Annotated in this window: 77 protein-coding genes (2 of these 77 cut by a window edge); 26 read left to right on the top strand and 51 right to left on the bottom strand. The window is 70.8% G+C overall.

The features are described 5' to 3' along the window. Window positions 1-1,713, bottom strand: partial view of a caspase domain-containing protein gene (locus tag ACH442_RS31430; protein ID WP_396341745.1) — the 5' portion only. Its footprint begins 45 nt before the window's first position; the window shows 1,713 of its 1,758 coding nt (coding positions 1-1,713); the start codon lies at window positions 1,711-1,713; its stop codon lies beyond the left edge, outside the window. A 231-nt stretch (window positions 1,714-1,944) separates the two neighbouring features. On the opposite strand from ACH442_RS31430, the gene ACH442_RS31425 reads away from it, so the two are divergent. Beyond that, complete coding sequence (locus ACH442_RS31425; RefSeq protein ID WP_396341744.1) at window positions 1,945-2,448, top strand: SigE family RNA polymerase sigma factor; 504 nt, start codon at window positions 1,945-1,947, stop codon at window positions 2,446-2,448. Between the two features lie 39 nt (window positions 2,449-2,487). Here ACH442_RS31425 and ACH442_RS31420 read toward each other — a convergent pair whose 3' ends face one another. Together ACH442_RS31420 and ACH442_RS31415 are read right to left on the bottom strand one after the other, a co-directional pair. Beyond that, window positions 2,488-4,791: an Ig-like domain-containing protein gene (locus ACH442_RS31420; protein WP_396341743.1), complete on the bottom strand. Its 2,304-nt coding sequence runs from the start codon at window positions 4,789-4,791 to the stop codon at window positions 2,488-2,490. 77 nt (window positions 4,792-4,868) lie between these two features. Next, window positions 4,869-5,591 carry a helix-turn-helix domain-containing protein gene (locus tag ACH442_RS31415; RefSeq protein WP_396341742.1) on the bottom strand — a complete coding sequence of 241 codons (723 nt, stop codon included), beginning with the start codon at window positions 5,589-5,591 and terminating at the stop codon, window positions 4,869-4,871. Window positions 5,592-5,815: 224 nt separating this feature from the next. Here ACH442_RS31415 and ACH442_RS31410 point away from each other — a divergent pair, with 224 nt between their 5' ends. The 3 genes from ACH442_RS31410 to ACH442_RS31400 all read left to right on the top strand — a co-directional run bounded on the left by ACH442_RS31410 (window position 5,816) and on the right by ACH442_RS31400 (window position 8,292). Next, a complete protein-coding gene (locus tag ACH442_RS31410; protein WP_396341741.1) occupies window positions 5,816-6,478 on the top strand; it encodes a DUF4097 family beta strand repeat-containing protein in 663 nt (220 codons plus the stop codon). Window positions 6,479-6,491: 13 nt separating this feature from the next. After that, window positions 6,492-7,436, top strand: coding sequence for an ATP-binding cassette domain-containing protein (locus ACH442_RS31405; RefSeq protein ID WP_396341740.1), 945 nt, complete (start codon window positions 6,492-6,494; stop codon window positions 7,434-7,436). A gap of 73 nt (window positions 7,437-7,509) precedes the next feature. After that, window positions 7,510-8,292, top strand: a complete 783-nt coding sequence (locus tag ACH442_RS31400) for an ABC transporter permease (protein WP_396341739.1) — start codon at window positions 7,510-7,512, stop codon at window positions 8,290-8,292. A gap of 61 nt (window positions 8,293-8,353) precedes the next feature. Here ACH442_RS31400 and ACH442_RS31395 read toward each other — a convergent pair whose 3' ends face one another. Together ACH442_RS31395 and ACH442_RS31390 are read right to left on the bottom strand one after the other, a co-directional pair. After that, entirely contained in the window at window positions 8,354-10,384 is a 2,031-nt protein-coding gene (locus ACH442_RS31395; protein ID WP_396341738.1) for a YncE family protein, read from the bottom strand. Between the two features lie 147 nt (window positions 10,385-10,531). Next, complete coding sequence (locus tag ACH442_RS31390) at window positions 10,532-12,133, bottom strand: chitinase (protein WP_396341737.1); 1,602 nt, start codon at window positions 12,131-12,133, stop codon at window positions 10,532-10,534. 208 nt (window positions 12,134-12,341) lie between these two features. On the opposite strand from ACH442_RS31390, the gene ACH442_RS31385 reads away from it, so the two are divergent. Continuing rightward, window positions 12,342-15,365, top strand: coding sequence for an EAL domain-containing protein (locus tag ACH442_RS31385; protein ID WP_396341736.1), 3,024 nt, complete (start codon window positions 12,342-12,344; stop codon window positions 15,363-15,365). Between the two features lie 60 nt (window positions 15,366-15,425). Here the strand turns inward: ACH442_RS31385 and ACH442_RS31380 are convergent, their stop codons facing one another. After that, window positions 15,426-15,797 (bottom strand): sensor histidine kinase, encoded by a 372-nt coding sequence (locus ACH442_RS31380; protein ID WP_396341735.1) that lies wholly within the window; start codon window positions 15,795-15,797, stop codon window positions 15,426-15,428. Between the two features lie 192 nt (window positions 15,798-15,989). On the opposite strand from ACH442_RS31380, the gene ACH442_RS31375 reads away from it, so the two are divergent. After that, window positions 15,990-17,582 carry a beta-1,3-glucanase family protein gene (locus ACH442_RS31375; RefSeq protein ID WP_396341734.1) on the top strand — a complete coding sequence of 531 codons (1,593 nt, stop codon included), beginning with the start codon at window positions 15,990-15,992 and terminating at the stop codon, window positions 17,580-17,582. Between the two features lie 219 nt (window positions 17,583-17,801). Here the strand turns inward: ACH442_RS31375 and ACH442_RS31370 are convergent, their stop codons facing one another. After that, the gene (locus ACH442_RS31370) at window positions 17,802-18,290 is read right to left on the bottom strand and encodes a Pycsar system effector family protein (protein WP_396341733.1); all 489 of its coding nucleotides are present in this window, start codon (window positions 18,288-18,290) and stop codon (window positions 17,802-17,804) included. Window positions 18,291-18,771: 481 nt separating this feature from the next. Next, window positions 18,772-18,930, bottom strand: coding sequence for a hypothetical protein (locus tag ACH442_RS31365; protein WP_396341732.1), 159 nt, complete (start codon window positions 18,928-18,930; stop codon window positions 18,772-18,774). A 179-nt stretch (window positions 18,931-19,109) separates the two neighbouring features. Here ACH442_RS31365 and ACH442_RS31360 point away from each other — a divergent pair, with 179 nt between their 5' ends. Continuing rightward, entirely contained in the window at window positions 19,110-20,087 is a 978-nt protein-coding gene (locus ACH442_RS31360; protein WP_396341731.1) for a TIGR01777 family oxidoreductase, read from the top strand. Here the strand turns inward: ACH442_RS31360 and ACH442_RS31355 are convergent. The 3 genes from ACH442_RS31355 to ACH442_RS31345 all read right to left on the bottom strand — a co-directional run bounded on the left by ACH442_RS31355 (window position 20,051) and on the right by ACH442_RS31345 (window position 24,759). Beyond that, window positions 20,051-21,991, bottom strand: a complete 1,941-nt coding sequence (locus ACH442_RS31355) for a BTAD domain-containing putative transcriptional regulator (protein ID WP_396341730.1) — start codon at window positions 21,989-21,991, stop codon at window positions 20,051-20,053. The two genes, ACH442_RS31360 and ACH442_RS31355, sit on opposite strands and share 37 nt — an antisense overlap. A gap of 26 nt (window positions 21,992-22,017) precedes the next feature. Further along, window positions 22,018-22,809, bottom strand: coding sequence for an SDR family NAD(P)-dependent oxidoreductase (locus ACH442_RS31350; RefSeq protein WP_396341729.1), 792 nt, complete (start codon window positions 22,807-22,809; stop codon window positions 22,018-22,020). Between the two features lie 87 nt (window positions 22,810-22,896). After that, window positions 22,897-24,759, bottom strand: a complete 1,863-nt coding sequence (locus ACH442_RS31345) for a ricin-type beta-trefoil lectin domain protein (protein WP_396341728.1) — start codon at window positions 24,757-24,759, stop codon at window positions 22,897-22,899. A 396-nt stretch (window positions 24,760-25,155) separates the two neighbouring features. On the opposite strand from ACH442_RS31345, the gene ACH442_RS31340 reads away from it, so the two are divergent. Then, entirely contained in the window at window positions 25,156-26,817 is a 1,662-nt protein-coding gene (locus ACH442_RS31340; RefSeq protein WP_396341727.1) for a hypothetical protein, read from the top strand. Window positions 26,818-26,947: 130 nt separating this feature from the next. Further along, complete coding sequence (locus ACH442_RS31335) at window positions 26,948-28,132, top strand: Ig-like domain-containing protein (protein ID WP_396341726.1); 1,185 nt, start codon at window positions 26,948-26,950, stop codon at window positions 28,130-28,132. Between the two features lie 75 nt (window positions 28,133-28,207). Here the strand turns inward: ACH442_RS31335 and ACH442_RS31330 are convergent, their stop codons facing one another. The 5 genes from ACH442_RS31330 to ACH442_RS31310 all read right to left on the bottom strand — a co-directional run bounded on the left by ACH442_RS31330 (window position 28,208) and on the right by ACH442_RS31310 (window position 34,310). Continuing rightward, on the bottom strand, window positions 28,208-28,369 hold the full coding sequence (locus ACH442_RS31330) for a hypothetical protein (RefSeq protein WP_396341724.1): 162 nt from the start codon (window positions 28,367-28,369) through the stop codon (window positions 28,208-28,210). A gap of 62 nt (window positions 28,370-28,431) precedes the next feature. Continuing rightward, the gene (locus tag ACH442_RS31325) at window positions 28,432-29,172 is read right to left on the bottom strand and encodes a hypothetical protein (protein WP_396341723.1); all 741 of its coding nucleotides are present in this window, start codon (window positions 29,170-29,172) and stop codon (window positions 28,432-28,434) included. Window positions 29,173-29,331: 159 nt separating this feature from the next. Beyond that, window positions 29,332-31,632 (bottom strand): hypothetical protein, encoded by a 2,301-nt coding sequence (locus ACH442_RS31320; protein ID WP_396341722.1) that lies wholly within the window; start codon window positions 31,630-31,632, stop codon window positions 29,332-29,334. Further along, window positions 31,629-32,609 carry a glycosyltransferase family 2 protein gene (locus ACH442_RS31315; protein WP_396341721.1) on the bottom strand — a complete coding sequence of 327 codons (981 nt, stop codon included), beginning with the start codon at window positions 32,607-32,609 and terminating at the stop codon, window positions 31,629-31,631. The genes ACH442_RS31320 and ACH442_RS31315 overlap by 4 nt, the downstream gene beginning before the upstream one ends. Before the next feature lie 528 nt (window positions 32,610-33,137). After that, window positions 33,138-34,310, bottom strand: a complete 1,173-nt coding sequence (locus ACH442_RS31310; protein ID WP_396341720.1) for an epoxide hydrolase family protein — start codon at window positions 34,308-34,310, stop codon at window positions 33,138-33,140. A 101-nt stretch (window positions 34,311-34,411) separates the two neighbouring features. On the opposite strand from ACH442_RS31310, the gene ACH442_RS31305 reads away from it, so the two are divergent. The 3 genes from ACH442_RS31305 to ACH442_RS31295 are packed head-to-tail and all read left to right on the top strand — an operon-like array spanning window position 34,412 to window position 36,274. After that, window positions 34,412-35,044 carry a TetR/AcrR family transcriptional regulator gene (locus ACH442_RS31305; protein WP_396341719.1) on the top strand — a complete coding sequence of 211 codons (633 nt, stop codon included), beginning with the start codon at window positions 34,412-34,414 and terminating at the stop codon, window positions 35,042-35,044. Between the two features lie 9 nt (window positions 35,045-35,053). Further along, entirely contained in the window at window positions 35,054-35,443 is a 390-nt protein-coding gene (locus ACH442_RS31300; protein ID WP_396341718.1) for a PPOX class F420-dependent oxidoreductase, read from the top strand. A 12-nt stretch (window positions 35,444-35,455) separates the two neighbouring features. Then, window positions 35,456-36,274 carry an NAD(P)H-dependent oxidoreductase gene (locus ACH442_RS31295; RefSeq protein WP_396341717.1) on the top strand — a complete coding sequence of 273 codons (819 nt, stop codon included), beginning with the start codon at window positions 35,456-35,458 and terminating at the stop codon, window positions 36,272-36,274. Between the two features lie 178 nt (window positions 36,275-36,452). Here ACH442_RS31295 and ACH442_RS31290 read toward each other — a convergent pair whose 3' ends face one another. Beyond that, window positions 36,453-37,313, bottom strand: a complete 861-nt coding sequence (locus ACH442_RS31290; protein WP_396341716.1) for an alpha/beta hydrolase — start codon at window positions 37,311-37,313, stop codon at window positions 36,453-36,455. A 210-nt stretch (window positions 37,314-37,523) separates the two neighbouring features. Here ACH442_RS31290 and ACH442_RS31285 point away from each other — a divergent pair, with 210 nt between their 5' ends. Beyond that, complete coding sequence (locus ACH442_RS31285; protein WP_396341715.1) at window positions 37,524-38,120, top strand: TetR/AcrR family transcriptional regulator; 597 nt, start codon at window positions 37,524-37,526, stop codon at window positions 38,118-38,120. A 185-nt stretch (window positions 38,121-38,305) separates the two neighbouring features. Here ACH442_RS31285 and ACH442_RS31280 read toward each other — a convergent pair whose 3' ends face one another. The 3 genes from ACH442_RS31280 to ACH442_RS31270 all read right to left on the bottom strand — a co-directional run bounded on the left by ACH442_RS31280 (window position 38,306) and on the right by ACH442_RS31270 (window position 40,916). Next, entirely contained in the window at window positions 38,306-38,872 is a 567-nt protein-coding gene (locus tag ACH442_RS31280) for a hypothetical protein (protein ID WP_396341714.1), read from the bottom strand. A gap of 329 nt (window positions 38,873-39,201) precedes the next feature. Next, window positions 39,202-40,347, bottom strand: coding sequence for a hypothetical protein (locus ACH442_RS31275; protein WP_396341713.1), 1,146 nt, complete (start codon window positions 40,345-40,347; stop codon window positions 39,202-39,204). Beyond that, a complete protein-coding gene (locus ACH442_RS31270; RefSeq protein ID WP_396341712.1) occupies window positions 40,344-40,916 on the bottom strand; it encodes an RNA polymerase sigma factor in 573 nt (190 codons plus the stop codon). Before ACH442_RS31270 ends, ACH442_RS31275 begins: the two co-directional genes overlap by 4 nt. Window positions 40,917-41,014: 98 nt before the next feature. On the opposite strand from ACH442_RS31270, the gene ACH442_RS31265 reads away from it, so the two are divergent. Then, window positions 41,015-41,404 carry a sigma factor gene (locus ACH442_RS31265; RefSeq protein ID WP_396341711.1) on the top strand — a complete coding sequence of 130 codons (390 nt, stop codon included), beginning with the start codon at window positions 41,015-41,017 and terminating at the stop codon, window positions 41,402-41,404. Here the strand turns inward: ACH442_RS31265 and ACH442_RS31260 are convergent. From ACH442_RS31260 to ACH442_RS31195, 14 genes are all read right to left on the bottom strand, one after another. Continuing rightward, window positions 41,330-41,695 (bottom strand): STAS domain-containing protein, encoded by a 366-nt coding sequence (locus ACH442_RS31260; RefSeq protein ID WP_396341710.1) that lies wholly within the window; start codon window positions 41,693-41,695, stop codon window positions 41,330-41,332. The genes ACH442_RS31265 and ACH442_RS31260 overlap by 75 nt on opposite strands. After that, window positions 41,692-44,148 carry a SpoIIE family protein phosphatase gene (locus tag ACH442_RS31255; RefSeq protein WP_396341709.1) on the bottom strand — a complete coding sequence of 819 codons (2,457 nt, stop codon included), beginning with the start codon at window positions 44,146-44,148 and terminating at the stop codon, window positions 41,692-41,694. Before ACH442_RS31255 ends, ACH442_RS31260 begins: the two co-directional genes overlap by 4 nt. Next, complete coding sequence (locus ACH442_RS31250) at window positions 44,145-44,945, bottom strand: alpha/beta fold hydrolase (protein WP_396341708.1); 801 nt, start codon at window positions 44,943-44,945, stop codon at window positions 44,145-44,147. Before ACH442_RS31250 ends, ACH442_RS31255 begins: the two co-directional genes overlap by 4 nt. Window positions 44,946-45,240: 295 nt before the next feature. Continuing rightward, on the bottom strand, window positions 45,241-46,050 hold the full coding sequence (locus ACH442_RS31245; protein ID WP_396341707.1) for an alpha/beta fold hydrolase: 810 nt from the start codon (window positions 46,048-46,050) through the stop codon (window positions 45,241-45,243). 73 nt (window positions 46,051-46,123) lie between these two features. Then, window positions 46,124-46,828 (bottom strand): alpha/beta fold hydrolase, encoded by a 705-nt coding sequence (locus ACH442_RS31240; RefSeq protein WP_396341706.1) that lies wholly within the window; start codon window positions 46,826-46,828, stop codon window positions 46,124-46,126. Between the two features lie 100 nt (window positions 46,829-46,928). After that, complete coding sequence (locus ACH442_RS31235) at window positions 46,929-47,390, bottom strand: RidA family protein (RefSeq protein WP_396341705.1); 462 nt, start codon at window positions 47,388-47,390, stop codon at window positions 46,929-46,931. 112 nt (window positions 47,391-47,502) lie between these two features. Next, window positions 47,503-48,771: a helix-turn-helix domain-containing protein gene (locus ACH442_RS31230; RefSeq protein ID WP_396341704.1), complete on the bottom strand. Its 1,269-nt coding sequence runs from the start codon at window positions 48,769-48,771 to the stop codon at window positions 47,503-47,505. A gap of 206 nt (window positions 48,772-48,977) precedes the next feature. Beyond that, a complete protein-coding gene (locus ACH442_RS31225; protein ID WP_396341703.1) occupies window positions 48,978-49,472 on the bottom strand; it encodes a hypothetical protein in 495 nt (164 codons plus the stop codon). 159 nt (window positions 49,473-49,631) lie between these two features. Next, complete coding sequence (locus ACH442_RS31220) at window positions 49,632-50,282, bottom strand: response regulator (protein WP_396341702.1); 651 nt, start codon at window positions 50,280-50,282, stop codon at window positions 49,632-49,634. Continuing rightward, complete coding sequence (locus tag ACH442_RS31215; protein ID WP_396341701.1) at window positions 50,275-51,414, bottom strand: sensor histidine kinase; 1,140 nt, start codon at window positions 51,412-51,414, stop codon at window positions 50,275-50,277. The genes ACH442_RS31220 and ACH442_RS31215 overlap by 8 nt, the downstream gene beginning before the upstream one ends. A 1-nt stretch (window position 51,415) precedes the next feature. After that, window positions 51,416-52,183: an ABC transporter permease gene (locus ACH442_RS31210; RefSeq protein WP_396341700.1), complete on the bottom strand. Its 768-nt coding sequence runs from the start codon at window positions 52,181-52,183 to the stop codon at window positions 51,416-51,418. Continuing rightward, the gene (locus tag ACH442_RS31205) at window positions 52,180-53,094 is read right to left on the bottom strand and encodes an ABC transporter ATP-binding protein (RefSeq protein ID WP_396341699.1); all 915 of its coding nucleotides are present in this window, start codon (window positions 53,092-53,094) and stop codon (window positions 52,180-52,182) included. The genes ACH442_RS31210 and ACH442_RS31205 overlap by 4 nt, the downstream gene beginning before the upstream one ends. Before the next feature lie 83 nt (window positions 53,095-53,177). Further along, on the bottom strand, window positions 53,178-53,987 hold the full coding sequence (locus tag ACH442_RS31200) for a MerR family transcriptional regulator (protein ID WP_396341698.1): 810 nt from the start codon (window positions 53,985-53,987) through the stop codon (window positions 53,178-53,180). 44 nt (window positions 53,988-54,031) lie between these two features. Further along, window positions 54,032-55,273 carry a serine hydrolase domain-containing protein gene (locus ACH442_RS31195; protein ID WP_396341790.1) on the bottom strand — a complete coding sequence of 414 codons (1,242 nt, stop codon included), beginning with the start codon at window positions 55,271-55,273 and terminating at the stop codon, window positions 54,032-54,034. Window positions 55,274-55,400: 127 nt separating this feature from the next. Here ACH442_RS31195 and ACH442_RS31190 point away from each other — a divergent pair, with 127 nt between their 5' ends. Continuing rightward, entirely contained in the window at window positions 55,401-56,216 is an 816-nt protein-coding gene (locus ACH442_RS31190; protein WP_396341697.1) for a helix-turn-helix transcriptional regulator, read from the top strand. On the opposite strand, the gene ACH442_RS31185 is transcribed toward ACH442_RS31190, so the two are convergent. From ACH442_RS31185 to ACH442_RS31175, 3 genes are all read right to left on the bottom strand, one after another. After that, window positions 56,182-56,982, bottom strand: a complete 801-nt coding sequence (locus ACH442_RS31185; protein WP_396341696.1) for an SGNH/GDSL hydrolase family protein — start codon at window positions 56,980-56,982, stop codon at window positions 56,182-56,184. The genes ACH442_RS31190 and ACH442_RS31185 overlap by 35 nt on opposite strands. A 157-nt stretch (window positions 56,983-57,139) precedes the next feature. Then, window positions 57,140-57,832, bottom strand: coding sequence for a TetR/AcrR family transcriptional regulator (locus tag ACH442_RS31180; protein WP_396341695.1), 693 nt, complete (start codon window positions 57,830-57,832; stop codon window positions 57,140-57,142). A gap of 60 nt (window positions 57,833-57,892) precedes the next feature. Further along, window positions 57,893-59,155 (bottom strand): amidohydrolase family protein, encoded by a 1,263-nt coding sequence (locus ACH442_RS31175; RefSeq protein ID WP_396341694.1) that lies wholly within the window; start codon window positions 59,153-59,155, stop codon window positions 57,893-57,895. 286 nt (window positions 59,156-59,441) lie between these two features. Here ACH442_RS31175 and ACH442_RS31170 point away from each other — a divergent pair, with 286 nt between their 5' ends. Next, window positions 59,442-59,636 carry a hypothetical protein gene (locus ACH442_RS31170; protein WP_396341693.1) on the top strand — a complete coding sequence of 65 codons (195 nt, stop codon included), beginning with the start codon at window positions 59,442-59,444 and terminating at the stop codon, window positions 59,634-59,636. Between the two features lie 15 nt (window positions 59,637-59,651). Here the strand turns inward: ACH442_RS31170 and ACH442_RS31165 are convergent, their stop codons facing one another. From ACH442_RS31165 to ACH442_RS31150, 4 genes are all read right to left on the bottom strand, one after another. After that, window positions 59,652-60,074, bottom strand: coding sequence for a response regulator (locus ACH442_RS31165; protein ID WP_396341692.1), 423 nt, complete (start codon window positions 60,072-60,074; stop codon window positions 59,652-59,654). Between the two features lie 247 nt (window positions 60,075-60,321). Beyond that, window positions 60,322-61,071, bottom strand: a complete 750-nt coding sequence (locus tag ACH442_RS31160; protein ID WP_396341691.1) for a 4'-phosphopantetheinyl transferase — start codon at window positions 61,069-61,071, stop codon at window positions 60,322-60,324. Between the two features lie 43 nt (window positions 61,072-61,114). Then, window positions 61,115-61,750 carry a response regulator gene (locus ACH442_RS31155; protein WP_396341789.1) on the bottom strand — a complete coding sequence of 212 codons (636 nt, stop codon included), beginning with the start codon at window positions 61,748-61,750 and terminating at the stop codon, window positions 61,115-61,117. Next, window positions 61,747-62,991, bottom strand: a complete 1,245-nt coding sequence (locus ACH442_RS31150) for a sensor histidine kinase (RefSeq protein ID WP_396341690.1) — start codon at window positions 62,989-62,991, stop codon at window positions 61,747-61,749. Before ACH442_RS31150 ends, ACH442_RS31155 begins: the two co-directional genes overlap by 4 nt. A 108-nt stretch (window positions 62,992-63,099) precedes the next feature. On the opposite strand from ACH442_RS31150, the gene ACH442_RS31145 reads away from it, so the two are divergent. From ACH442_RS31145 to ACH442_RS31110, 8 genes are all read left to right on the top strand, one after another. Continuing rightward, window positions 63,100-63,849: an ABC transporter ATP-binding protein gene (locus tag ACH442_RS31145; RefSeq protein ID WP_396341788.1), complete on the top strand. Its 750-nt coding sequence runs from the start codon at window positions 63,100-63,102 to the stop codon at window positions 63,847-63,849. A gap of 2 nt (window positions 63,850-63,851) precedes the next feature. After that, window positions 63,852-66,242, top strand: a complete 2,391-nt coding sequence (locus ACH442_RS31140) for an ABC transporter permease (protein ID WP_396341689.1) — start codon at window positions 63,852-63,854, stop codon at window positions 66,240-66,242. Window positions 66,243-66,458: 216 nt separating this feature from the next. Then, window positions 66,459-67,265 (top strand): thioesterase II family protein, encoded by an 807-nt coding sequence (locus tag ACH442_RS31135; protein WP_396341688.1) that lies wholly within the window; start codon window positions 66,459-66,461, stop codon window positions 67,263-67,265. 12 nt (window positions 67,266-67,277) lie between these two features. Next, the gene (locus ACH442_RS31130) at window positions 67,278-69,032 is read left to right on the top strand and encodes a fatty acyl-AMP ligase (RefSeq protein WP_396341687.1); all 1,755 of its coding nucleotides are present in this window, start codon (window positions 67,278-67,280) and stop codon (window positions 69,030-69,032) included. Continuing rightward, window positions 69,029-70,645 carry an acyl-CoA dehydrogenase family protein gene (locus ACH442_RS31125; protein WP_396341686.1) on the top strand — a complete coding sequence of 539 codons (1,617 nt, stop codon included), beginning with the start codon at window positions 69,029-69,031 and terminating at the stop codon, window positions 70,643-70,645. Before ACH442_RS31130 ends, ACH442_RS31125 begins: the two co-directional genes overlap by 4 nt. Next, window positions 70,645-72,366, top strand: coding sequence for an acyl-CoA dehydrogenase (locus tag ACH442_RS31120; RefSeq protein ID WP_396341685.1), 1,722 nt, complete (start codon window positions 70,645-70,647; stop codon window positions 72,364-72,366). Before ACH442_RS31125 ends, ACH442_RS31120 begins: the two co-directional genes overlap by 1 nt. A gap of 33 nt (window positions 72,367-72,399) precedes the next feature. Then, the gene (locus tag ACH442_RS31115; RefSeq protein WP_396341684.1) at window positions 72,400-72,690 is read left to right on the top strand and encodes an acyl carrier protein; all 291 of its coding nucleotides are present in this window, start codon (window positions 72,400-72,402) and stop codon (window positions 72,688-72,690) included. 9 nt (window positions 72,691-72,699) lie between these two features. Continuing rightward, entirely contained in the window at window positions 72,700-73,272 is a 573-nt protein-coding gene (locus ACH442_RS31110) for a DUF1579 family protein (protein ID WP_396341683.1), read from the top strand. Between the two features lie 20 nt (window positions 73,273-73,292). Here the strand turns inward: ACH442_RS31110 and purU are convergent, their stop codons facing one another. The 3 genes from purU to ACH442_RS31095 all read right to left on the bottom strand — a co-directional run bounded on the left by purU (window position 73,293) and on the right by ACH442_RS31095 (window position 75,875). Continuing rightward, window positions 73,293-74,144: a formyltetrahydrofolate deformylase gene (purU, locus tag ACH442_RS31105; RefSeq protein WP_396341682.1), complete on the bottom strand. Its 852-nt coding sequence runs from the start codon at window positions 74,142-74,144 to the stop codon at window positions 73,293-73,295. Window positions 74,145-74,225: 81 nt separating this feature from the next. Beyond that, a complete protein-coding gene (locus ACH442_RS31100; RefSeq protein WP_396341681.1) occupies window positions 74,226-75,224 on the bottom strand; it encodes a LuxR C-terminal-related transcriptional regulator in 999 nt (332 codons plus the stop codon). Window positions 75,225-75,332: 108 nt separating this feature from the next. After that, entirely contained in the window at window positions 75,333-75,875 is a 543-nt protein-coding gene (locus tag ACH442_RS31095; protein WP_396341680.1) for a hypothetical protein, read from the bottom strand. Between the two features lie 100 nt (window positions 75,876-75,975). Here ACH442_RS31095 and ACH442_RS31090 point away from each other — a divergent pair, with 100 nt between their 5' ends. Continuing rightward, a complete protein-coding gene (locus tag ACH442_RS31090) occupies window positions 75,976-76,857 on the top strand; it encodes a hypothetical protein (protein ID WP_396341679.1) in 882 nt (293 codons plus the stop codon). A 141-nt stretch (window positions 76,858-76,998) separates the two neighbouring features. Then, window positions 76,999-78,699: a BTAD domain-containing putative transcriptional regulator gene (locus tag ACH442_RS31085; RefSeq protein ID WP_396341678.1), complete on the top strand. Its 1,701-nt coding sequence runs from the start codon at window positions 76,999-77,001 to the stop codon at window positions 78,697-78,699. Window positions 78,700-78,754: 55 nt separating this feature from the next. On the opposite strand, the gene ACH442_RS31080 is transcribed toward ACH442_RS31085, so the two are convergent. The 7 genes from ACH442_RS31080 to ACH442_RS31050 all read right to left on the bottom strand — a co-directional run. Further along, window positions 78,755-79,690 carry a TauD/TfdA family dioxygenase gene (locus ACH442_RS31080; RefSeq protein WP_396341677.1) on the bottom strand — a complete coding sequence of 312 codons (936 nt, stop codon included), beginning with the start codon at window positions 79,688-79,690 and terminating at the stop codon, window positions 78,755-78,757. A gap of 85 nt (window positions 79,691-79,775) precedes the next feature. Beyond that, window positions 79,776-80,813, bottom strand: a complete 1,038-nt coding sequence (locus tag ACH442_RS31075; protein WP_396341676.1) for a MupA/Atu3671 family FMN-dependent luciferase-like monooxygenase — start codon at window positions 80,811-80,813, stop codon at window positions 79,776-79,778. A 10-nt stretch (window positions 80,814-80,823) separates the two neighbouring features. Then, a complete protein-coding gene (locus ACH442_RS31070) occupies window positions 80,824-82,083 on the bottom strand; it encodes an MFS transporter (RefSeq protein ID WP_396341675.1) in 1,260 nt (419 codons plus the stop codon). 29 nt (window positions 82,084-82,112) lie between these two features. Then, the gene (locus ACH442_RS31065; protein WP_396341674.1) at window positions 82,113-82,331 is read right to left on the bottom strand and encodes an MbtH family protein; all 219 of its coding nucleotides are present in this window, start codon (window positions 82,329-82,331) and stop codon (window positions 82,113-82,115) included. 74 nt (window positions 82,332-82,405) lie between these two features. Continuing rightward, window positions 82,406-92,518 (bottom strand): amino acid adenylation domain-containing protein, encoded by a 10,113-nt coding sequence (locus ACH442_RS31060; RefSeq protein ID WP_396341673.1) that lies wholly within the window; start codon window positions 92,516-92,518, stop codon window positions 82,406-82,408. Beyond that, window positions 92,518-105,063: an amino acid adenylation domain-containing protein gene (locus tag ACH442_RS31055; RefSeq protein WP_396341672.1), complete on the bottom strand. Its 12,546-nt coding sequence runs from the start codon at window positions 105,061-105,063 to the stop codon at window positions 92,518-92,520. Before ACH442_RS31055 ends, ACH442_RS31060 begins: the two co-directional genes overlap by 1 nt. Window position 105,064: 1 nt before the next feature. Next, window positions 105,065-115,343: the 3' end of a non-ribosomal peptide synthase/polyketide synthase gene (locus ACH442_RS31050; protein WP_396341671.1), read on the bottom strand. 10,928 nt of this gene lie beyond the right edge of the window; only the last 10,279 of its 21,207 coding nucleotides appear in the window; its start codon lies beyond the right edge, outside the window; the stop codon is at window positions 105,065-105,067.

Here is a 115,343-nt window from a genome sequence, read left to right as displayed (position 1 = left end):
GTCGTAGGCGCTCTCGCCGTCCTCCCGGCAGTGCGGGCCGCGCAGCCGGATCGAGCGATGAGCTTCCTCACCGATCTGATCGATACCGGGCAGCGCGAACGGCATCGAGCTGAACTGTTCCTCGGCGACCAGCAGTTTCAGCCAGTCCCGGGTCACGCCGCCGGACCGTTCCGGGACGGTGACCTTCACCGGATCACGGCTCAGGGCCCAGCCGGCTGCCCGGGCGTCCACGAACGCACCCGCGAATAGTTGGGTGTCGACGCGATATCCGCTGGTCAGGTCCAGAAGCACGCAGTAGAGGGGACGGTTGGTGCGGTTGTACATGCGGATGTAGATGTGCGGCGGGGCTCCACGCTCGTACGCCAAAGTGATCTCGCCGTTGATCGGTGGGTTGCCGGGCGCCTTCGGGATCACCTCCAGCGCGACCGCGCCGGCCAGGCGGGACTGCGGGTTCTCCAGGGCGCGGATCTGCCGCCAGCGGGCGACGTGCTCCAGGCGCTGGCGCCGGGTCCCGGGGCCGGGCGGGACCTCGCCGTCCGGCGTGCGGATCCGCGTGCCGCCGAGGGCCAGGAGTTCCGGCTCCTCACCGGGCGCGGCCGGGCGTACGAAAGCAGACTTCTCGATCTCTTCCGGCGGAACGCCGGCGACCGTGGTGGCCGGCGACGGTACCCGGGAGAACACCATCGGGTACTGCCGGTCCGGGTCGGGCGTCCAGCCGAGCGGTGTGACCAGGCTGCGCTCGGTGAGGACCCGCGTCACCCGGGCCTCCCGCGGCTCGCCGCCACCGGTCCGCGCGACGCGCAACTCCTCACCGGTCACGGGCAGGCCGTGGCAGGCGCCGGCGTCCAGCTCCCAGCCGTCGCGTCCGTGCCGGATCGACATCCCCGCCGGCGAGCCGGTCGCGCCGCCGAGAAACGGCTGGTCGGCGAGGCCGGGCTCGATCGGGTACAGCTGCGGGACCTGCTCGGCTATCCGCGCCTCCACGTCGACCCGGGCCGCGGTCAGCAGTGCCCGGTAGGTCGCGGCGCCACCGAGCCGGCCCAGCGCCCGCAGCAACGCCCAGCTGAAGACGCCCCGCGGCTCGCCGTCCAGCTCCAGCTCGCGGGCCAGTTCAGTGCGCCGGGCGGCGGCAAGGGCAACGTGCCGTGCGCCGGAGCGGCCCACCGCGTCGTAGGGACGTCCGCCCAGCTCGGGCAGCAGCACCGGTGGTCGTGGCCGGGCGGCCTGCAGGATCGGCCGCGCCGACCGCACCCGGGCCGTCAGCCGGCTCGCGCCCTCGCTGTGGCAACTGTCCAGCACCACCGCGACGTGCGCACCCCGCCCGGCGACCTCGTCGAGCAGCAGCGACAACTCCTTGTCGAGCAGGTCAGGGACGCCCGCGGTACGGCTGTCCGAGCAGACCAGCGTCTGCATCATCGGTCCCGTCTCCAGGTGCTGCAGCCCGTCCGGCACCCGCACCTGCGAGCCGTGGCCACTGAACCAGAACAGCGCCGTGTCGCCGCGACGGGCCTGCCCGAGGTGCCGGTGGATCCCGTCGATGATCGCCGAGCGGGTGGCGTCGCGGTCGAACAACCGCAGGACCCGCGCGGCGGCGCTCCGGGTGCGCAGGTACGCCGCGGCGGCGAGCGCGTCGTTGCGGCAGCCGCGCAGGTCGGGAACGGTTTCCGAGGCGTACGTGTCGATGCCTGCCAGCAGTGCGAAAACGGCGCCCATCGCAGCATTATCGGCCACCGAGGGTAGTGGCACGAATGCGTGATCTACATCGGTCAGCCGATCCATAGAGTTCCTGACGCGGGCATCCCCGCCTCCGTCCGGAAGTACTTCGACGGCCACGGCCCGCGCGGCTGCGACTCGACCGGCCTGTGAACCGCACGACCCCGGGGTCGCGGTGAAGATCTCCGGGTGTCAGGCGTGAACGCCATGTGACCCCCCGGGAGCGAACTGATGGACACGACCGACGCCGGCTATGTGGCCTTCGTCGCGGCCGGCTGGAGCCGCTACCTGTGGATGGCCAGCCTGCTCACCGGCGACCGGCACCAGGGCGAGGAACTCCTGCAGGACTCGCTCGTCAACCTCTGGACCCGGTGGAAGCGGGTGGCCCGGGACGGCGACCCGCACGCCTACCTGCGCAAGATGCTGGTCAACGGCAACGTCAGCCGTTGGCGCCGCTGGCGGCGCGAGGAGCCGATGGTCGAGACGCCGGAACGGCACGACCGCCGGTCGACCCTGGTCGAACCGAACGAATCCCTGCAACGCGCGGTGCGGCGACTGCCCCGGCAACAGCGCGCCGTGATCGTCCTGCGCTTCTTCGAGGACCTGTCCGAGAAGGACACCGCCTCGGTGCTCGGCTGCTCGGTCGGCACGATCAAATCCACCCAGTCCCGGGCGCTGGCCGAGCTGCGTGCCGGGTCAGCCGCTCTCCAGACCCGGGGCCGAGCCCGGCCGTGACCCGGGTTTCTCCAGGTCACGGCCGCTACGTCGGCAGAATCAGCGGCGGTACGTCCGCTTGGGCGACAGCTTGGCGTTACCCGCCTTGTCGTAGACGCGCAACTGGACCGTGAACGACCTGCCGTACTTCTTCGGGTTGATCGTGAAACCCCAGCCGGCCTTGGTGTCGGTCGCGACGCGCTTGCCGTTGACCAGCAGCTCGACCCGCCCGATCCCGTTCTTGTCGCCGGCGTTGACCGTGACCCCGAAGTTCCGGGTCTGGCGCGACCCGTTGCGCGGCGCGCTCTTCAGCGACACGGCCGGCGCGGTGTTGTCGACGATCACCGTGCGCCAGAAGTTCGCGACGTTCCCGAACCGATCCGAGACCTGCCAGGCAACCCGCTTCGGGCCGTCCTTGCCGGAGCTCACCCGCGCCGACGACCGGGAACCCTCCAGCTGCACCGGCGCCAGAAGCTTGCTGTACCCCTTGCCGATCGGGTCGTCGACCGTGACCGACGTGACGAACGACGTGCCCCGGACCAGCGTGTTCTCCGCCGGGTAGACCAACGTCCGGCTGACGTTCCGGTCGAGGGCCACCGGGAACGACTTCGACGCGGAGTTGTCGGCCGCATCCCACACCGTCAGCTCAACCGTGGGAACCAGAATCGTCGAGCCGCTCGCGTCCCAGTCGAAGCGCGGCGTGTTCGCGCTCATGCCGCCGACGACCGTCCAGGAGGTACGGACGATCGGGAACTCGCTGGTCGCCGTGTACTCCAGGTGGTTCAGGGGGCCGGCCGAGCCGGTGCCGGTGTCCAGCCGGATCGAGCCCCACGGGCCGACGTTGTTCACCTGCTGAATGACCGGGCGCACCTCGCGCACGACGTAGCCGGTCTTCACCTCCCAGACGTTGCCGACCCGGTCCTCAGCCACGAACGTCGGTGACGCGGTACCGCTCGACGCGGTCCAGGTGCTGGTCCATGGCTCCGCAGCGGGCGGGACCGGCAGGCTGTGCCCATCGGCCCACACCGACTTGGTGTCGGCCGGCAGGTCGTTGAGCGTGATGGTCACCGTGCCCGAGGGCACCACCGACTTCGGCGCCGGCGACACCGTGAACCGCGGGGCGGTCCGGTCGACGTGCACCGGGACCATGACCGGGTCGCTGACCGTCCCGCCCGCATCGGTCGCCGTGAGCGTGAGCACGTTGTCGGTCACCCTGTCCTCGGCCGCCTGCTGGGTCACCGTGCACGACCAGCGGTCCGACGAGGTCTGCGGCACGCAGCTGCCGGTCACGGCCGCGGGCGCGCCCGTGACGTGCAGGCCGGCGACCTTGTGGTTGTCCGTCACCCGCGGCTGGAACGAGATCTTGTCGGGAACGGTCGTGTTCGCCTCCAGGCCGGCATCCTCGATCACCGGCTTCACCTCGTCGGCCACGATGTCGACGGTCACCGGCGTCTTGTTGTTCGACACGTCCGTGTCGTCGCTGAAGCGCTCACACGTGCACTCGGGATTGACCTCGACCCACCCCGCGGCGGCGCCGGCAACGGACTTGTCGATCCGCAAGGTGACTTTCCAGGTCTTGGCCTCGCCCACCTTGAGCAGGTACGCGGTCTGGCACAGGGCCCACACCGCGGTCACCCGGTAGCACCCGGGCGCGCTGAGGACGGAAGTCCCCTCCGGGGCCCGCATGACGACGTTGCCGGCCCCGATACCGGCCCGGCTGAAGTCGAGGGTCGCCGGGCCGGCGTTGCGCACGCCCATCTCGGTCTCCACCGTGTCACCGACCAGGCCGGCGACCGTGCCACCGATGGCGACCAGGTCCGTGCCCCGGTCACCGGTCACCGTCGCGGTGACCCGCTGCCCGTTGCCGTCGGTGCTCTCGCCGATCCGGTCACCCTCCTGCAACCGCACGGCGGCACCGGTGCCCGGGACCCCCGCGGCGATGTGCCCGGACGCGGGAAGCCACTGGAAGAAGGCTTCCTGGACACTCGGCGCACGGGTGTCCGCCCGTACCCGGAACGGCATGACCAGCCGGTACGACTTGCCCGGCGCCAAGGTCTGGTCGAAGACACACGCCCGGGCCTGGCCGTCGCCGGTGTACTCACAGTTCGAGAACCTCTCCAGGTCCTCGAAGGCCCAGACGGTGTCGAACGTGACGACGGCGCCGTCGACGGCGGTGTCGCCGAGGTTGGTCACCGACAGCGTGAGGTCGGAACGTTCACCCGGCGCGGCGCTGAAATCCTGCGTCGCACCGGCGATCAGAGCCGGTTCGTCCGCCGCGTGAGCCGGGACGCTCAAGCCGGCGGTCGACAGTGCGGTCGCGGTCAGGCCGGCGAGTGCCCAGCGAAGAACGGATGGGTAGGGCAAAGGGTTCCTCCCCCGCAGGAAGATCTGTCGCGAGGCATGTTAAAGATCTTCACAGGAGTCCGTTACCCCCCCTCCGATCACATCTTGATCTTGTCCGACTCCGTGAAGAGGACGTCACGGGCCTGCTCGGCCGAGCGCATGATCGCCTCACTGACGAATTCGAGGAATCGGGCGACATTCTCCAGCCGCACGGCGGCCGGACTGCCCGGCCCCAGCGCACCACCGCCCTGCCGGGCGATCTCGGCAAGCCGCAGGTTGGCCTGCGCGCTGGCGACCGTCGACTGGTACCACAGCTCGTTGTCGACGCTGTAGCGCTCGCGGCGGCGCTCGTCGCGCTCGCGGCGGACCAGGTCCTGACTCTCCAGGAACGCGATCGACTTGGAGATCGTCGCCGGGCTGACCTCGAGGTGCTGGGCCAGCTCGGCCGCGGTGCGGGTGCCCGAGTCGCTGACGAAGATGCAGGCCAGCACGCGCGACATCATCTTGGCCAGGCCGGACTGGATGAAGACGGTGGTCAGCGTCTCCTCATACGCCCGGACGGCCTCGGCGTCGCGACCGGCCGGCTGCGCGGGCGTCTCGCCCCGGGCCGCGCCCGGGCGGCGCTGACGGGAGCGACGCTCGGTGGCGTGGTGGGCCAGCTCGGCGCGGTAGCCGCCCGGGCCGCCGTTGCGCATCACCTCGCGCGTGACCGTCGAGGTCGGACGATCCAACCGGCGGGCGATCTCCGCGTAGGCGAGGCCGTCGGCCAGCCCGGCCGCGATCTGCTGACGTTCCTGCTGGCTGAGCCTGCCGCCCGGCATGCGATCTCCTCGGTACGTGGTGCGGGACGCCGCCAGCATAGCGTTCACTCTCACTCCATTGCAACGAATAGACGGGTCGCGTTGCATTCCATTCAGTTCCATTGCAACGATTTATTCGCCCTGAACTGGGGTTTCACTGGATAAGTGCAACGAGTCTGTTGCCAGCTTCTCGAACGCAACGTAGCGTTTCCTACATCGGAAACAAGGCATCGAAGGAGAAGGCAGTGAACAAGTTCGACACCACCGCCCCGATCACCGCCGTCGTCGACATCCCGGCCGGCCGCATCCAGGTCATCGCCGCCGACCGGTCCGACACCGTCGTCGAGGTCCGGCCGGTCGACGCCTCGAAGAACCGGGACGTCACGGCCGCCGAGGAGACCCGGGTCGAGTTCGCCGACGGGGTCCTGCGGGTCGAGTCCACCGCCAAGAACCAGGTCTTCGGCAGCTCCGGCTACATCGAGGTGACCGTCCGGGTGCCGGCCGGCTCGCGGGTCGAGGCCAAGGCGGCCGCCGCGGACCTGCGCGGCGTCGGCCGGCTCGGCGACGTGACCTACGAGGCCGCGCAGGGCGAGATCAAGCTCGACGAGGTCGCCGGGCTGCGGTCCACCACCGCCGCCGGAAACGTGACGGTCGGCCGGCTCAACGGTCCCGCCGAGATCACCACCAGCAAGGGCGACCTGCGGGTCACCGAGGCCGTCAGCGGCACGGTCACCCTCAGCACCCAGTCCGGCTCGATCACGATCGGCGCGGCCCAGGGCGTCTCGGCCGCCCTCGACGCCCGCACCGGCTACGGCCGGATCAGCAACGGCCTCAAGAACGACGGCGCGACCGGGCTCGACATCCACGCCACCACCTCGTACGGCGACATCGCCGCTCAGAGCAACTGAAGGAGCCCCGGACATGACGAACCTGGCCATCGCAGCGGAAGGGCTGCGTAAGTCGTACGGCGAAAAGGTCGTTCTCGACGGGGTCGACATCGCCGTACCGGAAGGATCGATCTTCGCTCTTCTGGGGCCGAACGGCGCCGGCAAGACGACCGCCGTGAAGATCCTCTCCACGCTTCTCTCCGCCGGCCCCGCCTCGGGCGGGATCCGGATCGGCGGTCACGACTTGGCCGCCGACCCGCAGGCGGTGCGCGCCGCGATCGGGGTCACCGGTCAGTTCTCCGCGGTCGACGGCCTGATCACCGGCGAGGAGAACATGCGGCTCATGGCCGACCTCCACCACCTGTCCCAGGACCAGGGGCAGCGGGTCACCGCCGAACTGCTGGAGCGCTTCGACCTGGTGGAGGCGGCGCGGAAGCCGGCCTCCACCTACTCCGGCGGCATGAAACGCCGCCTCGACCTTGCGATGACGCTGGTCGGCCGCCCGCGGATCATCTTCCTCGACGAGCCGACCACCGGCCTCGACCCGCGCAGCCGGCACAACATGTGGCAGATCATCCGCGAGCTGGTCGCCTCCGGCGCCACGGTCTTCCTCACCACGCAGTACCTGGAGGAGGCCGACGAGCTCGCCGACCGGATCGCGGTACTCGACGACGGGAAGATCGTCGCCGAGGGCACCGCCACCGAACTGAAACGGCTCGTCCCGGGCGGCCACGTCCGGCTCCGCTTCACCGACCCGGCCACCTACCAGAGCGCGGCGGCGGCCCTGCCCGGCGCTGCCCGCGACGACGAGTCGCTGTCGCTGCAGATCCTCAGCGACGGCAGCCAGCGCGCCCTGCGCTCGGTGCTGGACCGGCTCGACTCGGCCGGCATCGAGGCCGACGAGCTGACCGTGCACACCCCCGACCTCGACGACGTGTTCTTCGCCCTGACCGGAAAGCTTGAGGAGACAGTTCGATGAGCGAGCTTGCAAGCGAATCCAGCGGCACAGTGTTCAACTCGTCGCGGCGCCGGAGCGCAGCGGAGGTGGCACGATGAGCACCCTTTCGCTGGCCGTCCGCGACTCGTCGACGATGCTGCGCCGCAACCTGCTGCACGCCCGCCGCTATCCGTCGCTGACGCTGAACCTGCTGCTCACCCCGATCATGCTGCTGCTGTTGTTCGTCTACATCTTCGGCGACACCCTGGGCGCGGGGCTCGGCGGCGGCAGATCGGAGTACATCGCGTACCTGGTGCCCGGCCTGCTGCTGATGACCATCGGCAGCACGGTGATCGGCACCGCGGTCTCGGTCTCCACCGACCTGACCGAAGGCATCATCGCCCGCTTCCGCACCATGGCGATCCACCGCGGCTCGGTCCTCGTCGGCCACGTCATCGGCAGCGTCCTGCAGTCGGTGGCCAGCGTCGTCCTGGTCGGCGCGGTCGGGGTGGCGATCGGTTTCCGCTCCACGGACGCCACCGTGCTGGACTGGCTCGGCGCCTTCGGGCTGCTGGTGCTCTTCGCCCTCGCGCTCACCTGGATCGCCGTCGGCATGGGCCTGATCAGCCCGAGCGCCGAGGCGGCCGGCAACAACGCGATGCCGCTGATCCTGCTGCCGCTGCTGTCCAGCGCGTTCGTCCCCGTCGACAAGATGCCCGGCTGGTTCCAGCCGATCGCCGAGTACCAGCCCTTCACGCCGGCCATCGAAACCCTGCGCGGCCTGCTCCTCGGCACCCCGATCGGCCACAACGGCTGGCTCGCCGTCGCCTGGTGCGCCGGCCTGGCGATCCTCGGCTACTTCTGGGCCACCGCCAGGTTCAACAACGACCCGGAGTGACAGATCAAGATCGGAAGGACCTGACCGGCGTACGCGGTCAGGCCCTTCCGTGCGTCCGGTCCTACTTGGTGAAGGTGAAGTAGCGGTACGGCCCGAACGTGGTCACGTTCGCGGTGTCGCTGGTCCGGTTGGCAATGTAAGCCGACCGCACGCGGTACCGGACGCCGGTGGAGTGGGTGCCCTTGAGCTCACGCACCGACTTGCCGGCCGAGCTGAGCGAGTAGTAAGCCTCGCCCCACAGCTTCCACCGGCCCCGGGTATAGACGTCGATCTGGAAGTACTGCCTCCGGCCCGGGTAGGGGTTGATCGTCGTGGTGAACACCGGGTTCTTCGTCCGGCGGAAGTAGTAGTACGAGGTCGAACCGATCTTCCCGGTCTTGTACTGCTTGGCGACCGTGAGCCCGACGCTCGCCCGGGTGCGGACGGCCGACCGCATCGTCTTGGCCGGGGTGAAGTCGTCCCCGGGGAAGACGGCCGTGACCGTCGTGTTCCGGGTCAGCTTGAGGCCGGCGGTGAACACGCCCCGGCTGTCGACGACGCCCGCCCGCACCAGCCGGTTCGGCTGGTCGCTGCCGTCCGGGTCGGCCCAGATCTGCACCTCCCGGCTGCGGCTGGTCGCGCCGAGCCGGGCAGTGAAGGTGACCGTCGTCCCGTACGCCCAGGTACTGCCGTCGCGGTCGAGCGTCAGCGTGGTCGGCTGGGTGACGCCGGCCGGTAGCGCCGCGGACGCCGTCGCCCCGGCGAACTTCTCGTCGCCCGGGATGCTGACCGTGTAGGTGATCGTCCCGGCCACCGTCGGCGCATCATAAAACTGGAGCCGGCCCGACTCCGGCACGGTCTGCGGGCCGACGCGCTGCCCACCCGGCGTGGCCGGGTCGAAGCGGGTGATCACCAGCGGAAGGCCGGCCGGCACCGGGTCGGAGATCCTGCCCACGACGGTGTACGACTGACCGATCTCGGCCCGGGCCGGGGCCGTGAGGTGGATGGTCACCGGTGTCTTCGCCGGGTCGTTGAGCACCTGCAGCGTCAGGACCGGGTCACGGTTCCAGGCGTCGGTGGAGGACTTGTAGCCGATCCCGAACAACCGCTGCCCGCCCGGCTCCCACGCCGCCACCCCGGCGGGCGAGGTGAGGTCGAGCGAGACGTTCACGTACCCGTTCACGTCGCGCACCGGTTGGAGGTCGAGCTCCTTGACCGCAGCAACCGTCCCGGGCTGGTAGAGCGCGATCGCCTTCTGCGGGCTGTGCCGGCCGCCGTTGACCACCGCGAAGGTGTTGTCGTCACGCACCGCCACCGCGCCCGGGAAGGCGTCGGCCGGCTGATAACTCTCGACCGTGGACAGGTCCGTGGAGGACAGCGCGATGACGGTGCTCTGGATCGCGGTCACGATCAACCGGCTGCCGTCCGAACTGAACGCCAGGTCGCGGCCACCGCCGCCGCCACCCGGACCGCTGATCGCGCGGTGCGCCACCTCGGTCGGCGGATCGGTCGAGACGTCGAGAAGGGCGACCGTGCTTGTCGGCGACCCGCCCTCCATGGTGGCGATCAGGTCGGGGTCGGCCGGTGAAGTGACGATCTTGGGGGCGAAGTCCCACCACTGGCCGCTGGAGCCGGCCGGCGCGTCCGGCCGGTGGACGACCACCGGGGCCGGGCCGGACAGGTCGAGTGAGCCCAGCCCCTCCCGGCCCTCGCCGAACCAGATCTTGCCGCCCGCCGCGGCCAGCGTCTGCGGCGCGCCACCGGTGTCGTAGGTGGCCGTCCGGGCCGAGGTCGCCGGGTCGATCGCGACGATCTTGCCCGCGTCCGGCATCGCGGCGTAGAGCCGGTCGGTGAGCATCAGGTCACCCACGCCGGGCAGGCCGTCGGTGGTCGCCAGGATGTCGCCCGCGTAGTCGATGGTGAGCACCCGGCCGCCGGCCGGATCACTGATGAAGATCCGCTGATGGGGACCGTCGACGACCAGGTCGCCGAGCGAGGTGTTGGGGAGCCGGACAGCCGAGTCGGCCGCGGCCGGCCCGGTCGAGAGTTGGAGCGCCACCGCGGTGGCCCCGGTCAGAACGGCCACGGAAACGGCCGCTGGGATCGAACGCACCCGCGCAGATTACACACACGTCGATCCGGTGGCGACCCGACGTCGAGCGTGGACTTCCGGCAACGGCGGCCGAATGGCGGGAAAACACGGTGCCCGCGACGATGAGGTCGCGGGCACCGGCCGTACGGAAATGCGAATTAATTGATGTTAATTTGCTGATGGCTCGCCCGGGACATTGAAGAGCGGAAGCCATGCGTCGTCGGCGTCGATCGGGAATTCGGTCGACGGGACCTCGTCCTTGACGGCCCACCGCGCCTCGTAGGGCAGGCCCTCGAAGAGGACGCGGTCGCCGCGCTTGTAGCTGGTGCCGGAGGTCCACGCCTTGGTGACGCCGGTGACCGTCGCGGTCGGTTTCGGAGCCTTCTCGACCGGGCTGACCGGGCCGATGACGGACCAGGCGGTCTGTGTGCCGGCGACCGGTGCCGCGGACGGGTCGATGCCGGAGTTGGCCCACTTGGCCTCGTAGACCACGCCGTGCCAGACCACCTTGTAGCCGGCGGTGTAGAGGGCGGTGAGGCGCCAGATCGGGTACGGGCTGGTCTTCGGGTCGTCGACGCTCGCCGTCTGGTCCGGGATGTCGACCGCTTCGGCGCTGCTGTTCGCGGCCTTGCCGGGCAGGCCGGCGAAGATCTTCGAGAAGGCCAGCGAGTCCTGGTCGACGCCGCTGCAGGTGTTGGAGTGCACGACGACGTTGGCGAACGTGCCCTGGCAGGCGGCGTCCCGGTTCAGCGACCACATCGAGACCCGGCCGAGGCCCTTGTCGACGGCGAAGCCGGCGAGGCCCTGAGCGTCGTCGAGGGTGAAGCGCTCGGCGTCGATGTCGTTCTGGCCGATCATCGGGGTGGCCCCGATCAGTGACCAGGCCTGCGGCGACGTGAGCTTCTTGCCGAGCTGCAGGTACAGGTCGGTGAGCTGCTTGTGGGTGCCGTTCAGGGCGCTGGTGCTCAGCGACAGCATGTCCGGGTTCTTGTCGCCGTTGTTGAAGTCCATCGTCATCACGTTGACGCCGCGCAGGGCGACGCCGCCGGCCAGCATGCCGCGGACCAGGCTGACTCCGTCGGCGGTCAAGCCGTCCGGCGTGACCGGGAGGGTCAGCCACACGTCGAGGGACCTGCCGGCCGACTGGCGTTCTTTCTGGACCGCCGCGACGGCGGTGACCCGGCGCGCGAGCGAGGCCTGGTCGGCGACGGCGGTGCCTTCGATGTCCAGGTCGAGGGTCTTCACGTCGTACCGTTTGACCAGCTCACGGTACGCGTCGATGAGCTTTTCCTGGTCGGCGCAGGCGACCGCGAGCTCTTTGTTGCTGAGCCCGCCCAGGCTGAGCGTGATGTCGCCGCCGGACTGGCGCAGCTGGTCGATGCGGCGGTCGAGTTCGAGCGTCTTGGCCGCGCCGTCCAGCGTGTACGCACCGCCCCAGCTCGGGGTGCACGTGTTCTTGGGGTCGGCGACGACGAAGCCGAGCGCGACGTTCCGGGCCGGGTTCGCGGTGGGGTCCTGGAACTGGAACGTCGGGGTCAGCGTGACGTCGACGTACGGAACGGCCCAGGATTTAGCGGTCGGGCCGGCGGTGTCCCGCAGGTGGATCACGCCCATGGTGCCGCCGGCCCCGATCAGGCCGAGCGCAAGCACGAGGACTCCCAGTCTCGTCCACGACAGGCGGCGACGCGGCTGCTCCGGCTCCTGCCAATCCGGGTCGGCGAGCGGATCGTAATCCGGCCGCACGGCTACGGGTGTGGCGCGGTCCGTCATGAAAGCCCTTTCCTATTTTTCAAGTCGTCACACGCTGGCGCACCCGAGCGATTTTTGCGATCGGGCGAAAGGACGACGGCAGGGCAGACGCGGGACCCATGGTTCCAATCTGGAATCGGGAGCGCCAAATCATGCGCGCGCAATGACAATTCGGCCCGGGCATCGCCAATCGATGCCCCGAAAACAGCATCGAAAGGCCCAAAAACGCATGCCACGCACACAGGCGGACGAGCGTAAGCCGGACGCCAAGCGCCAATGGGGGGCCGACCGGAGGACGGAACCTCATCCGATCGTCCCGCCCCCGGTCTCCGAAGGCAGGATCACCCGCGGCCGGCTCGCCATCGTGGTGACCATCACGGTCTGGGCCTGTTACATCGCTTACACGATCTTCCAGCAGTTCATCGAGGGTCATGCCTCCACCGCCCGGCTGGGCGTCGAGGCGATCGTCTACATGCTGGTCATCACCGGGCTGGCGGCATCCGCGATCGCCTACCTGATCACGCGGATCGGCTACTTCTACCGCGGGCGGGGCCACCAGCGCGCGCCGCGGATCATGCTCGACGAGTTCATCGGCGGGAAGACTCCGAGTCTTACGGTTCTGGTCCCCTCATATCAGGAGGACGAGCGGACCAACCGCAACACGCTGCTCTCGGCCGCGCTCCAGGAGTACCCCGGCCTGCGGGTGACGCTGCTGATCGACGACCCGCGGACGCCGAAGACCCGGGCCGCCCGGGACATGCTGCTCGCCGCCCGCGCGCTGCCCGGCAAGATCGAGGCCGAGCTGAAGGTGCCGTTCCACCGGGTCTCCGGTGCGTTCGCCAGCTTCGACGAGCAGGTGCGGTACCGCGGTGGCTATCTGGTCGTGCCGGACGACATGCGGCGGCTCTCCGACGAGTACCAGTTCGCCTCGAACTGGCTCTACGAGCTCGGCGCCAAGCAGGACCTGGTCGACCACACCGACACGTTCTTCGTCGAGCACATCCTGCACCCGCTCGCCGCGGACCTGGGCCAGATCGCGGGCGCGCTCAACAAGGGCGCGGACGAGCAGGTCGCGCTGCCGATGGCCCGGATGAACCAGCTCTACCGGCGCCTGCTGGCGATCTTCGACGCGCAGGTGACCAGCTTCGAGCGCAAGAAGTACGTGTCGCTGTCGCACGAGCCGAACAAGGCGATGAACCTCAACAGCTACATCGGGCTGATGGGCGGCGCGTACCAGGAGATCTCCACGCCGCTGGGCACCGCGCTGGTCACGGCCGGCCCGAACCGCGCCGACCTGGTCGTGCCGAACCCCGACTACGTGCTGACGCTCGACGCGGACAGCGTGCTGCTTCCCGAGTACGCGCTGCGCCTGGTCCACCTGATGGAGCAGGGCGCGTTCGCGCAGACCGCGGTGTCGCAGACCCCGTACAGCGCCTATCCCGGATCGGCGACCCGCGTGGAGCGGATCTCCGGTGCGACCACCGACATCCAGTACATCGTCCACCAGGGCATGACCCATTACGGGGCGACGTTCTGGGTGGGGGCCAACGCCGTACTGCGGAAGAAGGCCCTCGATGAGATCTGTGAGGTCTCCTACGAGGGTGACTGGGAGATCAAGCGCTACATCCAGGACCGGACGGTCATCGAGGACACCGAGTCGACGATCGACCTCGGGGTCAACGGCTGGACGCTGCACAACTACCCCGAGCGGCTCGCCTACAGCGCGACCCCGCCGGACTTCGGGTCGCTCGCCATCCAGCGGCAGCGCTGGGCCAACGGCGGCCTGCTGATCCTGTCCCGGCTGAAGGACCAGTTCCGGGCGAAGTCGAAGCGCGAGGACAAGAACCGCTTCGGCGAGTACTTCCTGCGGGTCAACTACATGGCCTCCATCTTCTGGAGTTCCGTGTGCCTCGTGGTCATGCTCGTCTACCCGTTCAACAACGACCTGCTCAACCCGATCCTGCTGCTGGTCTCGGTGCCGTACTTCTTCATGATGGCGGCCGACCTGAAGCACCTGGGTTACAAGCGCTCCGACATGCTGCGGATCTACGGCTTCAACCTGATCCTGCTGCCGGTCAACCTGTCCGGCAGCATCGCCTCGCTGCTGCAGCTGCTGACCGGTGAGAAGAGCAACTTCAAGCGCACGCCCAAGGTTCGCGACCGCACCACGGCCGCCAGCAGTTATCTGCTGCTCCCGCTGGCGCTGATCGCGCTCTGCGTCTACACGGTGTGGCACGACATCCAGCTGCGCCAGTGGAACAACCTGGTCTTCGCCGGCCTGAACCTGCTGCTCTCGACGTACGCCATGATCGCGTTCGTCGGGCTCGGCAACACCGTCGTCGACCTGGTGACCCACCTGCGCGACTGGCTGGTCCCCCCGGTCAAGCCGAAGAAGGTCAAGAAGGCGAAGGCCAAGAAGGCGGACGTGGCCGCGGCGGCCAAGCCGGCCGCGGTCGGTGACTGGGCGCAGGTGCTGCACTACCGCCAGGAGCACGGCGCCACCGCCGGGCAGGTCACCGTGCGGCTGCAGCGCTCCGACACCGGCGCGTGGAAGACCGACAAGTCGAAGTCGTCGTCGACCCGGGCGCACCTCTTCGAGGAGTTCAGCTTCTTCACGGTGTTCCAGCCGGTCTACAACATGGTCAACGGGCACGTGGTCGGGTACGAGGCGCTCACCCGCTTCGCCGACGGCAGCAACCCGAAGGACAGTCTGGGAGCGGCCCAGCAGCGGGGCGTGCACATCGCGCTGGACGCCGCACTGGTCCAGGCGGCGATCGCGTCGTCGCAGTCGCTGCCGAACGGCACCTGGCTGGCCGTCAACGTCTCGGCCGACCTGCTGAACCGTCCGCACGAGCTGATGCCGCTGCTCGCCGAGGCCAAGCGCCCGCTGGTCGTCGAGGTCGGCGCCGCCGCCCCGGAGGAGATCGCCCCGCTCGGCGGGGTACGGATCGCGATCGACGACCTCGGCGCCGGTTACGAGACGCTGGCCAAGCTCGAGTCGGTACGCCCGGCCTTCCTCAAGCTGGGGATGGAGACGCTGCAGGGCCTGGAGAACGAGACCGCTCGCCAGGCCGCGATCCGGACGCTGGCCGAGTTCGCCGACCAGCACGGCTGCACGGTGATCGCGGAGGGGATCGAGACGGCCGCCCAGCGGGACGCGCTGGTGGCCTGCGGGGTGCCGTTCGGCCAGGGCTTCTACCTGGGCAAGCCGGTTCCGGTCGAGCGTCTGCTGGCCGGGGTCGGCGGCTGGTAGCCGATGCAGCTGTGATGTGACTGGTGGCCGCCTCGGCACTTCGAGGCGGTCACCGTTCGTTCACGGCCACCGTCTCCGCCCCGCGGCCCGTTCCCGGATCCCGACGATCCCGTGCCCCTTCCCGTCGGTCCGCTGTGGACCGCGGCCGTCATCGGGCACCGTGAGAGCCAGCTCGTCGCCACTCCAGTCGACGGTCACGGTGACCGTTTTTGCGCGCGCGTGTTTCAGCACGTTGGTCAGTGCCTCCTGAACGATCCGGTATGCCGCGACCTCGGCGCCCGGCGGCACCGCGCCCGGCCGTCCGCGCGCGCTCAGTGTGACCGAGGTCGATCCCACCTGGGCGACCTGGTCGACCAGCCCGGCCAGGTCGGCGAGCGTGGGCTGCGGCGCGCGGGCACCCTCGGCCCGGCGTCCAGCACGCCGAGGATCCACCGCAGTTGCGCCATCGCGTCACGCCCGGCCTCGGCGATCGCGTCAAAGGCCTCTTCGGTACGGGCGGCGCCCTGTTCACATCACGGAAACATTGACAACCGCCAACTCTAAAGAAGACTATCTGAGAGCGCTCTCTCGACTGCTCCCCGACGTCGCAGGGCACCCTGGCGCATCCACCCCCGAGGAGTCCCCATGTCCACGAAATCGAGGCTGCTCAGCGCGCTCGCCGCGCTGGTCGCGGCCATCCCGCTCGGTGCGGCGGCAACCGCCGCACCAGCCCAGGCGGTCGGCCCGAACCTGCTGCCGTTCACCGTCACCAACAGCACCGGGCGCGGCGACGCCGTCTATCTCTATGTCATCGGCGTTAACCTGACCACCGGCAAGCTCGGCTACGTCACCGCCGGTGGCACGTTCAACGCCTGGCCGGCCGGCTCGCTGCCGCCGTCGGCCGCGCCGGACGTCGCGATCGGCGGCCCCGGCAACGGCGGCAGCAGCACCGTGCAGCTGCCACGCAACTTCTCCGGCCGGCTCTACATGTCGCTCGGCGCGAAGCTGAAGTTCTTCCTCACCCCGGACGGCCTGGTCCAACCGGCGCCGTGGGCCTCCGGCGACCCGAACCACGACATCCTCTTCGACTGGAGCGAGTTCACCTACAACGACTCCGGCCTGTGGCTCAACAGTTCACAGGTCGACATGTTCGCCGTCCCGCACGTGGTGACCGTCTCCGGCAGCGACGGCACGAGGAGCACCGGCGCGGTCGTCGCCAACGGCCGGCAGAACGTGATCGATCAGATCCGGGCGCAGTCGGGCTGGGCGAACACCGTGGTCACCCGCTCGGACGGGACCGTGCTGCGGGTGCTCGCGCCGGGCAAGGCGGCCGGGGCGGGACTGTTCAGCAACACTTACCTCGACTCGTACATCACCAGCGCGTGGAACGCCTACGCGAGCAAGACGCTTACCGTCGTGCCGTTCGGGGATCAACCCAACACCAAATACTTCGGCCGTACGTCGGGTAGCACCATGATCTTCACGAACAGCTCCGGGGCGCAGGTCGCCTCGTTCAACAAGCCGTCGAGCGCGAACGTCTGGGGCTGCGACGGCAATCTGGCCGCGCCGAACGACCTGGTCGTGGGACCGATCGCACGGACGCTGTGCGCGGCGCTGAACCGGGGCACCCTCGGCACCATCGACACGCAGCCGGGCGGCACCGCGGCTGACTTCTACAAGAGCAACCCGGCCAACCAGTACGCGCGGGTCATCCACGCGAACATGGCGGACGGGAAGGCGTACGCGTTCGCCTTCGACGACGTACAGAATCAGGAATCTCTCGTCTACTCGAACAACCCTTCGTCGGCCGGGGTCACGCTCTCGCCGTTCACCGGCGGGGGCACCGGTTCGACCAGCGGGTTCACCCTGGTCGGCCCGGGCGGCAAGTGCGTCGACGTGGCCGGTGACGACATCGGCGGGGACGGCGCCGCGGTGCAGCTCTGGGACTGCCAGTCCTACGCCAAGGACCAGCACTGGGCCTGGACCGGCCAGTCGCTGACCACGCTCGGCCGGTGCCTCGACATCGCCGGCGGCGGCACCGCCAACGGCACCGTCCTGCAGCTGCACGACTGCACCGGCAACGCGGCGCAGACCTGGGTCGCCAACAGCAACGGCAGCTTCAGCAACCCGCAGTCCGGCCGCTGCATCGACTCGCCGTCCGGCAACACCGCCAACGGCACCCGCCTGCAGATCTGGGACTGCAACGGCACGGCCGCCCAGAAGTTCGTCAAGGGCTGACGGTCCGGCCGTGTGCCGAGGCCCGGCCGAGTGCGAGGCGGCCGGCGGGGTGGCCGCCTTCCTCCTGATCCGTAAGGCCCGCAAGCAGGGCACCTGGCGCTGACCCGGTCGGCCTCCCGGGCCGTCCACATCCTCACGATGTGGGCGGCCCGGCCGTGTTCGGCGATCCGGCTCGGTCGCTGCCGATCGTCGCTGCCCACGGGATGACCCACGGGGCGGTCAGGTGAGCACCACGATCATCACCAGCAGGAAACCGGCCATCGTCGCGATCAGCGCGGCCTGCATGAGCCGATGCTTGAGCCAGTTGACCCGGGACATCGCCACCAGCTGCAACGCGACCTGTTCCACCTGCTCGGCCACGGTGAGCCGGAGCAGCTGACCGGCCAGATCCCCGGCCGCGCGCCGGCGCAGATCCCCGAAGAAGATCGTGCCGCTGCGCCGGCCCCCGAGCACGGGGAACACCACCGCCGCGGCGAGCAGCCCGGCCACCGCGCAGAGCACCACGGCCACGACCAGCGTCGTCAGCCGCGGACCGGTCAGCACCGGGACGACGCTGACCTTCTGCGCCCGGGCCGTCAGCATCGCCCCCAGGATCACCCCGTCGAGCGCCAGCAGGATCGACGCCTTGGTGTCGACCTTGCCGGCCCAGCTCTCCTGCGCCGCGTGTGCACGCCAGGCAATATCGAGATTCGTGCGCGCACGTTCCATTTCGAAAACCTTTCCCGGTACGGCTTTATCAACCGTCTCCGGAGAACGCTGATTCTGCCTCATGCCTGAAGGAATATCACGCGCCCGCCACGCGAATCCCGTCCAGAAACATGAAACACAAGTGGCTGTACGACCGTACCCTCAAGCCGTCGTCCTTTCGTCTCTGCGCTGCCACCTGCATGGCGTTCCGGGCACGCCGGTCCGTCTCGCGGAGCTGGTCGAATCACCGGTTTCGGGCATGAAACACACAGGGCAACATCGGAGACGCAACCGGAACGGCGGCGATAGTCACCATTTGGTCACACCCCGGAACAGATCCCGAAGATTCCGGCTTTCGCGGTTACCGGAATTCGGATCTTGCAGTTGGCTTGCAGCGGAAGAATGCGGATTCCGGTTCGGTGACAGGAGTGTGAAAGGCAGGGAATGCCGCGCGAGGACGTACCGCCGGCCGTCGGCTAGTACTTTCCGTCGATGCTCGCGGCTACCGTGCGGCGGACGGCCGGCGCAGCGACCGCCGCACGCTGTCCGGCGGCCCGGCCCCGGACAGCGCGGCCGACTCGGCCGGGCCGAACCAGTCGGGCCGGAGAACCGAACCGTCCTCCCGACCGTCGCCGCAGATCCCGATCAGGTCGAGGATCACGCCGCGCCACGATCGGCGTGCGAGCGGTCACCATGACCCTTGTGGTCGGCCGATCTCTCCCCAGTCATGCCGGGAATCGGCAGGTCACAACGGTAGGTGAGTCCGGTTGAGCAGTTGCTCAAATACGCCTATGCTTCGGTTTGAGCGACCGCTCAACCACCATCAGGCGAGGGGGCTCCATGAAGGTCGTCATCCCGGGCGGAACCGGTCAGGTCGGCACGATCCTGGATCGGGCGTTGACCGCGGAGGGCCACGACGTGGTCGTGCTGACCCGCTCACCGAGGGGCCAGCGACAGATCCGCTGGGACGGCTCGACCCTCGGCGACTGGGCGGCCGAGATCGACGGCAGCGACGTGGTCATCAACCTGGCCGGCCGCAGTGTGAGCTGCCGGTACACCAGGGAGAACCTCGAAGCCATGATGAGTTCGCGGGTCGAGTCGGCCCGCGTGGTCGGTGACGCCATCGCCGCGGCGGCCCGGCCACCCCAAGTGTGGCTGCAGATGAGCACCGCGACGATCTACGCGCACCGCTTCGACGCGCCCAACGACGAGGTCGGCGGCCTGATCGGCGGCCACGAGCCGGGAGTGCCCGGCTACTGGTCCTACAGCGTCGAGATCGCCCGGAACTGGGAGGCCGCGCAGGAACAGGCGGCGACCCCGCACACGCGCAAGGTCGCCCTGCGATCGGCCATGGTGATGAGCCCCGACCGCGGGGGCGTCTTCGACGTGCTGAGCCGGCTCGCGCGCCTCGGCCTGGGCGGGCCGGTCGCCGGTGGCCGTCAGTTCGTCTCCTGGATCCACGACCATGACTTCGTCCGCGCTGTCCGTTTCCTGATCGAGCGCGACGACCTCACCGGGCCGGTGAACCTGGCCGCGCCCACGCCGCTGCCGCAGCGCGAGTTCATGCGGGAGCTGCGGTCGGCCTGGCGGATCCCGTTCGGCCTGCCCGCCACCCGGCAGATGGCCGAGGTCGGCGCGTTCGCGCTGCGGTCCGACACCGAGCTGCTGCTGAAGAGCCGGCGCGTCGTGCCCGGCCGGCTCACCGCTGCGGGCCTGACCTTCGAACACCCGCAGTGGCGTTCCGCGGCCGCCGATCTCGTCGCTCGCCGGCGCCCGGCCGGTCAGGACCGCAGGGCGGTGTCGAGCGCGGCCAGGTGATCCGCGACGGACCCGACCGTCAGCGTCCCGCTCGCTGCGCCGGCCCACTCGGCCGCCGCCGGGGTCAGCGCCCGCCGGGCCCGGATCATCGCGGTCCGGTCGCGGGCGACGATCGCGGCCCGCCCGAACACCCCCCACAACGCCTCGGCGAGCAGGTCAGCGGGCGGGTCGGGCACGTCGGCGAGCACCACCCGGCCGGGTTCGAGCAGGGGGCGCACCCACGGTTCGTACGGACCCCACTCGTCGTTCCCGGTGTCGAACGGCAGGCCGCGGCGCAGGCGCAGGCCGAGCAGCGCCAGCGGCAGCAGGCCGTCGCGCATGCCGGGCATCCCGGACTGGTCCAGCCGGGCCGCCGCGGCACGGTACAACTCCTCGGCCCGCGTGACCGGCACCTGCTCGGCCAGGTCGGCGCGTAACGCCCGGTACCACTGGGTGAACACGCCGACCAGCGGGCGCTCGTGCCGTCGGGCCAGGTCGTCGGCCGCGCGGGCGTGCTCGTCGGCGCGGCCGAACCCGGCCACCGCGCAACTCGACTGCAGACGAATCAGGTGGCCGAGAACCTCCATGTTGGTCAGATCGTGCCGGCGCGCCAGGTCTACCAGCTCGGCGCCGATCCGATCGCGGCGCACCGACCCGCCGGTGGGGTGACAGCTCTGCATGAACACGCCGTTCAACGCGAACGCGAGCAGCGCGGGGTCGTCCGAGCGGCGGGCGATCGCCTCGGCCTGCCGGGCGCACTCGCGCGGCCCGGGGTCATGAGTGCCGCGTGACTCGAGGGCGACGGTGGCGAGCAGCCGGGCCCGTACCACATCGTGGTCTTCTGCCGGAAGGGCCGCGAGCGCGCGTCCCGCGGCGGCGACGATGCCGGCAGCCTGGTCCGCGTCGTCGGCGCGGGGCCAGATCGCCGGTACGTCGTAGGCCCCGATCACCCGCGCGGTCAGCTCCGGATCGCCGAGCTGCTCGGCGGCGGCGACCGCGGCTCCCCGCTGCTCGCGAGCCGCCGCCAGCCCGCCGGCCCCGGTGACGGCGAGGTTGCGCAGCAGTCCGATCGCCGATTCCAGGCGCACCCGGGCACCGCCGCCGGTCACCCGGTCGTAGGCGGAGGCGGCCCGCCTCAGCACTTCACCGGCCGGATCGAAGGCATCCGGGCGGTCCAGCCGCGGATCCTGCCGCAGGATGCCGGTCTCCAGGGCCCGCAGCGCCGGGCCGGGGTCCACGCCGAGGTGGCCGGCGAGCAGCTCACGCGCCCGGCGCAGCACGGCGAGCGCGTCACCCTGCCGGTCGGCCCGGTACAGCGCCAGGGCCAGCAGGTGCCAGCCCCGCTCACGCCACGGATGCGCGGTGACGTGCTCGTCGAGATCCGGGACCACCTCGGTGGCCCGGCCCAGGCCGAGGCCGGCCTCGGCGCGCAGCTCGACGGCCTGCAGGCGCAGCTCGGCGAGGCGGGAACGGTCGGCGCGGGGCCAGGCGGCGTCCGGGAAGTCGGCATACGCGGGACCGCGCCACCAGGCGAGCGCCGCGTCCAGCCGGGCCAGGGTCGCGGCCGGATCGGCTGTGCCGGGCGGGGCGACCGCCCGCTCGAACCGCCAGGCGTCCACCTGATCGGTCGCGCACTTCAGCGCGTACCCCGGTCCCTGAGTGACCAGCAGGGTCGCCGGCGCCCGCGGCGGACGACCGGGTTCGATCACCCGCCGCAGCGCCGCGACGAAGGTCCGCACGGCGGCCACCGCGCCGTCCGGAGGCGAAACCCAGAGATCATCGACCAGAGCATTCACCGGCACGACCCGGCCCCGTGCCACCAGCAGCCGGCCCAGCACAGCGCGGTGCATCGGGCCTCGGAGCGCGACCGGCCGACCCTCGGCATCCTCGGCGACCACCGGCCCGAGAACGCCGAATCGGATCACCTCGCCACGCTACTCCGGCGGCCGGGTCACAGCAGCGTCGTCAGCACACCCCCGTCGACGCGCACGGCGGAACCGTTGATCGCGGACGCGACCGGGCTGGCGAGGAAGGTGACCGCGTTCGCGATCTCGGCCGGTTCGATGAAGCGCCCCAGCAGCGACGTCCGGTTGGCGCCGATGATCGCCGCCTTCATCTGCTCCTCGGGGATCGACTGCGCGGCGGCCAGCGCCCGTACGGTATCGGCGACACCGTCGGAGTAGGTCGGGCCACCCAGCACCGAGTTCACGGTGACCGCGGTCCCCCTGGTCAGCTTCGCGAGCCCGTTGCCGACCGCGAGCATCGCCGTCTTGGACGTGCCGTAATGGATCATGTCGGCGGGCACGTCGACCCCGGACTCGCTGCTGACGAAGACGATCCGCCCCCACCCGCGGTCGAGCATCGCCGGCAGCAGCCGCCGGGCGAGCCGGACCCCGCTGAGCACGTTGACCTCGTGATAGCGCCGCCAGTCGTCGTCGGAGATCTGCTCGAAGGCCTTGAGCTCGAAGAGCCCGACGTTGTTGACCAGGATGTCCACGCTCGGAAGCCGGTCGCACAGCCGATTGACGTCGTCCTCGTCGGCGAAGTCGGCCGGCACGCCGCTGACCGACGCGCCGGGCACCTCGCGCCGCAACGCCTCGACCGCCGCGGCCAGCCGCACCGGGTCGCGACCGTTCAGGATCACCTCGGCGCCCTCACCGGCCAGCGCCTCGGCGATCGCGTGACCGATGCCCCGGCTGGAGCCGCTGACGAACGCCGTCTTGCCACTGAGCTTCAGGTCCACGTGTCCTCCGGGACGAACTGCCGGACCGTCCGGCAGTTCGTCGTCCGAGGTTCCCGCGAGCCGATGAGCAACCGATGAGTGACCGGGTTACGGCAGCGTCCAGCGCTGGTTGTCACCGGCGAAACAGTCCCAGATCTGCAGCTTCGTGCCGTCGGCCGAGGACGGGCCGGTGGCGTCCAGGCACTTGCCCAGCGAACGCAGGGTGCCGTCGGTGCCCGTGGTCCACTGCTGCGCCGCGGTGCCGTTGCAGTCGTAGATCTGCACCTTGGTGCCGTTGGCGCTGGACGCGGCGTTCACGTCGAGGCACTTACCGAGGGCGCGGAGCGTGCCGTCCGAACCGGCCGTCCAGGTCTGCGCGGAGGAGCCGTTGCAGGTGTAGAGCTGCACCTGCGTGCCGTTGACGGTGGACGCGCCCGGAACGTCCACGCACTTGCCGCCGTACCCGATGATCTGCCCGGAACGTGATGGGGTCGTGCCCGCGTCGCCCGCGCCGGCCCAGACGTAGGTGCCGGTGGTCTTCGCCGGCAGGGTGCTGGTGAACTGGCGCGCGCCGGCTCGCAGCGTGAACGTCTGGTTCGACGCGGTCTGGTTGACCACGACGGTCACCAGGGAATTGTCCGGGTTCACGAACGCCACGTCGGTGACCGTGCCGGTCGAGCCGTAACCGGTGGCGACGCGCTTCGCGCCGGGCTGCACGAACTTCGAGAACTGGGCGATCATGTTGTAGTCGGGCGTCTTCCAGAACGTGTCCGGGGCCGACGCGCTCTGCACCAGCATCGTCGGGTCGGGCGACCCGCTCCAGCGCTCCGGCGAGCGGTTCTGGTCGAGCATCGAGACCCAGCCCTCGTAGAGCGTGGACTGGTTGCGGAAGTACTGCACGATCCGGTCGGCGCCGGCGGTCCCCCACACCGAACGCTCGGTCATCAGCACGTCCTTGTCGGGGAACTGCGCCTTGACGGTCGCCATCGCCGACGGATCACCGGCGTAGTCGTGGAACGCGATGCCGTCGACCGAGGCCCGTGCGTCGCTGGTCAAGACCCCTTGCGCGTACGACTCCCCCTCGCTGAAGTTGTGATCGAAGGCCCAGATCTTCGTCCCACCCAGCCCGCTGTTCGTCAACTCGGCCCGAAGCGCGACCGCGAGCCGCCGTTCCTGGTCCGCACTGACGCGCATCCCCGGATAGTCGGCCGGCTCGAACAGCGGCTCGTTCTGCAGCGTCAGGCCATAGATCGGGATGCCCTGGGCCGCGTACGCCTGAATCGCCTTTCGGTAGTAGGTCGCGAGCGTGGGGATGTACTGGTCGAGCAGGCTGCCGGTGATGATCGCGTTGCTGCTCTTCATCCACGGCGGCGCCGACCAGGCGCTCGCGAAGATCTTCAGGTTCGGGTTGATCGCCAGCGCTTCGCGCAGCGTTGAAATGATCTTGTAGTCGAGGTCGCGCTGGATCGAGAAGCGCGACAGCGTCGGATCGGCGGCACCGTCGTCGTAGGTGTAGAAGTCGTGCGAGGTGAAGTCGCTGGTGCCGAACGTGATCCGGGCGACGTTGAAGCCGGCCCCGGCGCTCGGGTCGACCAGCGCGCGCAGGGCGTTCGTGCGGCCGGCCGCGCTCATCCGGGCCAGGTTGTAGACCGTCGACTCCTCCAGCGAGGAGCCGACGCCGAGCACGGTCTGGAACTTCTGCGTGGTGTCGACCGAGATCGTGGCGGTGCCGCCGGCCGCGGCGGTCGCGATATCGGCCTGCTTGCTGAGCTGGTACGGCGTGCCGGCCAGGCCGGTGGCCGGGCTGGTGTACCAGTTGGCGTTCTTCGGCTCGTAGCCCGCGGTGCGCGACTCGGAGCTGAACCACGCCTGCACGCCGGCGGCGGGGGCGGCCTGGACGGCTTGCGGAACGAGGAGCCCGGTGGCGGCGAGCAGGCCCGCCATCAGGCCGGCAACACGGGGACGAGTCATCGGCGGTGACCTCTCGACTGGGACGAAACCGTAAGGAAACTGAACAGAAATCCTTCTGGCCCGATCGAGTCGAGTCAATGATTTCGGGCCGTGCTGCGGTGTTTCACGGCCGCGAACCGTGAAACACCGCAGACCTCAGGGCCCGGGGTGAAGTCCGCCGACGACGAACGCGACAGTGCCGCGTCGCCCGCGGGGTCTCGACCACGGCGAGCACAGCCGGTGCCCGGTTTACAGCGGTTGGTAGCGGGTGGCCGGGACAACCGTTCGTACCAGGAAGATTTGCCTTGCAGGATCTTGTATATGGGAATGCCTTCCTGGTGAGATGACCGCTCATCGGCGATCTATGAAATGGCGGGGGACGCCGGTCGCCGGCACATGGAACGGTGTGATCGCCAAGTGAAGACTTTCCGGGCACTGGTCATGGCGACCTTGGCCACGGGTGTCCTGTTCGTGGATCCTGTCGCGGCTCGAGCCGACGATCCACATGTCCTACCGGTCGACCCGTCGACCTACGACTCGCTGACGGTGACCGGGCCGGCGTTCGGCGCCCTCGGCGGCGACCCGGCGACCGCCGGCTGCGGCTCGGCCGCCCCGGACTCGGTCCCGAACGGCGAGCCCATCATCGTCAAGATCGGCACTGCGGCGCCGTTCACGGTCGGCCAGATCAGCGCCGCCACCTGGAAGAACCCGCCGGTCACGGACCCGTCCTGGCGGCTCACCTTCCAGGGCCTGATGTGGACGAAGTCACTGGCCCGGCGCGCGGCCCAGGACGACCAGCAGGAGTCGCTGGCCGCGCTGGTCGCCCAGGCCGTGCAGTTCCACCAGGCCGACCCGGACCCGGGCACCAACGCCTCCGGCTGGGACGAGGGCACCGCGCTGCGCCGGCTGGAGAGCGAGAACTGCCTGTACAGCCTGACCCAGTCGGCCGACCTGATCCCGGGCATGGCCGCGGACGCCGCGGTGATCCTGGGCAAGCGTTACTACGGCCCGCCGAACGCCCCGGTGCACAACCACGGACTGATGGCCAACCTCGCCCTCGTCCGCGCCGGTGACCTGCTGGGCAAGACGGCCTGGAAGAACACCGCGGTCAAGCGGATGACCGCCGAGGCGCCGCTCGCCTTCTCCAAGGCCGGGCTGTCGTTCGAGCAGGCCTCCGGTTACCAGGGCGTCAACGCGAACCTGTGGGGACAGGCGGCCGACGTGCTCGCCCAGACCTCCGGCACCCAGACGGCCGCGGCCACCCTGCGCCAGGCGGTCAACAAGGCGTGGACCGCCTTCGCGTGGGAGACCGAGCCGGACGGCAAGATCGTGCAGATCGGTGACTCCGAGGAGTCCACCGGCCGGGCCGCCCCGCGCAACACCGCCCGGACGCTGCGCGACGACCAGACCGGCACCATCATCGGCCGGTGGTCCTGGAGCGACCCGCGGACCAGCTACTACACCATCCGTTACGGGCCGACCCGCCGCGCCCACGGCCACGAGGACCGGGCCGGCGGCGTCACCTGGACGACGCTGGGCACGCGGGTGCTCGTCGGACCCGGCAAGTACACCTACGACAAGAACTCGGCCTGGTACACCTGGCAGATCGGCCCGGCCAGCCACAACGTCGCCGTCCCGAACGGCGGCGCGGTCAAATCCGGCAAGACCGCGAAGGTGAAGTCGTCGAAGATCCAGTCCTCGGCGCACGCCTGGACGATCACCGACGACATCTACAACACCCCGCACACCCGCAGCGTCAACGTCAGCCGGGACGCGCACCGCATCCAGATCAGCGACCTGTTCACCAAGTCGACCCTGTGGCGGCAGAACTGGCACCTCGCCCCCGGCTGGACCCTGGTCTCCGGGAAGGTCAACGGCACCACGCTGACCTTCAAGCACACGTCCGGCCGCCGGCTGACCGTGACCACGACCGGCAGGGTGTCCGGCATCGTCAAGGGCAAGACCAACCCGATCCAGGGGTGGCACTTCCCGGCCTTCGGCTCGCGGACCCAGTCGATCGACCTGGTGATCCGCTCCAACAACCGCAAGGCCACCGTCACCACGTTCACCGTCAAGTAGCCGGCGTTCGGCCGGGCCCCGCGATGGGCCCGGCCGGGCGCGCAACGAGTCGCACCCGGATCGTCGCTACGCACTAGTCACGACGCTGATTCCTCGGTAGGCTGCCGTCGTAGCGATCATGGGGGATGGCTTGACTCTCACGCTCCGGCACTCCGGAATCGTCATCGCGGCCGCGCTGGCCGCCTCACTTCTCAGCGCCCCACCTGTCCTCGCCGCCGACGCGGCGCCGAAGGTGTACGCGCGCACCCCGCACTACCTGGCCGGCGGGATCGCGCCGGTCACCTTCGAGCCGGGGCAGAACGAGAACCTGTCCGCCGTCACCAGCCTGACGCTGTTCGCCGACGGCAAGGAGATCGGCACGGACACCACCGCGCCGTGGGGCATCGACTGGGACACCACAGGCTTCGACGGCTCGGTGATCCTCAGCACCCGGGCCACCACGGCGACCGGTTCACGGACCACCAACGGCTTCCCGGTCTGGGTCGACAACCAGGCGCCGACCGGGCTGACCGTCCGGTTCCCGAGCCTCGACGGCTACATCGGGCAGGACGGTGTGCTCGCGGTGGACGCGGAGGACAACGTCTACGCCCTCACCTCCGAGCTGGTCGTCGGCGACCAGGTCGTCTCGTCGAAGGACCTCACCGGCGGCGGCACCCTCGACCTGCCGTGGAACATCAAGCTCCCGAACGGCAGGACCACCATGACGGTCCGCGTGCGGGACAAGGTGGGCAACGCGACGGCGCTGACCAGGACGGTCGTCGTCGACAACGACCGGCCGGTCATCACCGGGACCACCACCGCCGGCAGCACGGTCCGGGGTCCCTTCACGGTGTCCCTGAGCACGTACCGGGACGCCAGCCCGTTCGTCTCCTTCGAGGCCTCCCTGGACACCCCCGCTGAACTGCGGTCGTACGGCCAGGAGAACTCCCGCACGGTCACCATCGACAGCCGGGAACTGCCGGACGGTAAGTACACGCTCGGCTGGCACGCCTGGGACGGCGCCGGCAACGAGGCCGTCATCAAGCGGTCCCTCATCGTCGACAACCGAGCCCCCACGGTGTCGATCACCAAAGCGCCGAAGAACCGCGCCAAGCTCACCAAGACCGTCACGATCACCGCGTCGGCCGCCGACCGCAACGGCATCGCCAAGGTCCAGCTGCTGGTCAACGGCAAGATCGTCGCGACCGATTACCGGGCCGGCTACGCGTTCACGCTCAACCCCAAGAAGTACGGCAAGACGTTCACGGTCCAGCTGCGCGCCTACGACCGGGCCGGCAACGTGACCGTCGGCAGCAAGCTCACCTACCGCCGCTGATCCACACGGCGGTCACTGAACGGCGAAGGCCGGTCGGACACGGGCACAACCCGGACCGACCGGCCTTTTGCCTGTTCAGCCGCGTGGACAGGCGAGGACGGCGAGGACGCGCCGGTGCCCGTCGGTGGCGACCGGGAGTTCGAGTTCGTCGAAGATGCCGCCGAGGAGCTTGTTCACCGAGGCGTCGGTGACGTGGAGTCCCGCTCCGATGTGGGCCTTCCAGCAGTCCTCCGCCATCAGCGCCAGATGTGACCGTGAGCAGCGGCGACCGCGTCCAGGGGTCCGGCCGCCACGAGGCACTAATTTCCCTTTACCGTGACGGTCACCTTCGCGCTGGTGTGCTGGGAGCTGGTGCACGTGTAACGGCCCGGTTCGTCGAGAGCGAGCAGCTGGGTCTCACCCTTGGCGAGCCGGGAGTTGGCCCCGTTGTCGCTCTTGCCGCAAACCATGGTCTGGGCCGTGCCGGACCGATTCGTCACGGCGAAGTTCTCCGTCGCGGCCACCGTGACCTTCGCCGGTTCGAAGGCATAGCCGCCGGACGGCGTGGCGACAATGGTCAGCGCGTGCGCCGGAGCTGCGCACCCGCTGTCACCGGAGACGGTCAGCCGGAGCACGGCACCGGCGCTTTCCACCTGGAAGGTGCCCTTGCTCGGGAACTGAACGACCTGGCGCTCGCCGCGATCGACGACACTGGTGACGATGCCCGCGTCGGGACTGGCCGACAGCGTCCGCGCGGTGTCGGACCGGTTGACGACCGCGAGCGCGGCCCCGCGCTCGATGACGAGGCTTGCCGGGCTGAAAGCGTACGTCCCACCGGTCCGGGTGATCACGACCTTGGTGGCCTTCGTGCACTTCGGGCTCGTGGCGCCGGCCACCCCGGACCCGGTCCCGGCGTTTTCGCCGGTCGCTGCCACGCCCGGCCCCGTCGTGCTTTGCGACCCGCCGGCCGAGGCCGGCGCGCAGCCCCCGAGGGCCACGAGCGCCGCAGCCGCGGCGTAGAAGGTCAACCACGGACGGCTCATCAGCATGGCTCGGCGCACCAGGTCTCCCTCGTCGAGGCTCGAACGTTCGCCGAGTAGTACGGAACAGCGGCACCAGCGGATGACCGCACCACCGCTGCCCATGACGAAACGGCCCGCCGCCCCCCGCTGGACAGCGGGGGGCGGCGGGCCGTTTCGTGTCGGAGGAGGCCGGGCTGATCAGCGGAGCTCGTACACCGCCATCCGCCCGTTGTCGTAGCGCAGGTCCGCCAGGTCCGCCAGCAGCGGGCTCTCCGGCTTGCGATACCGGTCGACGACCAGATACCGAACGTGGTCGCGGTTCTTCAGCCGCCGCAGAACGTTGGGATTCGGTGTGTAGACGGCGGCGTCGTTGCGCTTGAGCTTCTGCTTGTCCCAGAACGGCGCATCCGGGGTGACGGCCAGCCGCGGTGCGAAGGACCAGCCCTCCACGAGAACCGACCGTTCGGCGTAGGCGCTGAGCCAGAACGAACGGGCGTCCCGGCACTTGGCCGGCGGTTCCTCCCAGCAGTGAACGTTGGTGGCCACGATGTCGTCGGGATCGCTGTGCGCCCGCACCCAGCGGGCAGCGTCCACCCGGGAGGCCGGCACCGGCACGGACCCGTAGCTACCACCGTTGGGATAGTCCAGGTTGCGGCGAGCCTCCATGACCAGGCCGGGGAAACCGGCCAACAGGATCGCGGTCAGGACCACCAGCCCACCCCGCCCGGCCAGGCCGGGCCGCCGGCGCCGAAGGGCCCACCAGCCGAGAGTGCCGACCAGCCCGGCCGCGGTCAGCGCACCGGCCCAGCCGAGGACCGGCAGGATCGCCGAGTACGGCCGGTCGGTCGGTTCCGGTCCGGCGAGCACCAGCGTCGTCACCAGCAGGGCGATGGCGAAGAGCGCGGCCCCGGCGCCGAGGACGGCGGTGGCCCGGCGTGTGAGCTTGGCCCGGTCGGCCACCATGGCGTAGCCCCACGCCGACAGCAGCACCCCGAACGGCAGCGAGGCGCGGTAGAACCAGGTCGCGTTGAAGGTGCCCAGCAGCATGTACAGCACCGGACCGGACAGCGCGCCGCCGAGCAGGAACCACTGCACCGGCTCCAGCCGGAAACGGCGCCTCAGCAGGAGCGGCACGATCCCGGCCAGGCGCAGCTGCAGCGAGAGCAGCCAGGCCACGAACACGCCCGTGACGAGCACCGCCTGATGGCTGCCGGAACGGCCCTGCTTCGGCTCGACCCAGAACCGGGAGATCTCCAGGAACGGGTGCAGGCCCAGCCCGTAGGTCTGGCCGCGGAAGACCACGATGGTGACGAAGGCGAGTGCGGCCGCGACGATGGCGCCGAGCGCGATCACCACGCCGGAGATCCGCCGCGTGAGCAGCAGCGTCATCACCCCGGCCAAGGCCAGTCCGGCCATGGTCACCGGCAGCGAACTGGCCTTGGCCGCGCTCGAGGCGAAGGCCAGCAACACGGCGAGGGCGTACGCTCCCCGGCCCAGCGGCGGCACGGAGGAGTCACCGTCCGGCCGGCGCAGCGCGTCCCCGATCACCAGGATCAGGGCGACCAGCAGCGCCCAGCTGTAGGTCATGGACAGGCTCGGCCAGGTGATCCAGGCGACCTGGACACCGAGGCTGATGGTGAACGGATGACTGAACTGGAACTCGCCGACCACCAGGAACAGCGCCGCCGCGACGACACCCGCGTACGGCCGGCCGGAGAGCCGCCAGCCGGCGACCGCGGTGAGCACGGCGATCAGCGCGATGATGCCGGGCACCATCAGCCGCATCGTGATGACCGGAAGGTCGATGTGCCCGACCATGCTGACCATGGCCGCGTGCACGAAGGCGAACCAGTGATAGTTCAGCGGCTCGCCGGCCACCTGCGGCAGGTCGAGCGGGAAGTGGTGCTTCGCCTCACCGGCCAGCGAGAGCTGGTAGGGCAGGTCCATGAACTGCACGGTGTTCTCGGCACCGGGCAGGATCGGGTTCTCCCGGAAGAACGCGCCGTACAGGCAGGTGGTGAAGAAGACGACGACGCCGCCGACCGACCAGGACCATCCGAGCGGGACGGGCCGGTAGCCGACCGGGCGCCAGTGCCGGCGCAGCTGCGGCACGACCAGGAAGGGGACGACCACCAGCAGCGGCCAGGTCCACACCGACGACCGCAGATCCAGTACGGAGTACGCCGCCCACGCGGGGAGTTCCAGCACCAGGCCCACCGCCGTACCCATCGCCAGGTCCTCGACGAGGGTGTGCGGGCGCCGCCGCATCATCCGGAACACCAGGGTGCCGGGCAGCATGACGGCCAGCGTCGCGTAAGCCGTGTAGCGGGCGATGTCCAACGGGTTGGTGCCGGCCACCACGAGGATGGCCGCGACCAGCAGGAAGGTCACCGCAGCGGGTAGCCAGCGTCGCCAGCCGGCCGCCACGTGCCCCGGCTTTTCGTCCTCCCGGACGTCGGTGACCGTGGACTGCGGGACGTAGGTCACGTCACTGCTCATACGTGGGTGTTCCCGACCAGCGCATCGTCGTCCGCCGCCCGATCAGCGGAGTCGGAGGCGACGAAGTACGGCGGCCGGTTCTGCACCGCCGTGTACACCCGGCCCACGTACTCACCGAGCAGGCCGAGGCAGAGCAACTGGACCGCGCCGATGAACGATGTCGCGACGAACAGCGACGACCAGCCCGGGACGGTGTGGCCGCTCAGGTAGACGATCAGTGTCATCACGAGCAGCAGCGCGCACAGTCCGACCCCGGCCAGCCCCAGCCAGGTGGCCAGGCGCAACGGCGCCGCCGAGAAGCTGGTCACGCTGTCGACCGCGAGCATCAGCATCTTGCGCAGCGGATACTTCGTGTGCCCGGCCGCCCGCTCTTCCCGGGTGTAGGTGACCTGGCCGCTCGGGAAGCCGATCCACGGCACCATCAGTCGCAGGACCGGTGACCGCTCCGGCAGTTCGCGCAGCGCCTCCACGGTGGTGCGGCTCAACAGGCGGAAGTCGCCGGCGTGCCGGGGGACGTTCTTGCCGACCAGCCGGCGGATCATGTCGTAGTAGACGCCCGCGGTCCAGCGCTTGAAGAAGTTGTCGCTGCTCCGGTCGGTGCGGACGCCGTACACGATGTCCAGATTGTCGTTCCGGGCGAGACGCAGCATCTCCGGGATCTTCTCCGGCGGGTCCTGCAGATCGGCGTCGATGCTGGCCACGTACGCACCCCGGGAGTGGAACAGGCCGGCGCTCAGCGCGGCCTGGTGCCCGCTGTTGCGCCGCAGCCGCAGGAGCCGCAGCTCCGGCCAGAGCCGGGCCAGGCCCATCAGGACCGCCGCGGAACCGTCGCTGCTGCCGTCGTCGACGGCAACCACCTCGTACGGCTCACCCAGCTCGTCGAGAACCGGACGCAGACGCTCGACCAGCAGTGGCAGCACTGCCTCTTCGTTGTAGATCGGCACGACGACGGACAGCGCCAACGTCAAGGGGCTCACGAGAACTCCTGATCTCCTTACCAAAGCGGGGAAGTGTAAACGGTGGCGTGCCCCGCGCTGGTAGGGAAAACCAAGGTCATGCCGTGACAGCATGAGAGCCGGTAATCACACCCCGTGAACCCCGTTTTTCGGCTGCCGATAGGCCACGCACACCGAATCGGCAGTCTTCAACCTGTGAATGAACGCCGGACTATATCAGCAGATCCGGCCGGCGTCAGTGACGCGAAATCCATCCGGGTCGACGCGCCACATCGACAGCCGTCGGGCCGTTTTCTCGACGCCGGCGCGCAGCAGCGCGGATCACCAGGGCCCCGGGCGCGAGATCCCCGGGAAAGGAAGAAGCCGTGCCCCCTGCCCACGGGTCACGGCCTTCCAAAGAGAGGACACCCGAGGGAAATGGTGATCATCAACACACTTCGTCGAACCTCGGACGTAGTGCGATCACCAGGTTCGAGACGCGCCCCGGAGCGCAGGTACGGCGGATCGGCGATTCTCCTTCGTCGTCAGTTCAGGAGCCGGCGGCAACCGTCAGGACGCTCGCAACGACCGGAAGGTTGTCCGGATCTCGTCGGCGAGGACGCCGGGCTGCTCGAGGGCGGCGAAATGCCCGCCGCGGTCGAGCTGGGCATAGTGCAGCACGGTCTCGTAGCGTCGTTCGATCCAGCGCCGGGATGCCTGCACGGCCTCGCCGGGGAAGATACTGAAGCCCGCAGGGACGGGGTTGGGCTTGCCCGGCCCGGCCGGCATGGTGTCGCTCTGCCTCTGCTCCCAGTACAGCCGTGCGGAGGATGCGGCGGCGTTGGGCAGCCAGTAGAGCATGATGTCGTCGAGGATCTCGTCGCGATCGACGGCCTTCTCCGGGTCGCCGTCATTGTCGGTCACGTCCTGGAAGAGGGTGTAGAGCCAGGCCGCGAGCCCGGCCGGTGAGTCGGCGAGGGAGTAGCCGACCGCCTGCGGGCGGGTCGCTTGCTCTCGGGCGTACCCGTCGAGTTCGTTCTGGTACCGCTGAGCGCGTGCCATCATCCGCTGCTCCGCCACGGTTGCCTCGCTCATTTCTTGTGGCGTGGGGAACACCATGGGGAAGTTGAAGTGCACTCCCCGGCACTTTTCCGGTGCGGTGCGGGTGATCTGCTCGACGACGGCTGCTCCCCAGTCACCGCCTTGGGCGAACCAGCTGTCGTAGCCCAGACGTCCCATGAGGACGATCCACGCCTCGGCGATACGGGCCACGTTCCAGCCCGTCGTGGTGGGCTTGCCGGAGAACCCGAAACCCGGCATGGAGGGGATCACGACGTGGAAGGCGTCCTCGGCGTTGCCGCCGTGGGCCACCGGATCGGTCAAGGGACCGATCAACTGCCGGAATTCCAGAATCGATCCGGGCCAGCCATGGCACAACAGCAGCGGCACTGCGGCGGGCTCGGCCGAACGTACGTGCAGGAAGTGGACGGCCACCCCGTCGATCTCGGTCCGGGACGAGCCGAAGCTGTTGATGTCCCGCTCGGCACGCCGCCAGTCGTAACCGGTGGCCCAGTGGTCACAGAGAGCACGGATGCGCTCCAGCTGGGGCCCTTGGCTCGAGTCCGGGACGGTCTCGCGGTCCGGCCACCTGGTGGCGGCGAGACGGGCCCGCAGGTCCTGCAGTGCGCTCTCGGGAACCGCGATCGGATACGGCTCCACCAGGTCGGTCAGAGGGGATTTCATCGGATGCTCCTAGCGATCAGCGACTCAGGGCGCCATTGTAGGCAGCAAGTGGAAGAAAAATTCAACTTGGAAAAGATCCTCCAGTTAACTAGGCTTCGGACATGGCCGAGTCGAACCCACCCCTGCGTCGTGATGCGGAACGCAACCGTCAGCTACTGCTGCGCACGGCGTACGAGCTCATGGCCTCCGCTGGTCTGGACGTCGCCTATGAAGACATCGCCAGGGCCGCCGGCATGGGGATGGGCACGATCTACCGACGCTTTCCGCAGCGGCAGGATCTGCTGGACGCCCTCTTCAGTGAGCACCTCGACACCGTGGTTTCCCTTGCCGAGCAGGCTTCGCGGCACGACGACGCCTGGGTCGGGCTCGCCTGGTTCCTCGAGCAGCAACTCGAGATCGAGGCGCAGAGCCGGGGACTCGGCGAATTGCTGCGCGGCCGCAATCAGGCGACGGCTCTGGTGATACGTGCCCGGGAGCGGATGACTCCGATCGTGGCCGACCTCATCGCTCGCGCTGTTCGCGCCGGTCAGCTCGCACCCGGGGTCACGCCCGCCGACTTCGTCGCCGCGCACGTCATGGTGGGCAGCGTCATGGACGCCTCACGCACCTTCGCCCCGGACCTGTGGCGCCGCGCTCTCGCGGTCGCCCTGGCAGGCCTGCGCCACGCCGAACTGCCCGGCGACCCGCCGGGCGAGACAGTCATCGACCGTTTCTACAACGACGAAAAGAAGTGAGGGCCCATCATGCCTCTGCCTGACGACCTGCTCGAAGTTCTTCGAGGCAAGGCCATTTGCTTCGTGACCACTCTCATGCCGGACGGATCGCCGCAGATCTCGCAGACCTGGGCCTCCACCGACGGTGAGCACGTGCTCGTCAACACGGTTGTCACCCACCAGAAGACGCGCAACATCCAACGTGACCCGCGCATCGCCATCGGGATCGCCGATCCGGCCTCGCCGTTGCGGTCCTGGGCCCTGCGCGGCAGCGTCGTCACCGCCACGACCGACGGTGCGCGGCAGAACATCGACGAGCTGTCCCAGAAATACATCGGCCGCCCTTACCCCGGTTTCGGTAACGGCACGCAGGAGCGTGTCCTGCTTACGATCAAGATCGACAAAGTGCACCGGCCCTGATCGGAACGCCCCATGACCATCCACCAGCCCCCGAAGCCCGGGACCGCCCTCTGGGTGTATGCGCATCCGCGCCGCGGGTCTCTCAACGATCACCTCTTCACCGCCGGGGTGGAGGCCCTGTCACAGCAGTACCAGGTCCTGACCTCCGACCTGTACGAACAAGGATTCGATCCGGTCCTCAGCAACCGCGACCTCGGCGATCAGGCCGGCCAGCCCGGCAACATCGCCGAACTGGCAGGCGAGGCGTACACCGGAGGTCAGACACCTGAGGACGTACGCACGGAGCAGGCCAAGATCGCCGCCGCCGAGTTGCTGATCGTGCAGTTCCCCCTGTGGTGGTACGGACCGCCCGCGATCCTGAAAGGCTGGTTCGACCGAGTACTCACCAGCGGCTTCGCCTACGGGGACATCGACCCCGAACTCAGGCTGCCCAGGCGTTACGGCGACGGCGGGCTCGCCGGGCGTAAGGCGCTGATCGTCGTGACCGCCGGCGAGGACGCGAAGTCGATAGGGCCGCGTGGCATCAGCGGCGACCTCGACTCCCTCCTGTTCCCGCTGACCCACGGCGTCTTCTGGTATGTGGGTATCGAAACTCTGGACCTGCACGTGATTCATGACGCCGACAGCCTGGACGGCGCCGGCGTCGATCGTGAGATCGAACGGTTGCGCCAACGGGTCCGCACGGCCGGTTCGGAGCCGGCCCGACGCTATCGGCGCCTCCGTGACGGCGACTATCACGGCACCCGAGCGCTGCGCGAAGATTTGCTCCCCGGCCGCACTGATCTGGACATCCACCTTGCCGCGAGTCGAGATGGGCGCCCGCCGACCTGAGCCACCGGCACCGTCGCTCCGTCCTGGCCTCAGCGGCTCAGCCCGCCGGAGGCCAGGACGTCGTGCCATTGCCGCACGGCACAGAATTGCCCACCGGTCACCGACGTCCCGTCCAGCCGGACGGCGAGGGCAAAGCGGGAGCGCTTCAGGGGACATATCCCTGTGCTCGCGTAAATCTTCACGCGGCGAGGAGCCGGCCGGTCCAATCGGCCAGGGCCGCGACGGCGGTCCGGGAGAGCACCGCTTGCGGCGCCATGCTGGTGAAGCCATGGAAGGCGCCCGGCCAGACGTGGAGTTCGGCGTTGACGCCGACTTCCCAGAGTCGGCTGGCATAAGCCACCGTCTCGTCCCGGAACACCTCGGCGCTACCGCAGTCGATGTAGGTAGAGGGAAGGCCCGCGAGGTCAGTCGCCCGCGCCGGTGCGGCATAGATGGTGACGTCGTCCCCGCCGCGCCGGTCACCGAGGTAGGCGTTCCACCCGAACCGGGTCATGGCGCGATCGGCGACGCCCACTCCGTCGATCTGCCGGGTCGAGACCGTGGAGTCACTGTCGTCGAGCATCGGCGAGATGAGAATCTGTCCGAACAGGCGCGGGCCTTGACGGTCCCGGGCCAGTAGGGCCACTCCTGCGGCAAGGCCACCGCCGGCGCTCTGGCCGACGACGACAATGCGGGCCGGGTCGATGCCGAGGCTGTCCGCGTGTGCCGCGGTCCACACCAGTCCGGCATAGCAGTCCTCGACCGGGTAGGGGTCGGGATGCTCCGGTGCGAGGCGGTAGTCGACGCTCACCATCACCACGTCGTGGGTCAACAGCCATTCGTCGTACGAGTCGAGGTTGCCCAGGTAGTGACCGAACATCATGCCCCCGCCGTGCACGGTGTAGAAGCATGCCGCCGGACCGGTGCGTCCAGTGCGCTGGATGATCGCGAGCTTGACGGGGTCCCCCTGGTGACCGGGAACGGTCACGGTTCGACGCTCCAGGCCCCGGCCGCGCAGACGCTCGTCGAGTTCCTCCTCCGAGATCTCCAGCTGCCGCATCCTCGGGAGCATCTCGGTTGTCAGGGTGAAAGGTCCCCGTTGTTGCATCCCGGCCAAGACGGCTCCCAGTTCGGGATCGAATGGTGGGCGCGGCATGACGTCAGGCATTGCAAGTCTCCTTCTGGCCGGTAGCGGGCACCTCGTCAGGTTAACTGACTAAGCTTAGTGACACAATATAGCTAAGATCAGCCCGACTACGGAGGAGGCGGCATGGCACGCACGGACGCACGGGGCGGGCCGCTGACCCGAGCGCGGATCTCCGAGGTCGCAACCCGGCTGTTCCTGGACCGGGGATTCGATGCCGTCACGGTCGCCGATGTGGCCCGCGAGGCGGGCGTCTCCAGCGTGACCGTGTTCAAGCACTTCCCCCGCAAGGAAGACCTGCTCCTCGACCGGGTCGACGACGCGGTGCAGCTGCTGCGATCCGCCGTTCGCGAGCGCCCGGCCGGCATCGACGTACTGGCGTCACTGCACGACCTGACGTCCCGGCTCGCCGACGACCGGCACGGCCTGTCAGGCCTGGACGACAGATCCGCCCCGTTCTTCCGCACGGTGGCCGATTCCGCACCCCTCATCGCGCGAGCCCGGGAACTTGCCTCGGAACTCCAGAAGGCCCTGACCGAGGAGCTCGACCGTGACTCACGCTTCCAAGGCGACAGTGTCCTGCTCGCCGCATTCTTCGTGGCCGGCTACGCCACGGTGCTGACCGAGAACGCGCGACGCTGCATCGCCGGGCAGCTCACGACGACCGAAGACCATCGCGCTCGCCTCGAGAGGCTCTTCGCCGCGCTCCGCGACGGACTGTGACAGGCAGCCGCGGCCGGGTCGGGGAAAGCACCATAACGGCGTAGGAGCGAAACGGCCGTAACCCTTGTTTCTTCAGGTCACGGCCTTCCGCTGAAGTGCGCTCAAGGGAAGCCGGCAGGCAGTCCCTTCAGTGCGGATTCAGTATGTTCCTGCTGCTTCCAAGCCCGCGTGACCAGATTCTGGGGTCAGGTCAGCCAGGTGGCCAGGGGCTTGCCGCCCTCGTTGATCGTGATGCGGGCGCCCTGGCCCACTCCTGCGCCTGCCGGGTGTTCGAACTGGTACCGGAAGGTGCCGTCACCGGGGGCATCGAGTTCGGCGGTCGGTTCGGAGCCGCTGGAGTCCTCGATTTGCTTGTGGACCGAGCCGTTCGCATAGATGAACTGGACATCGAGCGTACCGGCGGGATAGGTGCCGCGGGTCACCTGCACGCGGGCCTCGACCACGTAAGGGGCGTCACCGGACTGGGCCGCCGCCCCGGTGACCGCGGTCAGCGTCACCTTCGCGTCGAACTTTGCCGTCTTGATGATTTGCGCGGTTCCCATCGGCTGGCTGCTGATGTCGGCGCCGGAAGCGGCCGGTTTGGTGCTCGCCGTGCTGGTGACGGTGGCCGCAGCCGAGGCGGGGGCGGTCGCCGCAGCAGAAGTGGAGCCGCTGGCCGGTTTGCCCGTGGTGTCGCTGGACGAGCAGGCCGCGAGGCCGAGAACGATCGCGCACCCTCCGGCGATTACGCCGATTTTGGCCAGTGTAGACATGTTTGTTTCCCTCTCGAACAGGTGTGCCGTGATCGCACTAATTGATCTTCGAGGGAATCGGCCGGCGACTGCGAGAGGAAGATGCCACCATGGCACTAATCCGTGAGAATCACTCACGTTCGTGAGAACCGGGCATGCCTACCTGATCGTTCTCGTCGGCCGGCGGCGCCACCTTCGGCGAGTACCGCTTGGCCAGGGTGCCGTAGTGCCGCTCGACCCCTTGGGGGGCGTCGTCCCAGGTGGGATGCTCTCATCGCGGGACAACGGCTGTGCGATCCAGTCCTTGACTGCTGAGGTGCGCGTCGAAACCCGCACCATCAGGTCGCCGTCTACAGGTTGGCCTGCGTCACCCGGGAAGATTCGTAGGTCGTGGTGGCCTGAGGAAGGCCCGGCACGGTGGAGACGCTTTTGACCAGCATGCCGGTCTCGGCATCGACGGTCAGCACCTCGCCGCCCTCACCGCCGAACACCTCTGGGCCGGCGGTGATCGTCAGCGTCGCCTTACCGCCGGTGGTCGACTTCTTGACGTCGACCGCGGAGATCGTCGACAGCAGACGCAACACACCGGCACGGACCTGCGTGTCGCCGTCGCCGGCGGACAGTGCTTCGGTGCTGTACGTCCACAGGGCGTTGTCGAGGTGTTGCTGGACGGCCTCAGGACTGTAGGGCTTCGGCTCCGCATTGCCCCCCTTCTGCTTGATGATCACCTGGGCGGCCGCCTGCTGTTTGTCCCACTCCGCCTTCTGCGCTGCGGGGTCGAGGCCGGCCAGCGGATCCTTCGCTGCCTTGAGCATCCGGGTCCGGCCGTCGGCCGGGCTGCTGTCCGCCGCGGCGACCGCCGCCTTGAGGAGGGGGGCGTATCCGCCGGCCTTCATCTGGTCCTGTCGACCGGTGATCGCGAGCTTGATGTCCTGCACGCTGTTGCCGGTGTAGATCGCATGATCGTCGGTGTACAGCGTGTAGACCACCTGCATGGTCTTCTTCCCGTCGACTTGAGTCGCCTTCACCAGCCAAGCATCGCCCCCCGAGAGGGTGAGGGTCTTGATCGACCCGGCCAGAGTCATGAGCGGCGCGCGTTCGGCGGATCCGTCGGCGCCGACCGTCCCCGAGGCGGCAGCCGACGGATCTGCGGCAGCCACCACGCCTCCGGTCGCCGACGAGTTGAGCGCCACAGCGACAACCGCTGCGGCGGCGGCAGCCGCCACGCCGGCGCCGATGCCGAACCGGCCGGCGATGCCCAGCCGGCGGCCGCGCCGCATCGCCGGGCTGGACTCGTGATGCCGTTTGGCTGTCGTCGTTTCCATGGTCGAATTCGTCTCCATAGTCGTGTCCTCCGCTGATGTCGCGCCCAGCAACCGCACGGTTCCGGGGTCAGCCATCGCTGCGCGCAGCGTCGCCCGCGCCCGCTGATAAGCCTCCGGGCGCAGTGGTTCTGCGCTGCCCAACTCACCGACCAGATCGAGCTCGTCGGTCATCGGTGTTTCTCCTTCGCGCTGTTGCGTTCTTTCAGAAGCGCGGACACCCCCGGCGCCTCGCGTAAAGCCGCCCTTGCTTGGCTCAGCAGCCGCCGCGCAGTGCCGGCCGGCATGCCGAGCGTCCGTGCGGCGTCGGCCGCGGTCAGGTCCTCCCAGGCGACGAGCCTCAGGACTTCCCGCTCCTCCGGTTTGAGGCGCGTCAAGGCCGACTCGAGCACCGCCCGAGCGTCCATGCCGAGGTCCACCGCCGACCACGGGTCCCACCCGGTAGCCAGTTCCGTCACGTCCTCGACGAGGTCCTCGGGTGGCCGGGACCGCCAGAAGCGGCGCAAGCGATTCAGCGCCACCCCGTACAGCCACGGCCGGGCATCGTCGTACGACCGGTCGTACGATCGCCGCGACTCGAACGCGGCGATCCAGACTTCGCCCAGCAGGTCCTCAGCCGAGTCGCGCCCTACCCGGCGAGCAAGGTACGAACCGACGGCGGCCTCATGACGAACGACCACCTCCACGAAGGCGTCGACATCGCCGTTCAGCGACCGGCCTATCAAATCCGCATCCGACGCCATGGCCCTCCTCGGCGAGATCCGCGCTTCCAACCTGACATTGCCAATCGGCCGGCGAAGTGTTCAGCCTTCGAAGCACCGGGTCCTGAGCAGGTGGTGACGTGGGCGTACGTGATGCGCAGATCGCGACGAAGTCGCTCTCAGGGTCAATCCCGGTCTTCGTCGCTGCATCCGTCACGGACTTCCGGCCGCTGCAGACCGCGCGGCTGCTGACGGCCGGCGATCCGCACCTGGCCGAAGATCTGGTACAGACCGCGCTGACCAAGCTCTACGTCTCCTGGGCGGCGTTCCGGCGGGCGGACAACCCGGACGGCTACCTGCGCCGAGTGCTGGTCAACGCTTTCCTCAGGGAACGCCGGCGATCGTGGTGGCGAAAAGCTTCTATAGGTTCCACGGGCAACATTCGCGGCAAGGCGTCAACTGCCGCTTTCCGCCAGACGGGTGAGGTCGTCCAACGCCTCGTCGAGGCTGGGGCAGAGCAGGTCGGGTAAGAAACCGGTGAGTTCCAGCGTGAAGCGGACCACGCCGTCGGGTGGGGCGACTACCCGTACCCGGGCCTGGCGTTTGAGGAAGGCAGCCACCAGCCGGTCGAGGCAGCTGAGCCCGGCGCTGTCGAGGAAGGTCACCGACGTCAGGTCCACCACCGTTCCGGCGGCGGCGCGGGTAGCGGTGAGTACGTCGAGTTCTATCTGCCCGGCGTTGGCGTGATCGACTTCGCCGTGCAGCCGCACGATCGAGCACCCTCGTTCGGTGGTCAACGTGACCCGGTCCGTGGCGGTCACCGCCTGGTCTCCCCGAACGTGCGGCGCATCAGCACAGTCGTGCCCTCGCCGCGATCCACTACGAGGTCGTCCATCAGCCGTCCCATCAAGGCCATTCCCCGTCCTCGGTCGATGCTGGCCTGCGGTGCTCGCCACTGGCCGGAGTCATTGATCCGCAGTTCCACGGTGTTTGCGTCAATCGTCGCGCTGACCCGGACACGGTGGGCCGGGTTCCGCTGGTACCCATGCTCGATGGCGTTGGCCACTGCCTCCGAACAGGCCAGCACTACGCCGTACCGTTCCCGCTCGGGAACTCCGTAGCCGGCCAGCCAGCTGTCGAGCTCAGCGCGTAACGGCTGTAGCGCGACCATGTCGGCCGGCACGTCCGAGTCGAATCGTGGTGCCCCGTCGAAGGCCAGGGCCAGCAGACACATGTCGTCATGGCCACCATCGCCGGCCAGCATCGCGTCGCTGACCTGTTCGGCCAGCACCGCCAGCGGGATCTCCCAGCGACCGGTCAGAGCGTCGGTCAACCGGCTCAGCCCTTCATCGATGCGCTCGCCGCGGCGCTCGACCAGACCGTCGGTGTAGAGCAGCAGCCGCGAACCGGGCGGCATGTCGAATTCGGCCTCCCGCCGCCGCCGGTTGCCGGCTCGGGTGCCGAGCGGGCCGGAACGTCCCTCCCACAGGTAGCTCGATCCGGTGCCGGGGGACAGCAGCAGCGGTGGCGGATGCCCGGCGCAGGCGTAACGCAGCCGGCCGGTGTCGAGCGCCAGTTCGGCGTACGCCAGAGTGGTCATCCGCCCGGCTTCCAGGGTGGTGACGAAGTCGTCCATGTGCTGCAGCACCGTGGCGGGGCTGGGTTCTGCCGTGGCCAGGGCGCGTACGGCGCTGCGTAGCTGTCCCATGGCGCTCGCCGCCCGCACGCCACGGCCGACGACATCGCCGACGACGACGCCGACGCTGCCGCGGGCAGTGATGAAGGCGTCATACCAATCACCGCCGACCTCGAGCGTCTCGATCGCCGGCCGGTAGACGGTCGCCAGATGGAATCGGCTGTCGATCGGCCGTTCACCGGCCAGCAGACTGCGCTGCAACGTCAGCGCCACCTCCCGGTCCCGCTCGGCGAGACGGGCATTGTCGAGCGCCAGCCCCGCCCGATCGGCGACATCGATCAGGAACTCCACATCCATTCGATCCGGCACTGCCGGCTCACCAGCAAGTAATAGCGTGCCGACCACCTCGCCGCGTGCACGCAGCGGCAACCCGACCGCGGAGCGACCGCCCGGCGCCGCCAGCGGCACCGGACGGGCCTCACCGGAGCTCCGGACCTTTCGGATGGTCTCGTGGACAAGATCGGTCAGCGGCCACGGCCCACCTGGGTCAGGACTGCCCATCGGATCAGTGGCGGCGAGGGGCGCGGCACCGGCCAGCCATCCCGCTCGCTCGTCGTGAGCAAGATCGACCTGGGCGTACTCCGCCAGGGTGGGCACCACCAGCGACACCAGCCGGCGGGCACGGTCGGCGGCAGCGACAGGCTCGTCGAGGTCGCGGCCGAGACGGGCCAGGAACGCCGACTGCCAGGCGCGTCGAGCGGTCTCCTCGTACAGCCGCGCACGCTCCAGCGCCTGCCCGGCCTGCCGGCCGAGAGTCCGCATCAGCTCGAGCTCATCGGTGTCGAACAGGCGGTCGCCGGCGAATCCGAACGAGACCACGCCGAGCACCTGATCGTCAGCGGCCAGAGGTACTGACACCTGATCAGCGACCTCGCCGTGCCCAGGGCCAACCAGCTTCCCGGTACGAGCCGCGCCGGCCTGCGGAGACGGGCCGTCCAGGGCGATGGTCGCGGTGCTGCCGGAACCGGAACCCGCGTCCGTCAACACCGAGCCGCCCGCGTCCAGCAGCCACACCGTGGTGGTTGCGGCCTCGAACGCCGCGTTTCCGGCCGCAACGATCGGATCCACCAGTTCGCCGGCCCGCTCGATGGCAGCGCATCGCATGACCATGTCCTGCAGCGCGCGCAGCCGTACCGTCGTGCGTTCGGCGCGTCGCCGTTCCGCCAGCAATTCCCGCTCGTAGGAACGCCGATCGGTGGCGTCGAAGACCGTCATCCGCAGCACCGCCGCACCGGTCCCCGGGCTGCCGCGCAGCACCGCGTTGACCAGCGTGTCCAACAGAGTGCCGTCGGCTCGGCGGAACTCCATAGCGATGCCGCGAACCTCGCCCTGCATGTGTAGCAATGGGCGCAGATGGGTTTCGTGGAAGATGCGACTGCCGACGCCGAGAAGTTCCTGGATCCGGCGGCCGAGCAGATCCTCGCGGCGGTGGCCGGTCCAGTCGAGGAAGGTCTGGTTGAGCCGCACCAACGCCCCGTCGGGGAGAACCGACAGATAGCCGCACGGCGCATTCTCGTACAGTTCCTCGGCGCTCTCGACCAGCGGCTCGACCGGCTCAGCCGGCGGGTCCTCACTCACAGCTGTTCCAGAAACGCCCGGATGGCCCGGGTAGTCTCCTCCGGAGCGCTCAGGTTCGGGCAGTGCCCGGTGGCCGCCAGACGAACGAATGTGCTGTTCGGGATCTGATGGTGGACATACTCCCCGACCTCGTCGGGCGCGATGACATCCTCCCTGCATTGCAGAACCAGGCTCGGCACCCGAACCTTCGGCAGATCCACCCGGTTGTCGGACAGGAAGGTGGCCCGCGCAAACCGGGCGGCGATCGCCGGATCGGTGCGACAGAAGCTGTTGGTGAGCTCGGCGCCGAGCTGGGGCCGCTCCGAGTTGCCCATGATGACCGGCGCCATCGCGGCCGACCAACCCAGATAGTTGCTGTCCATCGACTCGAGCAGCTCACTGATGTCGGCCTGGCTGAAACCGCCTCGGTAACCCTCGTCGTCGATGTAGCGTGGCGACGGCCCGATCAACACCAGACCAGCGAAGCGGTCCGGCTCGGCCACCGCAGTCAGCACACCGATCATCGCGCTCACCGAGTGGCCCACGAAGACGACGTCGGACAGCTCCAGCGCAGCCAGGATCTCCCGCACATCGTCGGCATATCCCTGCAGCGATCCGTACCGTTGCGGGTCATAAGCCGACAGATCGGAGCCACCTGCGCCGACGTAGTCGAAGAGCACCACCCGGTGGTCGTGAGCGAGCTCCGGCGCAACGAACCGCCACATGTTCTGATCACATCCGAAGCCATGAGCCAGCACGACGGTGCGACCGTCAGCAGCACCGGTCACCCTGACGTTATTGCGGGTCAGCGTGTTCACGAGCGGTGACCCTACCCGCCACCCGCAGCTGACGCTGGAGCCCGCTTCCCGGCAAGTACCGGATCGCTGCCGCACAAGGCAACTGAGGCAGCCGATGATCAGGTCCGGGACCGCAACACTCGGCTCGCCCGTGGCCGAAGGCGAGTTTCAGTACGCAGCAACAAGGCCGGCGGCCCCGACGCCGGTCGGGGCCGCCGAACAATGCGATCACCGGTTCCGGCGCTGACGGCCTGCCAGTGGTCGGATCGGTCTGTACCGCTCGCATGAAGCTCGCCGGCGGTGTCGCGCGATCAGGTCATCGCGCGGTCGCTGCGCGGACGATCAGGTCCGCAACGGGGCCCGGGTTCGACACGCTGACAGCATGCGATGCCTTGCGGATCTCGATCGTTGCCCGCGAGCCGGCTCGATCGGCCATCCAGCGCTGGGCCTCGACCGGGATGTTGCGGTCGGCGCCGGCAATGAGGAACCACGAGGGAATCTTCTTCCACGCGGGGTCTCCCGAGCCCTCGCTGAGCGCCGCGTCCCGGACCGGCCGCTGCGTCGCGGCCATCAGCGATGCCTGCTGCTTGGAGACGTCAGCGGCGAACTGCCGGCGAAACAGCTCCGGCCGGATGTACAGGTCGTTCGTGCCGTCACCGAGCGGCACCGGCGCCAGGGTGTCCCCGAGCGTGCTGCCGGGGAACTTGTTGGACAGTTCGAGTGCACTCTCGCCCTTGTCGGGTGCGAATGCGGCGATGTAGACGAGCGCCTTGACGTCCGGGTCACCGGCGGCGGCGTTGGTCATCACCGCTCCTCCGTACGAGTGGCCGGCCAGCACGATCGGGCCGGGCACCGAGTTGATGACGGTTCGCACGTAGGCGGCGTCGGAGCTCAGACCCCGCAGCGGGTTGGACGCAGCAACGACCGGGTAACCGCGCTGCTGGAGCCGCTCGATGACGCCGGACCAGCTCGCGGAATCGGCGAAGGCGCCGTGCACCAGCACGATGGTGGGTTTGGTCCGGACATGCGTACCGGCGACGGCCGCGCTGGTCCCGGCGACCGACACGGCGCCGGTGAGAACGATGGCGGCGGCCAGCGCCACAACCTTGGAGATACGGACGCGCATGATGCTCTTTTCGATCAGGTAATGGAGGGGATCGCTGCGGCACCGCCCCCTCGCCGGTGCCGCACCGGTGACGTCAGGCGATCGCGGTCGCGGCCCGGATCACGATCTCGGCCACCGCAGCCGGTTCCGAAGCGGGAATGGCGTGCGACGCACCGGGCAGTTCCACACCCTCGCGGGCGCCGGCACGCTCAGCCATGAAGCGGTGAGCAGCGAGCGGGATGTTGTAGTCCAGTTCGGGATACACGAACCAGGACGGCACGGTCTTCCAAGCCGGCTCGCCGGATCCCTCGTTGAGCGCCGTGGTGTTCAACGGGCGCTGGGCGACGGCGTCGAGGGCGGCGCGCTCGGCCGGGACGTCGGCAATGAACTGCTGGTGGTACTTCTCCTGACGGATGTACAGGTCGACGGTGCCGTCCGGGAGCGGCACCTCCTTGAGGGTCTCGCCGAGCGTTCCGCCGGGGAACTTGCCGGACAGCTCGCCGATGCTCTCGCCGGCCTCGGGCGCGAAGGCGGCGACGAACACGAGGGCCTTGACGTGGTCGTGGCCGACGGCGGCGTTGGACATGACCGCCCCGCCGTAAGAGTGGCCGACCAGAACGACAGGCCCGTCGATGCCGGCCAGGACGCTGGAGACGATGGCGGCATCACCGGACAGGCTGCGCAGCGGGTTCGGTGCGGCGACCACCGGGTAGCCGTGGGAAAGCAGCCGCCGGGTCACCTCGTTCCAGCTGGCGGACTCGGCGAACGCACCGTGAACGAGAACGATCGTGGGTTTCATGACGGGGCCTTTCAGGGATGCGACAGCACGGCAGAGGTCAGCCGCGCTTGTCTCGGGAAACGGATCGAATGAGGCGCTGGAGGACTGAGGTGAGCGTCGGTCAGGACGCGATCTCGACCTGGAGTTCCACCTCGACCGGGCTGTCCAGCGGGAGCACCGCGAGGCCGACGGCGGAGCGAGCGTGGATTCCCGCCGGGCCGAAGACGTCGTGCAGGAAGGTGGAGGCACCGTTGAGGACCTGGGCCTGTCCGGTGAAGGACGGGAGCGAGGCGACGAAGCCGGTCACCTTGACGACCCGTACGACCGCGTCGATGCCGACCAGGGCATCGACCGCGGCGAGGGCGTTCAGTGCGGCGGTACGGGCCAGGTCGGCGGCCTGGGCGACGTCGACGCTGTCGCCGACCTTGCCGGTGACGGGCAAGGTTCCGGCCACGAAGGGCAGCTGGCCCGAGGTGTAGACGTACATGCCGGAACGGACGGCCGGCGCGTAGCCGCCGACGGGTGCGGCGGCGTGCGGCAGGGTGATGCCCAGCTCGGTGAGCCGGTCGTTCCAGGTCCCCATGGTGCGCCTTTCGTGTCGCGTGGCCGGGCCGCTCTGCTGCGCCCTGTTCGATCTCATCCGGTCGCGGCGCCCGGGACCATGCGGAATCACATGCAGGAGTGCTTCTGCGTGTTCAGGCAACGGCCGATACGACGGCATCACGCCCGGCTGCCGATTCCTCCTCGCTGAGCCGCCCCCTGGCGAACAACCTGATCAGGTTGTGGAAGCGGTAACGGCCGTCGACGTGGGCCTGCAGGAGGCTCAACTCGACGAGTTCGTCCAGGGCGTCCTCGATGACCGCGGGGTCGGCCGGATCCAGCGACTCCGCGAGTCGCGCGTCGAAATCCTGGACGGGCGCCAGCGACAAACGACGGAACAACCGGCGGGCCTGCGGGGACAACTGTGTGTAGGAGAGGCTGAAAGCCGCGGCGATCCGCAGGTCCCCGGCGATCAGCTGGTCGAGCCGTCGACGCTCGTCGGACAGCCGATCGGCCAGATGCCGCACCGTCCACTGCGGTCGGCTCATCAGCCGGTTCCCGGCGATACGCAGTGCGAGAGGGAGCCGTCCGCACAGCTCGACCACCTCGCGGACCGCGCCGGGTTCGCGGTCGCCGATGATGCGTTGCAGCAGTGTCGCCGCGTCCCCGACCGGTAACTGGGCGAGGTTGAGCCGGTGGACTCCTTCGAGGCCGGCCAGTAGCCGCCGGCTGGTCATGATGGTCAGGGACGGCCCGGGACCGGGCAGCAGGGGCCGGACCTGCGACTCGTCCGCAACATTGTCGAGCACCACCAGCACTTGCCGGTGGTGCAGCAGTTCCCGGTACGTGCCGGCCCGGTCCGCTTCGTCCGCCGGGATCTCGTCGTCGCGGCGGCCCAGCGCGCTGAGCAGCCGGGCGAGTGCTTCTGCCGCACCGACCGGGCGGGCGTCCATGCCGCGGAGGTCGACGAACAGGGTTCCGCCGGTGAACCCGGCGCCGAGCGCGTGTGCCGCCTGCACGGCCAGTGTCGTCTTGCCGGCCCCGGCCGTTCCGGAAATCGTCATCACCGGCGCAACCGGCGACGCGGGCTGGGCCGCAACTCGGCTCAGCTGGGCGAGTTCCCCGCCTCGGCCGGTGAAATCGGGGATCGGACGTGGCAGCGCGCAGCTGCCGGGAGGCGCGGTGGACGTCTTCCTCGGACGGCCGGCTCTGGCCGCGGCGAGGAAGGCCGGCTGCTGCGCCTCGGGCAGCGCCAGTGCCTCGGCCAGTGCTTGGACCGTACGCCGTTGTGGCGCCACGCTGCGTTCGCGTTCCATGTCGCTGATCGCGCGGGCGCTCACTCCCGACCGCTCCGCGAGTTGCTCCATCGTCAGGCCCGCGGTGTGTCGGTGAGTTCGCAGCAGTTGGCCGAAGGTGTCGCTCATTGATCAGGACGGCCGTTCTTCGTCGGGCAGACAAGTCGTCGGATTGATCACCGGCGGCTCCAGCAACACGAGGGGATCCTTTCGTCTTCGTACGGTCGAACGCTGGCACGGTGCGCGCCGGCCTGCCAGGGATGGACAATCCCTGGCAGGCGCATGCCAGGCGTACGCGCAGGTCGTCGACGACGTCGGACTTCCGGGCGGGAGGCTCAGTGAGCGGGGGTAGCGCTGCCCGGAGTGGCGACGGCGACGATGCCGACCGGTTCGCCGTCGCGCACGAGGAGCGCTCGTGTCGGTGGCTGCGGGCCACCCGCCTCGGCGGCCCACGCGGTGATCGCCTTCTGCGCGTCGGCGGGGAGCGAGATCCTTTTGTCAGTGGTGGTGACGGTGATGGTTCCCAGCCGTTCGTCGAGGGTGGCGCACATGGCCGTACCCGCTGATTCGACGTACCAGGAATCGAAGTCGCACGGCGTGGAAAGACGACCGAACCAGCCGCTTCTCTGGCCGGTGGGCGCCGCTGTCGTGATGCTGTCCTCGATGAGGTGGACCTCCACCGTGCTGGTGCCGGCCGGCAGTTCGGCGGCCTCGGCGGGCCACCCGAGCCACAGCACGAAGGCCATGATCAGCACGGTGACGGCGACTATTCCCCAGGTCAGAACCGGGCTGAGCCGGGACTTCCGCGGAGCGTCAGTGGGAGTGCTCATCAGATACAACTTTCTGTCAGCATGAGGGGAAGCGATCTGTCGCTTCGGCATCGGCCGGGATCGCCAGATCGACGCTACGGATCTTTGATCGCCCGGCCATCCGACCGCGGTGCCCATTCCGCTGTAGTACCGCGGTACCAGTCGGAACCGGGTAACGGGTCAGACGAGACCGTTGGTGTGGGCCCAGATCACCGCTTGGACGCGGTCGCGTGCACCGAGTTTGGCCAGGACCCGGCCGACGTGGGTCTTGACCGTCGACTCGGACAGGAACAGCTCCCCGGCGATCTCCGGGTTGGACAGTCCGCGGCCGATCGCGATCAGGACTTCGCGTTCCCGGTTGGTCAGGTCGTCGAGCAGGCTCGTGCCGGGCGCGGCGGGAACCCGGCTGCCCTGGTAGTGGTCGAGCAGGGTCCGGGTGATCCGTGGCGAGACGACCGCCTCCCCGCCGGCAACGGTCCGGACGGCTTTGACGAGCTCGGCCGAGGGGGCGTCCTTGAGCAGGAAGCCGCTGGCACCTGCTCGCAGGCCGTTGAAGGCATATTCGTCGAGGTCAAAGGTGGTGAGGATGAGCACGCGGGTGCCGGGACAGTGGGCGACGATGTCACGGGTCGCCTCGATCCCGTCCATGATCGGCATGCGGACGTCCATCAGGACCACGTCGGGGCGCAGATCGCGGGCGAGTAGCGCCCCGGCCCGGCCGTCGCTCGCCTCGCCGATGATGCGCAGGCCGGGTGTGGCGCCGAGGACCATGGCCATGCCTTCGCGGAGTAGTTCCTGGTCGTCCACGAGCAGCAGGGTGATCTCAGTCATCGGTGTCCTCGGTGGGGTGGGGAAGGCTGACATGGACGGCCCAGCCGACCGGCTGCGGGCCGGCTTCGACGGTGCCGCCGTACAGAGCCGCTCGTTCGCGCATGGCGTTCAGGCCCTGCTCACTGCCGACCGACGGTGCCGGTGTGGTGCCGCGGCCGTCGTCGACGACCGCGATCCGGATCGGATCGCCGCTGTAGTCGAGGTCGGCGAGGACCTCGGTCGGTTTCTCGGCGTAACGCAGCGCGTTGGTCAGCGCCTCCTGGACGATGCGGAACACCACCCGCTGCAGGCCCGGGGAGGTGGGATCCGGTCCGCGGCGCCGCAGGGTGACCGGCAGACCGGCGATCCGGAACGTCTCGATCAGGGTCTCCAGGTCGCCGGGGACATCGGCGCTGCCGTCGTGCAGGACGCCGAGCAGCCGGCGCATGTCCTTCATCGCCTCTCGGCCCAGGTCGGCGGCGCGTTCCACGGCCTTGCGCGAGCGCTGTGGGTCGGTGTCGGCGACGGCGGTCGCGCCGTCGGCGAGCCGGACCATGATGGTCAGGTTGTGGGCGACGATGTCATGCAGGTCGTGGGCGATCCGGGCGCGTTCGCGGGCCGCCGCCAGCAGGCCCTCCTGTTCCTTCTCGCGGGCGAGCCGGGCCGCCCGGTCGAGCAGCGCCTGCACGTAGCGGCGGCGGGTGGCGACGGTCGCACCGGTCAACACCGCACCCACCACGGTGATGCCGTAGAAGAAGAGAAACGTGCCGAGACCGTCGCGGCCGGACCGGTGCACTGCCTCGGCTCCCAGTACGGCGAGGGATCCGACGGTGCCGGCCGTCGCCTCGTTCAGCGAACGGTTCGCCGCCAGCGAGTACATCGCCACCGCGAACGCCGCCACCAGCATCCCCTCGGTCAAGGCGTCACCGGCGACCGTCACCGCCAGCACCCACCACGGCCATGACCGGCGCCCGATCAGTGACAGCGCCACCACCACGCCGACGGTCAGATCCCAGCGGTCCGCCTGCTCGGGCCCCCACCACAGCACCTCGATGCCAGGACCGGCGAGCAGGCAGAACGTGACGACGATGCCGGTTCCCAGCCGGGGATGACGAGCCCAGAAGGCCCGTACCGTGCCTGCGCCGGTCTCCACCTCACGCGTCCCGGCGAACCACGGCGAGAGCCCCGAACGTGGCCGGAACCGCTATCCATGCGAGGACTACGGGCAGGGCGCGAGAGAACGGGTCGGTCATCAACCGGGACGCGGCGGCGGAAAACGCCAACCCGGACAGGTCGAACGCCACCCAGATGTCGAGCACGGCCAGCACCACTCTCAGGAGCAGGACGGCACCGAGGGTGAGACTGATTCCGGCAGCCGTGTTACGAACCACGAGCGTGACGGCGAACGCGAACAGGGCCACGAGCACGCAGTATCCGATCCCGGCGCCCAGCAGGCTCAGTACTGTGCCGAACGGCACGCCGGTACGGTCGGCACGGTTCAGCAGCGGCAAAGCGCCGACATACCCCAGCCCCAGCGACAGCGTGGCCACCAGGATTGCCACCACCGCGACCACCAGCGCTTTCGCGGCTATCACGCGGCCTCTGCGAGGTACGGCCACAAACGTCACCCGCACTGCGCCCCCGGTGTATTCCGAACTGAGCACGAGTACCGCCAGGACCAGAACGGGGATCTGCAGGACGGACGACGACCAGGAGATTACGTCGGTCACGGCGTCCCGTGCGGTCAGGCCCTCAGCGAACGCCGGGTCGGTGTAGGCGGACCCCGCCAGTGCGGCACCGCCGATGGCGACGACCACCGCCGCGACGGCACTGGCCCGGAACGAACGCAGCGTGCGTACTTTCAGCCACTCAGCCGCGAAAAGGCGCGGCAGACTCAGGTGGACGGCCGTGTCGGTGCTCATCGCGGGAGCCTTTCCACGAGGTGGCGGGCATGGTTCTGGGTCAGGGCGAGGTACGCGTCTTCCAGCGAAGCCGCGACGGTCACGTTCTCCAGCAGCAGGACGCCGGCGCGCTGCGCCAGCAGGGCGACCTCGTCGGCGGTCATCCCGGTGACTTCGAGAGCGCCGTCCGGGCGCCGGGCGACAGCCGAGCCGTTCCCCCGTAACAGCCTCTCCAGCTCTTCGGGCTGGTCGGTGCGGGTGTACACGGTCCGGGTGGCGTTACGTGAGATCAACTCGGCAACCGAGGCGTCTGCGAGCACCCGGCCCCGGCCGAGCACGATGAGCCGGTCGGCGGTCTGTGCCAACTCGCCCATCAGGTGGCTGGAGACCAGCACCGCGCGGCCTTCGCGAGCCAGGGAACGCAGCAGCGACCGGATCCAGATGATGCCGTCGGGGTCCATGCCGTTCGCCGGCTCGTCGAGCAGCAACGCCGCCGGATCACCCAGCAGCGCCGCGGCCAGACCGAGTCGCTGCCGCATGCCCAGCGAATACTCGCGTACGCGTCGGCCGCCCACGTCGCCCAGCCCGACCATCTCGAGCAGCTCGTCGACACGACGGTCGGAGATACCGTGCGTACGGGCCAGGACCCGCAAGTGGTTGCGGCCGCTACGGCCCGGATGGATCGCCTCCACGTCGAGCAGCGCACCGACCGACCGCAAAGGCGCTGCCAAGTCGCGGTACGGCCGGCCGTCGATCAGGCATTCTCCCGACGTCGGCCGCTGGAGCCCGACCATCATCCGAATCGTCGTGGACTTGCCCGCACCGTTCGGGCCGATGAACCCGTTGATCACGCCGGGTTCGAGCCGGAACGACACGTTGTCGACCGCGGTGACGGCCCCGTAGTTCCTGGTCAGTTCATGGACTTCGATCACCGGGAAGACGCTACGGACGGCACGGCCTGCGGCCATCGGACCACGGTGCCCTCTGCCGGTGGTACCGCGGTACCACGCGTCCGCTAGTGATCGGCACGGCGCAGCGGGACGCTGAACTCGACGCTGTCCTCGTGGACCAGGTGACGCAGCCGCCCGAGGTCCGGGAAGACACCGTCGACCGGGTGGGCGAGCAGCCGGCCGAGCGCGGTGCAGTACTTCGCCAGCGAAGGGCGGCCCGGCAGAGTGATCGACAGTTCCTCGCCCGCGCCGTACTCCTGCACCTCGGCATTCGGCAGTAGGACGGCCAGTGCCGCGGCCTCGCCCAGGACCGGGACCTGTACCAGCCAGAAGGTCCCCTCCTTGGTGAACACCGTCCCGGGGGCGAGCACCCGCCACGGCGTGCCCGCCGGTGTCGCACCGCACGACCGCACCACCTCGATCAGGTCTTCGGTCGCGGCCCTGAGGACCGCCTCGGTCAGGTCCCACTCCTGCCGGTCTCGTCCCGGCGGGGTGACCGGCGCCGGCTGCGACACCACGGTCATCGCCGGAACCCGGCGCGAGCAGGGCTCAGGACGTGTCTCCAGCAGTTCCTGGGCGGCCCGGATCGCCTCGTCCTGCTCCTCGCGCCGGCGCTGAAGGTGAGCGGTGTGCTCGCGCAGCAGAGCGGATGCGGCGTCCGGTTCGCCGAGTGCCCGCCGGACCTCCTTGACACCCAGGCCGGCCTGCCGCAGCACGCTGATCAGCATGGCCTGCTCGATCTGGTCGAAGGTGTACGAGCGGTAGCCGGTCTGCTCGTCGACCAAGGCGGGGACGAGCACCCCTTCGGCGTGGTAATAGCGCAGCGTCTGGGCGGAAAGATGCGTCATCTCGCTGAAATCCTTGATCGACAACATGGCTTCAGCCTGCGCCTTGCAGCGGCCACAAGGTCAAACGGCATTCAGCGGGAGACCGGTCGCTGCGGCATCTCGCCGAGTACATCGACGAACAGCGCTTCGCGCAACGCCACCTCGCGCGGGTCGTCCCACAGGTGAAACCCGAGCCGATTCATTCCGTACGCGAATCCGATGCCCGTGTCCGGATCGGCGAACCCGAAGGATCCACCCAGTCCCATCGTGCCGAACGCCGTACCGGAGGCTGAGCCGAAACGGAACGCGGGGAAAGGCTTGATATATCCCAACGAGTACTGGGTGGGCAGCCGTAGTACCTGATCAGTGGCACCGCGCGTCGGCGTTTCGGCCGGACTCCTCAAGGCGTCAAGTGTCGACGTGGTGAGCCCGAGTCCGATGCCACCGGCCGCGGCGTCGCCGTAGAGCCGGGCGATCGACCGCACCTGGCCGATGCCGTTGACGGCCGGGATCTCGGCGGCCTGCACATCCGGCCGGTTGATGTTCTCAGGGACGCCCAGCACCCGCGGGTTCTGGAACGCCCGGGCGGTCAGGCTCCGCGGGTTGGCGAACGCCCATGCGAAAGCCGGTGGCATCGCGGTGATGTGCAGCATCATCTCCCAGGTGCGGAAGCCGTGGATCCGGGCGATTCGGGTGCGGTCGGCGTTCTCCGGCAGGCCGATATGGAAGTCGAGGCCGAGGGGAGCGGCCACCTCCTCGGCGAAGAACCGGCCCAGGTGCCGGCCCTGCGGGTCGACCCGGCTGACGAGCTCACTCTCGTACCAGCCCAGCGTCTGGCCGTGATACCCGTGCCGCTCCCCCGGTGCCCAGGCCGGCCGCTGCTCCGCGAGCGCCGCGGCCAGCGTCATCGAGCCGGACAGATCGGTCAGATCGAGCGGACGGTCGATCACCGGCAGCCCCGCCTGGTGGGACAGCAGCTGACGTACGGTGATCCCGTCCTTGCCCGCTGCGGCGAACTCCGGCCAATAGGCGGCCACCCGCTCGTCGTAGTCCAGCAGGCCGCGGGCGTGCAGCACCGCGACCGCCATCGACGACACGCCCTTGCTCGTCGAGAAGACCGGCACCATCGTGTCGCGCTGCCACGGCTCGTACGTCACGCCGTCGCGGTAGCCGCCCCACAGATCGACCACCTTCCGGCCGTCGCGATAGACCGCGCACGCGGCGCCGATCTCCCGCCCCTGCTCGAAGTTGCGCCGAAAGGCATCGGCCACCGGGCCGTAGCCCTCATCCACATCACCGTGAACCATGGCCGGCGGCACGTGAACCTTGAGCACCAACGCGATCTCTCCTCATTCGTAAGACACCGAACGGTGGCACGGGGTGCGGGGCCGTACCAGGGACCGGCAGTCCCTGGCATGCGGGCACAACCGGAGGTCAGAGGCCACGTCGTAAGATCAGAAGGTGAATCGCGAAGAGTTGGCAGACTTTCTGCGACAGCGCCGGGCCGCCCTCGCTCCCGCTCGTCACACGGCCCGCCGGACCCGCGGTCTCCGGCGCGAAGAAGTCGCCGAACGCGCCTACATCTCGATCGACTACTACACGCGGCTCGAGCAACGGCGCGGCCCGCGACCGTCACCCGAGGTGGCGTCGGCGCTCTCCCGGGCGCTGAACCTGACCGTCGACGAGCGCGACCACCTGTTCCACCTGATCGGCCACAACCCGCCCCAGCAGACCACGGACCTCGACCAGGTCGATCCGGGGCTGCGCCGAGTGCTGCACGCTCTCGACGGAAACCCGGCGATGATCATGTCGAATCTGGCCCACACCCTGCTGCAGAACCCACTGGCCCTGGAGTTGTTCGGCGACCAGACGCATTACACGGGCCTGGAGCGAAGCGGTTACTTCCGGTGGTTCATGACGCCGCAGGAACGCAGCATCTATCCCGCGGACATCTACGCCGCCCAGAGCGCGACCTATGCCGCCGCTGTCCGCGCCGCGGCGGACCAGGATCCCGACCCCGTCGAAGCCGAGCAGATGATCGCGACGCTGCTGGCCGAAAGCGCCGAGTTCCGCGGCCTGTGGGACAACCACGAGGTACGGCTGTGCCGGCAGGAGACCACATCGCTGCTGCACCCGACGGCCGGCCGGGTCGACTTCGACTGTGAGGTCGTCTTCAGTCCCGACCGCCTGCAGCGCATGCTCGTCTTCACCGCCCGCAACGGCAAGGACCTACGCGACCTGGTCACCTCCGGGCGGCCGGGCACCCTGGTCCGATGACGCCTTCCGCACGTAACGCGGCCAGCAACGGTGGCAGAAAGACGGCGGCCGTCCGGGCATACCCCTCGGAGGACGGGTGAAAGCGGTCGGCGCCGAACATCCGTACCGGATCGGCCTCGAAGTGGGGATTGAGCAGCGCTGCCAGAGATATCGGATGACCACCCGCCGCCTTCACCTCGGCCGTTTGCGCGGCGGCCAGCGACCGGCTGCGTAAGGACGCCAGCCAGCGCAACGGTGGCCGCAGCGGCGGCAGGATCCGAAGGTCCGGACAGGTGCCGACGAAGACCTGGCAGCCGGCGGCCCGTAGTTTCCCGACCGCGTCGCCGAGTTGTCGGGCCGCCGCCCTCAGTGGCGCGAACCGGGTGACATCGTTGCCCCCGACGAAGATGACCGCGAGATCCGGCTCATGGATGAGCGCGGCGCGCACCTGATGTGGCAGATCCGAGGACATGGCGCCGACGAAGGCGGGCTGATTCAGCCGTACCGGCCGGCCGGCACGACGGGCAAGAGCGGTGCCCAGCAGAACACCCACCGTCTCCCGACGTCTGCCGGCCCCGTAACCGGCGGCGAAGGAGTCCCCGAGGACCGTCATGGTCAGCGGCGGCCCGGGGAACCGCGCGCCGATCAGGCCGTCAGCCCGTGGCGGTGGTTGCATCGCGACCGGAACGATGCGTTGCACGCTGCGGGCCTGTCCGATGATGACCACGACCGTGCCGGCCAGCACGGCTACCACCACACCGAACACCGCACCCAGGAGTACGGTCACCGGCAGGAGCCCGGATTCCTCGACGGGGTCCGACGTCGCACGCGTTTCTCCATTCGACTTCCGTTGCGGAGTCAGCCGCTGGCCACGGACGTCGAACGATCACATGTGGAGGAGCACCGAACCAGGGACCGTCAATCCCTGGCAGACCGGACGACTTCTAACCTTCTGGCACCGCGACGGCCGAAATGCCGGCGACCATCGCGTCGAACATCCAGGACAGGCGCTGCCTTCCGGTGCCGGAGAACAACTCGTGCCGGGCACGGGCAATATTCGGGCTGTCGCCGTCGGCGGCCTCGTTCAACGCCTCGACGAATGCGTCCTCCTCCGCCTGTGCCCCGATCGCCTCACTTCGCACCCCCTGCTCCGCAGCGGTGGCGGTACCGTGCTGCAACAGCAGATCGACACCCCACGCCGCCTGCGCGACCGGCACTCCGCCGGCGTACAGCAACCCGAGCAGGGTGTCGACCAGGCGCACGTAATGCGGTCCTGACGGGCGCAGCGCCAGGATCGACCGGGCCAGGCTGGGCTGGCCGAGCAGCAGCTCCGTATAGCCGATGAGCAACTCGATCAGCTCCTCGCGCCAACGCTCGCCTGTCCGACCCGGATCGGGCAGAGTGAGGCCGGCCAGCAGTTCGTCGAGGATCGCGCCGTGCAACTCGGCCATGTTCTGCACGTAGACGTAGAGGGAGGCCGGGCCGGTGTCGAGCTCGGCGGCCAGCCGCCGCATCGTCACCCGCTCCAAGCCCTCCTCCCGCATGATGCCCAATGCCACACTGACGGCGCCCGCTCGGCTCAGCGGCGGCTTGGCCGGCCGGTCACGGCGGCTGACGGGAACTCGACGAGGACTCATAACGCGATCGTATCGAACATGTTCGTACGCATCAGCGTTGTCAGCCTTCTCCGCGCTGGATCAGCGCTGGTCGGTGACGCCGTCAAGGACGACGCGGGTGCCGCGCCGCCACACGGCGCGGGTGTTGAGCGTGTCGCTGATGGTGGCGGTCGGGTCGCCATCGACCAGAAGCAGGTCCGCGCGCAGACCCGGGGCGATGCGGCCGCGGTCGTCGAGGCCGAACCGGCGCGCCGGAGTGCTGGTGGCCGCTCGCAGAGCCTCGACCGGGGTGAATCCGGCGCGCACGAGGTATTGCAGTTCGTGGTGGACGCTGGCGCCGTGGGCCAGACCACCGAGAAAGGGCAGGGCAACCGATGCGTCGGTACCGACCAGGATGTCGACTCCGGCGTCGTACAGAGCCTTCACGGAGGCGAGTACGTCGGTGAGACTGCCCTGCGGGTAGCGGTCGAAGCTGGAACGCAGGGTCGTCATCCAGTCGTCGGGCAGCCGGGACGCCACGCGGGGGTCGTCGGCGAGCTCGCCGCCGGTGATGCCCATCATCGAGGCGTTGAGGACTACGCACGGCACGACGAACGCGCCGGAACCGGCGATCAGCGCGATGATCTCGTCGGTGTGCGGGCGGTCCATGAACAGGTGTGCCAGGCCGTCGATCCCGGCCTCGATCGCCATCCGGGTAGCGTCGATGGTCAGCGCGTGGGCGACGGTGAGCATGCCATACCGCTTGGCCTCTGCGACGCCCGCGTCAAGGGTCTCCTGGTCGAGCATGGGCAGTCCGCGGTGACCCTCGACGCTGCCGTCGTCGACCATGAACTTGATGTAGTCCGAGCCGGTCTCGACCAGCTGCGGGATGAACGCCACCGCCTGTTCCGGGGTGGTGGAGAAGGGCATCACCGGCGGCGGGCCGGCCGGGCGTGCTCCCCGCGGCGGGGTCGCGCCGGGCGGCGGGCCAGGACGGAAGTCCTCGGGGAACAGCTCGCTGGGGTGCCCGCCCGGCGGGGTGATCCCGAACCCGGACGAGCGCACGTCGGCGACCGTGTCGTTCTCGCTGATGTGCGCCCGGTTGTGCCGGGTGTTGGTGCCCTGCATCTCCAGCTCGGTCGTCACTCCGAAGCGAAGTGCCAGGGCCAGGTTCGCCGCATTGGTGTGTACGTGCGCGTCGATCAGGCCGGGGAGCAGCGTTGCGCCCCGCGCGTCGACGATTTCCGCATCCACCGACGGCTCACTCCCCACCGCAATGATCCGGTCGTCGTCCAGCAGCACGGTCGTTTCATCGAGAACCGCGGTCCCGTCGAAGATTCGTGCGTTGATGATGGCGGTTGTCATGGTGGTTCCCTTTCGTCACGCGCGGAACTGCGCTGGCCGCCGGGGCCCGATGGTTCGAGATCGGCGGATTCGACCCACCCGGCCCCTGGCGCTCCCGGCGGGGCCGGCCGGACGTACGCCTTGCCGGAACCGGGACACCGGATATCAGGCCGCTCCGCGGCGGCGACCTGACGAACGCGTTCGTCAGAAACGTACAACAGAAAGAACGCGTTCGCAACGAACACGTTCGTCGAAGGTCCGCTGGCCTCAAACGCCGGCTACGCCAACACCGGTCCGGGCTCATGGGATGGTCGCCACAAGCGCCATGCCGCCAGGTCTGCCGATCAAGATCAACAACGCAGATACCGGTGACCTCACGATCCGCATGCCGCTGCAGGGCGAGCCGCGTCGTCTCACCCAGATGATCACTGCGCTGCTCGACAACACGATCGCCCACCCCGCGCGGCGGCGTCACCAGGATGACCGTTACCGGAAACGCTGAGGCAGCTGCTCCGCGCTAGGGATGGTCGCAGGTGTCGTGACCGCAGACACACGGTTCCTGCCCGGTCTCATGACCCGCTTCCAAGGCATGGCGCAGACATCCCAGCAGCTCCGCCGGCCGGAACGGCTTCGACAGCAGGGCAGTGGCCTCCACCTGCCGCGGCCGTCGATCGCCCGGCATCAGACTGCCACTCACCAAGATCACCGGAAGACGGGCTCGGTCCTTGTCCGCACGGATACACCGGCACAACTCCAGCCCCGACATCACCGGCATGTCGATGTCGGTCACCACTGCCTCCACGTCGGGACGTGCCAAGACCTCCCGCAACGCGGTCTCACCGTTCTCCGCCTCCACGACGGTATGACCGTCACGCCGGAACAGCCGCAGCAGCACCTCACGAATGTCACAGTCGTCCTCAGCCACGACGAGCAACGCCACGGCGACCTCCCCTGGGACGCGCCCCGGGCCGAGCCGGCAACCAAGGCATCGCCTGCTCGTTCGACCACCCAACCGCACCACTTAGCACCTGAGCCGAAGTAGCTCGCATCCCACATCCGAAACGCGGCGCCGGCAATCCGGGTCTGGCGCCGCATCTGCCGCCGGCGGCGGCTCCGTTCGGCGGAACGACAACTAACGGCAGTTCGTGTGGCTCGGGCCTGCGCCCGCAACCGGCTCTCTTACGGGGTCAAATCGACCCCATGCGGCCCGCGGTCCACGCCGGCACCACGATCGCGGTCACGACCAGACCGCTTCCGGCGGCCCAGCGGCCGGTGAAGCCGTCAAGCCGCCCGTGACCGGGCACCACCGGGCCCGGGACGAGCAGCTCGGCGGTGAACTCACCAGAGCTACCGGAGTCGGCCCGGACCCGGACCCGGGCCTGGTCGAAGTCGAGCCAGCGGCGAGCCAGCGGAAACCACGCCTTGTACACGGACTCCTTGGCGCTGAACATCAAACGGTCCCAGGCGGTGCCGGGCCACCGGTCGGCCAGCTCGGTCAGATCCCTGCGTTCCGATGGCAGCGAGACGGCGTCCAGGACGCCGTCCGGAAGAACCAGATCAGGTTCCGCGTCGATCCCGATGGTGAGCACCTCACGGGTGCGGCCCACCGCCGCCGCCCGGTAGTCACGACAGTGCGTGATCGCGCCGACCACCCCGGCCGGCCAGCCGGGGGCCCCGCGGTGACCGACCGGGATCGGCACCCGGGGCAGGCCCAGTTTCGCCATGGCCCGGCGGGCGCACCAGCGGCCAGTGACGAACTCCCGGCGCCGCGCGTCGACCGTGCGGGCGATCGCCCGCTCCTCGACGTCGAACAGGTCATAGGCGACGGCGTCGTCGAAGCGCTCGACGGAGGCGACACAGGACGGCAGGATGCCGTCGAGAACGGCGGGCGTCGCCAGGGGTGCCTGGACGCGGTCCGCCGGAGGTGAGAGGTTCATGGGTGGCTCCTCGTGCGAGTCGGTTCATACCAGATCATGGTTTTCAGCCGCGCAGATAGGCGAGGACGGCGAGCACGCGACGGTGCCCTTCAGTGGCGACCGGGAGTTCCAGCTTGTTGAAGATGCCGCCGATGTGCTTGTTCACCGCGGCGTCGCTGATATGCAGCTTCGCTCCGATGTAGGGGTTCGAGCGGCCCTCCGCCATCAGCGCCAGGACCTCCTGTTCACGGGGGCTGAGCCGATCCCGCGGGTCCTGCCGGCGGCGGATGAGCTGGCGGACCACGTCCGGGTCGACCACCGTCTCGCCGGCGGCCACCTGCTCGACGGCGCTCATGAAGTCGGTGACCGCGCCGACCCGGTCCTTGAGCAGGTATCCCACGCCGGCGCCGTCGCCGGAGTCGAGCAACTTCGCGGCGTACGACTGCTCCACGTACTGACTGAGCACCAGCACCGGCAGGCCGGGGAACGCGTCGCGCAGCTTCACCGCGGCACGCAACCCGTCGTCGGAGTGGTGCGGCGGCATCCGCACGTCGGTGATCAACAGGTCGGGTTGGTCCGAGTGCACCGCCTTCACCACGGCGTCGGCGTCGGCGACCGCCGCGATGATCTCGTGACCGAAACGGCTCAGGATGCCGACGAGGCCCTCCCGCAGCAGGGACGAGTCCTCGGCGACGACTATACGAAGGGGCACGGGATCTCCACGTGGATGATGGTGGGGCCACCGGGCGGGCTGGAGACCCGCATGCGGCCGTCGAGGACGCCGATCCGGTCGGCAAGCCCGGTCATCCCGGTACCGCCGCCCTGGTCGGCACCACCGACGCCGTCGTCGGTGATCTGCAGGGTCAGCACGTCGGCGTGGTGCCGCCCGGTGATCCGGGCGGTGGTCGCGCCGCTGTGCTTGGCGATGTTGGTCATCGCCTCGGTGATGACGTAATACGCGGCCAGCTCGACGGATTGCGGCAGCCGGGCGGGTAACTGCACGTCGACGGTCACCGGAATGGTGAACCGGCTGGTGTTCTCCTCGATCGCGGCGACCAGGCCGTTGTCCGCGAGCACCTGCGGGTTGAGCCCGTGCACCAGGTCGCGCAGCTCGGCCAGGGCCGTCGACAGCTGCTCCTGCGCCGCGCCGATCCGCCGGTGCAACGGGGACTCCGGCTCGGTGTCCAGCTGCATCAGCCCGAGTTGCATGCTGAGCGACACGAGCCGCTGCTGGGCGCCGTCGTGCAGATCGCGTTCGATGCGGGCTCGTTCCGCCTCGAACGCGCCGACCAGCCGGGCCCGGGACCGGCTCACCTCGGTGAGCTGCTCGCCGAGCTCCTGGTCGCGCGGCGACAGGATGATCCGGGTGAGGGCGGCGCGCGCGCCGGCCCACGAGGTGATGGTGTAAGGCCACGCCGCCAGCAGCAGCACGCCGGGGATCGCCCACGGCCACACCGCCGGATCCTGAACCGCGGCCTGGATGCAGATCCACGGCACGCCGAACGCGAACCCCAGCACCACCAGGTCCAGCCAGCACAGGGCGGTGGTGGAGATGAGAGTGAAGGCCAGCTCCCGCCAGGTCGCTGGTTCGGCCAGCCGGGTCCGTAGCCAGGCCCGGAAGCCGGGTTCGGCCGGCGCCTGATGAGGGTCGTCGGTGCGGTCCACGTCGACCAGTCGCAACCGCCAGCGTTCCAGGCGGGCCACGGCGAGGCCGGACAGGGCGGTCGCGAGCAACAGCACCAGTCCGATCAGGATGACGAGGGAGATCACGCCGGTCGCGATCAACGCGGCCAGGATCCCGAGGGTCACCGCACCGAGCAGGACACCGGAGAACAGGTACGCGAGAGCGCGCCACGGCCACGAGGTGAACAGGAATCCGAGTGGGCGCTGGGCCATCGCCTGCCACGCTGTCCGGGTTTGCACTCTCCGACCGTAGGACATCCCGCATGGGCCGCACAGTAGAGCGGACTCTACCTTCGGAACTACAGTCCGGGTCAATGTGCCGACCCCTGCCGGCAAGGTCTGATAGTTGGCATGACGACGACGCAGATGACCTCCGTTACGACGGCGGTTGAACTCAACACCGTCCGCAAGGTCTACGGATCCGGCGACCAGGCCGTAACGGCGCTCGACGACGTCTCCATCGACTTCCCTCGCGGCACCTTCACCGCGGTCATGGGCCCCTCCGGCTCGGGCAAGTCCACTCTGCTGCAGTGCGCGGCGGGGCTCGACCAGCCGACCTCCGGGCAGATCCTGGTGGCCGGGCAGGACGTCGGCGCGATGGACGAGAACCGCCGCACGATCCTGCGCCGCGACCACATCGGCTTCGTCTTCCAGGCCTTCAACCTGGTCGCCTCCCTGACCGCCGCGCAGAACGTGGAACTGCCGATGCGCTTCGCCGGCAAGCGGCCCGACCCGGCCGCGGTGCACGCCGCGCTGACCCGGGTAGGCCTCGGCGAACGCACCGGACACAAGCCCAGCCAGCTCTCCGGCGGACAGCAGCAGCGAGTGGCCCTGGCCCGCGCACTGATCACCCGCCCCGACGTGCTCTTCGCCGACGAGCCGACCGGCGCCCTCGACACCACTACCTCCGGTGAGGTGCTGACCCTGCTCCGCACGCTCGTCGACGACCAGCAGCAGACCACGATCATGGTGACCCACGATCCGATCGCCGCCTCGTACGCCGATGTCGTGGTCTTCCTCAAGGACGGACGGATCGCCGATCGGGTGACGCTGCGCCGGGGCGACCCGGCCAACCCCGAGCTCATCGCCGCCCACATGACCCGGTTGGAGAACTGATCATGCTCGCACTGGCCAACATCCGTGAACGCTGGCGTTCCTTCGTCGCCGCTTTCCTCGCCGTCGCGTTCGGTGTCGCCCTCATCGGCGTCACGCTGATCATCTACGACTCGGCCCGCCCACAAGTCCAGTCGCGCTATGGGGCCGCGCCGGTGCTCGTCATCCCGCATCGGGCCGCGAACGAGAGCGGCACCCCGAAGGACTTGATCCCGTGGAGCGAGGCGGACGCCGCGGCTCTCGCCGGCCGGCTCGGCGGGATCGAGGGAGTTCACGGGACCGTCATCGACCGGTCGTTCTACTCGCAGGCGTTCCGCAACGGGCAGCCGGTGGCCGACGACGCGGCCGAGGACGCCGGGCACGGCTGGTCCAGCACCCTGCTGGCGCCGTACAAGCTGGTTGCCGGCGCCGCGCCGCAGACCGCCGACCAGGTCGCGGTGGACGCGTCGCTGAACGTCAAACCCGGCGAGAAACTGCAGCTCAACCTGGCCTCCGGGCTGCGGGAGCTGACCGTTTCGGGCACGGTCGACGGTCCCGGCTACTTCTTCACCGACGCGGCCGCCGCGCAGCTCGATTCGGGCGTACGGACGATCGCCCCGCTGCTGGACGACCCGGGCAAGGCCGGCGCCGTGGCGAAGCAGGCGGACGCCCTGACCGGCGAGGCGGGCACGGTCCTCACCGGTGAGGCGCGGTCCGCGCTGGAGCCGCAGTTCGTGGCGCACAAGCGCTTCCTCGGCACGCAGTTGATCGCCGCGATGGCCATCCTCGGCCTGTTCGTGACGGTGTTCGTGGTGGCCGCCACCCTGGCCCTGGCGACCGCTCAGCGGCGACGTGAGATCGGCCTGCTACGCACCATCGGCGCCCAGCCGAAGCAGATCCGCCGGATGATTCTCGGCGAGGCGGCCGGGGTCGGCCTGGCCGGCTCGGTGGCCGGCTCGGTGCTGGCGGTGGCAGCCGCGCCGCTGATGAAGGCGATCCTGGTGAACCTGGACGTGACCGCTCCCGGCTTCGCGATCACGGTGTCCGCCTGGCCGCTGCTGACCGCGGCCCTGATCGGCGTCGGGGTGGCCGTGGCCGGCTCGTGGGCGGCGAGCCGGCTGGCCGCAAAGGTGGCTCCGCTGGAGGCGTTGCTGGACGCGCAGTCCGAGAAGCGCACGATGACGCCGACCCGGTGGCTGGCCGGGGCCGGTGCGCTGGGCCTCGGTGTACTGCTCGCGGTGATGACCGCGGTGTCCGGCGCGGACGACCGGATCAACATGGCGATGGGCGCAGCCATGTGCTTCATCGTGGCGGCGGCGCTGCTCGCTCCGGTCGTCATCGGCCCGGTGGTCCGGCTGGTCACCGCACCACTGACCCGGCGGTCCACCTCGGCCGGCCCGATGCTGATCCGCTCCGAACTGCTGAACGCGACCCGCCGGGCGGCCTCGACGGCGGCGCCGATCATCGCGGCGGTCGGGTTCGCGGTGCTGATCAGCGGCATGGTGGAGACGATGCGGACGGCGTACCCGGCCGGTGAGACGAAGAAGCTGGCCGGCCAGGTCCTGATCGCGCCGGAGGGCACGCCGGGCCTGAGCGACCAGGTGGTGGCGCAGAACCCGGTAGGCAAGGCGGCGCTGCCGACCCGGATCTTCCTGGACCGCCCGGGCAAGGGCCCGACCGTGATCGACGCGCTCGGCTCGCGGGACCCGCGCTGGGACAAGCCGGGCGAGGCCGTGCTGGGCGAGAGCACCGCGAAGATGTTCGGCGTCGCCGCCGGGCAGACGGTCACCGTCCGATTCGTCGACGGCCTGAGCGAAACGGTGAAGGTCTCCCAGGTGCTTCCGGACGACCCGGGCCGCGGTGCCTTCGTGATGTCCCGGACGCTGGTCCGGCAGCACGACCGCGCGGCCCTCACCGACACCGTCTTCATCCCGCAGGCCAACGCCCCGCAGACGGTGGCGGCCGGCGCCGCGCTGCACGACGCGCAGAGCTACGCCCTGGCCGACTACAACACCGACGCCCGCCTCACCACCAGCCTCGCAATGATGCTCATCGTGGTGGCGGTCGGCTACAGCGGCCTGGCGGTCGCGAACAACATGGCGATGGCGGCATACGGCCGCAAGGACGACTTCGCGGTGATGAAGTCGGCCGGTGGCACCGTCCGGCAGCTGATGAAATTCGTGATCGGTGAGACCGCGCTGATCTCCGGTGTCGGCATCGCGCTGGGCCTGCTGGTGACGCTGCCGCCGCTGGCCGGCATGGCCTCGGGCCTGTCGGAGGTGACCGGCACCGACGTCACGATCCAGCTCAGCGGGGGTGTGGTCACCGCCGCGATCCTCGGCTCGCTGATCATGGCGATCGGCGCGAGCGTCGCGGTCACGTGGCGAGTGCTCCGGCCCCGGGTGGCGGCCGGCTGAGCCGGGGTGGGGACCCCGTGGACAGACCCCCACCCCTAGGAGCCCGAGGACGGCGGACCCCCGCCGCTGTCCTCGGGCTCCGTCGTGTTCGCCGGATGCCGCTCCCCGGAGCGGCATCCGGCGATCGGCGCTTACCGGGAGATCGACGCTTATAGAAAGCAGGTAGCCCTCGACGATTCGCTATGGCCTCCACCTATCCGATGGGAGGCGATCAGCATGGTCGTCCGGGGGAGCCAGACGTCCGCACGATGGCTGCGGCCGTGCAACGACGTCGCGTACCCGACCAGCCACCTCGTGTGCCTGCCGCACGCGGGAGGCACCGCTCAGGCATACCGCAGCTGGCCGAGCCTGCTGCCGGCCGACGTGGCGGTGCACTCCGTCCAGTACCCGGGCCGCCAGGACCGGCTGCGTGAGCCGGCCGCCGAGGCGCTCACCGACCTGGTCGGCCCGATCGCCGACGAGCTGACCCCGCTGCTCGGCTCGCCGCTGACGCTGTTCGGGCACAGCATGGGCGCGATCGTCGCCTACGAGGTGACGCTGGAGCTGCAGCGGCGCCACGGCGCTGTCGTGGACCTGCTGGCCGTCTCCGGCTCCCGGGCCCCGGACCAGCGGGAGCCGGGTGACAAGGACAAGCTCACCGACGCCGCGCTGATCGCCGAGATCAGCCGGGTGAACAGCACGTTCGGGGATCTGCTGGCCGCACCGGAGCTGCTTGACCTGGTGCTGCCCACGATCCGCTCCGACTACCGGCTGATCGGCGGCTACGACCGCACGACGGTCGTGCCGGTACGCGCGCCGATGCTGGCCATGGGCGGTGACGAGGACCCGGACGTCAGCCGCGCCGACCTGCTGCAGTGGTCCCGGTTCAGCAGCGCCGGCTTCGACTCGGCCGTCTTCCCGGGCGGCCACTTCTACCTCGCCGCCCACGAGGCGAGCGTCCTGCGCCGGCTGGCTTGCTCACTGCCGTCCGGCACCCCCCGCCGGCATCAGCGGGTCGCCGTCCAACAGCCGTCGAACAACTAGGGGTCCGTAACCATGACCGAATCCCGTACCGTCTCCGCAGTCTTCCGCCGGATGGTCGAGCGCCGCGGCGACTGTCACGCCGTCGCCTACGTCGGCGACCCCCTGGACGAGTCCACCTTCCGCTGGTGGACCTACGCCGACGTGGACCGGCAGGCCCGGAGCATCGCCGGCTGGTTGACCCGGCAGGCGCTGCCCGGCTCCCGTGTCCTGCTGCTCTACCCGGCCGGCGGTGACTTCGTCACGGCCCTGCTCGGCTGCTTCTACGCCGGCATGGTGGCGGTACCGTCGTCGATGCCCGGCCGGTTCATGCACGACCAGCGCCGGGTGCTCAACATCGCCCGGGACGCCAAGGTCTCCTGCGTACTCACCGTCGGCGCCGAACAGGAATCGGTGCGCTCCTGGGCCGAACAGACCGACCTCGACGCGGCGATCCTGGCCACCGACACGACCGAGTTGTTCCCGCTCGCGGCCGACGCGATCCATCCGGTACGGCCGGACAGCGTGGCGGTCCTGCAGTACACCTCCGGTTCCACCTCGGACCCGAAGGGCGTGGTGATCACCCACGAGAACCTGCTGCTCAACGCGGCTTCGGTGCACGAAGGGCTGAACACCGACGAGACGAGCCGGTTCGGCGGCTGGATCCCGAACTACCACGACATGGGCCTGATGGGGCACATCCTGCCGCCCCTGGTGGTCGGTGGTGAGGTCGTGCTGATGAGCCCGGCGACGTTCCTGCGCCGGCCGGTCACCTGGCTGCAACTGGTCGACCGGTTCGACCTGAAGCTCTCGGCCGGCCCCAGCTTTGCGTACGAGCTGTGCCTCAGCCGGGTCACCGACGAGGAGATCGCCAAGCTGGACCTGTCCGGCTGGCAGAACGCCGCCAACGGCTCCGAGCCGGTGAACCCGACCGTGCTGCGCGCCTTCACCGAGCGTTTCGCGGCCGCCGGCTTCCGTGCGGACAACTTCTCACCGTGCTACGGCATGGCCGAGGCGACCTTGGTGGTGTCGGCGTTCGCCACCGGCGACCCGGTGGTGCGGCGCTGCGACGCGGCCGCCCTGGCCGAGAACCGGATCGTGCCGGCCGCCGTCGACGGTGAGCACCGCGACCTGGTCAGCTGCGGCGCGCCGGTCGGCATCGACCTGCGGATCGTGGACCCGGCGACCGGCGAGGAGCTGGCCGACGGCCGGATCGGCGAGATCTGGCTGAGCGGCCCCAGCGTCGCACAGGGCTACTGGCAGAACCCGGCCGCCACCGCGGCGGCCTTCGGCCATCGGGTCGGTGACGCCGACGGATTCCTGCGCACCGGCGACCTGGGCACGTTACTCGACGGCGAGGTCTACGTCACCGGGCGGATCAAAGACATGATCATCGTACGAGGCCGCAACATCTACCCGCACGACGTGGAGCAGGAGCTCCGCCTGCATCACCCGGAACTGCGCGACCGGGTCGGCGCGGTGTTCACCGTCCCGGCCGGGGACGGCAGCCCCGACGGCCGGCTCGTCGTCACGCACGAGGTGCAGAAGCTGCCCGCCGGCCGGGACGCAGGCGACCTGATCGCGGGCATCCGCCACACGGTGTCCCGGGAGTTCGGCGTCCGGCCGCACGCGGTGTTGCTGCTGCGGCGCGGCGCGGTGCGGCGCACCACCAGCGGCAAGATCCAGCGCTCCGCGATGCGCGGACTCTTCCAGGCCGGCGAGCTGCAGCCCCTGCACGCCGACGGTTACTCCGCCGAGCGCATGCTGGCCACGATCGGCGAACCGCAGTGACCCTGGAGAGCCTGGGCCTGGACGAGGTCTCGGCATTCCCGGTCGCCGCCTGCGCCGCGCTGGACGAGGCGGGACTGCCTGCGTACTACGTGCCGGTCTCGCTCGGCGGCCGGCTGGATGGTCTCAGCACCCTGATCGCGCGTTTGCGGGAGACGGCCGCGACCGACCTGACGGTGGCGGTGGCGCACGGCAAGACGTTCCTCGGCGCGGTCTCGGTGTGGCTGGCCGGTGACCCCGGTCAGGCCGCCCGGCTGGCCCGGCACGTGCTGGCCGGCGAGGCGGTGGCGTGGGGGCTGACCGAGGAGGGCATCGGCAGCGATCTGCTGGCCGGGACGGTGTCCGCCACTCGCACCTCGGAGGGCTGGCGCCTGGACGGCCGGAAGTGGCCGATCAACAACGCCACCCGCGGCCGCTTCATGTGCGTGCTCGCCCGTACCGCCGAGGGCGGCGGCCCGCGCGGCTTCAGTCTCTTCCTGGTCGACAAGCACGCCCTGCCGCCCGGCGCCACCCGCCCGGTGGCGAAGGTGCCGACCCACGGCATCCGCGGCGCCGACATCAGCGGTTTGGAGTTCGTGGCCGCCCCGCTGCCGGCCGACGCCCTGGTGGGCACGGTCGGGGGCGGCCTGGAGACCGTGCTCAAGGCCCTGCAGTGGACCCGGACCGCGTGCAGCGCGCTCTCCCTGGGCGCGGCCGACCACGGCCTCGCCCTGGCCCGGCGCTACCTGTCCGAACGGCGGCTCTACGACCGGCGGCTCGGCGACCTGCCGCATGCCCGGGCCGGCGCCGGAGAGGGGGTGGCTCGGCTGTTCCTGGCCGAGGTGGTCGCCACCACCGCGGCCCGGGCCACACAGGCGGCGCCGGGCGAGCTGAGCGTGCTGGCCGCCATCGCGAAGGCGTTCGTCCCGAGCGTCGTCCACGAGCAGCTGCGGCAGCTCGGTGACCTGCTCGGGGCCCGTGGGTTCCTGACCGGCGTCGAAGGCTACGGCGAGTTCGCCAAACTCGAGCGCGATCACCAGATCGTCGGCATCTTCGACGGCAGCACCTGGGTCAACCGCAGCGCGCTGGTCACCAGCCTGCCGGCGGTGAGCCGGCTCCTGGAGCGCGACGCCGATCCCGGCGGGCCGCCCGCGTGGCTGAACCTGGACGCGCCGCTGCCCGTCCTGGATCCGTCGGCGCTGCGGCTGGCGCCGGCCGGCGAGTCGATCGTCCGGGCACTTCCCGGGGTGGTCGCCGGCCTGGAGCGTGATGGCAGCCTGCCGCCGGACGTGCTGGCGACGGCGCATCGGCTGGTGGCGGCGACCCGGGCGGTCCGTGACGAGCTGCGGACGATCCGGCCGGCCGCCGGGTTGCCACCGACCGCGGTGATGCGCCTGGCCGAGCGGTACGAGTGGTGCTTCGCGGGCGCCGCCGCGGTGAGCCTGTGGGCGGCCAACCCGCAGCGGCACGCCCTGCCGTGGTGGCGGTCGGGCCTGTGGCTGCGAGGCGCCCTGTCCCTGGTCCTCGCCCACCTCACCGGGACCCCGGTGGACTCTTTCGACCTGCTGGCGGAGAGGTTGCTCAGCCCGGACGGCGCGGCGGCCACGCTGCTGACCCGAGGATCGGGGGTGGCCTGATGGCCGCGGACGTCTTCTTGGATCGTGACATCGACGAGCGGATCGGCGCGCTGGAGGAACTCCTCGGGGATCCGCGTGATCCGGCCAATCCGGTCGGGCACACGGCGATCCTGGGCGCCGACGAGCGGGCCGAGCTGCTGCCCGCCGGTGAGATGGCGCTGGACGCATTCGGGCTCAAGGCCGAGATGGTGCCGGCCGAGCTGGGTGGGCGCTTCACCCGGGCGGACCATCTGGTGGAGTTGATGCGCTCGCTCTACCGGCGCGATCCCTCCCTTGGCCTGGGCTACGCCTCCAGCACCCTGCTGGGCGCGGTGAACGTGTGGACGGCAGGTTCGGCCGAGCAGCGCGCCGACCTGGCGGAGCTGCTGCTCGCCAACGGACGGGTGGCGGCGGCCTATCACGAGCTGGCGCACGGCAACGACATCGGCGCGATGGAGTTCTCGGCCCTGCCCGGCCCGGCGGGCGGGCTGCTGCTCAACGGGCGCAAGGAGGTCGTGTCCAACCTGCGACGGGCGGACGCCGTGGTGTTCTTCGCCCGCACCGATCCCGGCCCGGGCCGACGCAGCCACTCGCAGGTCTACGTGCGCAAGGCCGATCTGGACCAGCGCCGCTACACGTATCTGCCTCGCTTCCGTTCGGTCGGCATGCGCGGGGTCGATCTGGGCGGCATCGAGGTCCGGGACTGCCCGATCGACGCCGGCTCAGTGCTGGGGCCGCCCGGACGGGGCATGGAGGTGACCACCCGGGCCTATCAGCTGACCCGGGCCGCGCTGCCGGCGATGTTCACCGCGCTGCTGGACACCAGCCTGCGTTGCACGCTCGACCACGTCCGGTCCCGCGCGCTCTACGGCCGGACGGCCGACTCCATCCCGATGGTGCGCACCACCCTGGTGAACGCCTTCGTGGACCAGCTGGTGTGCGAGGCGCTGGCGCTGGCGGCGACCCGGGCGCTGCACCTGACTCCGCGGGCCGGCAGCGTCTACGCCCCGGCGGTCAAGTTCCTCCTCTCCGGCATGCTGCTGGAGGCCATGCAGCAGTTGACGCTCGTGATGGGCTCCGAGTTCTACCGGCGTGACGGTGTGCACGCGATCTTCGAAAAGATGACCCGGGATCTCAAACCGGTCGGCTTCGGGCACGTCGCCCGGGCCGCTTGCCTGACCAGCCTCATCCCGCAGTTGCCGTTGCTGGCCCGGCGGGGCTGGCGGACCGCCGAGCCGGCGCCCGACGGCCTGTTCGCCCCGGTGGCGGACCTGCCGCCGCTGGATTTCGCCGGCCTGACGATCACTTCGGGCGGCCACGACCCGCTCGCCGGGTCGCTGGCCACCGCGGCCGATCGGCTCGGCCCGGACGCGCCGGCCACGCTTCGCCGGCAGGTCGAGCGGCAGGCTGCCGAGCTCACCGCCCTGGCGGCACAGTGCGCGGGCCTCGCGCCCGCGGACCTGAGCACCGTCGCGACCGTACGGACCCGGCACCTGGCTGCCGCGTACGTGACGGCGCTGGCCGCCTCCGCCTGTGTCGAGCTTCATCTGCGGCACCGTGCCGTCGGCGGCTTCCTCGGCGACACCGACTGGCTGGTCGCGGCGCTCACCCGGCTGTCCGCCGCCCATCTGCCGATCACCCGGGACGTGCCCGTCGAGGTGGAGGGCTCGCTCTTCGCCGAGCTGCTGCGCCGGCACGACCGGGGCGCCGGATTCGGGATTTCGGCCCGTCAGCTGCGCTGACAGGTCATGGCACTCACTGTGAAGGGAAATCTCATGGACAGCATCACCGGAACGACCTCTGTCGACGACGCGGTCGCCACGCTGCGCCACTGGCTGCTGGAGCGGGTCGCGGCGTATCTGCCCGACGTCGAGGAGCCGATCAGCGCGAGCAAGCCGCTCGGCGAGTACGGCCTCGACTCGATCGTCGTGCTGGCCCTGGCCGCCGACATCGAGGACCACCTCGCGATCAGCCTGGACCCGACCGCCCTGTGGGACTACCCCACGGTCGACCAGCTCACCGTCTTCCTGCTGGACGAGTGCGTCCGGCAGAAGTCACAGATATAAGGGGGAATCATGCGATCTTTCAAAATCATGGCGGGTGTGCTCGCCGTAGCGGTCGCGTTCGTGGCGCCGCTCCCGGGCAGTCCGGCCCAGGCGGTCGGCCCCGTTCAGGCGGCGGCCGTCGACTGGCCGATCCAGGAGATGGAACGCCTGGACCCGTTGGAGGGGGTCTGGAACTGCACCGGGCTCAACTACTCGCGGCCGGGGGCCACGCCGATCGCCGCGACCGGGTCGGCTGCGGTCAAGTTCTCGCAGGGGCAGCGCTGGCTGCAGTGGGATGTGAAGACCACGCTGGCCAACGGCTACGTCGGCACCGAGTTCGCCGTCTGGGGCTGGGACGCGGTGACCAAGACCTACTCCCTGGACACGTACGGCGAGGGGTACCGAGCGATCCTGCGCAGCCCGGGCTGGCAGGGCAACACGATCAAGGCGTACGGCATCACCACCACCGCGTCGGCGGACATCGTCAGGTCGCGCGTGTCGATGACCATCGAGGGGTCGGACGCGGTGAGCCTGCAGCGTGAGTACGAGGTGGACGGCGCGTTCTACGTTGCCGTGCAGCAGGCCTGCCGGCGCAGCTCGTAGACGGAACGACTGTGGGCCCGTCAGAAGACGAGGACCAGGTTGTCGTGTCGCAGCAGCCGGTCGTCGCAGTGCCACTCGATGGCCCGGGACAGCACGGTGCGCTCGACGTCGGCGCCCAGCCGGACCAGGTCCGCGGTGTCGTGCCGATGCGAGGCCCGCACCACGTCCTGCTCGATGATCGGACCCTCGTCGAGATCCTCGGTGACGTAGTGCGCGGTCGCGCCGATCAGCTTGACGCCTCGTTGGCGGGCCCGTTCGTACGGCCCGGCGCCGGCGAACGCCGGCAGGAACGAGTGATGAATGTTGATCACGGGGACCCGTACCTTCTCCAGGAACGCACCGGAGAGGATCTGCATGTATCGGGCCAGGACGATCACGTCGCACTCACCGTCGAGCACGTCGGCGAGCGCCCCCTCGGCCTGCGCCTTGCCGCCCGGCGCCACCGGCACATGGTGAAAGGGCAGACCGAACGACTCGACGGTGTCCCGCAGGTCGGGGTGGTTCGAGGCGACCAGGACCAGCTCGCCGGCCAGTTCGCCGCGGCGCCAGCGCCACAGCAGGTCCAGCAGGCAGTGATCGGTCTTGGAGACCAGGACCGCGATCCGCTTGGGCCGACCGGCGTCGGCGAAGTGCCAGGCCATGTCGTACGGCGTGGCGACCTCCGCGGCGAACTCCCCGACCAGGGTCGCCCGGTCCACGGCGTCGACCGCGAGCTCCATCCGCAGGTGGAACGTTCCTCCCTCCGGGCTGGTCGTGTATTGATCGGACTGGCGGATGTTCGCACCGCGGTCGTGCAGGAATTGCGTGACCGCGCGGATGATGCCCGGACGGTCCGGGCACGAGACGAGCAGGCGCAGCTTGTCGACGGGCATGGTTCCTCCAACACAGGCTCGGATCACTCGAATGTCGCGCAGCGATCTATGCCGGAACTCTGTGTCAGTGCCCGTGGTGGCTCAGCTCAGCCAGCGCAGCTCCTGTGCGCGAGCCCCACCCTGGAACCGGCTCTGCGCCCCGAGCGCGTCCATCAACTCGCGAATGAGCCGGCTCAACGTACGCGGCGAGATGCCCAGGTTGCGGGCGATCTTCTCGTCCTTGAGACCGGTGGCCAGCATTTGCAGCAGCGCGGCGTGCTGCGGGGCGAGCTGGTCGAGCGGTGGTCGGGGCAGCTCCTCGTCGTGCGGCAGCGCGTTGCCCGGATTCCACGCCAGATCGTAGAGATGGGCGATCGGTTGCACGATGGCCCCGCCCCGTAACACCAGCACCGGTGACTGTTCCTGATCACCAACTGCGGCTAGCAGAGCGAGCGTGTTGTCGCATATGATCATGCGCGTCGGCACCATCGGATTGGTGCGCACGTCCGCGCCGATATCGCGCAGCAAGTTCAGGTACTGCCGGGCGTAACCGACCCGCAGATACTGATCCTGATAAAGCGCGCGCATGCGGATGCCCCGGCGCAGCATGACTTCGTCACGTTGTAAGCCGCTGCGCAACATCTCCTCGGGCGGCGGCGGGCCGGGATGCACGGAGATCACCTCGTTGACCGCGCGGTCGGTGATCTCGGTCAGCAGCCCCCGGATCCGCCCGCTGTCACGGACCAGCTCGACCCGGATGTCGTCGGACGGACCGATGTCCATCGGCAGGAACCCCTGAACCAGAGTGGCCACTGCGGCCTGGGTCTCCGCGACCCGCCGGGCAGCCACATCCAGGGTGTTCATCTCGTCGCTGAGCAGCCGGCGTAACGCCGCGTCCGGAGTGAGCAGCGCATCCGACTGCTGGATTCCCTCGCTGTCCAGCAGTCGCAACGCCGACAGCACCTCCACGGCGCGCTGGCGCTTGGCGTCCTTCAGATCGAGAGCCTCGGCGGCGTTGGCCACATCCGAGCATCCGGTACGAAACATGTGTTCGTAGAGTCTTAGTGCCAAATCGACGTCTGTCTTATCAAAAACAGGCATAGACACTTCCCCCGTGCTAGACCATCACGAGGAATAATCGCACGATTTGTCACATCAGGACGAGTTCACCCCGGGAGTGATCTGGGTCACTTTTCACATTGAAGGACGTCACCACCGTACGCCCATGAGTCCGGTGTCGCCACGCGGACGATTCTGGCTCGACCGGGACGCATGACGCGCCCGGGCCGCCAGGCAACCGGCCAGCACCTCGCCGGCCATCTGTCTCCGACTGACCATCGGGACCCGGCGGACCGCATCGCCCGCCAGGCCGAACCGGTCGGCCTCGGCCACGGCCGACTGGGTATGCAGCAGATGGACGTCGACCGGAAGGCTCCGATAGACGAGCCAGGCCCAGGCCAGCGAGCCGTCGCCGGCAGCCGGCGCCTCCAGCGCCGAATGCACCAGCGGGCAGTCCAGTTCCAGGGCGAGCAGCACGGCGAAGAGCAGCGCCTCGGTGCCCCAGGCGAGCACCACATCAACCCTCGGCTCGGCGGCGCGGGCGCGTAACGCGCCGCATGCCGTGGCGACGGCCGCGCGAGTCAGCTCACCGCTGACCACGACGTCAGCCCGGTGGCCGAGCCGCTCCAGCTCGACACGCAGGGGATCGAAGTCAGCCGCCACCGCACTGACGACACACGCGAGCAGGCGCATCGCCGCACACCTTCCATCACAACCGATCCTGAGACGTCTCAGTGTCCGGAGCGCCGCGCGTCGCCGGTGCTCGGTCGGGTCATGTTGGCAGCTTGTTGCCATGTTTGTGACCTTCGGCGCGCCCATCGGGCGGGCGATTCGGCGGACCGCCGCATCACCGGAAACCGCCTGTCAGGCGGTGGCGACTCTCCGCCACTGCGAGTTGCCGCCTTTACAAAACCTTCCACTAGCCGCTCTACATCGACATCCTGGTTTCAGAGCCGAACGGATCCGGACGGATCAACGGTCACAATCCCCCTCCCTGAAAGGTCGATGTCATGCTGTCTGCCCTCATTCTCACCGTCACCACCACTGCCATCAACCTCTTCACGGCGGCCGACATCACCATCTGGTGGCCGTGACAATGCACGTCAAAATCGTCACGGCCCAACAAATACAATCGGTGCTGGCCGGCGCGGCACACCACCTCACACTGCTGACTCCGGCCGCCGCGCTGACCGACGGCTGCCCGGACGTGGCGGCCGCCGTCACGGCCGTCCGGCGCGGCGTGCGGGTCCGGGTGCATGTCGGCTCGGATCGCCGCGGTCCCTGCCCGGCGGTGGCTGATCTGGCGGTCCTGCCGACCGCCACGGTTCCGTGCCGGATGGCGGTGATCGACGGAAAGATCCTGGTCGCAGCTCAGAACGGCTGGGACTACACGGCCGGCGGGGCGGTGCTCGCGAGCCCCGGACTGGCTTCGATGATCGAGCGGTCGATGTGGCGCGACGCGGCGCCGCGGACCGGCGAGCCGCACCAATTGCCGTACGCCGAGCGGGCCGCGCTGACTCAGCTCACCCTCGGCGTGACGGACGACCTGGCGGCACGCAGCCTGGGTATCGCGACTCGGTCCTATCGGCGCACCGTCGCGGCCCTGATGCAACGGCTCTCCGCCGACAGCAGATTCCAGGCCGGTTATCGCGCCGCAAAAGCGAATTTGCTTTGACCAGATCGGTCCATCTATACGGACTCTCTCGGGGGAACGACAATGGAATTTTCGATTCTGGGTCCTGTGACAGCGCGCACATGCGGTATGGAGATCCCACTGTCGGGATCGAAAATAAACACCGTCCTCTGTGCACTGTTGGTGGCCCGGGGCAGAGCCCTGTCCTACACCAAGCTCAGCGAGTATCTGTGGGGCTGGACGCCACCGGCGACGATGAGCGCGCAGATCTACTCCTACGTCTACAAGCTGCGCAAACAGCTGGGCGACGAGGTACGGCTGGAACGCCAGCACGCCGGGTACACACTCGACACGCTCGGCGCGGATTTCGACGCGGTCATCTTCGACCGCCGGGTGGAGCAGGGCCGCCGCGCCCTCGCGGTACGTGATTACGGGAGCGCCGCCGAGCAGCTGCGCGGCGCCCTGGCGCTGTGGCGTGGCCCGGCGATGGCCAATGTCACCGAGCACCTGGCCGAGATCGAGCGGCCACCGCTCGAGGAAGCCTGGGCCAATGCCACCGAGCAACGCATCGAGGCGGACCTCGCGTTGCGTCAGGACACCGGGCTGGTCCCGGAGCTGACCAGCCTGGTCGGCAAGTTCCCGCTGCGTGAGCAGTTCCGTGCGCAACTGGTGCTCGCGCTGTGCCGCAGCGGCCGGCGCGCCGACGCGCTGCTGGCCTTCCACGAGGGCCGTCGGGTGCTCGCCGACCAGCTCGGTGTGGATCCGGGACCGATGCTCGTCCGGGCCTACCAGGAGGCGTTGCACGACGAGGAGCCCGAGTACGCGCCCGAGCCGAGCGTCGTCGCCCGGGAGCGCCGGCGGCGTGCCACCTCCTCGCTGCTGCCACCGGACATCTCGCACTTCACCGGACGCCTCGCCGAGCTGGCCACGGTGCGCGGCGCCTGGGCCGCGGCCGGCGGCCCCTGGGTGCGGACGGCGCCGAGCCGTCTGCTGATCACGGGAGCGGTCGGCACGGGCAAGACCGCCTTGGCCGTACGGATCGGGCACACCTCGGCCGAGCAGTTCCCGGACGGTGTCCTCTATGCCGCCCTGAGCGAGTGGGACGGCACGCCCCGGCCGGTCGCCGACGTCCTGGCGCAGCTGCTGCACGGCATGGGCCAGGAGCCGGCTCCCGGCGCCGACGTGCACGACCTCCTGCGTGACTACCGCGCCGCGGGGCACGACCGTCGCGTGCTGGTGATCCTCGACGACGTCGTCGACGAGCGGTGGCTGGACGACCTCATCCCGGCCAGCCCCCTGGCGGCCGCCGTGGTCACCAGCCGGCAGTACCTCACCGGCTTCCCGCACCGGCACGTCCTTGCGCTGGACCCGCTGCCGGAGCGCGACGGGGTGAAGCTGCTGGCCGCGATCGCCGGTGAGTACCGGGTCTACAAGGAGATGGCCGCCGCGCGGACAGTGGTGCGACTCTGCGACGGGCTGCCGCTGGCCCTGCACATCGCCGGCGCCCGGCTCGCGTCCCACCCGCTGTGGACGGTGGAGCATCTGGCCACCCGCCTCGCCGATCCGGCCCGGCGGCTCGACGAGCTCTGCCACGCCCGGCAGACCGTCCGCGGCCGGCTGATGGCCGCGATGCAGCGGCTGCCCGCGCCGGCCCGCGCGCTGCTCCCGGCGCTGGTCAGCGCGGATCATGCGGGGTTCACCGCACGATCGGTGACGTCGGCGGCCACGGCGCTGGTCGAGACGGCCGATCGGCTGGAGGAGCTCGCAGACCTGCACCTGGTCGCCCCGGCCGCGGTGGACGACGCCGGCTTCACCAGGTTCCGGCTGACCGGGTTGAACCGATTGCTCGCCGCCGAGCTGGCGGCCCGGGCGGCCCACACCTGAGACACCGGAAAAGGGGAGGCGGACGATCCGCCTCCCCTTCCGTTGTGCGTCGACCTCAGTCGGACATCGCCACCAGCGTGCGCCGGTCACCGGTGAACGACCGGCGACCGTGCCCGACCAGCACGTTGTCGATGAGCATCAGGTCGCCGGACTGCCACGGGACGTCGACCGCGTGTTCCAGGCCCCGGTCGCGGATCTGCTCGACGTACCGTCCGGGGATGGGGCTGCTGTCGGCGAACGTGACGTACTGCGGCAGCTCGTCGAGCGGCAGGATGTCGTAGAGCTCGGCCGCCGTCTGGTCCCCCAGCCCGGCCGGATGCCACTGGTCGGCCTGGTTGAACCAGACCTCGGCGCCGGTGACCGGGTGCCGGGTGGTGGCGGGGCGCACCTGGGTGACCCGCAGGCCCTCCGGCCGCCACTCCCACTCGGCCTCGGCATCGGTCAGGAACTCCTCCACTTCCGCACGGTCGCTGGTCTCGAAGGTGTCCTGCCAGCTCTTGCCGAGTCCGTAGCCGTCGTGCAGGTTCTGCACGTAACGGACCCCGCCGGCGAACGCCTCGCGAACCTCGGCGTCGAGCGACGCCAGCCAGAGCTCACCGTCCACGATCGGTGTCCCGCCGCCGGTGACCGCCGCGATCTGGCTGTAGAAGGCCAGCCGGGCCGGCCAGCGCCGGGCGTAGCAGAGCTCGTTGTGCTGAGAGATGGTGAACTCGGCCGGATACTCGGTCGAGGTGTAGACATTGCCGCGCACCCGGGTCCGCGGCGAGTTGCCGTGCACGTAGGGCAGGCGGTTGGGCAGCAACCGGTCGAGCACTCCGTCGAGATCCTCCGGCGTCACCCCGAAGTCACGGAAGACCAGCGCCTTCTTCTCCACCAGCAGGGTGGACAGGCCGTCGGGGCCGAGGTCGTCGAGCCATCCGGCGAGCCGGCGAGCGCCCTTGTCGGTCGCCCGGATCTCGTACGGCGCCCACGCGATGGCGATGTCCGTCATGAATTCATCCTTCGTCCCGGCCGCGCCACCCGGCACGGCGCCGACGGACGCGCCGGTCGGCGCGTCCGCTCCCGGGCCCGCGGCCTCAGGCTGTGACGCGGGCGTTGAGCTTGCCGAGCAGTTCGATGCCGTGCAGAACGGCGTCCGGTCGGACCCCGAAATCGACGAGGCAACCGATCTCGTCGATGCCGAGACCGGCCACGCGGTCGATCAACTCGGCGGCGTGGTCCACGCCACCGAACAAGCCACCGGTGGAGAAGTAGCGGTCGAACGCGCGCGCCGAGAGGTACTCGATGTCGGCGGCGTTCAGGTCGGCCAGGTTCACGTCCTTGCCGAGGAACGACTTCGCGGTCAGGTTCGCGGAACTCTTCAGATAGTTGGTGAACGGGGTCCGGACCACCTCGCGGACCTGCTCGAGGTCGTCGCCGAGCAGGGTGTGCAGCATCAGGACCACGTGACCGGACCACCCGTGCCGCTCGGTGGCGACCCGGCGGTACTCGGCGATCTTCCCGGCCAGTTCGCCGAGGTTCTGCCCGAGCAGATGCGTCAGCAGACCGGCCCGCATCTCCCCGGCCGCCCGGAACGTCTCGACGCCCCCGCCGGAAGTCACCCAGATCGGCAGCTCCGGCTGGACGGCCGGCGGGTACGGCCGCACCTCGACGGCCCGGCCCATACCGTCCACCCCGGTGGCCGAGCCGCCACGCCACAACCGGCGTACCTCCTCGGCGGTCTGCCTCAGAACGGTGCGGCGGTTCTCGTAGTTGCCCGGCGCGAGCGCGAAGTCGACGGCGTTCCACCCGGAGGCGAAAGCGATGCCGACCCGGCCGCCGGAGAGGTTGTCGACGACCGACCACTCCTCCGCGATCCGCAGCGGATGATGCAGTGGCGCGACGACGCTGCCGGCCCGGATGCCGATCCGCTCGGTGATCGTGGCGATGGCAGCGCCGAGCACCGACGGGTTGGGATAGGCGCCGCCGAACGGGTCGAAGTGCCGTTCCGGGGTCCACACCGCGGTGAGGCCGGCCCGATCGGCGAGTTTGGCGCCCTCGATGAGCAGCTCGTAGCGGCCGCGCGCGCCGGGGGCGGTGCTGTCGTTGGCGAAGTAGAACAGGCTCAGATCCATCGTGGTCCCGTCAGGTCGTGGTTACGAGGTCGCCCGGCTCCGGCTCCGGGGCCGGGAGCCGGGTCTGCCGGATCGCCGGGACGGTGAGCGCGGCGCCGGTGACGACCGCCATGCCGGCGGCCGCGACGAGTAGCCCGGTCGCGCCACCGGTCACATCCAGCAGGTATCCGGCGCCGATCGCGCCGAGTCCGGAGGCGGCCGCCGCGGCGAACCCAGCGGTGCCCCCGACGCGCCCCTGCAACGCGGCCGGGGTCGCGGTCATCTGGTAGACCGCCGAGGCGACGTTGAAGACGGCGCCGACGAAGCTCATCGCGGCGAACAGCGCGCCGAGACCCACCGGCGAGACGACGAACGCGCTGCCCGCCATCAGTGCGCCCCAGGCGGCGAACCCGCCGATCACCACGGCCGGAAGCGGCAGCCGGCTCAGCCACCAGCGCGCGGTGAGCGCCCCGGCCACGCCGCCGCAGCCGCTGATGCCGAACAGCAGGCCGACCGCCGATGCCGGATGGCCCTGCTCCTGGACGAGCACGACCATCAGGGACAGCGAGACCAGCTGGAAGAAGACGCCGCTGAGGGACACCAGGACGACCGCGGCACGCAGGAAGGCGTGGCCCCGCAGCCAGGCGAAGCCGTCGAGCACGTCCCGGCCGACGTGTCGGCTGCCCTCGACCGGCGCCGGCCGGGTGTCGGCCCGCATCAGCGCGACGTTGGCGAACGCCACCAGGGCACCCGCGGCGGCCAGCAGGAACGGGCTCCAGCGGGTCCAGGTGAACAGCAACGTGCCGAGCGGCGCGCCGACCAGCCCGGCCACCCGGCCCCGGGCCTCGTTCTGGCCCATCGCCGAGCCGAGCTGGGACGCCGGCACCACCTGGCGCACGGTGACCCGCTCCGCGAGCCCGGAGAAGATCGCCAGGCTGGTGTCGACGAAGACCATCGCGAGCAGCACGGTGAGGGTGAGCCTGCCGGTCAGGAGAGTGGCGGCCACCGCGCCGAGTGCCAGCGCCCGGCACCCGGCGCAGAGGGCCATCACCCGGCGGCGGTCCCACCGGTCGACAAGAGCCCCGGCCGGTAACTGGAAGACGACGCTCGGCAGGATCGCGGCCGATGTCGCGAAACCGGCCGCCGCCGCCGACCCTCCGGAGATCCAGAGCGCCAGCAGGGGGTAACAGACCGCGCTCATCCGAGAGCCGAGGAACGAGACCCAGTGGCCCGTCCAGAGCAGGACGAAGTCGCGGTTGCGGTGCAGCGGCACGATCTCGCGGGTGGTCATCACCGGCGCCTCTCTTTTCGGTGCTCGGATCAGGCCGCGTCGCCGGCCATCTCGCGCACCAGGCTGAGCGGGCGCATGTCGGTCCAGTTCTGCTCCACGTACTCCAGGCAGGCGGCGCGGGTGTCCTCGCCATGCACCCGCTGCCAACCGGCCGGCACCTCGGCGAAAGCCGGCCACAGCGAGTGCTGCCCCTCGTCGTTGACCAGGACCAGGTACGGCGCCTCGTCGTTCTCGAACGGGTTCGGCATGGTTGCTCCTCACATCGAATCGGTGTCGTCCGGTGACGACGGGTTCGACTTTCCGGCAGTGGTCTATCCGTTTCCTATGCCGTCGCGCCGAGGCGTTTGGACAGCACACGGCCGATCTCGGCGACCGCCGCGGGCGTCGTGAACAGCTGCTCATGGGTGGCGTCGACGGGGTGCTCGGTGATCTGGCCACGGATGTGCGGGGCCCACGACGAGGCGTCCTCGCGGACCTTGCCGTCCGGCGCCGAGGCGACGAAGAGCAGATCCCCGCCGTACGGATCGGGCCGGTGCGCCCGCATGATCAACACGTTGCCGACGAAGGTCTCGATCATCCGCAGCAGCTGATCGTCCCGAAGGTCGGCGATCGACGGGTTCTCGCCGCGCAGGAACGCCAGATAGGCGTCGACCGGCACGTCGTCGCCGTCGTGGGTGAAACCGGTCGCGCGCATCTGGTCGGCGATCACCTGCTGCCGGGTCGGCGTCGCGGCGCCCGGCGGCTGAGGGTGCGCGTCCACCACGGCCAGCAGATCCACCTCGGCGCCGGAACGTTCCAGCAGTACCGCGGCGGCCTGTGCCACGTGGCCGCCGAAGGACCAGCCCAGCAGCCGGTACGGGCCCTCAGGCCGCACCTCGCGGATCAGCCGGACGTAGCGTTCGGCCATGTCCCGCAGGGTGTCCGGCCGGTCGTCGCCGGTCAGACCCTCGGCCTGAAGGGCGTAGACCGGCTGCTCCGGGTCGAGATGGCTGAGCAGGCCGGCGTAGCACCAGCCGGCCCCGGACGCCGGATGCACGCAGAACAGCGGTGGCTCGCCGCCCCGGGCGCGCAAGGGCAGCAGGGGTCCGAACGCCGCCCCACCGGCGTCACCGGAGCTGAGTTTCGCGGCCAGAGCGGCCGGGGTCGGCGCCTCGAACAGGGTCCGGACGCCGAGTTCGGCGCCGAGGACCGCCCGGATCCGGGCCACCAGGCCGGCCGCGAGCATCGAGTGGCCACCGACGGCGAAGAAATCGTCGTCCACGCCGACCGCCGGCACCTTGAGCACTTCGGCGAACAGGCCGCAGAGCAACTCCTCCTGCGGAGTTCGCGGCGCCCGGCCCGCCCGAGCGGTGTGCACCGGGGCCGGCAACGCGCGCCGGTCCAGCTTGCCGGTGCCGGTCAGCGGCAGCGCCCCCATCGGCACGACCGCGGACGGGATCATGTAGTCCGGAAGCCGGCGGGCCAGCGCGGCGCGCAGGGCGATCGGATCCAGCTCGTCACCCACCACGTAGGCAATGATCCGCCGATCGCCGGGCACTTCCTCGCGGACCAGCACCGCGGCCCTGGTCACCCCGGCCTGATCGGTGAGGGCCCGTTCCACCTCGCCAAGCTCCACCCGGAACCCGCGGATCTTGACCTGGTCGTCGGCCCGGCCGAGGAAGGCCAGACCGCCGTCGCCGGTCCACATCGCCAGGTCGCCGGTCCGATACATCCGCTCCCCGAGCACGCCGGACGGATCGGCGACGAAACGCTGGGCGGTCAGCCCCGGCCGGGCGTGGTAGCCCCGGGCCAGCCCGGCGCCGGCGATGTAGAGCTCGCCGGGAACGCCGGGCGGAACGGGACGCAGCCGCTCGTCGAGCAGTCGCAGGCGGGCGTTGTCGACGGCGCGGCCGATACCGGCCGTCTCCGGCCAGCCGGACACCGCGGCGGGCAGCGTGGTGGCGGTGACCACGTGGGTCTCGGCCGGCCCGTAGTGGTTGTGCAGTCGTGCGTGCGGGTGGTCGGCGAAGAACCGCCGTACGTGCGGACGTAGCGTCAGCGCCTCCCCGGCCTGGGCGACCGCGGTCAGGGCGGGCAGCCGGATCCCCTCCTGACCGGCCGCCTCGAGCACGGCGTCGATGACCAGATTGGGCGCCAGCAGATGCTCGATCCCGGTGGCGGCGAGCCACGCGGCGAGCCGAGGCGGGTCGCTGCGGATGTCGGCCGGGCACGGGACCAGGGTGTGGCCGTGCAGCAGGGCAGCCAGCAGCTCCTGCACCGAGACGTCGAAGCCGACCGCGGAGAACTGGGCGATCCGGCGGGTGCCGGTGGCCGGCAACGCGCGGTCGTGCCAGGCGAGCAGGCTGCGCATCGACAGCTGGGTCATCACCACGCCCTTGGGACGGCCGGTGGAGCCGGAGGTGTAGATGACGTACGCAGGGTGCAGTGGCCCGGCGACCGGCCAGAAGTCCGGTTCGGGCGCGGCGCCGGGCGCGGTCACGTCGACGACGGGGCCGTCCCAGTCGAAACCGCCGGCGCAGACCAGCACGGCCGGGACCGTGTCGGCGAGCATCAGCGCGATCCGCTCGGGCGGCAGGGCCAGATCGACCGGCAGGTACGCGGCGCCGCACTTGAGGACCGCGACCAGGGCCACGGCCAGATCCGCGGAGCGGGGCAGGGCCACGGCCACGTACCGTTCCGGTCCGGCGCCCTCGGCCAGCAGGCGCCTGGCCAGCTGGGTGGCCCGGACGTCCAGCTCCCGGTAGGTGACCGCGACGTCGCCGTCCAGCACGGCGACCGTGTCCGGGGTGTTCGCCACCCAGCCGGCGAACCGGTCGGCCAGACCAGGGCCGTCGTCCGGAGCCACCGCGCCGACACCGAAGCCGGCCGGCACCGCGCCGAGGCTCAGCTCGGCCACCGGCACATCCGGGTTCGCGAGGACGGTCGTGAGCAGCTCGGTGAGCCGCACGGTGAGGCGTTCGGCGGTGTCCCGGTCGAACGCGTCCACGCCGAAGAGCAGGCGACCGGAGACACCGGCCGGCGCGCCGGCTTCGTCGCGGCGGGCGTACAGGGCGAACGAGAGATCCATCCGGGCCATGCCCGTCTCCGGCCGCTCCTCGGCCAGCCCTACCCCACCGGCCTCGGACACCGCGCGTACGCCCGGACTCTGATCCTGCCAGAGCAACTCCACCTGGAACAGCGGGTGCCGGGCCATCGACCGGGCCGGGTTCACCACCTCGACCAGTCGCTCGAACGGCAGCTCCTGGTGCTCGAAAGCGGCCAGGTCACTTTCCCGGACCCGGCGGAGCACCTCGGCGAAAGTAGGCTCGCCGGACAGGTCGGTCCGCAGCACCAGGGTGTTGACGAAGAAGCCGACCAGCCGGTCCAGCGCGTCGTCGGTACGACCGGCGACCGGCGTGCCGATCGGGATGTCGTCGCCGGCGCCGAGCCGGTGCAGCAGCACCGCGAGCGCGGCCTGCACCACCATGAACGGCGTGGCGTGCTGGACCGCGGCGAACGCGGCCAGGCCGGCATGCACGTCGGCGCCGAGCTCGAAACGGACGGTCTCCCCGCGGTTGCCGAGCCGGGCGGGCCGCGGCCGGCGGCCGGGCAGCGCCACCTCGTCGGGCAGCCCGGCCAGGGCGTCCTGCCAGTAGGCGAGTTGCGCGCTCATCAGGCTGTCCGGGTCGTCCTCGGAGCCGAGCAGGGCGCGCTGCCACAGGGTGTGGTCGGCGTACTGGACCCGCAACGGCGTCCAGTCCGGCGCCGAGCCGCGGCGCCGGGCCTCGTAGGCGGCCATCAGGTCCCGGCCCAGAACCGGCAGCGACCAGCCGTCGGCCGCGATGTGGTGCAGCACCAGCAGCACCACGTGCTCGTCGCCGCCGGGCTCGAACAGCCAGGCCCGGATCGGGATCTCGGCGGACAGGTCGAAGGCGTGCCGGGCTGCCTCGGACAGGTCGTCGCCGGCGACCACGGTCAGCTCCGGCCGGGCCTCCGGCAGCACCACCTGGAAGGCGCCGTCGTCGTCGGTCGCCACCACGGTGCGCAGTGCCTCGTGACGGGCCACCACGTCGGCCAGCGCGTCCCGCAGGGCGTCCACGTCGAGGGCGCCGGTCAGGCGCAACGCGGTCGGGATGTTGTACGTCGGATTCGGCCCGTCCAGCTCGTGCAGGAACCACAGCCGCTGCTGGGCGTAGGAGAGCGGCACCCGGGCCGGGCGCGGTCCGGCGACCAGCGGGGTGCGGCTCCGCTCGGCGCCGTCCAGCCTGGTGGCCAGCCGGGCCACCGTCGGATGATCGAAGAGGTCGCGGATGCCCACCTCCGCGCCGAGGACGCCGCGGATCCGGCTGACCAGCGTGGTGGCCAGCAGGGAGTGACCGCCGCAGGCGAAGAAGTCGTCGTCCAGGTGGACCACCGGACGGTGCAGCAGCTCGGCGAAGAGGCCGCAGAGGATCTCCTCCCGCGGGGTGCGCGGCTCGCGGCCGGCGTCGTCACGCCGATACTCCGGCATCGGCAGGCCACGCTTGTCGACCTTGCCGTTCGGGGTGAGCGGGATCGCCGGCACCGGCACGAGCACCGACGGAATCATGTAGTCGGGCAGCGACATCGCGGCGTGCGCGCGGACCGCGGGCAGGTCGAGCCCCGGTTCGGCGGCCAGGTAGGCGACGAGCCGCCGATCCCCGGGCCGGTCCTCCCGGATCAGCACCACTGCCCGCGCCACCTCCGGGTGGCCGGCCAGCACCGTCTCGATCTCGCCGAGCTCGATCCGGAACCCGCGCAGCTTCACCTGGTCGTCGACCCGGCCTAGGTAGTCCAGGGCGCCGTCGGCACGCCGCCGGACCAGGTCGCCGGTGCGATACATCCGCTGTCCCGGTCCGGCGAACGGGTCGGCGACGAAGCGCTGCGTGGTCAGTCCCGGCCGGCCGTGGTAGCCCCGGGCCACGCCGGCACCGCCGACGTAGAGCTCGCCGGGCACCCCGGCCGGGACCGGGCGCAGACCGGCGTCGAGCACGTAGGCCGTGGTGTTGGCGACCGCTGGGCCGATGTCCGGCACGGTCTCACCGTCGACCCAGGCCATCGTCGAATAGATGGCGGCCTCGGTCGGGCCGTAGCCGTTGGACAGCGACTCCGCGGTAGCCATCACGGTGCCGGCCAGGTCGATCGCCAGGGCCTCGCCGCCGACCAGCAGACGCAGCCCGGCGAACGCCTCCGGGTCCTGCTCGGCCAGGGCCCGGAACAGGCTGGGTGTGGCCTGCACCATCAGGGTGGCGGCGCGAGCCCGCTCGGCCCGCATCCGGGCGCCCAGGGCGATCTGGTCGCGGACCACGTCCACCGGGGCGATGACCAGGGTGGCGCCGGTGATCATCGGCAGGAAGAACTCGAGGCTGGCGATGTCGAAGCCGATCGTGGTGACGGCCAGCAGGCGGTCGCCGTGGGTGAGGCCGAATCGGCTGCGCATGGCGACCAGAGTGTTCTGGAAACCGCCGCGGGTGACCACCACGCCTTTGGGACGGCCGGTCGACCCGGAGGTGTAGATCATGTAGCCGGCGGCGGTGGCCGGCGCCGCGACCCGTACCGGATCAGCCGGGCCATGGGTCAGGTCGACCTCGTCGAGGAAGAGCCGGCCGACCGCGGCACCGGCGTCCGGGTCGGTGTCGTGGGTGGTGAGCAGCAGCGCCGGATCCGAATCGGTGAGCATGAAGTCGATGCGATCGGCCGGGTACGCCGGGTCGATCGGCACGTACGCCGCGCCGGCCTTCACGATCGCCAGCAGCGCGATCGCCAGGACGGCGGTGCGGGGCAGCGTGACCGCGACGAACGACTCGGTGGTCACCCCACGCGCCACCAGCAGCGCGGCGAGCCGGTCGGACCGGGCGTCGAGCTCGGCGTACGTCAGCAGGCCGTCGGCACCGTCCACCGCGACGGCGTCCGGCACGCTCGCCGCGGTGCTCGCGGCCCAGTCCGCCAGCCCGTCCGGGGGCACCGGCAAATGCTCCCCGGCCCGGGTGAGCTCCCGCTCCTCGGAAGAAGTGGCGAGCGCGAACCGGCTCACCGGGCGGTCCGGGTCGGCGGTGACCGCCGTGAGCACCCGGACGAACCAGCCGGCCAGCCGGGTGGCCGTGGCCGCGTCGAACAGGTCGGTGCTGTACTCCAGGTAACCGGCCAGGCCGGCCGGGGTGTGACCGGCCGGGCGGGGCTTCTCGGCCAGCGAGAACCGCAGGTCGCCCATGACCGACCCGGTGGCGACCGGCTCCGCGGCGACGGTCAGGCCGGGCAGCTTCCGGACGCCGCCCATCTTCTCCACCTGATCGACGGTGTTGAGCGCGAGCATGGTCTGGAACAGCGGGTGCCGGACCATCGATCGGGGCGGGTTGAGCACCTCGACGAGCCGCTCGAACGGCACGTCCTGGTGGGCGAAGGCGGCCAGGTCGGTCTCGCGTACCCGGCCCAGCAACTCGGTGAAGCTCGGATCACCGGACACGTCGGTCCGCAGCACCAGGGTGTTGACGAAGAAACCGACCAGCCGGTCCAGCGCGTCGTCGGTACGACCGGCGACCGGCGTGCCGATCGGGATGTCGTCGCCGGCGCCGAGCCGGTGCAGCAGCACCGCGAGCGCCGCCTGCACCACCATGAAGACGCTGACGCGGGCCTGCGCGGCGAGCTCCGCGATCCGCTGGTGGGCCGCGGCGGGGATCTCCAGCGGCACCTGGCCGCCACGGTAGGAGGCGGTGACCGGACGGGACCGGTCGGCCGGCAGGGTCAGCTCGTCCGGCAGACCCGCCAGCGCCCCGGTCCAGTAGGCGATCTGCCGGGCCAGTGCACTGTCCGGGTCGGACTCGTGGCCGAGTTCCGCCCGCTGCCAGAGGGTGTAGTCGGCGTACTGCACCGGCAGGGGCGCCCAGTCCGGTGCCCGGCCGGCGGTTCGGGCGGCGTACGCGTCCGTGAGCTCACCCATCAGCAGCGGAACGGACCAGCCGCCGTCGGCGGCGATGTGGTGGGCGACCACCAGCAGGATGCGCTCGTCGCCACCTGGTTCGAACAGCCAGGCCCGGATCGGGAGTTCGGCGGACAGGTCGAACGGCCGCCGGATCGCGGTGGCCAGATCGTCACCGCCGACCACGGTCAGCACCGGCCGGGCGTCCGGCAGCACCACCTGGTACGCACCGTCGCCGTCCTCGGCGAAGACGGTCCGCAGCACCTCGTGTCGAGCGGCGACGTCGGCCAGCGCGTCGGCCAGAGCCGCCGGGTCGACGGCGCCGGTGAGCCGGAGCGCGGCCGGCACGTGATAGGCGGGATTGGGCCCCTCCAGCTGGTGCAGGACCCACAGCCGTTGCTGGGCGAAGGAGAGGGGCAGGCGCTCGGGCCGGGGTACCGCGGTGAGGGATCTCCTCCCACGCCCGGCCCGTTCCATCGCCGCCGAGATCCCGGCGACGGTGGGCGCCTCGAACAGGACGCTGATCGGCAGGTCGACGCCGAACACCGTCCGGACGCGGCCCATCAGGCTCATGGCCATCAGGGAATGTCCGCCCGAGCCGAAGAAGTCGTCGTCCACGCCCACCGACGGGCGACGCAGCACTTCGGCGAAGAGCCCGCAGAGGATCTCCTCCTGCGGAGTACGAGCGGCCCGGCCGGGGCTCGCGTTCTCGAACGCGGGGGCCGGCAGGGCCTTACGGTCGAGCTTGCCGTTCGGGGTCCGGGGGAACTCCGGCACGGTGACGAACGCCGACGGCACCATGTAGTCGGGCAGCAGCCCGGCCAGGTGCCGGCGCACCGCTGCCAGGTCGGCCGACGGGTCGTCGACATAGCCGACCAGGCGGGGCTCACCACCGGCGTCGGCCCGGACCGCGACCGCGGCCCGGCGCACCCCCGGCGCGGCGGAGAGCACGGCTTCGATCTCGCCGAGCTCGATGCGGAATCCGCGGATCTTGACCTGGTCGTCGACCCGGGAAAGGAATTCCAACCCATCCGGCGTACGTCGGACCAGGTCACCCGTGCGGTACATCCGCTCGCCGGGCCGGCCGTGCGGGTTGGCGACGAACCGGCCGGCGGTGAGCCCGGGCCGGCCGTGATAGCCGCGGGCCAGCCCGTCGCCCCCGAGGTACAGCTCGCCGGGGACACCGGCCGGCACCGGGCGCAGGCCGGCGTCGAGCACGAGCACGTCGGTGTTCCGGATCGCTGTGCCGATCCGGACGGGCCGGCCGGCGGTGACGTCGTCGACCGTCGACCAGACGGTGGTCTCGGTGGGGCCGTACATGTTGTGCACCGCTGCGGCCGGGCCGAACGCCTCGATCAGGTCGGGTGGCAGCGGTTCGCCGCCGACCAGGACCCGGACGCCGTCCACCGCGCCGGGCTCGTCGCTCAGCAGCGCCCGCCACAGTGTGGGCGTGGCCTGCATGACCGATGCGGTACGCAGCAGACCGGCCAGGCGGGCGGTGTCCCGTACCGTCTCCCGTGGCGCGATCACCACGGTCGCGCCGGTCGTCAGGGGCAGAAACAGCTCCAGGCCGGCGATGTCGAAGCCGACGGTGGTGACGGCCAGCAGCCGCTCGCCGGGGTCGAGGCCGATCCGCGCGCGCATGGCGGCCAGGAAGTTGTCGAACGCCGCGCGGTGGATGACGACGCCCTTGGGGCGGCCGGTGGAACCAGAGGTGTAGATGGTGTACGCCGCCGCGCTTCCCGGCGCCGGGAGCGCCCGCAGTGACGTCTCGCCCGGGACGAACATGTCCAGCAGCAGCCGCTCCGCGTCCCCCGGCAGCAGCGCCGAGGTGGGCGTGTCGGTGATGGCCAGCACCGGCGCGCAGTCGTCGATCAAATAGGCGACCCGGTCGGCCGGATACTCGGTGTCGACGGGCAGGTAGGCAGCCCCGCAGCGGAGCACCGCCAGCAGCGCCACCAGCAGGTCGACCGAGCGGGGCAGCGCCACCGCGACGAACCGGTCGGGTCCGGCGCCGCGGCGGGCCAGCTCGGCGGCGAGCCGACCGGCCCTCTCGTCCAGCTCCCGATAGCTGAGCCGGGTCGGACCGCACTCCACCGCGACCGCGTCCGGCGTGGCGACCAGCCACCTGTCGAAGGCGGCCGGCAACGACTCGGCGTCCTCGGCGGCGCGATGGCGCCCGAAATCGGCCCGCTCGTCGTCGAGCAGCACGTCGACCGCGGACACCCGGATGTCCGGCGTGGCGGCGAACGCGGCCAGCACCCGGGTGAGGCGGGTCGCGAGACGCTCGGCAGTGCCGGCGTCGAACAGGTCGGCCGATGCGGTGAGCGAGCCGCCGAGACCGGCCCCGGCGGGTTGCTCCTCCACGCTGACCGACAGGTCGAACCGGGCCGTGCCGGCCTCGGCGGGCTCCACCCGAACAGTCAGCCCGCGCAGGGCCGCGACGCTCTCCCGGGCGGCCCGCTCGTCCAGCGTGTTCCAGGTCAGCAGGGTCTGGAAGAGCGGGTTGCGGGACCGGGAACGGGCCGGGTTGAGCGCCTCCACCAGCCGCTCGAACGGCAGGTCCTGATGATCCTGCGCGGTCATCAACAGCTCGGCGGTACGACCGATCAGCTCCTCCACGACCGGATCGCCGCTGAGGTCGTTGCGCAGCACCAGCGTGTTGACGAAGAGCCCGACCAGCTCGTGCAACGCCTCGTCCGGGCGGCCGGCGACCGGCGTGCCGATCGGCAGGTCGTCGCCGGCTCCCAACCGGTGCAACAGCGTGGCCAGGGCCGCCTGCACCACCGCGAAGACGGTGGTGCGCTGCCGCTTGGCCAGGGCGGCGAGGCCGGCGTGCACCTCGGCCGGGACGGTGAACGGCACCGAGTGACCCCGGTGCCCGGCAACCGGCGGACGCGGCCGGTCGACCGGGAGCTGGAGCTCCTCCGGCAGCCCGGCGAGCGTGCTCGTCCAGTGGGCGAGCTGACGGGCGGCCAGGCTCGCCGGGTCCGTCTCGCCGCCGAGCAGCTCACGCTGCCAGAGAGCGTAATCGGCATACTGCACCGGAAGTTCCGGCTGCTCCGGCGCACCTCCCCGCGCCCGGGCGGCGTACGCCGTCATCAGATCGCGCACCAGCAGCGAGCGGGACCAGCCGTCCGCGGCGATGTGGTGCACCAGCAGCAGCAGGACGTGCTCGTCGCTGCCGAGATCGAAGAGGGTGGCCCGCAGCTGCGGCGCAGCCCGCAGGTCGAAGGCGTGTCGCTGAGCCTCCGCCAGCCGCGCGGGCAGCTCCGCGGGGGCCGCCCGGACCGTCTCCAGGCCGGGCCGGTGGTCTGGCCCGAGGATGATCTGCTGCTCACCGTCGAAGACCGTGCGCAGGCTCTCGTGCCGCAACACCAGGTCGTGCAGCGCGGTACGCAGGGCCGGTACGTCGAGCCGGCCGGTGAGCCGGAGCGCGGTGGCGATGTTCCAGGTGGCGGTCGGGCCCTCGAGCTCGTGGAGGAACCAGAGCCGCTGCTGGGCGTAGGACAACGGGATCATCAGGCGGTCCTCCTGCGCAGGGCCGGGCGAGCCGGGGCCGCGGCCGGGGTGTCACCGGCCGCGGCAAGGCGGCCGGCCAGGTCGGCAACGGTCGGGCATTCGAAGAGGGTGCGGACGGTCAGGTCGGCGCCGAGCACGGTCCGGATACGGGCGACGGCCTTCATGGCCAGCACCGAGTGACCACCGAACTCGAAGAAGTCGTCGTCGATCGAGACCCGGGGCAGGCCCAGCACGTCGGCGAAGACGCGACAGAGGGTCTCCTCGCGAGGATCGCGCGGCGGCCGTCCGGTCCGTCCGGTGTCGTACCGGGGCGCCGGGAGCGCCCGGCGGTCCACCTTGCCGTTCGGGGTGAGCGGAATGGCGTCCATCGTCACGATGACCCGCGGCACCATGTAGTCGGGCAGCGTCTGACCGGCGTACCGGCGCAGCTCCGCCGGGTCCAGGTCGAAGCCGGCCTCGGCGACGACGTACCCGGTCAGGCGCCGGTCACCGGGTTGGTCCTCGCGGATCACGACCACCGCGCGCGCCACCCCGGTGTGCTGCTGGAGCACCGCTTCGATTTCGCCGGGCTCGATCCGGAAGCCGCGCAGCTTGACCTGCGCGTCGACCCGGCCGAGGTAGTCGAGGCGACCGTCCGGACACCAGCGGACCAGGTCGCCGGTGCGGTACATCCGCTCGCCGGGCCCGCCGAACGGATCGGCGACGAACCGTTCCGCGGTCAGCGCCGGGCGGCCGTGGTATCCGAGGGCCAGTCCGGCGCCCCCGATCCAGAGCTCGCCGGGCACGCCGGCCGGTGTCCGGCGCAGCCCCCGGTCGAGCACGTGCAGCGTGGTGGCGCGGACCGGGCCGCCGATGTGCGGGCTGTCGCCGACCACCGAAGCGGTCGACCAGACCGTGGTCTCGGTGGGGCCGTACATGTTGAGGACCTGCGCCGCCCGCGCGGTCAAGGCGGTGGCCAGAGCCGGCGGCAGAGCCTCCCCGCCGACCAGGACGCGCAGCCCGTCGACCACCGCCGGGTCCTCATCGAGCAGCGCCTGCCACAGGCTCGGCGTGGCCTGCACCAGCAGATCGCCGACGCCGGATCGGTGGCTGTACACGAGAGCGGCCAGTTGCGCCGGGTCACGGACGACGTCACGTGCGGCCAGCACCACCGTCGCGCCGACGGTCAGCGGCAGGAAGATCTCCAGCACCGAGATGTCGAACCCGACCGTGGTGACCGCGACCAGGCGGTCGCCGGCGCTGAGGTCGCACCGCTGCTCCATCGCGGCCAGGAAGTTGTCCATGGCGGCGCGCGGGACGACCACGCCCTTGGGCCGACCGGTCGAGCCGGAGGTGTAGATCGTGTAGGCCGGCGCCAGGCCCGGCACGATCTCGTCCGGGATCCGGTCGTGTCCGGTCACGTCGCCGATCAGCAGCAGCGGCAGGCCGGCGTCCACGGCGGTGTCGGTCACCAGCACCGACGGAGCGGCGTCGGTGAGCATCCAGGCCACCCGGTCTGCCGGGAAGTCCCGGTCGACCGGCAGGTACTGGGCGCCCCGGCGCAGCACCGCGAGCAGGGCGGCGACCAGGTCGGCATCGCGTGGCAGGGCCACCGCCACGGTCGATCCGGGGATCACGCCCCGAGCGGCCAGGGCAGCCGCGATCGCGGCGGCCCGGCGGTCCAGCTGGGCGTAGGTGACGAGGACACCTCCGGCGTCCACGGCGACGGCGTCCGGCGTGCGGGCGACAGCCGCCGCGAACCTCTCGAGCAGCGACGGTGTGGTGCCCGCGGGCTCGCCGGAACCGGCGACGACCAGCTCGGCGACCTCGGCCGGCGTCGTGAGCGGGAACCGGCTCACCGGGGAGTCCGGGTCCGTCACCACCGCCTCGACGATGCGCCCGAGCCAGTCGGCCAGCCGTTCGGCGGTGGACCGGTCGAACAGATCGACGGCGTACTCCAGAGCGCCGGCGATCCCGGCCGGGGAGCCGTCCGCCGTCCGCCGTTCGGCGAGGTTGAGGGTCAGGTCGACCTTGGTGGTCACCGCCGGGGTAGGCAGGGCCCGGGCGACCAGGTCACCGAGCGGCAGTTCCCGGCCACTCAGACTCTCGTTGTTGTTCCACATCAGCAGGGTCTGGAACAGCGGGTGACGCGCCGTGGACCGGGCCGGGTTGAGCACCTCGACGAGCCGCTCGAACGGCACGTCCTGGTGGGCGAAGGCGGCCAGGTCGGTCTCGCGCACCCGGCCCAGCAACTCGGTGAAGCTCGGATCACCGGACACGTCGGTCCGCAGCACCAGCGTGTTGATGAACAGGCCGACGAGATCCTCCACCGCGTCGTCGGTACGACCGGCGACCGGCGTGCCGATCGGGATGTCGTCGCCGGCGCCGACCCGGTGCAGCAGCACCGCGAGCGCCGCCTGCACCACCATGAAGACGCTGACCTGCGCACGGGCGGCCAGCACGGTCAGCCGCCGGTGAAGCTCGGCCGGGATCTCCAGCGGCACCTGGCCGCCACGGTAGGAGGCGGTGACCGGACGGGACCGGTCGGCCGGCAGGGTCAGCTCGTCCGGCAGACCGGCCAGCGCCCCGGTCCAGTGGCCGAGCTGGCGGCTCAGCTCGCCGCCCTCGTCGAGGACGCGGTGCTGCCAGAGCGTGTGGTCGGCGTACTGCACCGGCAGCGGCGCCCAGCCGGGCTCGCGGCCGGCGCTGCGAGCGGCGTACGCGACAGCCAGATCACGCATCAGCACCGGCATCGACCAGCCGTCCCCGGCGATGTGGTGGAGCACGACCACCAGGGCGTACTCGTCGTCACCGAGGTCGAACAGGACCGTACGCAGGGGCGGCTCGGTGGCCAGGTCGAAGCCGAGCCGGGCTTCGGCGGCGACCGCCCGTTCCAGCTCGTCGGGCGGGCAGCTGACCACCCGCGGGCCGGGCCGCGACTCGGGCCGCACCACCTGGTACGCGCCGTCGCCGTCCTCGGCGAAGACGGTGCGCAGGCTCTCGTGCCGGCCGGCCACGTCGGCGAACGCCGCGGTCAGCGCGCCGGTGTCCAGGGCGCCGCTGATCCGGAGCGCGGTGGTCAGGTTCCAGGTGGCGCTCGGCCCCTCCATCTGGTGCAGGAACCAGAGGCGCTGCTGGGCGAAGGAGAGCGGCAGCCGTTCCGGGCGCTCGGCAGGGGTGACCCCGGCCCGGGCCCCGGCGGCGTCGGCCAGCGTCCGGCTGAGGCCGGCCACCGTCGGTGTCTCGAACACCTGCCGCACCGGCAGTTCGACGCCGAGCATCGTACGGATCCGGCTGGTCAGCCGGGTGGCGAGTAGCGAGTGACCACCGGCCGTGAAGAAGTCGTCGTCGATGCTCACCACCGGCACTCGCAGCACCTCGGCGAAGAGCCCGCAGAGCAGCTCCTCGCGCGGTGAGCGTGGGGCCCGGCCCTCGGCGGCCCGGATGTAGCGCGGCGCCGGCAGCGCTCGCCGGTCAAGTTTGCCGTTGTGGGTCAGGGGCAGCCGGTCCAACGGCACCAGCGCCGACGGGAGCATGAAGTCCGGCAGCGAAGCAGCCAGGTTCCGGCGCAGCGCGTCCGCGTCGAAGGTCCAGCCCGGCTCCGGCACGACGTAGCCGACCAGCCGCTTGTCGCCGGGACCCTCCTCGCGGACCACGACCGCGGCCCGCAGGACGCCGGGCGCCCGGCTGAGCACGGTCTCGATCTCGCCCAGCTCGATCCGGTAGCCGCGCAGTTTGACCTGGTCGTCGGCGCGGCTGACGTACTCCAGCACGCCGTTGCGCCAGCGGGCGAGGTCACCGGAGCGGTACATCCGGCGGCCGGGCGCGCCGAACGGGTCGGCCAGGAACCGCTCGGCCGTCATGCCGGGCCGGCGCAGGTAGCCGCGGGCCAGGTTGTCGCCCGCGATGTAGAGCTCGCCGGTGACACCGGGCGGGACCGGCAGCAGAGCGCTGTCGAGCACGTAGACCCGGGTGTTGCTGATCGGAGCGCCGATCGGCGGGCTGTCCGGCCAGTCGGCCACGTCGGCGGGCAGCGTCCAGGCGGTGACCACATGGGTCTCCGCCGGGCCGTAGTGATTGTGCAGCAGGTGGCCGGGATGCCCGGCGTAGAAGTCGCGGACCCCGCGGCGCAGGGTGAGCGCCTCGCCGGCCTGGACCACGTGCCGCAGGTCGCCCAGCTCGGCGTCGCCGCGCTCCTCGAAGACGCCGTCGACGACCAGGTTCGGAGCGTAGAGCTCGGCGACACCGTGCCGGTCGAGCCACCGTGCGAGCGCACGCGGGTCCCGGCGGACGTCCTCCGGGCAGACAGCGAGGGTGCGACCGTGCAGCAGCGCGGAGAGGATCTCCTGCACCGAGACGTCGAAGCTGACCGCGGTGAACTGGGCGACCACCGCGCCGTCCGGGCTCGGCACCGCCCGTTCGTGCCAGGCCATCAGGTTGGTCATCGCCCGTCCCGGCATCACGATGCCCTTGGGACGGCCGGTGGAGCCGGAACTGAAGATGACGTACGCGGGATGGTCCGGCCGGATGCGCGGCGCCGGACCGAGGGTCCGCTCCGGCAGCACGGCGGTGTCGAGCAGCAGCTGTGGCGTGCCCGCCGGCAGCAGCGTCCCAGCGATCGCCGAGGTACTGATCACCAGCGCCGGACGGGCGTCCGCCAGCATCCGATGGATCCGCTCGGCGGGGTACTCCGGGTCGAACGGGACGTAGGCCGCGCCGGTCTTGAGGATGGCGACCACCGAGATCGCCAGGTCGGTGCCGCGCGGCAGGGCCACCGCGACGAACTCCTCGGGCGCCGCGCCACGAAGGGCCAGCTCGGCGGCGAGCCTCTCGGCAGCGGTGTCCAGGGCGGCGTAGGTCAGCTCCTGGCCGTCCTCGACGATCGCCACTGCCTCCGGCGTACGGGCGACCTGGGCGCTGAACTGCTCGGCCAGCGACGCCTCGGTGCGCGGCACCGCGGTCCCGTCGTTGATCCGGTCCAGGGCGGCCCGCTCGCCGTCGTCCACGATGTCGATGCGGTGCACCGGCCGATCCGGCTCCGCGGTGACCGCGGCGAGAACCCTGACGAAACGGTCGGCGATCCGCTCGGCGGTGGCGGCGTCGAACATGTCGGTGCTGAACTCCAGCCGTCCCGCGAGCCCGACCGCCGCCCCGCGCTCTCCACGCACGTCCTGGATCGCCAGGAGCAGGTCGAACGTCGCCACGCCGGTGCCCAGTTCGAGCTGACTGACCTCCAGGCCGGGCAGGCTGAGGGTGTCCGCGGCGCCGGCCTGCTGCCGGGCGGTGTTCCAGGTGATCATGGTTTGGAACAGCGGGTGCCGGGCCATCGAGCGGCCCGGGTTCAGCTCCTCGACGAGCCGCTCGAACGGCACGTCCTGGTGGCTGTAGGCGTCCAGCGCGGTGGCCCGGGTCCGGGCGATCACTTCGGCGAACGTCGGGTCGCCGGACAGGTCCGTACGCAGGACAAGGGTGTTGACGAAGAACCCGATCAGCCCTTCCAGGGCGGCGTCGGTGCGGCCCGCGGTGGGCGTGCCGAGCGGAATGTCCTCACCGGCGCCGAGCCGGGACAGCAGCACCGCCAGCGCCGCTTGCACCACCATGAACGTGCTGGTGCGGTGTTCGCGGGCCAGCTCGTCGAGGCGGGTGTGCAGGGCGGCGGGCACGGTGAACGCGACGGTCGCGCCACGATGGGTGGCGGTCAGCGGCCGGCCGCGGTCGACCGGCAGGGACAGCTCCTCGGGCAGCCCGGCCAGCTTGGCGCGCCAATAGTCGAGCTGCCGTGCCATCTCGCTGCGGGTGTCCTCGGCCTCGCCGAGCACGTCACGCTGCCACAGGGTGTAGTCGGCGTACTGGACCGGCAGGGCGGCCCAAGCGGGCGCGGCGCCGGCGGTACGGGCGGTGTAGGCGACCGTCAGGTCCTTGATCAGCAACGGCATCGACCAGCCGCCGTCCCCGGCGATGTGGTGCATGACCAGCAGCAGCACGTGCTCGTCGGCGGCGAGGCGAAACAGGTGGGCCCGCAGCGGGATCTCGGCGCCCAGGTCGAAGCCGACCCGGGCCGCGCGGGTCAGCGCCGCGTCCAGGTCGTCCGCGGCCACCTCCTGCGACGACAGGCGGAATTCGGCGGCGGGCAGAATCCGCTGGTGTACGCCGTCGGTGTCCTCCTCGAAGAGGGTGCGCAGCGTCTCGTGCCGGGCCACCACGTCGCCGAGGGCGGCGGCCAGCACCGTGTCGTCGAGGTCACCGTTGAGCCGCAGCGCGGCCGCCACGTTGTAGGTGGCGCTCGGCCCCTCCAACTGGTTGAGGAACCAGAGCCTCTGCTGGGCGTAGGAGACCGGCAGCCGCCGCGGCCGGTCACCGGCGATCAGCGGGGACCGGGCGGTGCCGTTCGTGGTGAGCAGCGCGGCCAGCCCGGCCACGGTGGGCGTCTCGAACAGCGCACTGATCGGAATGTCCTGGTCGAAGACCGCCCGGACCCGGCTGAGCAGACGCATCGCGGCCAGTGAGTGGCCACCCGTGGCGAAGAAATCCTCGTCGATGAAGACCTGCGGCCGGTTCAGGACCTCGGCGAACAGCCCACTGAGGATGTCCTCCTGCGGCGAGCGCGGCATCCGGCCGGCCGCGTCGATCACGACCTCGGCCGGCTCCGGCAGCGCGGCCCGGTCGATCTTGCCGTTGGCGGTCAGCGGCAGCTCGTCGAGCAGCACGAGCACCGACGGCACCATGTAGTCCGGCACCGCGGTGGCGAGGTGTTTGCGCAGAACGCCGACGTCCACCGCGCCCCGGGTCACGGCGTAACCGATCAGGCGGCTCTCACCGCGTGAGTCGGGCCGCACGGCGGCGACCGCGGCGGTCACGTCCGGGTGCCCGGCCAGTACGGCTTCGATCTCGCCCAGTTCGATCCGGAAGCCGCGCAACTTCACCTGGCTGTCCACCCGGGTGAAGAACTCCAGCTCGCCGGCGGCGGTCCAACGGACCAGGTCGCCGGTGCGGTACATCCGCTCGCCCGGGTCACCGTACGGGTCGGCGACGAACCGCTGCGCGCTCAGACCGGGCCGCCGCAAGTAGCCGCGGGCCACGCCGAAGCCGGCGATGTACAGTTCGCCGGCCACGCCCACCGGCGCCGGCCGGAGCGCGTCGTCCAGCACGTAGACCCGGGTGTTGGCGATCGGGGCGCCGATGGTCGGCGGCGCGCCGGTGACCGCCGCGGCGGTCGACCACACGGTGGTCTCGGTCGGGCCGTAGACGTTGGTGACCGAAGCGGCGTGCCCGGCCAGGGTGGCGGCCAGCGCCGGCGGCAGCGCCTCGCCACCGACCAGGACGTCCACACCCCCCAGCGCCTCCGGCTGCTCGGCGGTCAGCATCTGCCACAGCGTCGGGGTGGCCTGCATGACGGTGATCCGGTCGCCGGCCAGCTGGGCGCGCAGCCCAGCCGGGTCGCGCACGGTGTCCCGCTCCGCGACCACCACCGTCGCGCCGGCGAACAGCGGCAGGTAGAGCTCCAGGCCGGCGATGTCGAAGCCGACCGTGGTCACCGCCAGCAACCGGTCGGCCGCGATCAGGCCGAGCCGGTCACGCATGGCGAGCAGGAAGTTGTCCAGAGCGCGCCGGGAGACCACCACGCCCTTGGGCACCCCGGTGGAACCGGAGGTGTAGATGACGTACGCGGCCGCGCTGCCGGGAACCGCCGGGCGGGTGAACTCCCTGGGCGGCTCCACGGCGTCCAGCAGGACCGGCGACGCCCCGGCCGCCGGCAGGCCGGGCAGCAGGGCCGAGGTGGTCAGCAGGGCGACCGGCGCGGCGTCGGCGAGCATCAGCCGGATCCGCTCGGCGGGGTAATCGGTGTCGATCGGCAGGTAGGCGGCCCCGGTGCGTTGCACCGCGAGCAGCGCCACGACCAGGTCCGCGGAGCGCGGCAGGGCTACCGCGACGAACGTCTCCGGCGCCGCGCCGCGGGCGGCGAGGCGGCCGGCCAGGGCGTCGGCGCGGGTGACCAACTCGGCGTAGGTCAGTCGCACGCCGGCGCACTCGACGGCGATCGCGTCCGGCCGGTCGGCGGCGAACCGGTCGATGCGATCAAGCAGGGAGCCGCCGGTCAGCTCGGCGCCGGTGTCGTTCCAGTCGTCGATCAGCAGCCGGCGCTCCACGCCGGTCAGCACGTCGGCGTCGCCGGCACGCAGTGTGGGGTCGGCGGCGAACTGCGCGAGCAAGGCGGCGAACCGGTCGGCGAGCTGTTCCACGGTGGCCCGGTCGAACAGGTCGGCGGAGAATTCGATGATGCCGCTGAGCCCATCGGCGCCGGGCTGCTCGGCCAGGTTGACCGAGAGGTCGAACTTGGCCACGCCACCGTCCACGCCGTGGCTGCGGACCCGCAGGTCGCCGAGGGAGGCGAGCGCCTCGGCCTTGCCACCCTGATCGTTGTTGTTGAACGAGAGCAGCACTTGGAACAGCGGAGACCGGGAGCGGGACCGAACCGGGTTGAGCACCTCGACGAGCCGCTCGAACGGCACGTCCTGGTGGGCGAAGGCGGCCAGGTCGGTCTCGCGCACCCGGGCCAGCAGCTCGGTGAAGGTCGGGTCGCCGGACACGTCGGTCCGCAGCACCAGCGTGTTGACGAAGAGGCCGACGAGTTCCTCGAGGGAGTTGTCCGGGCGGCCGGCGACCGGGACACCGATCGGGATGTCGTGGCCGGAGCCGAGCCGGGACAACAGCACGGCCAGCGCGGCCTGCACCGCCATGAAGACGGTCACCTGCTGGTCACGGGCAAGCTCGCGCAGCGCGCGGTGCACACCGGCCGGAACGTGCAGCGGCACCGTGCCGCCCCGGTAGGACGAGACCGCGGGCCGGGGACGGTCGACCGGCAGTGGCAGCTCCTCCGGCAGCCCGGCAAGGTGGCTGGTCCAGTAGCCGAGCTGGCGGGCCACGGGTGAGTCCGGATCCTCCTCGGAGCCGAGCAGCTCGCGCTGCCAGAGGGCGAAGTCGGCGTACTGGACCGGCAGCGGCGCCCACGTGGGACCTGCTCCGCCGGCCCGAGCGGTGTAGGCGCGGGTCAGGTCGCGGGAGAGCAGCGGCGTGGACCAGCCGTCACCGGCGATGTGGTGCAGCAGCACGAACAACACGTGCCGGTCGGCGCCCAAGCGGAACAGCCACAGTTTCAGCGGGTTCTCCCGCGACAGGTCGAAGGCGTATCGGGAGCACTCGGCGAGCCGCTGCGGCAGGGCGGCCTCGGTGCAGTCGACGACCGGCAGGTCGAACTCCGGCTCGTCCACGATGAGCTGGTACGCGCCCTCGGTGTCCTCGGCGAAGACGGTCCGCAGACTCTCGTGCCGCGCCAGCACGTCACCGTGGGCGGCGCGCAGGGCAGCCACGTCGATCGGGCCGGTCAGCTCCAGCGCCGAGCCGAGGTTGTAGACCGGGCTGGGGCCCTCCAACCGATGCAGGAACCACAGGCGCTGCTGCGCGAAGGAGAGCGGGAGCCGCTCCGGGCGCGGGCCCGCGACCAGCGGCGGGCGGGCGGCGCCGGCCGAGCTCAAGGACTGGGCCAGCTTGGCCACGGTCGGGTTCTGGAACAGCTGCCGTACGGACAGCTCCGCGCCCAGGGCGGCACGGATCCGGCTGACCAGGCGGATGGCGAGCAGGGAGTGCCCGCCGGCGGCGAAGAAGTCCTCGTCGACGCCGACCGACGGACGGCCCAGGACGGTCGCGAACACATCACACAGCAGCTCCTCGCGGGGGTCGCGAGGGCCCCGGGCGGCCGTGGCGCCGTCCGACCAGTCCGGCGCCGGCAGAGCCGCGCGGTCCACCTTGCCGTGGGCGTTGAGCGGCAGCTCCGCCAGCGCGACGATCGCGGCCGGCACCATGTACTCGGGCAGGGCAGCGGCGAGGTGCTCGCGCAACGCGGGAACGTCCGGGTCGGCGCCGACGACGTAGAGGACCAGGCGCTGGTCGCCGGACTCCTCGCGGACCACGGCGACGGCGCGGGTCACCGCCGGGTGGGCGACCGCGGTGGCGATGATCTCGCCCAGCTCGATGCGGAAACCACGGATCTTGACCTGGTCGTCGGCGCGGCCGACGTACTCCAGCGCCCCGCCGGCCCGACGGCGGACCACGTCACCGGTCCGGTACATCCGGTCGCCGGGCGGGCCGAACGGGTCAGCCGGGAACCGCTCCGCGGTCAGACCGGGGCGGCCGAGGTAGCCACGGGACAGCACGACGCCGGCCACGTACAGCTCCCCGGTGACGCCGTCGGCGACCGGGCGCAGGGCGGAATCCAGCACGTACGCCCGGGTGTTCCAGAACGGGGTGCCGATCGGCACCGGGCCGTCCGGGAGCGGCTCGCCGGCCGGGATGCGGTGCTCCAGGCAGTTGACGGTCGCCTCGGTCGGGCCGTACGCGTTGATCACCTGGACCTCGGGATGAGCGGTCCGCCACGCGTGCAGCGCCTCGCCGCGCAGCGCCTCGCCGCCGAGGATCAGCGTGCCACTCGGGCTGACCGTCTCCGGCATGGTGTCGAGCAGCGGCAGGTGACTCGGGGTGCCCTTGAGGAAGGTGGGCCGGGGTCCGTCGACCGCGTCCGGCAGGTCGGCGATGTGCACCTGGCCGCCGGAGACCAGCGGGGACCACAGCCCGGTGACGGTCAGGTCGAAGGCCACCGAGGAGTGCACCAGCGCGATGCCGGCCGCGTCCGGGTAGACCGCCCGCGCCCGGCTCAGGTAGGCGCCGACCGAGCGGTGCTCGACCACGACGCCCTTGGGCCGGCCGGTGGAACCCGAGGTGAAGATGACGTAGACCGGGTCGTGCGGCCGGACCGGCACGGTGAACGGCTCGGCCTCCTGCTCTCCCACGGTGATGGTCCGCAGACCCTCTGGCACGGCGGCCCCGGCGGTGGTGATCGCGAGAACCGGGTCGGCGTCACCGAGGATCACCGCGATCCGGTCGGCCGGATAGTCCGGGTCGATCGGCGCATAGGCACCACCGGCCTTGGCGACCGCGAGCAACGCCACCACCAGCTCGACCGAACGCGGCAGCAGCACCGCGACCAGCCGGCCCGGGCCCACCCCTCGGGAAGCCAGTTCCCGGGCGAGATGGCCGGCCCGGGCGTCCAGTTGACGGTAGGTCAGGGTCCGGCCACCGGCCAGCACGGCCGGTGCGTCCGGGGTCCGGCGGGCCTGCTCGTCGAAGAGCTGCGGCAGGCTCGCCGGAGCGACGTCGCGGCTGGTGTCGCTTGCCAGGGCCCGCTCCAGCTCGTCGGGCGTGAGCAGGCTGATCCGGCCGATCGGCGCGTCCGGGTGCTCGACGAGGGCGTCGAGCACCGACCGGAACCGGTCGACGATCACCGCGACGGCCGCGTCGTCGAACAGGTCGCGCTGGTGGAACAGCTTGAACCGCAGACAGTCCTGCGGCATGCCGACCAGGCTCAGCGGGAAGTGGTTGGCCGAATGGCTGCGGGCGCCGACGACGCGAAGATCGTCGCCGTCCGGCGCGACGGCCGGGGCGTCGTCGAACGGGAAGTTCTCGAACACCACCGAGGTGTCGAAGAGCGCACCCAGTCCGGCCCGCCGCTGGATCTCGCCCAGGCCGACGTGCTGGTTCGCGACCAGACGCAGCTGCTGATCCTGCACCCGGGTCAGCAGAGCGCCGGCGGTCAGTCCGGGATCGAGGTGTACCCGCAGGGGAAGCGTGTTGATGAACAGGCCGACCATCGACTCGACGCCGGGCAGCTCGGCCGGCCGGCCGTTCACGGTGACGCCGAGAACGACGTCGTCGCGGCCGGTGAGCCCGGCCAGCACCAGCGACCAGGCGGCCTGGACGACCGTGTTGACGGTGACGCCGCACGAGCGGGCCAGCGCGGTGACCGCCCGGGTGCGTTCGGCGGTCAGCCCGAACTCGGTGCGGCCGGGATCCTGCGGGACGCGGTCGGCCGGCACCGTGATCACCCTGGTGGGCGCGTCCAGCCCGGCGAGCGTCTCGTCCCAGGCGGCGCGGGCGGCATCCTGGTCCTGCGCGGAGAGCCAGGTCAGGTATTCGCGGTACGGCGCGACCGGCGCCAGCACGCTCGCGTCGCCGCCGGAGAGGTAGAGGGCGTGGAACTCCTTGAGCAGCGTCGGGAACGACCAGCCGTCCAGCACCGTGTGGTGAATGGTCAGCACCAGGCGGTGGTCCCGCTCGCCGAGCCGGATCAGCAGGAACCGGATCAGCGGCGGCCGACTGACGTCGAACCGGGTGGCCCGGTCCGCGAGAACGGCCTGCTGAGCCTCCTGCTCGGAGTCAGCGCCCCGCCCGGTCAGGTCCAGAACGGTGAACGGCACCGTCACCCGTGCCGCGATGAGTTGCGCCCAGTCACCATTGCCCCGCTGCCGGAACGCCGCCCGCAGGTTGGCGTGCCGCCGCACCAGAGCGTCCGCGGCCGCCCGGGCCCGCTCCTCGTCGAGCGCCCCGGCCAGGTGGAACGTGGACTGCACGGTGTAGATGTCCGGCGTCGTCTCGTCGAAGACGCTGTGGAAGAGCAGGCCGCCCTGCAGGGGCGACAGCGGCAGGATGTCTTCGATGGTCCCCCGACGAGTCACGTCACCACTCCAAATCCGAGTCGAATGCTGATTCGAACTCTTCGATCTCGTTCTGTGTCAGACCTATAAGGCCCACGTCGTGGGGGGTGAGGCCGGCGGCGTCGGGCCGCTGCGCCCAGGCCGCGAGACCGCCCAGAGCGCTGATCCAGATGTCAGCCAGCGCGGCCGTCTCCGCCTCGGTGAGAAGATCGCCGGCCCAGGTGAAGGTGGCGCTCAAGACCGGTCCGTCGGCGGTCTCCGAGGTGCCGGCGTTGAGTTCCAGCACGTGCGGCAGCGGAGTCGCCGGGTCCTCGCCCGGCGGGCGAGGCAGGCCACTGGCCACCGCCCAGTCAGCCGTCTCGGCGGTGACGAACCGGCCCAGATAGTTGAAGCCGAGGTCGGCCTCGGGCAGCCCGGCCAACACGCTGCGGGTGGCCGGATTCAGATGGCGCAGCAGGCCGTAGCCGATGCCCTTGTCGGGGACCGCCAGCAGCTGTTCCTTGATCGCCTTGAGCAGGGCGCCGGCGGCGGGTCCACCGGTCAGCGCCGCGGCGGTGTCGAAGCCGCCCGGGTCCAGGGCGACCGGGTGCATCGCGGTCAGCCAGCCGGTGGTCCGGGACAGGTCGATGCCGCCGCCCGGGCCGCCGGTGCGCCCGTGCCCCTCCAGGTCGATCACCACCGGGCCGTCACCGCGCCACCGCGCCACCGCCACCGTGAGCGCGGTGAGCAGCACGTCGTCCACGCCCGCACCGACCGCGGCCGGCACGGTGGTGAGCAGTGCCCGGGTGAGTTCCGACGGGACGGTACGGGTCAGACGGCCGGCCGTGGCGTAGGTGTCGGCACGGCTCAGCGGACGCCGGCCGATCCCGCGCCGGTCGCCGGCGAGCACCCCGGTCCAGTGCGTGAGCTCGGCGGTCCGGGACGGACTGGCCGCCTCCGCGTCCAGTGCGTGCGACCAGCGGCGCAGCGAGGCCGGCACCGGGGCCAGGGACACCTCCCGGCCGCCCTGCACAGCCTGCCATGCCTCCAGCAGGTCGGGCATCAGGATCCGCCAGGAGACGCCGTCCACGGCGAGGTGGTTCACCACCAGGATCAGCACGCCGGGCCGGTCACCCCGGTCCAGCCAGGCGACCTGGACCATCACCCCGTCGGCGGGACGCAGCCGGCCAGCCGCGGCGCGACCCTCCCGATCGACGGCAGCGGACAGCGCGTCGTCGTCCAGACCGGAGGCGTCGACACGGCGTACGCAGTCCCCGGCCCGCACCGAGCCCGGCTCCGGCACCTCACAGCGCCAGGTGGTGGCGTCCTCCGGATCGACAGCGTCCACCCGCATCCGCAGGCTGTCGTGCCGGTCCAGGACCGCCTGCAGCACAGCGTGCAGGGTATCCAGGTCGAGCCCCGCCGGCGACCAGACCAGGGTGGACTGGTTGAACGCGTCCAGCGGCGCGGCCCGGGCCGCGAGCCAGTGCATCATCGGCGCCGGCACGACGTCGCCGACGCCGACGTCCGGCGTGTCCGGCTCGCCGGTGTCCGTGCCGGCCACCGCGGCCAGGTCGGCGACGGTGCGATGCCGGAACACGTCGGCCGCGGTGATCCGCAGTCCGGCCCGGGTGGCCCGGCTGACCAGCTGGATCGCCATGATGCTGTCGCCGCCGAGGTCGAAGAACGCGTCGTCCGGGGCGACATCCGGGAGCCGTAGCACCTCGGCGAAGAGTTCCGTGAGGATCCGCTCGGCGGAGGAGCGTGGCGCCCGGGCGGTCTCGCCGGTGGCGAACACCGGTGCCGGCAGCGCCCGCCGGTCGACCTTGCCGAGCCCGGTCAGCGGCAACTCCGGCAGCTCGACCAGGACCGGAACGGCGTAGTCGGGCAGGACCGCCCGCAGGTGTTCCCGGGCCCGGCCGGTGTCGTAGCCGTCGACCGGTACCACGTAGGCGACCAGGCGCTTTTCTCCAGGCCGGTCCTCACGCAGCAGGACAGTCGACGTGCCGACGCCGCCGGCGCCGGCCACCGCGGCCTCCACCTCACCCAGCTCGATCCGGAAACCGCGCAGCTTCACCTGGTCGTCGGCACGGCCGACGAAGTCGATCTGTTCGTCGCGGGTCCATCGGGCGAGGTCGCCGGTGCGGTACATCCGGGCGCCCGGCGCGCCGTACGGGTCGGCCACGAACCGTTCGGCGGTGAAGCCGGGTCGGTTCCAGTAGCCGCGGGCCAGGCCGTCCCCGGCCAGGTACAGCTCACCGGTGGTGCCGGGCGGCACCAGCCGGAGCCGGTCGTCAAGCACGTAGTGACGCAGGTTGTCCAGGGAACGGCCGATCGGCACGGCGGTCGCCCACTCCCGCTCCGTCTCCGGGTCGGCCCGGTAGACCAGCGCGAACACGGTTGTCTCGGTCGGGCCGTAGCCGTTGACGATGCGGCAACCGGGCGCGTGCTCGTGCAGCCGCCGGACCGAGCCCGGGGTGGTCACATCGCCGCCGGCGCTGAGCTGGCGAACCCGGCGGAACGACTCCGGCGCCTCCTGCGCCATGACACGGAGCAGGCCGGACGTCATGAACATCGAGGTGATGTCGTTGCCCTCGATCAGCTTGCGCAGGGCCGCGACGTCCAGCTCGCCGGGTGGCGCGACGACCACGCAGCCACCGCGCAGCAGCGGCACCCAGAGCTCGAGCACCGAACCGTCCCAGGCGTGCGGCGAGTGCAGCGGCACCCGGTCCAGCACGTCGTCCCAGAGCCGGTCACCGGCCAGGGTGGCGACGTCGCACTGCTGGACGGCGACACCCTTCGGCTCCCCGGTGGAGCCGGAGGTGAACATGATGTACGCCAGCTGCAACGGCGCCACCACCACACCGGTCGGGCTCGCGTCACCACCGGCCCAATCAGCCTCGTCGATCATCACTACGGCCGCCGCGACACCCAGGTTCTCCGCACGCGCCCGTCCGGGCAGGTCGGTGAGCAGCAGCGGTGCCTCCACCTGGCGGTCGAGCAGCGCGGCAAGCCGGTCGTCCGGGTAGGTCGGACTGAGCGGCACGTAGACGCCGCCCGCCTTGATGATCGCCAACAGGGTCACGACCAGGTCGAGCGAGCGTTCCATCAGCACGCCGACCCGGGTCTCCGTGGTCACGCCGCGGGCGATCAGGCGGTGCGCGAGGCGGTTCGCGGCGGCGTCGAGCTCCGCGTACGAGAGGACCCGCTCGCGGAACCGTACGGCGGGCATGTCCGGCGTGGCCCGGGCCTGGCCGTCGAACAGGTCCGGGATCGACCCGGTGAGGGTGGGCTGCTCGGTGTCGAGCAGACCGACCAGCAGCCGGTCGCGCTCGTCACCGACCAGCGTCTCCAGGCCGGAGATCGCCGTGCCGGGTCGCCGGGTGGCCTGCTCGAGGACACCGAGGAAGCGACGGGTCAGCGCCTCGACGGTCGCCGCGTCGAAGAGGTCGGCGCTGTACTCGATCGCGCCGGCCTCACCGAGCAGGGTGATCATCAGGTCGAACTTGACGTGCTGCGGACCGATGTGAGCGGTGGTCACGGTGAGCCCGGGTAGCTCGGCGACCGCCTCAGCGGCCTCGGCCCCGGCGGTGTCCACCGTCAGAACGGTCTGGAAGAGCGGGTGGCGTCCGGTGACCCGGGCCGGGCGCAGCGACTCGACGAGCCGCTCGAACGGGACGTCCTGATGCTCGTACGCGGCAAGGTCGGTCTCCCGGACCCGGCCGACCAACTCGGCGAAACTCGGGTCACCCGAGACGTCGGTACGCAGCACCAGCGTGTTGACGAAGAACCCGACCACCTCGGCCAGCGCCTCGTCCACCCGACCGGCCACCGGCGTGCCGATCGGCACATCGGTACCGGCCCCCAGCCGCGACAGCGTCACCGCCAGCGCCGCCTGCACCACCATGAACGGCGTGGCCCCGAGACGGGCGGCCAGGTCGGCGATCCGGTCGTGCACCCCGGCAGGCAGGGCGAACGTGCTCCGCCCGGCTCGCTGCGGCCCGGCGAGCGGCCGGGATCGGTCGACCGGCAGGGTCAGCTCGTCCGGCAGCCCGGACAGCGTGGCGCGCCAGTAGTCCAGTTGCTCCTTCTCGTCGCCGGCAACCGCTCGTTGCCAGATCGCGTAGTCGGCGTACTGCACCGCCAGCGGCGCCCACCCGGGAGGCCGGCCGGCCAGCCGCGTGGTGTACGCGGTGACCAGGTCCCGGGCCAGCACCGGCATGGACGCGCCGTCGCCGGCGATGTGGTGCACCACGACCAGCAGCTGATGCTCGCGCTCCCCGGCCCGGCACAACCGGGCCCGGATCGGCATGTCGGTGGTCAGGTCGAACGGCTCGGCCGCCGCCTCCCGCAGCGCCTCGAGAGGCACCACCGGCAGCGCGGGCCGGGCCGCTTCGGCGGGCACCACCACCTGGTAGACGTCGTCGCCGGAGCCGACCACCAGGGTTCGCAGACTCTCGTGGCGGGACACCACGTCGGCGAGCGCCTCGGTGAGCGCGGCGACGTCCAGGTCGCCGTCCAGGCGCAGCAGCACCGGGATGTTGTAGGTGGCGTCCGGGCCGCCCAGCTCGTGCATCAACCACAGTCGTCGTTGGGCTGCGGAGAGCGGCAGCCGGTCCGGACGCTCGGCCGGGATGACCGGCGGCCGGCTGCTCCGGGCCGCGCCGTCCAGCACGGCGTCCAGGCCGGCCACGGTGGGCTCCTCGAACAGCTGCCGCACGCTCAACTCCACGCCGAGGACGGCCCGGATCCGGGCGACCAGGCGGGTGGCCGACAGCGAGTGCCCGCCGAGTGCGAAGAAGTCGTCCTCGACCCCGACCGAGGGCACGCCGAGGATCTCGGCGAACGCCTCGGCGAGCAGCCGCTCGCGCGGCGTGCGCGGCTCGCGGCGCGTCGCGGTGGAGACGTGAACCGGCGCTGGCAGCGCTCGCCGGTCGAGCTTGCCGTTGGAGGTGAGCGGGATGGCGGTCAACTCCACGAAGGCGGAGGGGACCATGTAGTCCGGCAGCGCCTCGCCGAGAGCGCGCCGCAGCCGGTCCGCGTCGCAGTCACCGACCAGGTAGGCGACCAGGCGCTGATCGCCGGGCTGGTCCTCCCGGACGACGACCGCCGCCTGGGCGACTCCGGGCTGAGCGGCGAGAACCGTCTGGATCTCGCCGAGCTCGATCCGGAAACCGCGAATCTTCACCTGATCGTCGATCCGGCCGAGGTACTCCAGCGTGCCGTCGGCACGCCAGCGGGCCAGGTCGCCGGTGCGGTACATCCGGGTGCCGGAGGCCCCGAACGGGTCGGCGACGAACCGGATGGCGGACAGGCCCGGGCGGTTGAGGTACCCGCGGGCCAGGCCCGCGCCGGAGACGTACATCTCGCCGACGATCCCGGCCGGCACCGGCTGCAGCCCCTCGTCGAGGACGTACATGCCGAGGTCCGGGATGCCGACGCCGATCAGGCTCGCCGCCTGCTCAGCCGCGGTGCGCTCGGTGAGCGGCTGGTAGGTCACGTGGACCGTGGTCTCCGTGATGCCATACATGTTGACCAGCACCGGAGCGTCTTCCGCGTGCCGTTCGTACCAGCCGGAGAGGCGGCCGAGGTCGAGCGCCTCCCCACCGAAGATCACGTAGCGCAGCGCGAGCTCGGCGCCGCCCGCCTCCCGGTCGGCCTGCATCAGCTGGTAGAAGGCGGACGGGGTCTGGTTGAGCACGGTGACCCGTTCGCGGCTGAGCAGGTCGAGGAAGTCCGCCGGGCTGCGGCTGGTGTCGTACGGGACCACGACGAGGCGGCCACCGTGCAGCAGCGGACCCCACAGCTCCCAGACCGAGAAGTCGAACGCGTACGAGTGGAACAGCGTCCAGGTGTGCGTCTCGTCGAACCCGAACCAGTGCGCGGTCTGCCGGAACAGCCGCAGCACGTTGGCGTGAGTGACCACCACCCCCTTGGGCGTGCCGGTGGAGCCCGAGGTGTAGATGACGTATGCCGGGTGCTCAGCGGCTGGCTCGATCACCGGCGGGGTGTCCGGCAGGCGGGTCAGGTCCACGTCGTCGAGCAGCACCCACGGCACGTCGCCGGCGTCGATCCGGGATTGCACGCCGCCGGCGCCGACGATCAGCACCGGCTGCGCGTCGGCCAGCATGAACGCGATGCGGTCGGCCGGATAACCGGGGTCGATCGGCAGGTAGGCGGCGCCGGACTTGAGCACGGCCAGGATGGACACCACCAGCTCGGTACGGCGCGGCAGGGCCAGCGCGACGAAGCGCTCGGGACCGGCCCCGTGCCGGGCGAACAGGTGGGCCAACCGGTTCGCCGCGTCGTCCAGCTCGGCGTACGTCAGCTCGCCGTCCTCCCCGGTCACCGCGACCGCGTCCGGGTGCCGCCGCGCCGCCGCCTCGAACTCGCGCACCAGGTTCCGCTGGGCGCCGGCCGGGACCGGCTGTTCCGGGGCGGGCCGGCTCCACGGTCCGAGGATGCGGGCACGCTCTTGCGCGTCGAGCAGGTCGATGCGGCTGACCGGCTCGTCGGGGCGGGTCAGGGCCGCGTCCAGGACCCGGATCAGCCGGTCGGCGAGCCGGTCGGCGGTGTCCGGATCGAACATCTCGGCGCTGTACTCCAGGACGCCGGCCACCTCGCCGGCGTCGCCCGCGGTCAGGTGGAAGACCAGGTCGAACTTCGCGGTGCGCAGATCGACGGTCACCGGCGAGACGGTCAGGCCGGGCATGGCGTCGAGCGCGGCGAGCGCGTCCGGCTGGCCGTCGCTCCAGTCGAGGACCGTCTGGAAGAGCGGGTGGCGTCCGGTGACCCGGGCCGGGCGCAGCGCCTCGACGAGCCGCTCGAACGGGACGTCCTGATGCTCGTACGCGGCAAGGTCGGTCTCCCGGACCCGGCCGACCAACTCGGCGAAACTCGGGTCACCCGAGACGTCGGTACGCAGCACCAGCGTGTTGACGAAGAACCCGACCACCTCGGCCAGCGCCTCGTCCACCCGACCGGCCACCGGCGTGCCGATCGGCACATCGGTACCGGCCCCCAGCCGCGACAGCGTCACCGCCAGCGCCGCCTGCACCACCATGAACGGCGTGGCACGCAGCGTCCGTGCGGCGCTCCGCAGCCGGTCGTACAGGTCGGCGGGAAGCGTGAACTCGGCCCGGCCGCCTCGACCGGCACTGCCGGCCGGGCGCGGCCGGTCGACCGGCAGGGCGAGCTCGTCCGGCAGCCCGGCCAGCGCGGACCGCCAATATTCCAGCTGGTCGTCGGCTTCGCCGCTCATCTCCTGCTGCCAGAGCACGTAGTCGGCGTACTGGACCGGGAGCGGCGCCCAGTCGGCCTCGCCGCCACGGATGCGGCCGGTGTAGGCGGTGGCCAGGTCGGTGGCGAGCGGCTGCACCGAGCCGGCGTCGCCGGCCACGTGGTGCAGGAGCAGGAGCAGGACGTGCTCCCGGTCGCCGGTCCGGAACAGCGAGACTCGCAAGGGGGTCTCGGCGGCCAGGTCGAACCGGTACGCGGCGGCCTCGGCGAGCACGGCCGGAAGGTCGGCCGCGCTGACCTGGCTCGTCTCGAATGGCGTCGGCCGGTCCACGAGGATCTGGTACGGCCCGTCGGCGTCGTCGGCCAGCACGGTCCGCAGAGTCTCGTGCCGCTCGACCAGGTCGGTCACCGCCTGACGCAGCGCGGCGACGTCCAGTTCGCCGTGCAGGCGCAGCGCGGCGGCGATGTTGTAGGCGGGGCTGGGACCCTCCATCTGGTGCAGGAACCAGAGGCGGCGCTGCGCCGCGGACAGCGGCAGGCGGTCCGGCCGGGGCCGCGGGCGCACCGCCGGCCGGCCGGTCGCGGCGCCGTCCAGCCGGGTCGCGATCCCGGCCGCGGTGGGCGTCTCGAAGAGCTGCCGGACGGTGACCTCGACGCCGAACAGCACCCGGATCCGGGCGACCAGCCGGTTGGCGGTCAGCGAATGGCCACCGAGCGCGAAGAAGCTCTCATCGGGTCCGACCCGCGGCACGCCGAGCACCTCGGCGAAGGCGTCGCAGAGCAGTGCCTCGCGCGGGGTGGCCGGCCCCCGGCCGGTGCCGGCCGCGCCGGCGAGCATCGGCGAGGGCAGCGCCTTGCGGTCCACCTTGCCGTTCGGGGTGACGGGGAGCCGGTCGAGGACCATCACCACGGCCGGGACCAGGTAGTCCGGGACGGCGGCGGCGACGTGGTCGCGCACCGCCGCCGGTGCGGCCGTGCCGGTCACGTAGCCGACCAGGCGCCGGTCGCCGGGCCGGTCCTCGCGCACCACCGCGACCGCGGCGGTCACGCCGGGATGCCCGGCCATCAGGGCCTCGACCTCGCCCAACTCGATCCGGTGGCCACGCAGCTTCACCTGGTCGTCGCTGCGCCCGCGGAACTCCAGCTCGCCGTCGGCGGTCCAGACCGCCACGTCGCCGGTGCGGTACATCCGGGTGCCGGGCGGACCGGCCGGGTCGGCGACGAATCGCTCCGAGGTCAGCGCGGAGCGGCCGTGATAGCCACGGGCCAGGCCGTGGCCGGACACGTAGAGGTCACCGGCCACGCCGGGCAGCACCGGTTGCAGGTGCGGGTCGAGCAGGTAGACCCGGGCGTTGACGATCGGGCCGCCGATGGTGGGCGTTTCCGGGCCGGCCAGCGGGGTGCTCATGGTGGCGCAGACCGTCGTCTCGGTCGGCCCGTACGCGTTGATCATGCGACGGCCGGGTGACCACTGGGCGACGATGCCGCCCGGGCAGTGCTCGCCGGCCACCGTGAGCGAGCGGACGCCGGGCAGTGAGTCCGGGTCCAGCTCGGCCAGGGCCACCGGCGGCAGGGTGACATGACTGACGCGTTCCGCGGTGATCAGGTCGACCAGGGGGTCCGCCGGCAGCAGCCGGGCCTTCGGGGCGACCACCAGGCAGGCTCCGGAGAGCAGCGTGACGGCGACCTCGGAGACGGCGGCGTCGAAACTGGGCGAGGCGAACTGCAACACCCGGCTGTCCGGCCGTATGTCGAACCGCTCGCGTTGCGCCTCGACCAGGGAGGCGATGCCGCGGTGCGAGACCACCACGCCCTTCGGGCGCCCGGTGGAGCCGGAGGTGTAGATGACGTACGCCGGGTGTTCGGCCCGCAGGCCGGGCGCGGTCCATGGGGCACGGCTCGCGTCCAGGTCAGGGATGCTCTCCTCGGTGATCACCACGTCCGGCGCCGCGTCCCGCAGGATGTAGGCGATCCGCTCGGCCGGGTACTCCGGGTCGACCGGCACGAACGCCGCCCCGGCCAGGACCACCGCGTGCATGGCGATGATCAGCTCGATCGAGCGCGGCAGCAGGATGGCCACCCGGCGCTCGGGTCCCGCGCCGGCCGCGGCCAGCGCGCCCGCCCATGCCGTGGCGCGCTCGGCCAGCTCGCCGAAGGACAGCTCGGCACCCTCGAAGGCGAGCGCCGGGGCGTCCGGCGTCCGGCGCGCCCTGGCCAGGAACTCCACCGGCCACAGCCCGGTGGCCTCCGGGAGCTGCCGGCCCCGCTGGCGCGGCTCGTCCCGGCCGGCCAGGCCGACCGCGCCGACCGGTGTCTCCGGCGCCAGGGCGACGATGTCGAGCAGCTCACCGAGCCAGCGGGCCACCAGGGCGGCCCGCTCCGCCGGCACCACGTCCGGCCGGTGGTGCAGGCGGAGCTCCAGCCCGCCACCGGGCCGTGGGGCGGCCTCCAGCGCCAGGGCGTAGTGCGGGGCCGAGTGGTGGGTGATCTCACCGATCTCCAGGCCGGCACCACGGGCATACGCCCGGATCGCCTCCGGGTCGAACGGGTAGTTCTCGAACACCATGGCCGTGTCGAACAGCTCGTCGACCCCGGCCGCCCGCTGGATCTCGGCCAGACCGAGGTGCTGATGCTCCAGCAGGGTGACCTGTTCGCGCTGGAGCCGGCGGGCGAACCCGCCAAGGCTCTCCCCGGCGTCGAGGCGGGCGCGCAGCGGCAAGGTGTTGATGAACAGGCCGACCATCTCGTCCACGCCGGGCAGTTCCGGCGGGCGACCGGCCACGGTCATCCCGGTGACCACGTCGTCACGGCCGGTCAGCCGGGCCAGCAGCAGCAGCCATACGGTCTGCAGCACGGTGCCGGGAGTGACGCCCAGGGTCCGTGAGGTGACGTCCAGCGGGGCGGGCCCCACGTAGGAGACGTCGATGCGGGCCGGTTCGGCGACGCCGGGGGCGGCGGCGACCAGCGTCGGATCCTCGATCCCGTCGAGGGCGGTGCGCCAGGCGGCCAGGGCTGCGGGCCGGTCCTGCCCGGCCAGCCAGGCAAGATGATTCGAGTACGGCCTCGGCGCCGCCAGTGGCACG

It is taken from the genome of Actinoplanes sp. NPDC020271 (assembly GCF_044388125.1).
In the GTDB taxonomy this organism is placed as follows: domain Bacteria; phylum Actinomycetota; class Actinomycetes; order Mycobacteriales; family Micromonosporaceae; genus Actinoplanes.
Note: the sequence above shows the minus strand (reverse complement) of the source record. Positions and strands in the feature narration are given on the sequence as shown.

What these genes read in the sequence shown, in the direction of transcription:
- ACH442_RS31425 (WP_396341744.1), top strand. Translation starts at nt 1,945, where the DNA reads ATGGACACGACCGACGCCGGCTATGTGGCCTTCGTCGCGGCCGGCTGG.
- ACH442_RS31415 (WP_396341742.1), bottom strand. Translation starts at nt 5,591, where the DNA reads ATGCCGGGCGGCAGGCTCAGCCAGCAGGAACGTCAGCAGATCGCGGCC.
- ACH442_RS31405 (WP_396341740.1), top strand. Translation starts at nt 6,492, where the DNA reads ATGACGAACCTGGCCATCGCAGCGGAAGGGCTGCGTAAGTCGTACGGC.
- ACH442_RS31400 (WP_396341739.1), top strand. Translation starts at nt 7,510, where the DNA reads ATGAGCACCCTTTCGCTGGCCGTCCGCGACTCGTCGACGATGCTGCGC.
- ACH442_RS31390 (WP_396341737.1), bottom strand. Translation starts at nt 12,133, where the DNA reads ATGACGGACCGCGCCACACCCGTAGCCGTGCGGCCGGATTACGATCCG.
- ACH442_RS31385 (WP_396341736.1), top strand. Translation starts at nt 12,342, where the DNA reads ATGCCACGCACACAGGCGGACGAGCGTAAGCCGGACGCCAAGCGCCAA.
- ACH442_RS31375 (WP_396341734.1), top strand. Translation starts at nt 15,990, where the DNA reads ATGTCCACGAAATCGAGGCTGCTCAGCGCGCTCGCCGCGCTGGTCGCG.
- ACH442_RS31370 (WP_396341733.1), bottom strand. Translation starts at nt 18,290, where the DNA reads ATGGAACGTGCGCGCACGAATCTCGATATTGCCTGGCGTGCACACGCG.
- ACH442_RS31360 (WP_396341731.1), top strand. Translation starts at nt 19,110, where the DNA reads ATGAAGGTCGTCATCCCGGGCGGAACCGGTCAGGTCGGCACGATCCTG.
- ACH442_RS31345 (WP_396341728.1), bottom strand. Translation starts at nt 24,759, where the DNA reads ATGACTCGTCCCCGTGTTGCCGGCCTGATGGCGGGCCTGCTCGCCGCC.
- ACH442_RS31330 (WP_396341724.1), bottom strand. Translation starts at nt 28,369, where the DNA reads ATGGCGGAGGACTGCTGGAAGGCCCACATCGGAGCGGGACTCCACGTC.
- ACH442_RS31320 (WP_396341722.1), bottom strand. Translation starts at nt 31,632, where the DNA reads ATGAGCAGTGACGTGACCTACGTCCCGCAGTCCACGGTCACCGACGTC.
- ACH442_RS31310 (WP_396341720.1), bottom strand. Translation starts at nt 34,310, where the DNA reads ATGAAATCCCCTCTGACCGACCTGGTGGAGCCGTATCCGATCGCGGTT.
- ACH442_RS31305 (WP_396341719.1), top strand. Translation starts at nt 34,412, where the DNA reads ATGGCCGAGTCGAACCCACCCCTGCGTCGTGATGCGGAACGCAACCGT.
- ACH442_RS31300 (WP_396341718.1), top strand. Translation starts at nt 35,054, where the DNA reads ATGCCTCTGCCTGACGACCTGCTCGAAGTTCTTCGAGGCAAGGCCATT.
- ACH442_RS31295 (WP_396341717.1), top strand. Translation starts at nt 35,456, where the DNA reads ATGACCATCCACCAGCCCCCGAAGCCCGGGACCGCCCTCTGGGTGTAT.
- ACH442_RS31290 (WP_396341716.1), bottom strand. Translation starts at nt 37,313, where the DNA reads ATGCGGCAGCTGGAGATCTCGGAGGAGGAACTCGACGAGCGTCTGCGC.
- ACH442_RS31285 (WP_396341715.1), top strand. Translation starts at nt 37,524, where the DNA reads ATGGCACGCACGGACGCACGGGGCGGGCCGCTGACCCGAGCGCGGATC.
- ACH442_RS31280 (WP_396341714.1), bottom strand. Translation starts at nt 38,872, where the DNA reads ATGTCTACACTGGCCAAAATCGGCGTAATCGCCGGAGGGTGCGCGATC.
- ACH442_RS31275 (WP_396341713.1), bottom strand. Translation starts at nt 40,347, where the DNA reads ATGACCGACGAGCTCGATCTGGTCGGTGAGTTGGGCAGCGCAGAACCA.
- ACH442_RS31270 (WP_396341712.1), bottom strand. Translation starts at nt 40,916, where the DNA reads ATGGCGTCGGATGCGGATTTGATAGGCCGGTCGCTGAACGGCGATGTC.
- ACH442_RS31245 (WP_396341707.1), bottom strand. Translation starts at nt 46,050, where the DNA reads ATGCGCGTCCGTATCTCCAAGGTTGTGGCGCTGGCCGCCGCCATCGTT.
- ACH442_RS31240 (WP_396341706.1), bottom strand. Translation starts at nt 46,828, where the DNA reads ATGAAACCCACGATCGTTCTCGTTCACGGTGCGTTCGCCGAGTCCGCC.
- ACH442_RS31235 (WP_396341705.1), bottom strand. Translation starts at nt 47,390, where the DNA reads ATGGGGACCTGGAACGACCGGCTCACCGAGCTGGGCATCACCCTGCCG.
- ACH442_RS31230 (WP_396341704.1), bottom strand. Translation starts at nt 48,771, where the DNA reads ATGAGCGACACCTTCGGCCAACTGCTGCGAACTCACCGACACACCGCG.
- ACH442_RS31225 (WP_396341703.1), bottom strand. Translation starts at nt 49,472, where the DNA reads ATGAGCACTCCCACTGACGCTCCGCGGAAGTCCCGGCTCAGCCCGGTT.
- ACH442_RS31220 (WP_396341702.1), bottom strand. Translation starts at nt 50,282, where the DNA reads ATGACTGAGATCACCCTGCTGCTCGTGGACGACCAGGAACTACTCCGC.
- ACH442_RS31210 (WP_396341700.1), bottom strand. Translation starts at nt 52,183, where the DNA reads ATGAGCACCGACACGGCCGTCCACCTGAGTCTGCCGCGCCTTTTCGCG.
- ACH442_RS31200 (WP_396341698.1), bottom strand. Translation starts at nt 53,987, where the DNA reads ATGTTGTCGATCAAGGATTTCAGCGAGATGACGCATCTTTCCGCCCAG.
- ACH442_RS31180 (WP_396341695.1), bottom strand. Translation starts at nt 57,832, where the DNA reads ATGAGTCCTCGTCGAGTTCCCGTCAGCCGCCGTGACCGGCCGGCCAAG.
- ACH442_RS31175 (WP_396341694.1), bottom strand. Translation starts at nt 59,155, where the DNA reads ATGACAACCGCCATCATCAACGCACGAATCTTCGACGGGACCGCGGTT.
- ACH442_RS31170 (WP_396341693.1), top strand. Translation starts at nt 59,442, where the DNA reads ATGGTCGCCACAAGCGCCATGCCGCCAGGTCTGCCGATCAAGATCAAC.
- ACH442_RS31160 (WP_396341691.1), bottom strand. Translation starts at nt 61,071, where the DNA reads ATGAACCTCTCACCTCCGGCGGACCGCGTCCAGGCACCCCTGGCGACG.
- ACH442_RS31150 (WP_396341690.1), bottom strand. Translation starts at nt 62,991, where the DNA reads ATGTCCTACGGTCGGAGAGTGCAAACCCGGACAGCGTGGCAGGCGATG.
- ACH442_RS31145 (WP_396341788.1), top strand. Translation starts at nt 63,100, where the DNA reads ATGACCTCCGTTACGACGGCGGTTGAACTCAACACCGTCCGCAAGGTC.
- ACH442_RS31140 (WP_396341689.1), top strand. Translation starts at nt 63,852, where the DNA reads ATGCTCGCACTGGCCAACATCCGTGAACGCTGGCGTTCCTTCGTCGCC.
- ACH442_RS31135 (WP_396341688.1), top strand. Translation starts at nt 66,459, where the DNA reads ATGGTCGTCCGGGGGAGCCAGACGTCCGCACGATGGCTGCGGCCGTGC.
- ACH442_RS31130 (WP_396341687.1), top strand. Translation starts at nt 67,278, where the DNA reads ATGACCGAATCCCGTACCGTCTCCGCAGTCTTCCGCCGGATGGTCGAG.
- ACH442_RS31120 (WP_396341685.1), top strand. Translation starts at nt 70,645, where the DNA reads ATGGCCGCGGACGTCTTCTTGGATCGTGACATCGACGAGCGGATCGGC.
- ACH442_RS31115 (WP_396341684.1), top strand. Translation starts at nt 72,400, where the DNA reads ATGGACAGCATCACCGGAACGACCTCTGTCGACGACGCGGTCGCCACG.
- ACH442_RS31110 (WP_396341683.1), top strand. Translation starts at nt 72,700, where the DNA reads ATGCGATCTTTCAAAATCATGGCGGGTGTGCTCGCCGTAGCGGTCGCG.
- purU (WP_396341682.1), bottom strand. Translation starts at nt 74,144, where the DNA reads ATGCCCGTCGACAAGCTGCGCCTGCTCGTCTCGTGCCCGGACCGTCCG.
- ACH442_RS31100 (WP_396341681.1), bottom strand. Translation starts at nt 75,224, where the DNA reads ATGCCTGTTTTTGATAAGACAGACGTCGATTTGGCACTAAGACTCTAC.
- ACH442_RS31095 (WP_396341680.1), bottom strand. Translation starts at nt 75,875, where the DNA reads ATGCGCCTGCTCGCGTGTGTCGTCAGTGCGGTGGCGGCTGACTTCGAT.
- ACH442_RS31090 (WP_396341679.1), top strand. Translation starts at nt 75,976, where the DNA reads ATGTTTGTGACCTTCGGCGCGCCCATCGGGCGGGCGATTCGGCGGACC.
- ACH442_RS31080 (WP_396341677.1), bottom strand. Translation starts at nt 79,690, where the DNA reads ATGACGGACATCGCCATCGCGTGGGCGCCGTACGAGATCCGGGCGACC.
- ACH442_RS31075 (WP_396341676.1), bottom strand. Translation starts at nt 80,813, where the DNA reads ATGGATCTGAGCCTGTTCTACTTCGCCAACGACAGCACCGCCCCCGGC.
- ACH442_RS31070 (WP_396341675.1), bottom strand. Translation starts at nt 82,083, where the DNA reads ATGACCACCCGCGAGATCGTGCCGCTGCACCGCAACCGCGACTTCGTC.
- ACH442_RS31065 (WP_396341674.1), bottom strand. Translation starts at nt 82,331, where the DNA reads ATGCCGAACCCGTTCGAGAACGACGAGGCGCCGTACCTGGTCCTGGTC.
- ACH442_RS31060 (WP_396341673.1), bottom strand. Translation starts at nt 92,518, where the DNA reads ATGATCCCGTTGTCCTACGCCCAGCAGCGGCTCTGGTTCCTCCACGAG.